Consider the following 84,765-nt stretch of genomic DNA (forward strand, 5'->3'; position numbering starts at 1 on the left):
CCACAAATTGGGGTCAGTTCACGTCTACTGCTTCACCTTCTTTTAGTTATTGGTATATACCTTTAGGGTTTTTGATGGGCGTTATATCTAATTACCTAGGAATCGGTGGTGGTTGGCTATTAGTACCTGTTCTCATATATGTTTTTAAAATGCATCCAAAAGAAACCACCTCAACATCTGTATTTTCATTACTTATATATACAACTGTAGGCGCTATAACACAAATTTCGATTGGTAATTTAAACTGGATGATCGTGATTATTGGGGGGATAGGCATTGCTATTGGTGCTAAAATCGGTCTGAAAATTGCCGAATTTATACCAGAAAGACGCATCATGCAACTGCTCTCAGCTGTTCTTATTATTATGGGTATTCGTATGTTTTTCATGTGATTTTTTAAATAAAGTTAAAAAAATACAACTAACTAAAAAATGATGGTTTCTACTGTATGTCAGTAAAAATCATCATTTTATTATATTTATATCTCATAGCAGCTCACTCATCTATTTTTTGACGATATTAATGAACATAGGAAGTCAACTGCGTTTTAGCTTACTATTAAACATCCTTATAACATAACTAACTATACATCATTTAAATATTGTGCAAGTTCAATAAGATCCAAACTTTGTTCATTTCTTAAAAAGTTTACATTTAAAGCACCGCTTCCTAACCTATAACGATCTAAGGCATCAGCATCTTTAAATATTTTGTATAGGTACAATGCTTTTTCCGGATCCTGTAGTTCCGATTTGAAGGAGGCTTGCGCTTCATTATCATCTTGATCATGATAAGCCATAATATAAGCAACTGTGTCATTGTATAGCAAGCCATGTTTTAGACAAGATGTTTTATAATATTTAGCCGCTCTCAAACCATGCCCTTTGTCCAGACCTTCGTCTAATCTTCTTGTATCATGAAACACTGAACACGTTGCAAGTTGCTCACACTGATCACTATCCAACTGCAATCGGTCAGCTAATATCAAATTATAAAACATAACTCTAGCGCTATGCTGTTGTGTATGCCAAATGCTATCAGTTAGCCAAAAATCCACAGATTGCATCATAAATCTTTCCCATTTTTTAAAGATATCACAACTACGTTGGCTTAAATACGTTTGTAAGGGTAAATTAATATTCATTTGTACACCCCTTACCTTGACGTTTGAAAGTCACTAACTCACTTAAATTGTGTGCTATATCCCCAGGTACAGATAACGATTTATCTTGAATTGCTAGTGGTATAAATATTTCTTGTGCTAAATTAAAAGTAATGTACACTACATTGTCCCTTTGTTGAATCCATTGCATTATTGGCGCTTTGATTAATTGATTCCGACTGCCTATGCCTAACTCTAGTACTACAATTTTCTCTTCCTTAGTCGTATGAATAAAATGTTCAAACGCTTGGGCTTGCAACTTCCAATCTTCTTGTTTGATAAAATAATGATTTGTCTCTATATGCATTGCCATTGGCCCGTGACATCGAGGGCATTTTGGTAGTATATTTAAAAGCGTTTGATCATCAAGATTATTATTTATCTTTAATAACAATTCACTTATATCGTATAATTTGTTATGACATGCGCGCGCACATTGTGCCGTCTTACAGTTACCTTCAATTTCAAAAATTTTTGAATTCTCAAAGCCTGAATATTCAAAGTGATTATCTATATTTGAAGTAATTACAAAATAATTTTTATCACTAATTAATTCATATAAATGTTTCATAACTTCACTTAATTGATAATCTGCTAAAAAATACTGATATAGTTTACTATAAAATTTCCAGTAAATAAGCTCACTCGGATAAGGGTAAAATAATCCCTCTACAATATTATGAATTAGATACTCCTGTTTGAATGATGAAAAATAATCATTAAAATTTTTATCGTCAGCAAAAATATGAAACCCCTCTGCTATCGACAAACCATTACTTGCGCTTATAAGTACTTTATCTGCAGATTCCAAATGTTGAGTAATATTTTCTGTAATCATATATGCTCCTTTAAAGTTAACTATAAATTAACGCTGTTTTCTAACGTTTGTCGATACTTTACACTATCTCCAAGCACTTGTTGAATATCTTCATGAATAGCCTGCCCTTTATTCTCCAATTTTTCCGGTAGAATAGCATCTTTAGGATTGATGGTAATATAATAAGCATTAGGCCACATATAAGTTAAATTCCAAAATGGTTCTTTTATAAACATTGGTGTCATTGGCCCCACACCCAACTCTAAAAACAATACACGTTTATGTTTTACCATTAACAAATACTCATTTAATTTTTCTAATTCATTTTTATATTTTGTACCTTCTAAAAAGACAAATGATCTTACCCATAATTCCATATTTCCTCCACAAGAAGGGCATATTGGAATATCATCAGAAGGTATTTGAGCGTCTATTATTTTAGTGCATAAGTTATGTGCTTCTTCTGAAAAATCATAAACTTGATCATGACAGCGTTGCGCACATTGGATATGTGTCCAATCACCTTGTATGGCGCTCACCTTCGTTTCAGGAAATACATGGTAAAATTGACGATCTTGATTGGTAGTCAAAATATAGTAATCCTTATTCTGAATTAATTCAAATAAATTTTCATATGGTTTGGCCATCGGAGCTTGTGAAACAAAATTAACTAACCTTGCTAGATAAGCCCATCTTTCCTCCAACGTTTGAAAACGATAATAAAACCCACCAAAAATACTATCTATACCATATTTAATAGCAAAATCTCCGAAATGTTCTCGAAAAGCAGCATTGTCTTCATACCAATTATAACCACCTGCAGCAGACATTCCTGATGCACCGCCGACAACAATAGCATCAGCTTGTTCTATTTTTTCAACTAATGTTTTTATATGCTGTTGGTATCTTTCAGAATACATAATTTTTCCTCCTTATACTTTACCGATTAGCAATTATAGTCTAAACTTTGGGTATCAACTCAACAAGTATGCACTTTTTATATATATACTATCTTAAAAGGAAGTGTAACCATGGAAAACACTTATCACCATAGTCATTTGAACGATACGTATTTTGATTACACGCTGTCGATTATCAATGGAAAATGGAAGCTAACCATTATTTACTATTTATCTACGTATGAAGTGGTACGTTTCAATCAACTCAAACGCTATTTAGGTAAAATCACATACAAAACGCTTAGTGACTCTTTAAAAGAATTAGAGCAAGATGGACTCGTAAACAGAAAAGCTTTCCCTCAAATCCCGCCTAAAGTGGAATATAGTCTAACTGAAAAAGGTAAATCCTTATGGCCAATTATTGAAAATATGTGTAGTTGGGGCGAACAAAACAAATACTAAATATTATGATTTAATTTTGCATATACAAATGGACGCTAACACTGTAAATAATTGTTAGCGTCCATACTATTTTTCCAAATGATTTAAATAATATTGCTCATTAAATTGTTCATCTTTTTTGAGTTGGTTAACTGATAAATACAAGGAGTAATTTCCATACTCTAACAATTTTTGTAATAACGCATTCAACTTTTCATTCGAAGATACTTTAAACTTCAAATGATAACAACCATCGCCTGAAATGCTATGTGCTTCAATGATATCATTACAAGTCGTTACAAAATCAATAAAATGACCATGTTGCGTGGTCTTCATATATATTATTAAGAAACCTACCATTCCATTTTTGAGGCTTTCTTCGCTAATGTTTATAGTGTATGATTTTATAATACCTTCATCTTCCATTTTACGAATACGGTTACCTACTGCTTGACCTGTCATGTATATCTGTTCTCCTATATCTTTCCATTGAGTACGTGAATGGTTGGCTAGTATTTTCAATATTTGTATATCAGTACTATCTATTTTCATTATTGAATCTCCTTTCATCAAGCAAGTTTTATCACCTAATTCATTTCATAACCTTATCGATAACATCTTGTTTTTAATATATCATTATAACTGTACATTAAATTCAGTAAAGGACGGATAAACATGAATACAGCTTTAATTATTGTAGATATTCAAAATGATTATTTCCCAGGTGGTAAATACCCATTAAGTAATCCTGAAAATGCAGCAGAAAATGCTAAAAAATTATTAATGTGGTTTAGAGAAAATCTTAGTGAAAATATTTACCATGTTCAACATATTGCACCTGATGAATCATTAGGATTTTTCGCTCCTGATACGGAAGGTGCAGAAATTCGAGAAGTTGTACAACCACAAGACAATGAAACGCTGATCGTTAAACAATTCCCTAACAGCTTCGTTAATACGGGACTACATGATAAATTGCAAGCTCAAAATATAGAACATGTTGTAATTGTTGGTATGATGACGCATATGTGTATTGATGCTACCGCTAGAGCTGCAGCTGATTTAGGTTATAAAGTATCAGTCGTTGAAGATGCATGCGCTTCACGCGAATTAACTTATAACGAGCATGTCGTTAAAGCAGAAGATGCCCACTATGCATTTATCAGTGCGCTAGACTTATTATATGCTGATATTTATACGACAGAAAATTTTATTCAACAACAATAATGTCAGCTTACAGATCCATTCAAAGCGAAAATATATAAACTAAAATTTTACTATTTAATATCTGTTTTTATCATTTTCTTTATTAAAACGATATTATATCGATGTTACAGTACAAAGATATTAGCATTATATACGACTATATCTATAAAAGCGTATCTGCATTTATTATTATGCTGATACGCTTTTCCATTATTTACAGTTAAATACGATTCTACTTTTAACGCTTCAAATTTAACCATGTTTTTAAAAACGACACATTTACCACCATACGGTCAGTATCCGGTTAGACAACCCGAACACTGACCCGTTAGCATATAGTGCCTTTCACTATATGCTTTATCTACATCTCAATATTAAACTACAAAAGATACTTATTTAAATTGTTTGAATTTATCCATAACATAATCTCTACTATGTTTATGGTTTACGATAGCTTCTGGGTAATCTTTACCAATTTCAACATTATAATTTTCTTTCAACTTGTCTTTGTGCTTTGTTGGATTATGAATATATTGACTAGGCACTTCATTCAATATTTCTAACTGTGTTTTAATAAAATATCCTTGCGCATCGAAGCGTTCGCTTTGACGTATCGGATTAAACATTCTGAAATATGGTGCTGCATCTGTTCCTGTTGAAGCAGACCACTGCCAACCATGTACATTGGATGCATTATCATAATCAATAAGGTACTTTCTAAAGTAATCTTCACCCCAAGTCCAATCTATAAATAAATTTTTCGTTAAGAATTGAGAGACAACCATCCTTAATCGATTGTACATATATCCAGTACAATTTAATTTTTTCATTGCAGCATCAACGATAGGGTAACCTGTTTGTCCTTGTTGCCACGCCTTAAAATGCGATTGGTTATAGGACCACTGCATATTGCGGTACTTTTCGGAAAAAGATTGAGTTGCAGTTTCAGGGTATTGCGTCATTAATATATAATAAAATTCACGGAACATCACTTCTCTGATAAAAGATTCATAGCTGCTTTCATCACTATCATAACCTTCAAGTAAGTCATTTATAATGGCGTGAATATCGAGCAAGCCATATGCTAAATATTTTCCTAACCCACTGACAAAATCTTGTGATACATCATCTGCCAATTGCTTATAATAGGATATATCTTCATCTAAAAACCGATGCCATGCTTTACGTGCTGATTTTTCCATATCTTCATTATTATCTAATCGCAACTCGCTTTGATTGAAACCTTTTTCTGCATTTTGGCTTAACTGCTTATATTGATAACTTTTAGCAGGTGTATGTATGACATTTTTGCGGTTCGCTTTGTAAAAACGAGTAAAAACTTTATAAGGTTGCTGTTGCTTGTTTAATGTCATTAAAGGCGTAAAATAATGATTCACACGTTGCCCAATCACTTTGATTTGATGTTTTTCAAAGACTGTTTTTATATGGGGATAGTCGTATGTTTCTTTGTGATAACTCATAATATCTTTAGCGATTAACACATGAGATAAATCTAAATCATCGACTAAAGATGCTAACTTTTTGTATGTAATAACATAGGGATAAATGTCACGCTTTTGTAAAGCAGTTATAAAACCTTTGACTACTTTATAATAATCATTACGTTTTACCTCTGCTGCATCAGATAAATCCTCTAGAGGTAAAATAAAGTATAATTTGTCTAGTTCATTTTGATGCTCTGCTACAAAATCAAATAATGGGTTATCTTTCATTCTAAAAACGCGATTAAGTATAACACCTAGCTGCATGGTCACATCTCCTCATTTTATAAATATATTTTTGAACACTTTGCAAAACATGCTCATTCATATTAAATTGCTGGAATATAGGGTTAACACCCGTTATTGTCTCTCAATAAATATCGCAATATCACAAATGTTTTACCTCATGCTTGCACATTACAGATATAGGGTATGTATTATATAGAGGTGATTGTAATATGAATAAAGAAGCAGTACAAAAAGAAATTGAAAATATTTTAAACCATTCTAATGTTGGCGTGTTATCCACGGCTCATAATAATATGCCAAATAGTAGATACATGATTTTTTATAATGAAGGTCACACACTATACACTAAAACAAGTATTGATTCTAACAAAGTGGCTGAATTTAAAGACAACCCCAAAGCGCATGTTTTAATAGGTTATGACGAAACAAAAAACCGTAGCTTTCTTGAAATAGAAGCAGATGTCGAAATTCTAAAAGATAAAGAAACGATTGATTGGATTTGGCAAAAACAAGATAAGACATTTTTCGACTCTAAAGAAGATCCTAATTTGTGCGTACTAAAAGTAACACCAAAAGCGATTAAAATAATGAACGATAATGCGTTAGATACCCCTCAAACAATTACGTTTAATTAATTTAAAATAACACGGGCGCTTAAATTTACTTCAAAATAAAAGTAAATTAAGCGCTTGTTTTTTAAATACCGTTATTGATATCCTCTAGCATTGCATCCACTGTAATTTTAGCGCTCGTCAAGACGATAGGAACACCTGCGCCCGGATGCACACTTGCCCCAGCAAAATATAAATTTTTGTAATCTCTACTTACATTAGGTGGTCTATAGTAATTACTTTGTGCTAATGTAGGCATTAAACCAAAGGCAGCCCCAAATTTCGCATTATAATCGCCTTCAAAATCTTTAGGCGTATAAATCATTTCAGTGACCACGTGTGCTTTTAAGTTTTCCAATGCTTTAATGGTAGAAAGTTTATTATAAATAATATCTTTCACATATGCGATTATTGTCTCATCAGACCAATTTGCATCACTTGTTTTCAATTCTGGGACAGGCATAAGTACATAAACACCTGTCTGACCTTCTGGTGCTAATGACTTATCCTCCACGCTTGGCGCATATACATATATGGAAGGGTCAGCTGGTATTTCCCCGGAAAAGATTTCATTTATATTATTATCAAAATCCTTAGAAAATATAACATTATGTAACAAAATTTCTTCAGATAGATCTTTATCAACACCGATATACATTAAAAAGGCGGAACAAGAATAGTCCATGCTGTCAATTTTTTGTGTTGTGTATTTTGTAGGTTGATGTTTTTCTTTAATCAAATTGGTTGCAGCATATGGAAAGTCGGCAGTACATAGTATTTTGTCATATTTCTTGATCTCTCCATTTACTTTTAGACCTTCCACACGCTTAAAACGTGTATCAATGATAATTTCTTCAACACTCGCTTCTGTATGGATTCGAGTACTTAACTCCTCATTCAATGTTTGAAGTGCTTTGACGAAGCGATACATACCACCCTTAATAAAATGTACACCAAACATTAGCTCAATCATTGGGATAATAGAATATAAGGAAGGGCTCCGTTTAGGATCAATACCTATATACAATGTCTGGAATGCTAAGATTTTTTGTATTTTTTCATTATCAACATACTTTTCAATCAAGTTATCTGCTTTATCAAATGTTTTTAATTTCATTCCTTGATATAAAGTAAAAGGATTGTAAAAATCTGTAGGTTTTCTAAATGTTCGTTCTAAAAAGTGTTTCCGTGCAATTTCATACCTTTCGTATATGTCTGTTAAAAATGACATAAAGCCATGTGTTGAGCCAGGTTCAATTGCTTCGAGCATATCCCTTAATTGTGCAAGATCTGTAGGCACACGGATTTGGTCAGATTCGCTAAAATACACGTCATATATATGAGATAATTGTTTAATTTCCAAGTAGTCGTTCATATTTCTATGTGCATAATTAAAAACATCACGATAAATTTCAGGCATCATTACAATGGTTGGTCCCATATCAAACGTAAATCCGTCTTTCTTAATTTGGTTCATTCTGCCGCCTATCTGTTTATTTTTCTCATATATATCTACTTGGTGTCCGTTTGCTGCTAACCTTGAAGCTGCAGCTAAACCCGAAACACCGCCGCCTATAACTGCAATCTTCATATTGTTTCACTCCTATTGTATTTTGCAATAATATCTCTATAAATTTTTAGTTTTTTCACTTTACTTACATATACCTTTTTGTGTAACGTATAGCCTGACTTTCTCACTTCTTCAAGAATTTCAAGGTAGGCATAAGCCGCTAATTCAATAATGTAACGAACATCTTCATCAAAATGTACAACACCATTTAATGCTATGTTATACAGTTGCATTGCTTCATGGGCGTAACTTTCCCATAAGTCTATATAATTTTGTGTGATGCCCTCACTGTAGATAGCTTGAACATCGACCTTATATTGAGCTAATTTAGTTTCACTGAGATAAATTCTACCATTCTGGAAATCTTCGCCCACATCTCTTAAAATATTAGTTATTTGTAGTGCTTTACCTAAAGCAATAGCAGCGGCTTCAGCTTGTTTAGGGTTTGCTTCTCTTTGTGATGCTAAAATAGGTGTTAGACATTCACCAACAGTACCAGCCACGCCATAACAATAATGATATAAATCAGTATCTGTGCGCATCATTGTTAAATCAGAGTCTTCTTTTACATATTGAATCAAGGTCCGTAATGGTTTTTGCGGGATTGCGTAAGTATCCAAAGTGTCATTAAATGCGTTCATAATCGCCCCATCACTTTGATAACTTTGAGCATGATGACTATAAATACTTTCTAAATCATGCGCTATATCACCTAATCGTTCAAGGTCTTTATACTTATCTATACTGTCATCAATCATTCGACACACTGCATAAATGGCCCATATCGCTTTTTTTCTTTTAAGTTCTAAAAAATCAAAGGCATAAGAAAATGTCTTTGAATGTATCTTCATAATATTGTGACAGTGTTTATAATCTCTCTCTAATTGATTCACTTGTTGTCCTCCTCGAAAATACGTCGGCATCCCTTTCCGTTAATATAAAAATTAATCTATAAATCTATTTTTCGGCCTTTCCAGTGTATGCGTTTGAAAATGTTGATATCTAACCACGATTTAAAAAATATTCCTACAAAACATACCAAAAGCAATGGATGACAAATACTCGCAATAAAATTAAAATTGCCAGTTCTTCGAATAAATATGTGGAATTGCCACGCATACATAAGATATATAATGATAGCTAACATTATATATATGAAACCTAACTTGGTAGCAAATAAGATAGTCAGAGTAGATATAATGGATCCAAATAACCATAAAAATACTAAAGCAAGTGTAGATTTTTGGGTCGCTTTGGAACCAAGGGCAAAATGTTTACTCCAACCTTCTAATAGTGTTACGAACCCTTGCGGATACATTCTAAAATTAACTGCCCCTTGTCCTTCAAACAAATCAACAGGTAAATTAAAATCATGATATGCGTTACTTAAGGCAAAACCTTCGATCACTTTATCTTTTGCATTTAAATGACCACGTGTCAGTTTATAATCTTGCTTATTAGTTAAAATTAATGGCCCGAACGCACTTTGCTTATTATTCAAAGTCTCCGTTATTGAAAATTTGTTCATTCCTACAATAGTCATCAAATTAAATATTGCAGAACCATTCTCATATATTTGTTTTATCTTATGGAAAGGTTGGATAGAAAGTAATCCTTTATCTCCTTGTAGATGATATTGGTTTACTATGCGCCATATGCTCGTTTCGCTTGTAAATTGAATATCAGCATCCACAAACATCAATAAATCATTTGTTGCATATCGGCTTCCTTCCCAACAAGCATGTGATTTACCTTTCCACGTCTTATCATTGTTAACCATATATACTTTTGCGCCGTAATGTACTGCAATGGCTTGCGTATTATCTGTCGAACCATCATCCATGACGATAACTTCTATACGCTCGTTCTTAGGTATACTGTTAAACAATTTAGGCAAATTTGCCGCTTCATTTCTCGCAGGAACAATAACACTGACGGCTGTCTTATTTTCCTTTATTTTACTAGTAATCGTAGCGCGATACATGTACATACACTTTCCGCTTAATATGGAAGCTAAAGTGAATACTATCGCTATGATATAAGATATCATCTGTTATCAACTACTTTCTTCAGCGATAATAGCTTCTGCAACTTGCATACCGCTTAGCGTAACCATCGGCATTCCCGCTCCAGGATTTACAGAACCACCTACAAAATACAAATTTTTGAAGTATTGGCTTTTTTTCGGAAACTTAAACCCTTTATTCTTTTTCTTATTCGATACTACACCATAAATGGCACCTTTATTAGAACTATAAGTGTTTTCTATATCATGCGGCGTCCACACATCTTCATAGACGATATGTTGTCTTAAATTTTTCAAGCCCATAGACTCTAATTTATCAAGTATACGCTCACGAAATTGGAGATATGCCTGTTCACTCAATGGCTGCGCTTGAATATAAGGTATATGTGGTAAAATTTTTATATTTTCATACCCTGTAGAGGCCTGTGAGTCATCTGTTTTATTGGTATTGACTACATAAATTGTCGGATCTTGAGGCAAAACATATTGGTGAAAGACTTCATCAAAATTATTTTTCGAATGGTTAGAAAAGAAAAAGTTGTGATGTCGGAGTTCTGGATAACTTTTGTCTACACCTAGATGCATCACATAACCTGAACTCGCGGGTTCAAACTTACGTTCTAACTTATTTATTTTATTTTCATCAAAATTCAATAAATTTTTATAGACAGGAATCACTTCCATATTAGATATAATGTAATCTGCATAGATGTTTTTGTTATTTGCTAAGGTTATTCCAGTAACTTTATTTTCGCTATTATAATTTATACGTTTTACATATGCATCAAAATGTATAACCACGCCTAATTCTCGTGCTAGTTGCTCCATCGCACCAGCTAATTTATGAATGCCCCCATCTACATACCATAATCCTTCAGCATGTTGCATTTGAGGCAGTAAACTCAACACAGCCGGAGCGTCATAAGATGATGAACCTACATACTTGATAAAGTACCCTAACATTTTTCTTAAATAAGGATTATCTACTCTTTTATCAATAGCTTGTTGCATGGTATGAAAGTAATCAAATTTTTTCAATGCAGTCAATGGCCCATGATAACGAATTATTTCAGAAATCGTGTCTAAACCTTTATCAAAATAACTCTTTTCAGCCGTTTCATGAATCTGTTTCGCATAGTTAAAAAACACAGTAAGCTGCTGTATATCCTTATCTGTGACTGTCTTATTATTTATCAATGTATCTTGCATAGATTCATATAAATCTATCATTTCCCCATCAGGATAGACGTTTCTTATCTGCAAATCTAATTTACGAATGTTCACATAATCTGCTAGCCTTTTACCACATTGCTGGAATAAACGTTGAAATATTTTAGGCATAGTTAAAATAGAAGGGCCAAGATCAAAACCAAAATCTTCCGTCTCTAATCTATTCACTTTTCCACCAATGTGATTATTTTGCTCATATAAATCCACATGATAGCCTGCTTGAGCCATTCGAATTGCACTAGCGATGCCGCCTAGCCCGCCTCCAATAACAATGACTTGCTTATTTACCATTTAATCTCCCTTTCTTTTTAACTTTCTCAAATAAACACGTTCCAATTTAGGGCGATTATAGCGCTGCACTATGATGCAAGGTACATTAGCTATAACGACATATACTAGATTTATCATTTTTACGCTGCTTGATGACTTTGCAAATACAATAACAGGCACTATAGACAGCAAGTGGACAAACTCCGCACGTCTCGTTTCTAATATAAATTGGCGTACTTCGTCCGCATGACTCGATTTATCAAAGTTTGATTTACTGATAATAGTCGAATTTATACGTTGGCCATCCGGCAAATGATTTTTCCAATATTGGACTTTAACGACTTTTTGCCACAATTGGCCTTCTTGTTCAATTGGCCAACTTTTAAAATATATATGCCCGTTTTCTAAACATTTACGGCTTATATATGTGCCAAGTTGAGCAATAATCATTTGAATAACAAACCAGTATAGCGCATTATATATTATCTTTTTCATCAATTTAGTGCTCAGTTTTTCCTGTATAGTTTGGGTTCTCTTTATTTAAAAACCAGTTACCTGCTGTTAAATACGTCGCAAATGCGCTCCAAAGCACGTATGGCACAAGCAATATGCCAGCAACTTTCTTCACATTGAAAAATTTTACAGTTGTAGTTACTACTGCACCAAGCAATACAACACTCTCTACTAATGCACTAAAGCGCAACTTATATTTAAAGTACAAGATAGACCATAAGTAATTAAGTCCTAATTGCGTATAGTAAATGCCTTTTAAAGTCTTACGCTCTGATTGATTAGTCACTAGTACATAAGCGACACCCATCGTTGTATAAAGTATTGGCCACACGATAGGAAAGACATAGCCGGGTGGTGAAAAAGGCGGTTTGACATTTTTTTTATAGTCTTTATGTGCATTTTTCACTGCAAATTTGCCCATGAACTTACCACCGAAAATCGGCGTTATAACTTTAGTGGTTGATTTGATAATATCGATTGCTGTCATTGTTCATCCCTCTTTTTTTTATAAGTGAATATCTTTATATATAACGGCTATAGTTCGGCGTTAGACATATTATTTTTTTTAGCTAAATATTTTTTTAATCCGTATAGTTTTAATACAATCACACCTACAATAACGACTGGTAAAATAATTTTTTTCATATTTACACTTCCTTTTCTAGTACTTTTTTTAGTTTCTAACTTGAATTTGAAAAGATTCATTACACTTTTATGCACTTTAGCTTGTGTATACTTATAAACCCACCAAGGCAGCGTCGGCTCATATTCTTGTAACGCTATCATACATTCATTGCTATAAGGCAACCTTCTAAATTCTAATCTTGCGTTGCCACCATTTGAATCTAGCGCAAAATCTCCACCGACAATGCGATACAAAATGCTATCCTCATTAGATGCTACGCTATCTTTCCTTAGTAAAAGTAAATCTTTACCCAAACATGGTATTGTTATTGAGAAGTCGTTTTCATTAAAATCACTATTAACGACATTTAATGTGATTTTGTTTAAGAAATCAGCATACAATGCCGTCACTTGACTCATAGTCATATCTTTAGGCAAGGTTACTCTTGAAATTGCTCGAACATCTTTAATCGCACGCTTGCTTGATTTTTTACGCTTCTTCTGTACAGTGTTTTCTTCCGCTAAAGCGTTACGTACACTCGTTTTATAATCGATTTTTCCAATAGAGACACCTTCGACGGTATTTTCTTCATTTCTTACCATATCGTGAATCAAACTATCCATAAGCGGATAAACCATTTCTTTCGGCACCCCAGAAATTAATTTCACCCAATACTTACTTAACCAAATTGGAATAATAGGTAAGTCTAAAGTAGGTAAACGTTTATCTAATACTTCAGCCGTTTGTTTGAATAAGTCTTTATATGTCATATGATTTGGTCCACCAATATCAATTGATTCATTGGCTTGTGGATGACGCGCTACGATTTTATAAAGCCCATTAATCACATCTTCAATAGCCACTGGTAATGTTGTGTTATACGCCCATTGCGGCAATAGTAACCCAGGTAGACGTTCTACTAATTTTTTTAATATTGGGTAAGAACTACCTTTAGAGCCTATAATCAAACCCGCTCTTAAAGTACTGACTGGTACGCCATACGCCCCTAAAATACGCTCACACTCTAGGCGACTTCTTAAATGTGGCGATAATTCATTTGTCTCAGGAATTAAACCACTCATAAACACAATGTGCTTAACTTGATTAACACTAGCTGCTTTTGCAAAATTATCTGCTAACAACGCATCCATATCTTCAAAACTTGCTTGCGTTAATTTAGCTGAAGGTATCATAGAATGGACTAAATATATAGCGATATCCACGTCTTTCATTACTTCTTTTATCTCATTTAAATCAAATAAGTCGGCAGACTTCCAAGTTACATTTTGTTCGTTCGTTTTATGCTCTATATGTCTAGAAATAGCGATAATTTCATAATTTTCTTTCAATTTTTTCATTAAATGGCCACCAATATAACCCGAAGCGCCCGTTAACAGAATTTTTTTCATATATTTAGCCTCCGATTAAAAAAGACGAGCAGGGAAACTTTACTTCAGCTCATCTTTTACATAATAAGCTCACTTGCTCATTATTAAATAAATTTAGTATACATCATAAACACATCGTGTTTATTGGGTTTATTTTACCCTTTTACAACAAAATTAATCGTTTGAGATTAAATTAAGCACAATTCGACGACTTCAAAACGTCCTCACTCATTGTCTTCTATGACTTTTTCATTCTTACCACGACAATAATAGCAGTTATAAATAATAATAAACTTGCAGTAATTAATGTAACATCTAAACTTAAATAATAGTTGTTATTTTCTATATAGATACCATAAAAAGGCCATATCAATACCAGCGGGTATAGCCAATCTTTAAAAGATATTGCTATAAAGATACCAATGATCGTTGCTAATATCAACGCAATCATTGTCCAACTTAACTCATCTAAACCAAATATTGTTTGAATATGATTATTTAGCGCTAAAGAAAAAATATTAACAATTGTGGCAACCGTCGTCCAACCAAAGTAAATTGAAAATGGCAAACGGTTATACCCTCGATAGTCAGATAATATCACATACATTCGAGCAATATTATAAAGTAACGCTAAGATAACGATTACTGATACTAAGAACCATTGTTGTGTATAAACAATAATCCAAGCACTGTTTAACAGGAAGTTAATGATAGGAAGATACTTCAATCGACTTACGATTTTTTTATTATGCGAACGTATCATCAATAACTTGATTAGCCATGCTAAAATAAGCACATAAATTAAGCACCAAATTGCAAACGCAAAACCAGCAGGTTGAATCATTGCTTGTTTGTCTTCGGCGATATTTCCGATATTGCTACCACTTAAATAATTAATTGCAATCATAATTAAAAATGCAATAACATATAAAAGCACCCATTTTCTTTGCCTTGTCATTATAAAGCCCCCTACATTGCACCTATTATAATCGTCCTTATATCATTATTTCTTATTTTATAATCACTATTTTTAGATGCGCATTGCGTTATCACTTGCTCATTATAAACAATGAAAAAGTGCGTAAAATACCACTTTATACTTTTCCCTAATTCCAAAAATTCATTCTTAAATAACATAGATAACACACTTTTTCTCTATACGCTTTTAAATACTATATTGCTTCACTTATTTTGGCCCAAAGCATATCGCAAATAAGGTAACAATTACTTTCACTGAATTTGACGCTTTTTTATAAAAAACACTTCCATTTAAAATCCAAGATAATTTGGATTCAATGAAAGTGTGCATGGTTCACTCTATTTTTTGGAAGTAACTTAAATCACTGGCTGGGCTTAACAAAGCGCCCGAACATTAGCTTATCGGAATAAAAAGACCTTATACTAAGTTTTTAAAGAAGGTAACAATGCGTTTTCTTCAACATCATACAAATAGCAGGTAGCATAACAAACATTCGTCTATTTCTTTTTATTATCATCATAAAATTTTCTATATGATTTTTTAAAAGAGTTGCTGTCACCTGTCACGATCAACTCACACTAAATTGATATGTTAATTACATATTCAAATTTAGTTGGCAATCTTTATTTTAAAGTTCTTAATTAAACTAGAATCTTTTAGATAAGTCACATCGTAAAACATCGCCATGCAATAAATAAAATAAATAAGTGTGGTTGCCTCTACTTGATCCAATACATACTGTTCTTTTAGCTTTTTAAATAATTCCTTTTCTGACGGTTCACAAACCTTTTTAAAGTAACCCCATACATGAGAAAATGCGTTAACGACAGACCCTTTACTAGGTTCAATCAATAAAGCACTATGAATCATGTCTCTCACTTCATAGTATTCATATTTATCTTTCATCATTTTTCTGATACGGTTATAGCTGTTTTGATCATGCCACATAACTTCGTACTTGTACTTTTTCCATAACATCTCAATGTCATATCTATGCTTGATACTTATCACTCCTTTAACGATAGACTACAAGCTTTATAGAACCAAGTTGCTTTGGCTAATTTGAAATGTAGCAACCTAGTAATTAACCCATTTTATGTCTCTCTTTTACAAGGGGGGAATTTTACAAATTAAATGGATTCCTCGCTATATCGACCTTTGTTATGATTGGTATTGCTTCAAGAGCGCTTGGTAAAAGTCGTTAAGTGCTTTATTGTCACTCACTTGGAACATTTCATTTGGTCTTAAGTTTGGATCTTTGCCATTATGATCTTTAGGTGCAAAACCAGAGGACAATGTAACATCTTCTGAGTGCGTAAACTCATATTCGTATACCTTGCCATTATCTGCAAATAAATATTTTGTGACAGGTTTGTTCGTATCCGCCACTTTATTATAACCTTCAATATTAGATAAAGTTTCTGCATCTTTATCTATACCCGTTGTTCCTTTATGGGATGTATAAGTTACCGCCCCTGTTACTGTATGCAAATCGAATGCTTTCGCCCCAGGTTTGTCTCTATTATTCACTTGAATTTCACCATCTTCGCTACCAGCGTACCAATCTCCATCAGACATACTACCATTACCAAAATAACGGTTTGAGACAGCTTTATGATTATCTTTTTCATGCTCATCAAGCCATGATAAGAGCTCTTTTTTAATCATTTTTTTATCTTTATCTGTAATAAGTTCTTTGGAAGATTGAGTTTTTTCAGTATGAGCGGCTTTCTCCTCCGATTGCTGCGTTGTTTGTTTGCTATTACTACAACTAGCTAAAACGAGACAGAACAATGTCATGAATGTGATGCATTTTACTATTTGTTTCACTATATATCAAACCTCAATTTCCCAAGAAATCAAACGACCTAAGCTAGGCTAATATCAGCTAACTTAGGCATTGATTTAATTATTTATTGTTTTTTTGAATACCAAATTCGTCTACTAATTCAATATTACGCTGTTCACCGTCGTTGATATCGCCATTTAATTGATAGATTTTAACTTTTAATGTATTACCTTCTACTTCATAAACTGAGAAGTTTTGCGAAGAAGAATCACGGTTATTTGAATGACTATCTTTAAATGCATCTGTTTCTTGAGGTTGTTTACCTACTTTAAATAGACTGTTATAGTGTTCTAAATCTTTTTCAGTTAATCAACTCAATTCTGGTCTCACTTTTTTAATATGCTCTAATGAACGATCATAAATACTGTCATACTCTTTTGTACCGCCTGTATTTGGTAACACATACACTGAACCTTTTGGATTATTATAATAAGTTACGTTATCATCACCAACAAATTGCTTCGTATCTTCTTTTTTAGCATTAACGAAACTGTTTTTAGTTGAAGTATGTTCAAGTGGATGCGTACGAGATAATACATGATCATGGCCTTGTAACACTAAATCAACATCTAAATCATCTATTTCTTTTGTAAGTTCTTTTCTAATTTTCTTCACGTCTTCATCTGATAAAGCGTGGTAAGATTTAGAATACATTGGTTTGTGTAAATTTAACACAACCCAATTTGCCCCATTGTCACGTGCTTTTTTGATATCTTTCTTAATCCATTCCATCTGTTTTTTACCAATGGCTTTTTCATCTGGGTTGTCTTTAGATTTTTTATTGTCATTGGTATTTGCAACAACCATGTGAGCACCATTATAATCAAATGAATAATAAGAGCCGCCATTAACCTCATCATTCTCTTTCGGCACGTTCACATGTTCGTTGAACTTAGTTAATAATTTCTCATCCTCTTCGTTCAGCGCATATTCATCATGATTCCCTGCTGCAGCAACGACTGGCAATGACATGAATGAAGGTCTGGACTGCTCATATAAATCTTTCCATTCATCCTCAACTTCTGCTGTTTCTACAAAATCACCTGTGTGTAAAGCAAAGCTTGGATCTCCGGCAGTTTGAATTGCATTCATTAATGTATCAGCGCCAAATGTTGCTTCGTTTCTTACATGCTCATTCCAAAATGCGTTTTGTGTATCTGTATATTGTACGAAATTAAATGGGTCACCTTTTTTACCACCCGTTTTAAATTGTCCTATCTGGCTCTTCCCCCCTTTTTCACTACCTACTTTATAATAGTATTTCGTATTCGGTTTTAAATCTTTTGCCTGCGCTTTGTATGTATATTCTGCTTCGCTTATTAAATTTGTTTTACCATGCTTATCACCACTCATCCATTCCGGTCCACCAGCATGTTTATCTGTATAATAACCGTTTACTTTTTCCTCACCATTTCTGTCTTTGATAGGTTCACCTTCATCATTTTTAGCAATGTCTTTAAAAATAATATGACCATGTTTATCTCTTTCAAGATATTTTGATTTCACCTTTTTAGGTTTCACATCAAATGTTTTTGCGTTTTTAAAGTTTTTTGACTCTGATACCCATACTTTTGAATCTTCAAATTTATCTGAGGTATACCAACTAAATCCCATTTCTGTCTGAGGGTTCCCATTTATATTTGTAATAACACGATTGGGTTTATTCTGTTTCTTTATATCTGCAACTTCAGGCTTTTTATCTAATAGTTTGATTTTATTATCATTTTCTTGTTGTGTTGTTGTAGTATTGTCTGCCGGTTTTCCAGCGCCACTAGCCTGTGCTGTTTGTGGGGTAATAATAAGACTAAATAATAAGACAAAACTCGTTGCAGCACGAAATGCAATCGATTGATGCTTTTTCATATGATATCCTCCTCTAACTATTTCTTTATGGTCTTGTCTCATCATTTTAGCAATACTCTTTTAACCCTATATTAAGTACGTATTTAATATGTAAATTTTACATTAAAGTTATATATTTATATGAACATAAAATTATTTTATATAACCAAAAATCAGAAGCGATTATTAAATAATAAGAAATAAAAATACGATTATAAAGCTAAACTACTATACATATATTTTAAAAAGATGGTTTTGCGAAAGAGGTAAATATATAGTTTATGAAAATAGGCTTAATTCATCACACGAAATCTTAAAAAACTAATAACAATCAAAAGGCTATATACAATATATCAAACTTTGTATATAGCCCTAATTTGATATATAAGTATTTTATATATCAAACGAATATTCAGTATTTTAAATTAATAAAACAATCATAAATTTATAATAGTCGAGATTTGATAGTAGTGATGAATAAAATTTCATATTGGTTAAAGCATTGATTCTGTGAATAAGTTAATTTATAGTAGCTCAATCTCTTATGTTGAAACTTTTCACTTGAATTTTAGCCAAATCGATACTTATTAGCGTATTATTTTCTTCTTGAACAAAATTGAATTCTGTTTTAAGGTAAGCCTTGCTATCAGAAAAATAATATTTAACCATATACTTATTTTTATGCTTAAAATATTCATAAGAATAATTAGGTGTAATAAAATGGAAGATTTTTGCTAAATAACTATTTTTTATATATTTATTAATGCTTTGGTAAGTGTCATTTGTATATAATTTTTTTCGAAGCGTTTCTAAATTTTTAGCACACAGTAAATTACAAAATCGTTGTACATCTCGTTGAATGATACTGGTTATAAAATCTTCAATACATTTTTCTATTTTCACGGTATCAAGCCCTAAATATATCATTGTAATCTTTTAAACGTTAAATCAAAGTTGGAAATAAATATATCATTTTCTAATTTAAGACTTTAATATTTAGAGGAAATAATATATGCGGTACAAGAGGAATTAATTATTATTAGTTATATCTTTTATGAGCTACCTTAGCTAGCAATTAATCAACACTCTTTTTTTTAAAATGCCTTAGTTAATGTGCTAATCATTAACTGAAAAAAGCTTAACATTTTTCAATACCATTTTTATACAAATTATTGTTATATGGTCTAAAAATTTTGTTATGGGGCAATAGACATCGGTCTGATTAATAATATTTAGTCCATTTCTAAGCAGTAATGTTTCAAATATTTATGGGTCGTGTCACCGTTAGAAATCAAAACATCAGTGTCTCCAAACAACTTTCTTACTGTACATGTGTTAGAAATAATTAATTCAAATAAATATATAATAAGACGTAACAGAATTTAACCCTGTTATCATATAGACTTTCTTCTAAAATACCTCCAAAAATTATAAAATAGACGGTGAGACCCTGGGAGTAATCTGATATAAATTTCTCTATATTAAATTTCTCACTTTTGATTTTAAAATCGTTTTGAAGTCCGTATTATTGGTATTTTATCTAATAATAAGTGTAGGGACTTCTGTATTTTTGGATATTTTATACGATGCATTTCCTAATGCATCTTTTGTTTTAAATTTAGTATTTCGGTTACTTAAAACTATTAAATCATAATCTTTTCTCTTTAATTCGTTGAGTACTTCTTTCTTAACGTTGCCACAAATATATTTTGTTTCGTAACGGAACCCACAAATTTCTAAATCTTCAAGAAAAGGTTTGAATTTCCTTTTTTCTTCCATAACGATTTTTTTAAAATGTTTATTTTGATAAGCGACAGATTTTTCAAGCAATTGCTGAGGGATGATAACGAGCACAGTTATTAAAGTATCCTCTTCTTTAGTGTCGTTACGCTTATTACTAATAAGGTTATTTAGTTCTTTTACGGCCGTTTCAAATTTTTCTTCGCAATCGTACGCTAATAGTATATTTTCATACATAATGACACAGACTCCTTTTTTCGCTTAAAGTAATCTTTTTACAGATCCCTCATACGAATCATATTATTTTTTAATTAATGGCTTTTATTTTACATATTACCTAGGACTAAGTCTTATAATTGATAGTCCTTTTCTATAGTTAGAAATTATATTTTGTTAAATTATTGAAATTTTAAATTCGAGTCGAGGGACAGTTTTTATGGCTTATCTTTTAATTAATCACTTTAAGCTACAAATTATAGACATCTTAGATTTCTGTAATGTGGAGCCTTTATATATTCCAGTGGATTTTTAATTGGTTTGCTATTGGGAATTTATAAATCGTTGATAAAAGTTAATGTTTTATTAGAAAAGTTTGTTTACTTGAATAGTTCTATTTCTTAAAAATAAGAGTTTGAACTATCACGTGGAGCTTTATTATCAAAATGTGCGTTTTTTGCTAGTTTTTTTATATTAACTATTATGCGCATATGGAGTGTCGATTAATTATTATATATTTTTAATCTTTTAAATTCGAACTGTATATATTTATTATAAAGAAGCATTGGAGTATTTCCTTACAATTAAATCTACTAAATTGTATACCACCTTTGATTGTTATTAAACATCTAGGGTTCTTTACAAGTATTTTAGCTATCTTTACATAACCACTACTATATTTACGTGAAGCGTTACATATTTTTAAAAATTATAAAAAGTTATGGTTCAGCCTCAATAAATTATACATAAAGATATACTACATAAAATTGGTTAAATACTAATCATTTTGATTCACGTATTTACCATGCTTTGGCAAAATAATTTCATCTAAATGATTATTTAATTCATCTAGCTTTCTCTGTGCTTCATGATTTTTTAAAGGACGCCCATGTCCAGTAGTTATTATCTCGGGCTTCAATGCTAATAATTTACGAATTGAGTCTTTGACTTGTGCCCAATTGGTCGTAAAATATCTAGGAGGTCCATAAATAGCTTGTTTTTGTGTTAAAACATCCTTTAAATTATCTTGTTTAACTGTCGTTATTGCATCTCCTGCAACCAACAAACTATCCTCCGCTCTGTATAATGATATATGCCCTGGCGTGTGCCCAGGTGTATGCACCCATTTAAAATCTGGCATATAAGGGACACTAAAATCTTCTGGTAACGCTTTAATATATCCATCTAAATTAATTGCTTTATTCGGAAAAATTTTTGACATTTTTGAAATTAATCCACCATTTACTGTAGCATCTGGTGCCGGGTAATCTTTCGCTCCTGTTAAATAAGGCAATTCTTCTGGGTGTGCATAAACTGACACATCCCAATATTTAATGAGTTCAATAATTGATCCAACATGATCAAAATGACCATGTGTTAAAATGATTGCTTTTGGTTTTGCATGACTTCCAAAACGTGCTTCTGCTTCGCGGATAATTTCTTTAGACTTTCCAGGCATACCCGTATCTATTAACACAAATGACTGAGAAGAAGGTTCGCCATAAAATACGATATTAACTATTTGCGTTGTATATTGGTATAAATCTGAGGCAATTTCTACGCCTTTTTTACTTTTAATAGATGAAACAGGCAGACTTTTATAATCTTTTCCATAGTACATTACGTTTTGCATATTTAACCGCTCGCTCCTTTGTCATTTATCTGTTTTCTCTTTGTTAGCGCCATTTAACATTCAAAAGGTTCAAAGTGTTTATAATATATTGCTTAGCTTTATGTTCCCCTTATTAAATTGATTTAATTTATTTAACGTCGTCGTCATATCAATTAATCCAAAACATTATTTAAGTTAACTATATCGGCGAAATATAAAATACAGTTTAAGAAATAAGCTGTTCTGTATAAATCAAAATAAGTTATTTTAAATATATTTTTAAAAAACATATTAGTCTTAATTTTGCCAATAATTCTTAAATTAAACACTTTAATCACTATAGATAGCAGCGTTTAATTTATAAATCAGTTACATATTTAGTTAATTGGCATACATATTATTTTATGGAGAAACGCATTGAATCATTTATAAAATAATTTCATTTAACCATCGTTTAAGTTCTTTTCAATGATTAAACGACCTATCAAACACAAAAAGCGAGTCAGAAATCTATGTCGCTACAAAGATTTCTGACTCGCGCTCATATTAAATATCAATGAATGGGCTTGGTAATCGTATATATTATATCGTTACGGTACTATTCCATTACATCACTTTTTTCTGCTTTTTCAGTTGCTTTTCTCATCAATGGATCTGTAATCGGCTTAAAGATGACGCCAATTAATAAAAATCCTATACCAAATAATGAGAGTACGGTTAATTTTTCAGTTAAAATTTTAGGGACAGGTCCACCAACCGCTTCTCTTAATGCGTCTATTGCGTAAGAGAAAGGCAAATAAGGATGGATCGCTTGGAAGAACTCTGGTGTAACTTGAATAGGGAACGTTCCTCCACCACCTGCAATCTGTAGAACAAGGAAGATGATTGCAATTGCTTTCCCTGGGTTGCCTAACAATGATACTAAAGTATAAACAATTGAAACAAATACGATGGAAGAGAATACTGAGATGCCAATAAACCAACCAATTGATTCCACTTGCGCTTTCAGTATCACTATATCTCCAATAGATACGATAAGTGCTTGAATGATACCCAACAGATAGAACAATCCACTTTTACCTAAATATATTGCTCTTGTCGATAGATATGGCGCTAATGATTGGTGTTTATTATCTGTCGTTAATAAGCTCACCATTAGTAACGCACCTACCCATATGGCTAACGCTGTGTAGAATGGCGTACTCGCTGAACCATAGTCTTTCACAGGGAATATATCTTTTTGGTCTATATCGATTGGATTAGCAATCACGTTCGCTTGTTTTTTTAAATCGTTTTTCAATAAATCTACCATTTTATCTACTGCATCATCATCTTCGATCTCATCAAATAGATCATTCGCCTTAGCAAGATCTTTTTCAACGTCTGGTAATTGATTACGTGCGAAATCTGCTAAATTGTGTAAGCCTTCTTTAGCCCGTGGTTGATTCGCATCTAAAATATCTACTAATTGATCATAACGATTAAATAGTGTAGGTATTGTATTATTTACCGTCGCTGTTGTATCAGACAACTGCTGTTCTAAACCTGGCAAATCATTTTCGATAAATGACGCGGCGTTCGCAACACTTTGTTCAAATTGCGGGTAAGCATTTTGTGCAATTTCCATTGCATCCATATAACTTTGTTCAATAACTGGCAGTGCACTTTGAATCGTTTCTATTCTATCTTTGCCAGCAGTTAAAATACTTTCTCCAGAATTTATCACTTGATCTATCGTATTTAATTTCGATTGAACTGTTGATAGTCTCGTATCACCCTCGTTTAATACGGACATTATATCGTTAGATATGTTGAGCAATCTTTGGTTTAATTCGGTTTTAATATAGTGCCTTAAATCATCTAGGCTACTATTTACACGTGGTAGATCTTTAAGTAGTTCTACTGCTTCTGCTTTACCTGAACTTCCATTTGAAAGTGCGTCACTGAGTTGATTTTGGTTTTTAATTAAATTGTTAATCCTGTTATTTGCTGATTCTAATGTTTGAATTTCATCTGATAAATCCACGTTTTCTCTCTCTTCTAGCTCTGATAATATATCTATAAATTGCTGATTAGATTTGCTTGTGACTTCGAGCCTAGATTTAATATGATCTAACGTTTTTTGGAAATCTTTAGGTTTATCTGTAGATAAAATTCCATACGTAACATTTTTCAATGCTTCTATGTCTTCTTGGCTACTTTCAGCTTGTTTATCGGTGTAATTAGATAGCGATAATAGCGATTCTGATAAGGAAGATGTCATTGCACTGACATCTTTACTACTTACCGTTGTTTCATTCTGATCGTTTTCATTATTGTCGCTTTGATTGTTACTTATTTGCGAAGTTTTAATATTTGAATAACGATCTGATACCGTAGTACTTTGTTGCTCAGTTTGCATATTGTTTTGTAATCGATTATTAACATTTTGATTTGCATCTTGCGCATTATCAACGACTTCTTGATAGCTTTCAACACGTTGCTGAATCGCAGGTAAATAACCTTGTGCATCATTCAGCCCTTGTAAGCCTGCATCTACTCCAGCACTTGCAATGTCAACGCCACGATTTATTTTTGGAAAGGCTTCTGGCACATCGTTAGAGGCAACATTAAGCGCATTTTCAATATTTGGCATGTAATCATTTAATGCTAATATCAATTTGGCGCGCTCATTTAATGCAGGTATTGCAGCATTAACTTGATTTAACTTATCTGCCGCATCTATAACTTCGCCTTTATAGTCACCTAGTTCTCTAAATCGATCAGCGTAATCGTCAATTTGATCTTGGTTTTCATCTAAGTATATAAGCGTATCTGCAAAATCGTTAATTTTTGGCATAGCCTCATTAGCTTTAGAGACTGCGCCTTCAATTTTATTGATTGTTGGAATTTCTTCCTCAAGTTTCACACCTAGTCGGTTTGCTTCATCTAATAGCGCTTGTGTCACCGTTTCATTAAACTGTTCATTTGCTTTTTGGACAATAGCACTCGTACCAGCATCGGTCATTTTCGGTGCAATGGCATTAAGTTTTTGGTTTACTTTATATTCTACATCGGCTTGTTGCGGGTCTTTTCGAAGTGTGCCAGTAATTTGGTGTGTAAACTTATCTGGTATGTAAATGGCAGCATAGTACTCTCCCATCTTCAAATCATGATCAGCTTTTTTCCGGCTTACAAATTGCCAATCAAAGTTATCGTCTTTCTTTAAGGTATCGGTAATTTGATTACCCACATTCACCTTTTTATCTTTTACTGTATCTCCCTTATCCTCATTCACAACGGCAACTTTAATATTTTTAGTATTACCATATGGATCCCATGTCGCTTCCAAGTTAAACCAAGCATAAAATGAAGGAAGCAATGCTAAACCGCCTAAAATGACTAAAACACCAGGCGTCTTAGCAATCTTTTTTAAATCCATAAAAAATAATTTTATTGCGTTTTTCATTTATACACCTCTGAAACTGTATCTATTTATCTATTCTTATATTAATTCAAATTACTATTTGTTTATTACATATAAATTGATATACTGAATGCATTAATACAATTTATTCAATTTATGGTTGATAGGCATCAACTAAATGCGAGACTGTTTCTAGTGTACCAAGACAAACGCTAGTTTGTACATAGTAAATAATATATTTTAGAAAAGAGGTATTTTCATGAAGCAACAAAAATTATTAGTCTGCTTGCTTTCAACTTCTTTACTTATTCCATCATTCCCTATCAACGATGTTAATGCCGAAACGTCAGAAAAAAGCACGACGGCTTCCCAATCAAATGATGCGCATAAGGATAAAGAGCAGGATAAGGAACAATCTAAACCATCTGAATCTGATCAATCGCATTCATCTCAAAACAGTCATACTGAAAAAGAGACATCTGATGACGCAAAAGATACGTCTAATGATGATGACAATGCGAAAGATAAATCTAATGATGATAAACAAAATAGTGAACAGAAACAAAATCGTACAAATAATGAAACACCTAACGACGGTACACGTAATGCCAGTCATAAAAACGGTAGACATACATCTTCTGACAAAGTTACGCCCAATTCAACTGAAAATACATGGGACGTATCCGCATCTGATTACCGTTCAAATCTATTAGATATGTTTAAACCAGCGCCTTTGAAGCGTGATAATCACAGTTTATCTGAATTATTAGATCAATTATTTTCTAATAATGATACAATGCGATCAAGTTCCCCTATAGAACAAAACGATGCGCAAAATGAAGATAGCAATAACCAAACAACGTATCCTACGTCGATTAATCAAACAGATCCAGAAGATACAAATACGATAGATGCTAACGGTGATGACGATGGAAATGCAGATGATCCAGAAGAAAATAATGAGGATACATCACAAGAACAAGATAATACTAACAACAACGATACCGAAGATACAACGCATCAATCAGAAAACAATGATATGGATGATGGTAGTGACTCAAATAAACTGACAGATGCTAAAAACCAACAACACGACGATACTGAATTAGATTCACAACAAAAACAATCTCATGAGAATGCAAATCGTGACGATGATAATCTAAATGACCAGCAGAATGAAACACCTAAGCGCGATAATAACGTCAAAACGGGGGACCAATCAGATTCATCATCTGACGATAAAGTATTAGAAGCAATCTTAGATGAATACAGTGAGGATGCTAAAAATAATCAAAAACAGTATGACGCTCAAAAAGAAAGTGCGTCGAATGAAGATGCTGACGATAAGAAAAGTAGCTCTGACAAACAAACATCAAACAACCAGGCCAATCCACAGTTACCTTCTAAATCACAATTAGCAAAAAAGGAGAAACCAACTCAATCATTTGAGCACGACATCAATCAATCTGATATACGATCTACTGCCGTTTTCCAACAATGGCCAAATTTATCAGACGATGATAATGCTGCAAACAACATAACCATAACTGAAAATAAAAACACACGTGATTTCATTAAAAACATCGCACAAGATGCACATGACATCGGGCAAAATGAAGACATTTACGCGTCTGTGATGATAGCTCAAGCCATATTAGAGTCAGATTCAGGCATGAGTATGCTTGCGCGTTCACCTCATTTTAATTTGTTTGGTATCAAAGGTACTTACGAAGGTAAGTCAGCTAAGTTCAACACACTTGAAGATAATGGAAACAATACATTCCAAATCTCAGCAAACTTCCGTAGTTATCCAAGTGAAAAAGAATCATTAGAAGATTATGCTACATTAATTAAACAAGGCATCGATGGTAATCAAAATATTTACAAACCGACGTGGAAAAGTGAAGCACATAGCTACCGTTCAGCGACTGCCCATTTAGCTACCACATACGCGACTGATTCACAATACGCAGACAAATTGAACAGTATTATCAAACACTATGACTTAACACAGTTAGATCATAAACAAATGCCGAATTTAGATGATTATAAAGTGAATAACGACAATGATGATTCAGATTTCAAACCATTTTCAGAAACTACAAATGATACGCCTTACCCCCACGGTCAGTGCACGTGGTATGTTTACAATCGTATGGCACAGTTCGACCAATTTGTGAGTGGAGACTTAGGTGATGCAAGAAATTGGAATAATCGCGCCGAGAGAAAAGGTTATACGGTGGCTTCAACGCCAAAAGCACACACCGCCGTTGTATTTGAGGCAGGCCAACAGGGTGCAGATGCGATGTACGGTCATGTAGCCTTTGTAGAAAAAGTTAATGATGATGGTTCTATCATTATTTCAGAGTCCAACGTTAAAGGACTCGGTGTCGTTTCTTATAGAACTATCGATGCAGATGATGCAAAGGAATTAAGTTATATTACAGGTAAAAACAATTAATTTAAAATGGCTTTTTCCGCCAAAATAAATATGCGCCATTCAAAAGTTTCACTTACAAGTGTTCACTTTGAATGGCGCATTTCACTTATATTATAGTGAACGGTCTGGCCCACGTTCCATATATTTATAATTTACGATTCTTTTGATTTTTTACGCTTAGCAAACCATATGAGTCCGCCACCTACAGCTAGCAATACAACGCCAAATAGGATGGTTGATTTTTTAGCTACGGTGCCTGCATCAGGTAAAGAGAAATTACCCTCATCATCGAACAAACCACTTAAAAAACCTTCTGATCCACCCAGAGACAAAGCGCGGCCAGGTGAAGGGTTAGGTATATCTCGGACGCCATCTAATATATTGTGGCCACTGAGTAAACCGCTTAATAAACTTGGCGTTTCAAAGCGTTGTACATCGTTACCTAATGTCGGTGTTTCTATATCTTTGTCTAACAAACTGCCACTCAATGTATTCGAAAGAGTTGGTGTATGTTTTAATGGTTCGAATATACCATGTATATTCTCTTTAAATTGACTTATATCTTTATCTACCTTTAATAAATCATTCAACTGCTGATCAACGCCAGATTTCATTAAGTCAACTAAGTTATGCTTAGCGTCTTCTTTTTTAGCAATAACATCAGCAAGCGCTTTAGCTTTCGCATCATTTAATTGAGTAGCCAACATCGTTTCTAAAGCTTTACGTTTATTTTGAGATTGGTCTAATATCTGTTCTAAAATATCATCACTTGTAACATTGTCGCCGAAATAATGTTTCATTAATGCTACAATTTGATCATTAGTGGGATTGTCATGCATGATTTTTTCAGCGATTTCGGATGCATCCGTATGGTCTAATTGTGTTGATAATATGGTTTTAATTAACGCTTCTTTATCAGTTGTTTCATTAAACATAGATTGTAAAATATCATCACTCGTAGTCGTAGATAAGTCATCTAACTGGCTAATCACTTGACTTGCAATTTGTTGGTCTGTTTTACCATCTGTATCTATGCGTTCCAATATAGATTGGGCACGTTTTTCGTCAAATGTATCGTTAACAATATTCTTAACAGCTTGTTCTTTATTATCTACAGATTTTAAATGATTCAATACAATATCATCTTGTTCTTTTAAACTTTGCTCTGTTTGCTTTATTTCTGCCTTCAATTTCTCTTTATTTTCAGCCGATATTGAATCTCGCTCAGAAAGCTTAGATTCTAATGTTTGTAGATTCGCAGCTTTATTTTCGACATAATCATCTAAATGATCTTTTGCTTGGGAATGGCTTGTCATCACTTTATCAATATCTTTTTTTATTGCCTCTAATTGTGGCGTTGGGTTATGCTCAGCATAAGACGTATTTTTTAATACACCACTGTTTGGGTCGTTCCCTTCAACAGTGTTGTTATCCTTTTCTGAGATTGTAGTTGGATTGCCTTCCTCTTCACTATCTTTGGCCTCCTGTGATACTTTAGGGCGATCGTTTAGTTTACCCCCGTCAACTTTATTAGACAAGGTAACCACATCATCAACCAATTGGTCTATGTTTTGTTTTGTATCTTTGCTAGGTGTACGCACATCAGACGTTTGCGCTTGACTATTATCTTGGTTTATTAGGGCTTTATTGTCTGTTGGTTCACTATGAGTAAAATTTTCTTTATTAGCAATTGGTTGTTTTCGGTCATCTAGCGCATACTCGACATTTTCCTTGCCTTCAGATGACGTATGTTTATTTTCCTCTTCTATAGTAGCATCATCTTGCCCTTCGTCTTTAGCAGATGCTTTATTTTCTTTATGTTCTTTGATGATTTCATTGTTATCATTTTTGACTTTTTTCAATATTTCTTTAACTTCTTCTATACTTTTAGCATCCGTCATGTCTTGAATAGCAGCTTGCTTTTGACTGCCTTTAATATGCTTTAATTTTTCAATTTTTTCTTTACCTGCTTGAATGTGTTTTTCTAATGATTGTGCGTTATCCAAATGTGTTTCAATGTTCAAATCAGTCTTATCTTTTGCCTCTGCTGATGATACTGGGGTCAAACCATATCCAATTAAAGTAGTACTCATAATAAGTGCGATACTGGATAATTTAAATTGATGATTTAATCTGGCTTTATTATTTAAATGATGATTGCTTATCTGTTTCATTAAATTCACCTTTTCCCTAGTTATTCTCCCCCATTATATCGGTTATATCATTTTATTCAAAGGGCAATATCATCTTGATTGATTTTATTAATAAAATCACTTTCCAAAAACCATTATTTGTTAATATTCTCGTTTAATAATTATATAAATTATATTCCTTTCTTGTGTCTATTAATGTTTTAGTGATATCGTTTTATATTTACACTTTCAATACCATCTTTGAGCACAAGCTTTAATGGTTTCAATCATTGCTATTTCTGATGATGACAATGTTTTAGATTGATGATAGACCAAAAATGTCGCAATGCCTTTGTTATTTACATCTACTGCTTCTCCAGTAAATTGTTTACGCTCCAACTCTTTTTTTATTGAAAAATATGGGAAAATTGAAATACCTAATCCGTGTTCTACACATTGTTTAATCGCTTCAATGCTTTGAAATTCAAAGCTATCTTGTACGTCCCAAGAATTAATTTTAAAGTATTCTTTCAGCATTGGCTGATAACTGCAAAATTGGTCTGAGTATAACGCTGTATTTAAATTTTGCTTGCTATTACTATAAGCTAAAATCATTCTTTCAGTATTTAATTTTTCAATATAAAAAAGTTTATTTTGCCAATTTTCATTTTCTAATATAAGCGCTAAATCTATAACACCTTTTTGAAGGTGTGCTTTAATATCATTAGGTGCTACAGATTTCAAAGAAATTTGGACTTTAGGATAATTTTTTTTATACATTTCTAAAATTTCTGGTATTCTACATATCATTAAAGATTCAGATATACCTATAGTTAGTCGGCCTTTTGGTGCATCATCTAAATCCTCAATTTGATAGTAGATTTGTAGTAATTGCTTCACATAAGGTAATAATTTCTCACCATAATGAGTGAGCGTGACATGATTACCTAAGCGATTAAATAATTCGTGTTCAAGTTCTTCTTCTAAATTTTTTATATGTGTGGTTATAGTAGATTGAGCATAATCTAGTTGCTCCGCTGCTTCTTTAAAACCGCCATGTTCTACAATACATTTAAAAGTGATTAATTGACGAAATTCCATTTGTGTTCCTCCTTCAAAAATATTGAACAGATGATTCAATGATTTCAATTTTACTAAACTCATGACTAAAGTTAAAATGGATTTATTGAATTTATTAGAGGAGGTCAAGAACTGAATGTTTTTTCAACCATTAGATATTTTAAATGTTAAAAACAGAATAACTCTCGCACCTATGACACGTATTAGCGCCACATTAAACGGCATCCCTACATCTGAGATGTTGAATTATTATCGTTCTTTTGCTGAAGGTGGCTTTGGCTTAATAATTACTGAAGGTCTTTTTATAGATGAAACACATAGCCCTGGGTACCAACACCAACCTGGTCTTGTAACTCAAACCCAAATCGATGCTTGGAAAAATATCGTGGATGCAACACATAAAAACGGCTCTAAAATGATTGCTCAACTTATGCATGCTGGCGCGCTCGTACATGGTAACGCATTTGGTTATACGTCTGTCGGACCTTCTTCAATTGTGCCTAAAGGAGAAAAAAGCCCAATGTATAATGGCGAAGGTAAATATCCAACGCCTGAAGCTTTATCTGTTGATGGTATAAAGGATGTTGTACAAAGTTTTGTGAAAACTGCTAAAAATGCTCAATGTGCAGGATTTGATGGTATTGAAATCCACGCTGCAAATGGATATTTATTAGATCAATTTTTAACTACGTATACCAATCAAAGAAATGATGATTATGGCGGTTCATTAGAAAATAGAATCAGAATGATATTAGAAGTTATTACAGCTATTAAGTCAGAAGTCTCATCGGATTTTATCGTGGGTATCCGTATTTCTCAAAGTAAGGTAAATGATTTTGACTACAAATGGGAAGGTGGCGAAAAGGATGCTCAAGTTATTTTTGAAAATCTAGCTGACTCCGGCATTGATTATATCCATACAACAGAGTATAAAGCTTGGCAACCTGCTTTCAATGATAATACACTTTCGTTAGCTGCTCTCGCTAAACGTCATACTGATGTTCCCATTATTGCAAATGGGCATTTAGAGGATATTGAAACGGCCATAAGCATGCTTAAAAATAAAGAAGCTGATTTAATTGCGCTTGGTAAAGCTGCTTTAGCCAATCATACTTTGCCTCAAAAAATACATGCAAATCAATCTTTAAATGAGTTCAATCCAGATAAAGTTTTAAACCCTGACGCAACGCTTAAAGATTTTGAATTAAAATAATTTATTAATTATATGAAATTTTTCCAGTTTTAATATGGCATTTTTCATTGGTAAAAATTATTGCCATATAAGTTTGTTAAGTTTAATAAAGCGTGTTTTTTGAAGCGTTATCGACAGAAAGCGTTCAGTGTGCCGACCAAATTTTAACTCGTGATAATAAGCTATATTATACGCAAAGACAGTGAACTCACGTTATTAGTTAAACAACTATATATTTAATCAATTACAATATAAAGCCAGAGATATATTAGTTCTTTTTATCTCTGGCTTTTATAATTTAAGTGTCAAAAAAATTGATATAAATTAAAACGATACATAGTTAAATTTTAATACATTTCATTTTCATCCTATTTAATGATCTAGTCCCCACTCACATATGGTTTCTAAAATTGGGATTAAAGATTTGCCCTTTTCTGAAAGTGAATATTCTACTTTAGGTGGTATTTGTGGGTATTCTGTTCTAATTATAATGTCGTTTGCTTCCAATTCTTTTAACTGTGTACTTAATGTTTTATAAGTTATAGTACCTATCATTCTTTTCAGCGCGTTAAATCGAACCTTTTCATTTTCAGCTATTAAATAGAGAATTACCATTTTCCATTTACCACCGATAATAGACATTGTATAACCAAAAGGCGTATCGTCAATATTTTTTACTTTCCCATGAAATGCTTGCATACTCATTAAATCACCACCCATATACATTATTTTAACACTAAAGAAGGTTGAAACATAAATCATGTTTCAACCTTAAATATCGTATTAGCAGTAAACAATAAAAATGCAAATATACTTATATCCAACTTTTAAATAGACATTGATACAATAACTTCAGCTTTTGTATTCTTTTTTCCTACACATACTTGATGGATTGGAGTGAAGAAATCATTTTATAAAAATATGATTTCTATCCCTTCCTCTTTAGTTACTCATTTTTTAACAACGGTAATTTGCTCAATAGATGACGTAACGCGTTAGCATCCCAAGGCATATGTTCTATAATACCTAAACCAACGACACTGGTATGCTTAGAAACATCGTCAATGAGCCTGCCAATTTGCCCCAAATTCATTTCACCTTCAGCCCAGTTGATAGAAATTGGTTCTGGACTGGCAAAAATCTGGGAACGGAATCGGTTTGGATCCAATATATCGACATCAAAGTGAACGATTAAATGTCTAATACTGTTATCATTTATCCATTTTATAACAATATCACTATCTCCTTCAAAATCTTCAGGATATGCTACTTGGATGCCTAATGCTTCAATCCGTTCAGCCTCATAATCTTTTGGCTTAATACCAGCTAACATAACATTTTGAGGTTTCAATGGCATTTTCACTTTGTCAGCAAATGCTTGATCTCCTTCTCCTAACAAATTACCTAATACCATTGTATTGGCATTTTCCATTTCTTTCGGGGATGAAATATCCCCATGCGAGTCTATCCATAACACACCGACATCCCCACCATAACGTTCATTAAGATAAGCATAAGGTGCTTGTCCAACTAAACAGTCACCACCAAATATTACAATATTATCTGGTTGATGTTGCTCTATTAAATGTTCTGCTGATTGCAATTGTTTTAATAGTGCCTGACGTGCAACTACACCTTCCTCAGTTTTTAATAATTCAGGGTCTGATTCTATAGGTACCTCTACTAAAGGGTCATCGCTTTTTGGCGCTAACCACGATAAGAGTTCTGCTCCTAAAGCATATCCTGCCTCATTATTTCCACCTTGCCACTGTGGCATCAACATACGTAAAGTACTATTAGCCATTGTTCTTTCTCCCCTTTTCATATTTCGTTATTGATTATCTTAACCTACCTTTATTATATTACTCATATAATTTGATGTAAGTATGCACTTTTATGCCACCTACTATCTTAAATGATAGTAGACCCATTTTGAGTTATTCGCTTTTTTAAAATTGAATAGGAAAAAGCGTTCAATTATGTCTATCTAACAATATTGAACGCTTTAAGTATATGAATGCATATGTGCTATTTAATTTTTAGATTTTATATAATGAATTTCCGTTCAAATCTATAATTTATAGGGTACCTTAAACACGAACGTAATCTTTCTTTCCAAATAATGTTACAAGTAATAATATTATAGTTGAAAGCGGCAGTCCAATTAAGATTGGATGGAGGCCAAACGGATGACCAAGCAATTGCCAAACGACTGCCGATATCAGTCCACTCCACATTGATATATTACCTGCCATTTTTGAAGGTTTTTGCCAAAACAATCCAAAAACTACAGGCGCTAGCAAACCTGACACGGACATCGCAGTGCCTGTGACCATAAGATCTACTAACCCAGGAATCATGAGGGACAACACTAAAGCAATCACAGATACGATTAAAACCGAGATTTTGCTATATAATAGCATTTTCGTTTGACTAAAACTTTTAACGTTTGGTTTTATAATATCGTTAGCAATCGATGAAGCACCTGCAATAAAGAAGGAATCAGCACTTGAAATGACTGCTGCTAATAATACTATAATCATGATTACGACTACAGGAAATGGAAATACTTCTTGAATAACATGATAATAGACCAATGGTGTTTCAGTTATATTTAAATTCAAACCAAACTTACTATATACACCAATAAATACAGTCATGGCGCCTAATAACACAGCTATAATCATCGAAATCCAGTAACCATTTCTTGCCGTTTTCAAATTTTTGGCCACCCAAATACGTTGCCAAACATCTTGTCTTATAAATTGATAAAACGCTAATGTTAAAAGATAGATTAAAATTTCATTAGGCGTAATATTAAGAAAATCTAACATTTGATTTTGGTTACTATTTTGAGCGTTGGCTTGAATACTACTCCAACTTCCTGAATAATAAATCACCACAAAAAATAACACTACAATACCAACCGTAAGTATGAGACCTTGAACAACATCTTGCCAAACGACCGCTTTTAAGCCGCCCAAATACGTTTTTATCGTTAGCAAAATCCATCCTATTATAATTCCAGTTGTCATATTTAGTCCCGTCGTTAAATTTAAAATAGAAGCAATCGCAACAAACTGCATGCCTGTCATCGCACAATAAGCAAAAAGGAAACTAAGCACCGTAGGGATACGTGCTGATTCCCCGTAGCGAAGTGCCGTATAGTCACCGATTGTTACCATATTATGTTGTTCTCCTAATAGCCTGATGCGTTTCAAGAAAAATACAGCAAGGACAATAACCGCACTTATCATAGTGATATGAATCCACTGTTGTCCCATACCTAATGTATATCCATTTTCCATATAGCCTAATAACGTAGCTCCTCCGACGCCCGTGCTAACGAATGTTAAAATCAATGGAATAATGGAGACAGTCCTGCTCGCCATATTATAGTCATCATACGTTTTAATTTTTCTTTTTATGTATAAAGACATGAGCATTAAAAAAATAAAATAAACCGTGATAATTAAACCTAAAGTAAATTGTTCACTACTATTAAACACTACAATTTCACCTCATAAATATATTACAATAGTTAAACCTATTGTTACTTTTACTTAAATTAAACTTTACTTAAATCTGTATGATTAAAGTCGCCTTTATACTATTGAACTTTTCTTTAAAAAAGTCAACATCATGTATTCTAAATTTTAAAAATACTCTAATTTTATTTATTAATAATTTAATATTCACAGATATTATATTGAGTAGAAATACCTTTACTAATGTTAATTTATGAAAATATGCATACAAAATTTTAACCGCCAACAATGTAATTTTAATTGTTGGCGGCTTGTTGTATAAGGTTCTTTTCCTAGATTACTACACGTTGAATTAATTTTTGAAAGGCTTACATCGCATGATATCGTTACTTAATGCTTCACCTATATTGAAATTAAGTTTTCTCATATTATAAATCGCCTGTAAGGAATTGGGCTTTACCATTGAAAAAACTCCAGTCTTCATCCGTATTTTCAACGAGACTAATCATTATATCTTCTTTACGTATATTTAATGATTCATTTAATGCTTCTGCTAACTTTTTATAAAACTCAATTTTTTGATTCTTTGTTCTAGGCCTTGTAATTATAGTAAATACAATCACATGTTCCGTTCTAGAAACACCTAAACCTGTATCTAGTACTTGCATTTCATAATCCTCATGTTGGTTAACAATCTGATATCTGTCACCAATTGGCGCTTGAAATGCGTCTAACATTACATCATAAGTGATATCTAAAATACGTTTAATTTCTTCCTTTTCTCTACCTTTAATCATATCTAATTTTATTAGTGGCATATGCATTCTCCTTTAAAATAATTCGTCTATCTATTTATCTGTATATGCAATTTTCAATACAATGATTACTGCAATAAACATTCCTATAAATCCGTACAACCATATTGTTAGCATTTCATTAACAAACATTAATTATTACCTTCTTCTATAGCATATTTTTTATTATCTTTAACCTTAATTACAAATGAAGCAATTGTAATCGTTGCTATACCTATAAATGTTGCTACTGCACCTGCTGACATAGTACTTGGGATAATCCCTCCAAAATAAATAATTAAGTACGAACCTAAGCCTACAAACATAGACATTTCTGCAGCTCTAGCTGGCGCTTTATGCTTGGCATAAATAGCATGTAAAATAGGCCCTAAAGTTCCGGCAGCAATACCCGATATACCGATCCACATAATATCACTCATGTGTTTTGGAGGTTGTAATACTAATAAAAATGATAACAAACCGACAACAGGCACACTGATTTTACTAATTTGAAATGCAATTTTATTGGCTTTTGCCTCACTAACGTTAACAATTTTTCTTTTAACCAAAAATTTCAAAAAGATATCGTTCGCGAAAACTGTGGAAATAGATACAAATAAGCCATCTGTTGTTGACATAGCTGCTGCCAATATAACCACGCCAAAAAGTGCTACAATCACTGCTGGGAAAGCCCAAATAATATATTCAAGAAGCGCTAAATCTGAAGTTTCAATACTATTACCAAGTGCTACACGACTGAATACGCCCCCGAACAATACTAATAAGCAAAGACCGGTCACAATAACATACGTGTTGATCATTTTTCCTAAGTCTTTTTCATTTTTAAGACCTAATATCTTATTAAATAAATGAGGCGCAGAAGCAAACGCCCATTGTATGATGATAGCACCTAAAACCATGCTAAAAGAGTTAAAATGTACAGAGTCTGGATTAAACACTTTAACTAAATTTTCATTTTGATTACCTAGATTATGAACGATACCAGAGAACGTACTTGTAATACTTCCTTTCCAAAAGATGACAACACCAGAAACAAAGACCACTACACCTGCAATTGCCATAATGATAACTTGTATAGCATCCGTATAAATATCAGCAAGCGCGCCTCCAACGTAAACGTACAATACAACGATAACTGCGATAAAAACAAGTCCACCAAAGTATGACATACCCAGTAAATATTCAAAAATCCTTGCGCCTGCAACAAACTGACTAGCGATATAGAAAATATTAAATAGTAAGATAATACCCGTACCTACACGTAAAATATCACTATTATAGAAGTCCCCCAACCAATCTGGAAGCGATAAAGATTTTTGCTTTGTATTCAATTTTCGTACTTTTTTAGCGACCATTAACACACCTGTGGGTCCACCGATAAACATGGCTAAAAATAGCCATAAGTTATTTAGTCCCCATTCATAAGACCAACCAGGATAACCTAAAAAAGTTGCTGCACTTAAATAAGTTGCTGCAAATGATAATCCGAGTACTCTAGGGCCAATAGCGCCGCCCCCAGTTGCAAAGTCAGCAATATTTTTCATTTTACGAGCGCTCACATAACCAACAGCAATCATGACTACCATAAATAATATAAAACCTATCCATGTGTAAAGAGAAATTGCATCCATTCGCTTTTACTCCTTTTTTAATTTATATGTGCATTTTTATTATTTTTTGCTGGATGATTTTCTTTTATTGTTTTATGACCTTTGCCAAACATATGCTCACGAAGTGTGCTTCCTTCATACTCTGTTCTATATAAACCTCTCTTTTGTAATTCAGGAATAACCTCATCAACAAACTCTTCAAATGTGCCCGGAGAATAACTCTGAGCGATATTAAAGCCAGCCGCTCCACCCTCAATCGCCCATGTTTCAAATTGATTTGCTACTTGTTCTTTCGTTCCTATAAATTTAACCGTGCCATTTCCAAGTCCGTGGTTTTTCACAGCTTCTCTTAAGGTCCATTTATAGTTTGGGTCTTTAGTATAAATATTAAGATTACCTTGCATGGCTTCGGTCTCAATGTCTTCTATATACTGGTCTGGGTCATATTCAGAAAAATCAATGCCTGTGTGGCCACTTAATAATGAAGCTGAGCCTTCGTAACTGATGTGTTCTGTTAATGCTCTATATTTTTGATAGGCTTTTTCTTCAGTTTCTCCAATAATAGGAAGCACCATAGGAAAAACCAAAAGATCTTCCTTATTTCTTCCGTATTTTTCTGCTCTTGTGTGTATATCATTGACATAGTTTTTTAATGATTCTAATGAAGTATGTTTTGTGAAAACCGCTTCTGCATGTTTAGCTGCAAATGTTTTACCTTTTTCTGAAGCGCCTGCTTGAAATAATACGGGCGTTCTTTGTGGAGACGGTTCAACCAAATGAGGCCCAGGAACACTAAAAAATTCACCTTCATGGTTAATTTTATGTACCTTGTTAGCATATGCATATATATCACTTTCTTTATCATTAACAACTGAGCCATCTTCCCAACTATCTTCCCAAAGTTTATAAACAACCTGGAGGAATTCATCTGCTCTATTGTACCTTAAGTCTTTTGGCAACCTTTCTTTAAGACCTAAATTAATGGCTTCACTTTCTAAGTAAGAAGTTACAACATTCCAACCTAATCGCCCATTTGTTAAGTGGTCTAATGTAGATAATTGTCTAGCTAAACTATAAGGTTTCGCATATGTGGTAGATATTGTTGGCGCAAATCCAATATGTTTTGTAACGGCAGCCATAGCAGAAATAATAGGTATTGGATCATGCGCAGGCAGCTGAACTGCATGTCTAATTGCAGCATCACTCGATCCATTATAAACACTATACGTTCCTAATACGTCTGCAATAAATATAGAATCAAATTTGCCTCTTTCTAATGTTTGTGCAATATCTGTCCAATAATCTAATTGATTATGATTCGCGCCTTGATCTTTTTCATGTTTCCATAATCCAGATGAATGTGGAGACGGAGAGTTTTGCACGAATCCGTTAAAATGTATCTGCTTGTTTGGCATATGTTATTCCTCCTATATTGTAGTTGTTTTTATCATTTATACTCATTGTTGAGGGGATATAAAGATCAGGAATGACTTTATTCATTTTCTATAACAAATTTTTAATAAATAGAATTTTCTGAAAATATCTATGCTAGTTAATATAGCTAAAATTATATACGACGTCAATATTAAAATTATAATTTCTATAAGAATAGTCGGGTTTTATGGTATATGACTTTTATTTTAATAACAGATAATGAAAGTTAATAAGCGCATCATACTTACTGAAGCGATGCCCATTACAGGAAGTGATTCCTTGGTTGATAGCAACCATATATAAACATTAAAATTCGTGAAAATAAATTTTTAATTTGAAATGATGAGCGCCCGCTTTTATAAAAATTTTTAGCTATTAAAAAGGAGGGACCGCAATACGGCCCCTCCTTTTAATTGTATTTATCACAATAAACACCCATATTAAATTTATCTAGATATACATATGTGTGGTATAAGTTTTGGTCATTTTAATATAAGCCTTTAAGTTCATTGCTTGTATCAATAAATATATTTTTAACTTGTTGATAATTACTCAATGCTTCTTTATATGTTTCACGCCCGATTCCTGATTTTTTATAACCACCAAATGGTGCACCTTCAGGCACTTGGTTATACGTATTAATCCAGATTCGACCTGTTTTTACAGCTTTCGCAATATTTAATGCACGGTTAATATTTTGTGAAAACACGCCTCCTGCTAGACCGTATTCAGAATCGTTAGCGATTTTAATTGCTTCTTGGTCGTCTTTCACTTTGATAATCGTTAACACTGGTCCAAATATTTCTTCTTGTGCCAATTTATGATCATTATCGTTAACTGCTATTAATGTCGGTTCTAAGAAATAACCTTTATCTAAACCATTACGCGTTATACGTTTACCGCCAGTTAAAATGTCAGCGTTAGATTTTTCTGCATAGTCAATATAAGACTGGATTTTTTCCAATTGCTCTTGGCTCGTTTGACTGCCCATTTGCGTATTTTCATCTAATGGGTCGCCAACCTTAATATTTGAAAATGCTTCTTTCAGTCTTGAAATTAATTCATCATAGATGCCTTCTTGGACGAGTAAGCGTGATCCAGCACTACATACTTCTCCTTGGTTAAATAAAATGCCTAGTTGTATACCTTCAACCGCTAAATCTAAGTTTGCGTCATCCAGAATCATGTTGGCACTCTTACCACCGAGTTCTAACGTTGCAGGAACAATACGTTTTGCCCCAGCTTCAGCTACTTGATATCCCACATTGGTTGAGCCAGTAAATGATAATTTATCCACACCTTCATGGTTGAAAATGGCATTTCCTGATTCTGAACCTTTACCCGTTACGATATTAACGACGCCTTTAGGTAAAATCTCTTGGAAAATCTTACCTACCGCTAATAAGCTTAAAGGTGTAGAGGAAGACGGTTGAATCACAATTGTATTACCTGCTGCAATAGCCGGCGCAATCTTCCACGCTGCTAATAACATTGGGAAGTTCCAAGCTACAACGGCGCCTACCACACCTATAGGTTCATGACGTACAATACTCATTGTATCTTTATCAATATCATTAACTGAACCTTCATGTGTCTCGATAACGCTTGCAAAGTAATTAAAATGTTTTGCAGCATACGGTATATCAATGCCTGCCGTTTCACGAATCGGTTTACCGTTATTTAACGTTTCAATCGTAGCAATTTTGTCTTTATTTTCCATTATTTTATCGCTAATTTTTCTTAATAAATTAGCGCGTTCTGTTTTAGATGTTAAACGCCAAGATTCAAATGCTTCCTGTGCTGCTGCCACAGCTTTATCTATGTCTGCGTCATTAGCTTTTGCAATACTTGATAGTGTTTCCCCTGTGGCTGGATTTACAGCTTCCAACGTTTCACCACTGTCACTATTAACAAACTCGCCATTTATAAATAAACCATAAGTCTCATCAATATAATCTTTACTATTTACTGTCATTAAAATCTCTCCTTTGTTTAAATGCTTTTTGCAGTAATACTTATTTAGATTACTATGATACTAATGATATCATATTATTATAACTTAAAAGAAAGCGCTTATTAAATTTTTAAATTCTTAATTATTTTGGTTTGCAAAAGCTTTAGCAATTTCATTGAGTTTTGCTGGTGCATCGTGTACATCCATATGAACTTCTACAAAGTGCATAATATTCGGAGTGTCATCAATATCTTTTAATGTTTTTTCTAATTCAATACTTGTTGTTACATTGTGTATTTTGACATCATCTTCTTTCATACCAAATACAAATGGTAACATTTTATAATCCCACATATTTATATCATTGTATGATGCTGTTTCGCCATGAATTTTACGCTCAACAGTGTAACCATCATTATTCACTACAAATATAACTGGTTTTAAGCCTTCACGAATCATTGTTGATAACGCTTGAACCGTTAATTGTAACGAGCCATCACCAATTAACAACAAATTTCGGCGTTGTTTATCTGCAATTTGTGTACCGAGCGTTGCAGGCATTGTGTAACCAATTGATCCCCACAACGGTTGACCAATAAATTTATTTTCTTTATACAAGGTTAAATCGTACGCACCAAAGAAAGATGTACCTTGCTCTGCAAGAATGATGTCCTTGGGTTTTATAAAACTTTGCATTAATTTGAAATAAGTTGATTGTGTTAATGGATGATCAATTAATTCAATTTCTTTATGTTCGGAAACGTGATAATGTGGATAATTTACATCACTGACATAATCCATTTCTAACAACCCTTCTAAGAGGTCTGTCAGTCTCACCTCTTCTGCATGTAATGCATCCACTTTGAAATTGTGATGGTTAATCATAATCACATCATCTAAATTAAATTGATATGAGAAACCTGCCGTTGCAGAGTCTGTGAGTTTAGCGCCAATATTTAAAATAACATCACTACCATTTACATATGATTTGATTGGCTCGTCTGAAATCTCACCATCATATATGCCCATATAGTAATCATTTTGTTCGTTAAACGCACCTTTACCAAGGGATAATTGTGCGACTGGAATGTGCGTTTGATTAACAAATTGTTCAAGTGCTTCATGTAAATCAAAACTATTAATTTCATGTCCTGCAATAATTAATGGCTGTTTTGCAGTTTTCAATTTATCTTCTATTCTTTTAATATAGCTAGAAACATCTTGTTTTTCCGGCGTTACATAACAGTACGGCTTTTCTACTTCAATCTTTTGGGCTGCAACATCAATAGGTAGATGCATATGAACCGGGCGTTTTTCATTTAATGCTGCATCAATTAATCGTGGTATTTCAACTTGTGCATTTTCAGGTGTAATATATCCTTGGGCTGTTGTAATGTGTTTGTACATTTTACGATAATCGTCGAAAGTGCCTTCACCCAATGAATGGTGCACATATTTACCAGCTTTTTCGACTTCGCGAGTCGGTGCACCTGTAATTGCTATGACAGGCACACGCTCCGCATAAGCTCCTGCTATACCATTTACAGCGCTGAGTTCACCTACACCAAATGTTGTAACCATAGCGCTAATACCTTTCATTCTTGCGTAACCGTCTGCAGCATAACTCGCATTTAATTCATTTGTATTACCTACCCAATCCATGTCATCACGATGGATAATGTCATCTAAAAAGGTAAGGTTAAAATCTCCAGGTACTCCAAAAACTTTATCAACGCCTACAGCACTAATCGCGTCCATTAAATATTGTCCTACGCGTTTTTGCATTAATCATTTCCCCTTTTTCTCTTTATTTCTTACATTGCAAATATAACGCGATTAATAATAAAGGTCAACAATGTTGACTTAATTATCGTGAATTTTCCTTTTCAAATAAAAAAACATAGTGACGCCCCACTATGTTTTAAAAATTAATTTTATTTATTTTTTTACATCATCTTTTAGATATTTTACTTCCTGAAATCCTGTACGATAAGAAGCAAATGCTTCCATAATTGCATACCAATCATTACCAACTTTTTTTTGAATATCTCTAAACAAATCGTTTTGTGCTTTATTTAATTCATGAACTAATTTCGTACCTTTTTCTGTAGGATAGAGTGCTTTAACACGCTTATCCGCTTCGGTTTGTTTTTCGATAATAAATGCTTCATCCTTCAATTTTTTCAATGTTGCATGGCTACCTTGTTTAGAAATTTCCATACTTTTCAAGAGATCTTTAATTGTAATACCCGGCGCTTTTTCGATAAAAAATAAAAATCTATGGTGTTGTCTATTCAAACCATATTCTTCGATTATTTCATCTGCTGTATTTACAAAGGTTTTATATGCAAAGTAAAACAACAAATTTTCATAATCGTTATTATTTTCTTCCATAATTCACATTCCTTTTTGATTGTTATTTATCTTTTAATTATTTAAATCATAATGTAATAACTATGATTAAATGCACACGTACGATATGCGTCGCTCAGCTAATAATAGCCAAATGTGCTGATACGCTAAGATATAGCCTATAACTGTTACTGTTTTGGTCGATAAAATGATAACTGTCTATTTAGTATATGCTTAATTTTATCATAACTTATATTAACTGATAATAACTTTAAACAATCGTACATGTACGTTCAGACATCACGCCCAATCATTATACACGGCTATGATATGCTTTTTTAAATTTGAATTTCACTTATTTAGAAGGTGATTACAACTTGGATACGGCTCCCTCATTTATAAGTGACATCTTTTATAAGTTATTTCAATATCATCCGACCAATGATACTATGCTTTTGCATATCATATGAGTGTTTTTACGATTAAATATAAAAGGTTAAGTGAACCATTATTTCTCTTAAAAAATTGTATGGAAGTTGAACAATTATAAAAGGAATGACTCATACTTAATTTCAGTAGCAGCCATCCTTTCTTTGTGCAATTGTGGTGATTTATAAAAAGCAACCAACTCTAGCGTTTTTCATATCAACTTTACGTTATATCAATACTTTCTCTCCATTTTTCGCATGATGCTTAACCGCTCCTGCTACCTCATGAGCAACATGTGGATTTAATGCATGTGGAATGACAAAATCCGGTGTTAGTTGCTCCTCCCCTATGGTGTCAGCAATTGCCTTAGCCGCCGCTATTTTCATATCTGTGGTGATTTCATTTGCATGTGCGTCTAACACACCTCTAAAAATACCAGGAAAAGCTAATAAATTATTGATTTGGTTCGGGTAATCTGAACGCCCTGTACCAACAATAGCCGCACCAGCTCCAACTGCTTCTTCTGGGTATATTTCTGGCGTTGGATTTGCTAATGCAAAAATAATCGGATTATCATTCATCGATCTTACATGTGCTTCCGTTAAAGCTTTTGGACCTGACACACCAATAAATACATCTGCATTTTGTATAACATCATCTAATGTCCCCTTTTGGTCATCGGGGTTTGTACAACTTGCAATATTTTGTTGCGCTTTGTTCATCCATGTTTCTGCTTTGTTCAAGACGCCCTCTAGACTAACCAGCGTAATGTCTTTATACCCAGCTTCTAACAATAACTTAGCAATTGCGATACCCGCTGAACCTGCACCATTAATAATAATTTTTGCATAATCACTTTCTTTTTGAACAACTTTCAGTGCATTAATTAACGCTGCAAGTACAACGATAGCTGTGCCATGTTGATCATCATGAAACACTGGAATATCTAGCTCATCAATCAATCTTTTTTCAATTTCAAAACAACGTGGCGCAGCTATGTCTTCTAGATTAATCCCTGCAAAATTAGGCTGTAATGCTTTTATAATAGATATAATTGCTTCAGTATCTTTTGTATCTAAAGATATAGGAAATGCGTCTACATTTGCGAGTTGTTTAAATAAAATACTTTTACCTTCCATAACTGGTATAGCTGCTTTCGGACCAATGTCTCCTAATCCAAGTACAGCCGTGCCATCCGTAATTACGGCAATCATATTACCTCGTGCGGTCAATGTATTTGCTTTTGTTTCATCTTTGGTAATGGCTTTACATACTTCAGATACCCCTGGCGTATATACGACACTCAAATCTTGTTCAGTGTTAACCTCTACGCTACTTGTAATCTCTATTTTACCTGAATGTTCATGATGTAAAGTGATTGGATCTATATTTTCATTTCTCTCTGACATGTTAGTGACCCCTTATATATTTATTATGATTTAACTTAAAATTTTCAATAAAAATGTTGCTATGATAACCGTTGAAACGCCACCTATCCTTGTCGCAACTTGTGCAAATGGCATGAGCGCCATACGTTTAGACGCTGATAATATGGCTACATCCCCGGTACCGCCTAGACCACTATGACAACCTGTGACAATAGCAGCATCTACCGGGTACATTTTCATCAATTTACCTACAAAATAACCTGAAATAATCATCGTTAATACAACTGAAGCACATATCACCACGTATGCTGGCGTTACAATTTTAACAACGTCTTCTAAAGGTATGTACAACATCCCAAGACCTACCATTAATGGCCACGTCAAACTTGTAGAGACAAATTTATATAAATTATGTGCGCCATTCTCCATTTTATGAGGCATGACTTTCAAACATTTAATCAACGTTGCAAATAGAATCATAATAACTGGGCCCGGTATACCAATGAATTTTTGACCAAGTGTGCCAACAATAAAGAAACTACAAGCAATCAGCAACCCTGCTCCCATAAGTGAGAAATCAATTACTTTATCTTTTTCTTTTTTATTGTCTATACTTTCCTCAGTGCTTTCAGATTTTACTAGTTTTCCATTGCCAGAAAGTTTTGTATATTTTTCTCCTACGCGCATCATAACGCCTGCAGTAACAACTGCGAATATATTACCAATTACGGCTGCTGGAATCATTTGAGAAACGAATGATTCAGCTGAGTCTCCTAATATAGATGAATACGCAATGGATAAGGGTAGAATCCCTTCACCGATACCACCACCAATAATAGGAACAACGATATAAAATAATGTGTGTTTTATATCATAACCTAACAATAAACCAACAAATAAACCTGCAGTAACTGCTAGAACTGTTCCCGCTAGCAAAGGCACAAACATACGCGTAAATCCTTGAATTAATACTTTGCTATTCATACCTAAAATACTTCCAACTACTAAACAAGAAATATAGAAATATAAGAAGTTAGACGTCTTCATCAACGTCGTAACCGCTTCCATAGAAGTCGAATGAATCACATCCAAAAAGACTAAAATAGATGGGACAAGCAAGGCCAAAATAGCTGGCCCACCGATATCTTTTAAAATCGGTATTTTTTGGCCAAGGTCTCCTAGTAAAATACCTAAAATCATGATTACAGCAAATCCTCCAATCATGTCTGCAGGTAATGTATTATATATAGAAGCAACGAATATAATTGCAGCTAAAATTAAATAAAGTGGTAATGGCAATACACCTACTTTAATATTAATTAACTTTTTTGGTTCTGTTGCAAAGTTGAATTTATAGTATAATTTTAACAAAAAGGAGTCTTCTGTATGAACTATTTCAGATATAAACAATTTAACAAGGATGTTATCACTGTAGCCGTTGGCTACTATCTAAGATATGCATTGAGTTATCGTGATATATCTGAAATATTAAGGGAACGTGGTGTAAACGTTCATCATTCAACGGTCTACCGTTGGGTTCAAGAATATGCCCCAATTTTATATCGAATTTGGAAGAAAAAGCATAAAAAAGCTTATTACAAATGGCGTATTGATGAGACGTACATCAAAATAAAAGGAAAATGGAGCTATTTATATCGTGCCATTGATGCAGAGGGACATACATTAGATATTTGGTTGCGTAAGCAACGAGATAATCATTCAGCATATGCGTTTATCAAACGTCTCATTAAACAATTTGGTAAACCTCAAAAGGTAATTACAGATCAGTCACCTTCAACGAAGGTCGCAATGGCTAAAGTCATTAAAGCTTTTAAACTTAAACCTGACTGTCATTGTACATCGAAATATCTGAATAATCTCATTGAGCAAGATCACCGTCATATTAAAGTAAGAAAGACAAGATATCAAAGTATCAATACGGCAAAGAATACTTTAAAAGGTATTGAATGTATTTACGCTCTATATAAAAAGAACCGCAGGTCTCTTCAGATCTACGGATTTTCGCCATGCCACGAAATTAGGCATATGTTAGCCAGTTAAGGGAACAACGACATGATAAAATAGTAATTAGCTATATTTTTTTAACTTTGCAACAGAACCAAGTGCTCCCTATTGAGGTAAATGAACGCATTCATATTATTAACTTAGATGATATTATTGCAGTTTCGGTCAATAATGGTATTACTACAATCAATACAACACTCGACGATTTCGAAACTTCAGAGCCTTTGAGTCATTATGAAAAGAAAATTGAAACGCAAAATTTCATGCGTATCCATCGTGCAACATTAATTAATAAATCCCATATTCAAACCATTGAACATTGGTTCAATTATACGTATCAACTTACCATGACAAATCAATTAAAGTTTCAAGTTAGCCGCTCCTATATGAAAACTTTCAAACAAATGATGGGGCTTAATTGATAGTCACATTTCAATTTATGCATTTCAGCTCTAACGTGTCGTAAGTCACATCAAAAACGCCCATCGTAATCGCTTTCATTTTATAATTAACTCAAGATCATTTTTGGAGGCAATTTTAAATGGGAGTAGAAAAAGAACAACGCAAAACGCACAATAAAATCTCTAAAACATATAATTTTTTCCATCAAGCGCTTGTTATAGCGATTATTATGTTTATTTCAAACATCATCGAAAGTTTCATGCCGGTGCCAATGCCAGCTTCAGTAATAGGACTTGTCCTATTATTTATTGCTTTATGTACTGGTATTGTAAAACTTGGCCAAGTAGAAACTGTTGGAACCACATTAACGAATAACATTGGTTTCTTATTCGTACCAGCAGGTGTTTCAGTCATTAATTCATTAGGCGTATTAAGCACAAGTCCAATCCTAATTATATTATTAATTATCATTTCAACATTGCTCTTGTTGTTATGTACAGGATTTTTATCTCAGTTGCTTATTACAAAATCCTTTATTCCGAAAAATTCAAAACAAAAAAAATTGGCGGAGGATAAATTATGATTGAACATTTAGCGATTAATACACCTTATTTTGGTATTCTACTATCACTTATACCTTTTATCATCGCAACTTTTTTATTTAAAAAGACAAATGGCTTTTTCTTGTTCACACCATTGTTTGTCAGCATGGTCGTCGGCATTGCCTTTTTAAAATTAACTGGTATTGATTACGCAAATTATAAAATCGGTGGCGATATCATTAATTTCTTCTTAGAACCAGCAACAATATGTTTCGCTATACCTTTATATAAACGTCGCGATGTCTTGAAAAAATATTGGAAACAAATCCTAGGGGGCATCACATTAGGTACAACTGCTGCACTTGTTTGTATCTATCTTATCGCCGAAGCATTCCAATTTTCTAATGGCATCATAGCATCTATGTTACCTCAAGGTGCGACAACTGCCATTGCATTACCCGTATCTGCAGATATCGGCGGCATCAAAGAGTTGACATCACTAGCAGTTATTTTAAATGGTGTGATTATATATGCTTTAGGATCTAAATTAATTAAGTTATTTAATATAACAAATCCTATTGCACGTGGTTTAGCACTTGGTACAAGTGGCCATTCGTTAGGTGTTTCTTCTGCACAAGAATTTGGTGAAACTGAAGCATCTATGGCATCTATTTCTCTAGTTATTGTTGGTGTGATTGTTGTAATCGTAGCTCCAATATTAGCAACATTATTATTATAATTTAATAACCCCGCACACGTATAAAGTTAAATGACGTGTGCGGGGTTATTTTTTAAAAACTTAAATCTATACACGTATATTTTCTTACCTTACTGCACCCATTACAATTTAACCGCTAACTATATACTATTTTTATAATTTATCAGAAAATTTAAATTACCTATTTTCATATCCTTGTAATCTGATAAGTTTTATTGTATTATACACCTACTATTAATATTTGGAGGTTAAGATTTATGACATTATTTTTACTAGAAGCAAACGATTTGGCTTTTGCCTCAAATAAAAAAGAATTAGAAGATAAAGCTGCTCAATTAACAACTGGTGATGTACCTACTTTAATTGAAGTTCAAGCTACTGAAGACTTAACACATGGTTACTTTATTGTAGAAGCAAATAATGATACTGAAGCAAAACAATTTCTAGAAGATGCTTCAATTAATATAAATTTAGTTAAAGAAGTGCGTCTAGTTGGTAAAGAACTGGATGAAGTTAAAAAAGGCGATCCTAAAATTGACTACCTTGTAACTTGGAATATCCCAGAAGGTATTACAATGGATCAATATTTAGCACGTAAGAAGAAAAATTCAGTTCACTACGAAGAAGTACCGGAAGTACAATTCCAACGTACGTATGTTTGTGAAGACATGACAAAATGTATTTGTATGTACGATGCGCCAGATGAAGACGCTGTACGCCGTGCTCGTAAAGCTGTAGATACACCAATCGATGACATCGAAAAAATATAAAGAAAATCAGTGATTTTTAATCACTAGATTTTCTTATGCATTAGCTTTAGCTAATGTAATCCTTATATATTTCTCAATAGAATTGAGATTAGTAGTTCTTAGGGAGAGGGACAGAAATCATTTGTTTTAATAAAGATTTCGTAGTCCCACCCCGGCAAGGATGACTAGGGTTGAATAAGCTTAATATAAGCGCAATTCAATCCAGTCATCTACTGCCTTTTTACAAAGTGATTAATCACTAGATTTTCTAAAAAGTAAATTCCTAAACAACCACTTCACGGGCTATGTACTTGCATAGCCCTTTAGTGTAAACGCAATTCTTATTAAAACGATAAGAATAATTGAGGTGTCTACCGTGATTCATATTAATCGAGTTCATCATCAATTTGGAGAGAATACTGTCATTAACGATTTCGAACTAAATATAGATAAAGGAGAAATCATTACTTTTATTGGGAAAAGTGGATGTGGCAAATCAACTTTATTAAATATTATTGGAGGTTTCTTAACACCCTCATCTGGTTCTGTTAATATCAATGGTCAAATTAAACAAACGCCATCTCCAGATTGTTTGATGATATTCCAACATCATAATCTTTTTCCATGGAAAAATATCTATGACAATATACGCATTGGTTTAAATAAGCGTATGAGTAATGAAGAAATTAACCATCATTTAAAAAGTGTCGATTTAAATAATAAAGGCTCAGCATTCCCTGAATCATTATCTGGTGGGATGAAACAACGTGTTGCACTTTGTAGAGCACAAGTACATCAACCGAAAGTTATTTTAATGGATGAACCACTTGGTGCTTTAGATGCATTTACCCGTTATAAACTACAAGATCAATTGATTCAATTAAAGCATCAAACTGACGCTACTATTATTCTTGTCACACATGATATAGATGAAGCATTATATCTTTCTGACAATATTATTTTACTTGGAGAGGGTTGTGAAATTATCGATCAATATAAGATTAAGCAATCACATCCTCGTAATCGCAATGATAGCCATTTATTAAATATCCGTAATACTATCATGGAAAAGTTTGCCTTAAATCATTATATGGCAGAACCGGAATATTATTTATAAGGAGGCAGCATATTGAAAAAATTATTAATCCTTTCTCTAATATTCCTAGTATTACTTTCTGCTTGTACACAAAGTAATAGTCAAAAACAATCCGATAAAAAAGAAACTATAAAAATTGGTTATTTACCTATTACACATTCAGCAAACTTGATGATGACCCAACAAATACAGCAACAAACCAAAAACGCGAATTACAACTTAGAACTAGTAAGATTTAATAATTGGCCTGACCTGATGGACGCTTTAAATAGTGGCAAAATCGATGGTGCATCTACCTTAATCGAACTTGCGATGAAATCTAAAGAGAAAGGTTCAAATATTAAAGCAGTTGCTCTAGGCCATCACGAAGGTAATGTCATTATGGGACAAAATAACGAAACAATTTCAGACTTCCATAATCACGAAGATTATAGCTTTGCGATACCACATCGGTATTCGACACATTACCTACTATTAGAAGAAATGCGAAAACAACTTCATTTAGACTCTGATACCTTTAGTTATCATGAAATGGCGCCTGCAGAAATGCCCGCAGCTTTAAGTGAAAATCGTATTTCAGGATACTCAGTAGCTGAACCTTTTGGTGCCTTAGGAGAAAAACTAGGCAAAGGACATACGCTAAAACATGGTAGCGATGTGATACCTGATGCATATTGCTGTGCACTTGTGCTCAGAGAGGATTTAATCAATCAACACCATCATACAGCACAAGCTTTTATGACTGATTATAAAAAAGCTGGTTATAAAATGAACAATAAAAAGCAAAGCGTAGAAGTCATGAGTAAACATTTTAAACAAGATAAAAAAGTTTTAAAACAATCAGCAGATTGGACTTCTTATGGTGATTTAACAATTGAAAAAGAAGGCTATAATAAAATCACTCATTTAGTCAAAGAACATAAATTATTTAACACACCTGACTATAAAGATTTTGTTGATCCAACATTATACAAGGAGGGCTAGTACGCATTGACACATGCATTAACTAAAAAATTCACTTTACCTATTATTAGTTTCATCATTTTCTTATTTATATGGCAATGCGTGATTTGGATAGGAAATTATCAACCTATCCTCTTACCTGGTCCTTTACTTGTTGCTAAGAGCATTTGGCAGTTCATCATTTCCGGGGAAATATTTTCTCATTTGTTTATTAGTTTATTTCGTTTCATAGTCGGATTTGTTCTTGCCATTTTAATCGGTGTTCCTATCGGATTTTTATTAGGTCGTGTAAATGCACTATTCCATGCCATCGAACCACTTTTACAATTAATTAGACCTATATCACCTATCGCTTGGTCACCTTTCGTTGTACTTTGGTTTGGTATCGGTAGCTTACCAGCTATGGCAATTATTTTTATCGCTGCTTTCTTTCCGATTGTTTTTAACACAATTAAAGGCATTAGACATATTGAACCTCAATATTTAAAAATCGCTTCAAATCTTAACTTAACAGGTTGGCAATTATATAAAAATATCTTATTCCCTGGTGCCTTCAAACATATTATGGGTGGTATTCATATGGCTGTAGGTACGAGTTGGATATTTTTAGTTTCTGGTGAAATGATTGGTGCCCAGTCTGGATTAGGCTTTTTGATAGTAGATGCAAGAAATATGTTGAACTTAGAAGATGTATTAGCCGCAATATTTTTTATTGGTTTGTTCGGCTTTATTATAGATAGATTTATTAGTTATTTAGAAAAATTAATTCTAAAACGATTCGGAGAATAAAGGAGACGTTATTATGAGTTTACAAATACTTATCGAAAATGAATTAGATCCATATTTAATTGAAATAGATGAAGGTACACACTATCCTAAACAATTTATTCAAACTTTATTTAAAGAAGGTTATTTTAAAGAAAATGATTTGAAAAATAATTTAGAAATTATTGAAGAAGTATCCAAATCTTGTCTAACTACAGGATTTTGCTTATGGTGCCAACTCGCATTCTCAACATACTTAGAAAATGCTGACCAAGCGCATTTAAATCATGATTTACAACAATCATTATTAAATGGTGATATATTAGGCGCAACTGGTTTATCAAATCCTATGAAATCATTTAATGATTTAGAGTCTTTCAATTTATCTCACCATTATCAAGAGGGAAAATTTTACGTAAACGGTAGACTTCCAGCAGTAAGCAATATCGGTTCTGATCACTACTTTGGGGCCATTTCAAAGTCTGAAACTGATGATGAATTAGTAATGTTTATTGTACATGCCAATCAAGATGGTATTACACTTGATGAGAAGTCAAATTTCTTAGGTGTCAATGGTTCAGCAACATTTACGATAACGATGGATGATGTACTGATTCCTGACACGCAAATCATCACGCATGACGCAAAATCATTTGCCTCAGATATTCGACCAAAATTTGTAACACTACAAGTGCCTATTGCCCTAGGTTCCGTTCGTGCTTCACTTGATTTAATTCATAAATTCTCTGACGCACAAAATGGCATCAATAAATATTTAGAATACGACATTTCAGATTTTGAATCACGCTATAAACAGATCAAGCAAGACTTTTATAACCTTGTTGCAAAAAATGATTTGGATAATCAATTTGGCGAACTTATTCGACTTAAAAAAGAAGCTGGATATTTACTATTAGAAGTTAATCAGGCGTCTATGGTCAATGGTGGTTCAAGAGCATACTCTCCTAAAGCACCACAAGCACGTAAGTTGAAAGAGGGATTTTTCTTTGCAGCATTGACACCTACCTTAAGACATTTAGGTAAATTAGAAGAAGAATTTAAATCATCTAATTATACTGTAAATTAGTTTAAATTTTTCTAATATACGTAAAAAAGCATCCCTCTATGGGGATGCTTTTTTTGACTCATATCATTCCGATTTGATTTTCTATATTCCTTCTATGAACCACTTGATTGCACGTTGTATCGCTTTATCCCAATATGCGTAATCATGTTCACCAGGTCCATCTTCAAATATGTTTGGTATTTGGCGTTTATTTAAATATTGTACAAACTGCTGATTGTCTCGGTATAAATCATCTTCTGTACCACACATGATAAGCAATTCGGGAATTTCTTTTTGTTTCTTAATCGCTTCATCCACTAAATAATACGGATCTAAATTTGTATTTGCTACTTGTGCATTTGGACCAGCAATTGCAGATCCAGAATAATCATACCAATCATAATCAATCAAACCTTGTGCGTTAAATGCAGCAGATAAAGGACAAGCTTTCGCAAAACGATGACCTTCTAACAGCGCATATTTGATTGTGCCATAGCCACCCATCGAATGTCCCGCAATAAAATTGTCCTCTTTGCTAGTCGAGAGTGGTAATATTTGATGCGCATAATCCAATACTTCAAGTATATAATCATAATATTTATGCCCATACACCATATTACTATAACCACTATGATCTGCATTCGGCATGATTACTGCTAATTGATGCTCATTTGCATACCGTTCAATACTCGTATAACGCATATACGATGTTTCGTCACTTGAAAGTCCGTGTAAAAGCAATAACGTTTTCAACGCTTTCGGTTGTGCGTTTGAATCAAAATAAGTAGCGTCTTCAGGTAAAATCACTATAAAAGGATGATGCATACCAATCGTCGTCGAATTATAGTTTATTGATAATATTGCCAAAGTCAGTCACAACCTTTATTAATTAATACTTTGTGGTTCGTGTTTTTTCTTCTTATGCGTTTTATTAGATGGATCTAAACGTTTTTCCAAAAATCTTAAGAAGATATCAATTAAAATTGCAATTAAAGCAATTGGAATTGCACCAGCTAAAATAAATGTTGTTCCGTCTGTTGCATTCGTACCTCGAATAACAATGTCACCTAAAGTTGGCGCACCTATGAATGAGCCGACTGCAACAACCCCGATGGCTACAACAAGCGCAATTCTCAGTCCACCAAGAATGACTGATAAAGATAATGGTAATTCAATCATACGCAAGACTTGATTGCGCGTCATTCCCATACCTTTACCGGCATCTTTAATATTTTCATCGACACCAACAATACCAGTAAATGTATTTTTTATAATTGGTAATAGTGCGTATAAGAATACCGTTACCACTACAGTTGTAGGACCTAGTCCCATCACTAACATTAATATTGGTTCTGTTGCAAAGTTGAATTTATAGTATAATTTTAACAAAAAGGAGTCTTCTGTATGAACTATTTCAGATATAAACAATTTAACAAGGATGTTATCACTGTAGCCGTTGGCTACTATCTAAGATATGCATTGAGTTATCGTGATATATCTGAAATATTAAGGGAACGTGGTGTAAACGTTCATCATTCAACGGTCTACCGTTGGGTTCAAGAATATGCCCCAATTTTGTATCAGATTTGGAAGAAAAAGCATAAAAAAGCCTATTATAAGTGGCGTATTGATGAGACATACATCAAAATAAAAGGAAAATGGAGCTATTTATATCGTGCCATTGATGCAGAGGGACATACATTAGATATTTGGTTGCGTAAGCAACGAGATAATCATGCAGCATATGCGTTTATCAAACGTCTCATTAAACAATTTGGTAAACCTCAAAAGGTGATTACAGATCAGGCACCTTCAACGAAGGTAGCAATGGCTAAAGTAATTAAAGCGTTTAAACTGAATCCCGACTGTCATTGTACATCGAAATATCTGAATAACCTCATTGAGCAAGATCACCGTCATATTAAAGTAAGAAAGACAAGATATCAAAGTATCAATACGGCAAAGAATACTTTAAAAGGTATTGAATGTATTTACGGTCTATATAAAAAGAACCGCAGGTCTCTTCAGATCTACGGATTTTCGCCATGCCATGAAATTAGCATCATGCTAACAAGTTAACACAAAGTATTATTTTAAAATTGAGATTAGACATTTATTTTTCAACTTTGCAACAGAACCAAAAAATAAATAATATTCAAAAAAGCGTCCATCTAAAGATAGACGCTATAGTAATTGTTATTATACCATTTTGATAATAATTCTACCGGCATCGCCGTTTGCTAATTGGTCAAAACCTTCGTTTATTTGTTCAAGTGAAATGACATTACTTATTAGTGGATCAACATTAAGCCGGTTTTGACGATATAAACTTACAAATCTAGGAATATCACGATCAGGAACACAACTACCTACATATGAACCTTTAATCGTTCTTTCTTCAGCAGCTAACGTTACTTGTGGAAATGATAACTCTGCTTTTGGATCAGGTAAACCTGTGGTCACTGTTGAACCACCACGTTTTGTTATTGCATATGCTACTTGCATTGCAGGTACAACGCCAGCTGTTTCAAATACATATTCAGCACCACCTGCCACATATGCTTTAACATCATCAATCACATTTTCATCACTTGAGTTAAACACTGCTGTTGCACCTAAAGTTTTAGCAATTTCAAATTTATCTTCGTTAATATCTAAAGCAATAATTTCGTTAGCTCCAGCCAGTCTTGCGCCTATTATAGCATTGAGTCCAATGCCACCAAGACCCACTACAGCTACGTTACTCCCCGGTCTAATCTGAGCTGTATTTATAACAGTACCTATGCCTGTAATAACAGCACAGCCAAACACTGCTGCCCGTTCATAAGGAATTTCTGGATCTATTTTAACTATTGAATTTTCTGAGACAACAGCATATTCTGAAAATCCAGAAACACCTAAATGATGATGTATGACATCTTTCTCTTTAGATAGTCGGAACCCACCTTCTATCATCTCACCTTTCTCATTGGAAGCTGCACCATTTTCACATAATGCAGGTCTTCCTTCACGACATGGTATACATTTACCGCAACTAGGGATAAAAGTACAGACAACGTGATCTCCAACTTCAAAATCACTAACACTTTCACCTAGTTCTATAATTTCTCCTGCAGCTTCATGGCCAAGCGCCATAGGCATTGGTCTTGGACGACTCCCATTAATCACTGACAAATCAGAGTGACATAAACCCGCGGCATGAATTTTAATTAACACTTCATTTTGTTTAGGGGCATCAAGATTTAAAGTTTCTATTTTTAAAGGCTTCGTTTTTTCATATGGCCCTTCAACACCCATTTCATATAATACTGCAGCTTTTGTTTTCATTTCTTCACACATCCTTTATTCATAATAACCATCCGTAGACTTTCTAAAAGATTCAAACTGGTTACCATCGTGGCCAAACCAAATTTCTGCATTCTTTTCTTTGGCAAGTCGCTTAATATATTCCACAGAATTTGCCCATCCAATAGAATCATAAATAATACCAGGTGGTTGTAATTTTGGTTCCATACTTTCTTGTGTGTAAATGGCATCAGAAGCTAGGATGAGTGTGCCTAACTCTTCAGTTTCGATTTCAAGTCCAATCATTCCCCAGGCATGTCCACTACCAAAGTTAAGAACTTTCACACCATCTACAAGATTTAAATGAGCTTGATCTCGTGCTATAGTTTGCCAAGTCAAATCACTTTTAATCCAAGCATCGATATCACTCCAAATATATGCCCCTTCTTGTTGATTACGTGCATAACACTTCATTGCACCACTGAATTCATCATCGTGTACAATTACAGTCGCATTTGTAAAATATTCTAAACAACCTGCATGATCAAGATGTAAATGAGAAGCTACCACTATATCCACATCTTTAGGATCGACACCTAATTGTTCTAGTCTATTTGGTAAGTGACATGATTCATCAGAAAAATAAGGGAAAGCTTTTTGTGTTGCATTAATCCATCGTCCTTCTTCGCCCATTGAATTCGGATTACAAGCAGTATCAAATAATATCTTAGCATCCGGGTGATCTATAAAAACGGTATAAATCGGAAATTCGTGTAGCTCATTCTCTTTATTTGGATTATCAAGCGTTGCCTGATTTGAATTAGCTATCATCAGATTTTTATCCATTTGCATTCGCCCATTATCTAGAACATAAATCTTCATACGTTCTTTTTTTATATTTACCAATAAAATCAACCCCTTTAACAAAATAATACACTTAATTGAAATCGCTTTCAATTAAAAGAGTTATATTTCTTCAAATTCTCCAATTTAATTTATATTTGCAACCTTTATAATCTTATTAATATATTAATTACGCACAACCTAATTTTTAGTTTTATTTGTGGTACGCTTCCCCTTATCAGTGATTTTGCTAAAATTTTTATATCGCTTAAAAAATAGGCAAGTTAGTATTTAAATAACTCGCCTATATGTTTGCAGAAATATCATTTAATTCAAAAATTATGTTATTTAAATTCTAAACTAATATTAAATGATAGGTTTCTGTTTACAATAGATTTATCAGCACCTTGCTTGGTTCCTCTATTTTTATGGGATGCTTTATATTCCTGAGACTCTTGCCAATGTTTGTAAGCTGCTTCGTCTTGCCAAAACGTAATGATAACATGATGTTCATGTGTACTATGTGGCTTTAGAAATAATAGATTTTCAAACCCTTCAGTATTCTCTAGATGTTTATCTCTATTTAAGAACACACGCTCGAAGTCTGCCTCTAAACCAGGATTAGCATATAAATGGTTTAAAACTGCATAACCATATTGTGGCAAATCATTAATTTGTTCTAATATAGTATAGTGATATGTCACATTAAATCTATTAATAGTTACCTCATTATTATTTTTTTCTAAATAAATACGATGTATTTCATTTTTCAACAAATGAATCACTCCTTTTTATTGGATGATATGTCAAAATTGCTTAAATTTATCCATAACATAATCTCTACTATTTTTATGATTCACGATAGTCTGTGGATAATCTTTTCCAATTTCAATATGATAAATTTCTTGTAACTTGTCTTTATATTTAGTTGGATCATGAATGTATTTACTGCTCACATCATTAAATATTTCTAGCTGTGTTTTAATAAAATACCCTTGCGCATCAAAACGCTCACTTTGACGTATAGGATTAAACATTCTGAAATAAGGCACTGCATCTGTTCCAGTTGATGCTGACCACTGCCATCCATGTACATTAGATGCATTATCATAATCTATCAAATACTGTCTAAAGTACTCCTCCCCCCAAGTCCAATCAATAAATAAATTTTTCGTTAAAAATTGTGATACGACCATTCGTAAGCGATTATGCATATATCCTGTACGATTCAGCTTCTTCATTGCAGCATCAACGATTGGGTAACCAGTTTGACCTTTTTTCCATACTTCAAAATGTGTTTTATTATACGACCATTGCATGTTTCGATATTTTTCAGAAAAAGATTTAGTTGCCGTTTCTGGATACTGTGTCATTAACACATAATAAAATTCACGGAATAGAACCTCTCTTATAAAAGCTTCATAATTTTTTTCATCGCTCTCATAATCTTCAAGTAAATCATTTAAAATTTCACGAATATCGAGTAGTCCATATGCTAAATATTTACCTAATCCACTTACAAAATCCTGCGACACATCGTCAGTCAATTTATCATAATGAGCTATGTCACCATTTAAAAAATCTTCCCAAGCTTTACGCGCTAACTTTTCTATATCTTTATTATTTTCAAATTTTAAGTCACTTTGATTTGAACCCTTTTCCGCAATTTGAGACAACTGCTTAAATTGATAACTTTTTTTAGGGGTGTGTACTAAGTCCTGACGATTTGCTTTATAAAAACTAGTAAATACTTTATAAGGCTGTTGCTGTTTATTAAAAGTCTTTGTTGGCTCAAAATAATGATTCACGCGCTGTCCAATTACTGTAACTTGGTGATTTTCAAAAGCCTTTTTTACATGAGGATAGTCATATATTTCTTTGTGATAACTCATAATATCTTTTGCTACTAATACGTGAGATAACGCCAATGTTTCTGCTAATTCACCTAACTTTTCGTATGTGACAATATAAGGTTGTATATCATGCTTATCTAAAGCATTTACAAATCCTTTTACAACTTTATGGTAATAGTCACGTTTTACTTCTGATGCGTCAGTTAAATCTTCTAAAGGTAAGATAAAATACAATTTATTTATCTCATTTTGATGCTTCACTATATATTGAAAAAGTGGATTATCTTTCGTTCTAAAAACTCTGTTAAGTATGACTCCTAAATGCATTTTATTGCCTCCCAGCGTGTTTCATACAAATTCACCTTATAATTGTCCTTTAACTTAAGATTGTGTTTTCAATCATATACCCGTTTTAACTTTTGTATAATTCACTAAAAAATAAAATAAATTTTAATACCTTACATATTATAGGCAACTTCAGGGTATATTATTATCAGAGGTGATTAAATTATGAATAACGAACAATTACAAAATGAAATTGAAAATATATTAAATACATCAAAAATAGGTGTCCTATCTACTGCACATAACAATACACCTAATAGTAGATACATGGTATTTTATAATGATGGACACACACTTTATACTAAGACAAGCATTGAGTCTAAAAAAATTGCTGAATTTAAAGATAATCCCAAAGCTCATGTACTTATAGGTTACGATGAAACGAATAATCGTAGTTTTCTAGAAATTGATGCTAATGTTGAAATACTGAAAGATCAAGAGACTATTGATTGGATTTGGAACAAACAAGATAAGTCCTTTTTTGACTCTAAGGATGATCCAAACTTGTGTGTAATTAAAGTAATACCAAAATCCTTAAAAATTATGAACGATAAAAAATTAGACACACCACAAACCATTACGTTCGATTAGTTAAAAAGGCGAGCCTGGGACATAAATAGATGTCTCAGGCTCGTTTTCAATTTGGCAGTAGGTGACTGAATTGAAAATGCGATTATATCAAGCTTTTTTCAATCATAGTCACCCTTGCCGGGGTGGGACTACGAAATCTATATTAGAAAATTTGATTTCTGTCCCCCTCCCGTTTTTTATATACCATTATTAATATCTTCTAACATAGCATCAACTGTAATTTTAGCACTCGTCAGTACAATTGGCACTCCTGCCCCTGGATGAACACTAGCTCCAGCAAAATACAAATTTTTGTAATCTCTGCTCACATTAGGCGGTCTGTAATAGTTACTTTGCGCTAAAGTAGGCATTAAACCAAAGGCTGCTCCAAATTTAGCATTATAATCTCCTTCAAAATCCTTAGGCGTATAAATAATTTCTGTCACAACTTGCTTTTTCAAACCTTTTAACGCTTTAATCGTAGAAAGCTTATTGTAAATAATATCTTTCACTTGTGTGATTGTTGACTCATCAGACCAATCCGTATTACCTGTTTTCAATTCTGAAACGGGCATCAGCACATAAATACCTGTTTGACCTTCTGGCGCTAACGACTGATCTTCCACACTAGGAGCGTATACATATATTGATGGATCTTGGGATATTTCCCCGGAAAATATTTCATTGATATTATTATCAAAATCCTTTGAAAATATAACATTATGTAACAAGATATCTTCAGATAAATCTTTATCAACCCCTATGTACATTAAAAAGGCTGAGCAAGAATAGTCCATATTATCAATTTTCTGTGTCGTATACTTCTTAGGATGATGTTCATTTTTAATTAAAGATGAAGTAGCATATGGAAAATCAGCAGTACAAATTATTTTGTCATACTTTTCTATATGTCCGTTTACTTTTAGTCCCTCCGCACGCTTATACCTACTATCAATGATAATTTCTTCAACGTTTACGTTGGTATAAATTTGAGTACCTAATTCTTCATTTAGCGTTTGAAGCGCTCTGACAAAGCTATACATACCACCTTTTATAAAGTGAACGCCAAACATTAACTCTATCATGGGTATAATTGAATACAATGACGGGCTTCGTTTAGGGTCGATACCTATATATAATGTTTGAAACGCTAAAATCTTTTGGATTTTTTCATTATCAACATATTTTTCAATTAAATTATCTGCTTTATCAAATGTTTTGAGTTTCATACCTTGATATATAGTAAAAGGATTATAAAAATCCGTAGGTTTCCTAAACGTACGTTCTAGAAAATATTTTCGTGCTATTTCGTATCTTTCGTATATATCTGTTAAAAAGGACATAAAACCATATGTAGAGTTAGGTTCAATACCTTCAAGCATATCTCTTAATTGAGCAAGATCTGTAGGAACGCGAATTTGATCTGTTTCACTAAAATAAACATCATATATATGTGATAATTGTTTAATTTCCAAGTAATCATTCATATTTTTTTGAGCGTAATTAAAAACGTCTCGATAAATCTCAGGCATCATTACTATGGTTGGTCCCATATCAAATGTAAAGCCATCTTGCTTGATCTGATTCATCCTGCCACCTATTTGTTGATTCTTTTCATATAAATCTACTTGGTGACCGTTTGCTGCTAATCTTGAAGCTGCAGCTAAACCTGAAACACCGCCGCCTATAACTGCAATCTTCATAATGTTTCACTCCTATTATATTTCGCACTAAGTTCACGATAAATTTTCATTTTTTTCAATTTGCTTACATATACTTTCTTATGCAACGTATAGTTTGCCTTCCTTACTTCCACAAGTATTTCATGATAAGCTATCGCAGCTAATTCGATAATGTAACGTACCTCTTCGTCAAAATAATTAATACCGTTTAATGCAATATCATATAACCTAACTGCCTCTGTAGCGTAACTTTCCCACAGTTCTATATAATTTGGCGTAACTCCTTCATAATATATAGAATGTAGATTAACTCGATATTGAGCTAATTTTTCTACACTTAGATAAATTCTTCCATTTTGAAAATCTTCGCCGACATCTCTTAAAATATTAGTTATTTGCATTGCCTTGCCTAAAGCAATCGCAGCTTCTTCAGCTTGCTCGAAATTATTTTCATTTGATGAAGTTAATATAGGAGTTAACAATTCACCGACAGTACCTGCCACACCATAGCAATACTCATATAAATCTGAATCAGTTTTCATTTCTTTTAAAACTAAATCTTCCTTCACATATTGAATTAAAGATTCAAAAGGTTTTTTAGGTATTGAATATGTATTCAATGTATTACTTAAAGCATTCATAATAGCTGCATCACTTTGATACGCTTGAATATAATCACAATCGCTATAAATCACATCTAAATCTCTAGCTATGCCGTTTAATTGCTCAAGGTCTTTGTATTTATCAATACTGTCATCTATAATTCTGCAAACTGCATAAATAGCCCAAATTGCTTTTTTCCTTTTTAAATCCAAAAAATCAAAGGCATATGAGAACGTTTTTGAATGTTCTTTCATTATATTGTGACAATGGTTATAATCTCTCTCTAATTGATTCATTTATTGGCCTCCTCAGTAAGCCTAGAACTTCTTGACATTTGTATAAAAAACTAAGCTATAAATCTATTCTACGGCCTTTCCAATATATACGTTTGAATACATTGATATCTAACCATGATTTAAAAAATATCACGACAAAGCATATGAAGAGCAGTGGATGACATAAACTCGCAACGCTATTAAAATTTCCTGTTCTTCGAATAAATATATGAAATTGTAGCGCATATATAAAATATAGAGTAATAGCTAATAATATATATAACGTGCCTAAATTAATTGAAAAAATTATCGCTAAAACTGTTGTAAGTGAACCAAATAGCCATAAAAATACAAACGTAAGCGTAGACTTTTTAGTTACTTGAGAGCCAAGTGCAAAGTGTTTACTCCAACCCTCTAATAGCGCTTTATATCCTTGAGAATACATTCTAAAATTCACTACGCCTTGGCCTTCATGCAAACTAACTGGCAAACCTTGCTGATTATATGCTTTACTTATTGCAAAGCCTTCAATGATTTGATTTTTAGCTTTCAAATGTCCTTGTGTCAATTTATAATCTTGCTTATTTGTCACAAGGACTGGTCCAAACGCGCCTTGCTCATTCTTTGCTGATTTCGTGATTGAAAATTGATTCATACCTACGATTGTCATTAAATTAAAAATCGCCGATATATTTTCATATAGCTTTTTTATCTTGTGATAAGGTTGTATTGACAACAAACCTTTACCACCTTGTAAATCATATTGATTGGCTATATTTTGAATACTATCATCACAAGCAAACTGAACATCAGCATCAACAAACATTAATAAATCATGCGTTGCATATTTGCTACCTTGCCAACAAGCATGTGACTTACCTTGCCATGTAGTATCATTTTCAACAGTATATACGCTCGCACCATAATATCTAGCGACAACTTGTGTCTCATCAGTTGAACCATCATCCATAACAATCACTTCTATTTCTTGCTCTTTACTTATACTGTTAAGTAATTTAGGTAAGTTCTCCGCTTCATTTCTAGCAGGTACAATAACACTGACGGCTGTCTGACCTCTTCCTTTTCCGGAGTTATTTATAATCGCTCGACGCGCATACATACACATTCCACTTATTAGTGATAGTATCGTCAATACTATTGCTATTATATATAGTATCATTCAGCCTCAACTACTTTCTCCATTAATAATAGCTTCTGCTACTTGCATACCACTCAAAGTGACCATAGGCATACCAGCGCCAGGATTTACAGAACCACCTACAAAGTACAAATTTTTGAAGTACTGACTTTTTTTAGGAAACTTGAAACCTTTATTTTTCTTCTTATTAGAAACTACGCCATATATAGCTCCTTTATTAGAATTGTATGTATTTTCGATGTCATGTGGCGTCCATACGTCTTCATATACAATGTGCTTTCTCAAATCTTTCAAGCCCATGGACTCTAATTTATTCAATATACGTTCTCGGAATTGCAGATATTCTGCTTCACTAAATAACTTATTCTGAATGTACGGTATGTGTGGCAATATTTTTATATTCTCGTGTCCTTCTGGCGCCTGTGTCTTATCTGTTTTATTTGTATTAACTACATAAATAGTCGGATCTTCAGGCAAAACATACTGGTGAAAAACTTGATCATAATTAACTTTAGAATTACTTGAAAAGAAAAAGTTATGATGGTGAAGCTCTGGATAACTTTTGTCCACACCAAGATGCATGACATAACCTGAACTAGCTGGCTCAAATTTACGTTCCAATTTGTTTATTTGATTTGCATCAAAATTCAATAAATACTTATAAACAGGGATTACTTCCATATTAGATATAATGTAATCTGCATATATGTCCTCATTATTTTCTATTGTTATCCCTGTCACCTTATTTTGACTATTATAATTGATACGTTTTACAGGGGTGTTAAAATGTATGCCCACGCCTAATTTTCTCGCTAATTGTTCCATCGCTTCCGCTAACTTATGAATGCCACCATCTACGTACCACAAACCTTCCTCATGTTGCATTTGAGGTAATAAACTCAATACAGCCGGAGCATCATAAGATGAGGAGCCTACATATTTTATGAAATAACCTAACATTTCTCTTAAATAGGGGTTATCTACCCTTTTATTAATGGCTTGTTGCATTGTGTGAAAATAGTCGAATTGTTTTAAAGCTGAAAATGGACCATGATAACGAATGATTGCATACATCGTATCTAACCCCTTATCAAAGTAGCTTTTTTCAGCCACTTGATGTATCTTTTGTGCGTAACTAAAAAACGAAGAAAGTTGCTCTATATCTTTATTTGTTAACGATTCATTATTTGTTAACATATCTTCCATGGATTCATATAAATCTAAAATTTGGCCATCTGGATAAACGTTTCTAATCTGTAAACTTAACTTACGAATGCTAACATAATCTTCTAGCCTTTCATCACATCGTTGAAATAGGCGTTGAAATACTTTAGGCATGGTTAAAATTGATGGACCGAGATCAAATCCATAGTCATCTATGTCTAACCTATTTACCTTTCCACCGATATGCTTATTTTGTTCATATAAATCCACTTGATAGCCTGCTTGAGCCATACAAATTGCGCTAGCAATCCCTCCCAAGCCACCTCCTATGACAACCACTTTCTTATTTCCCATTTAATCACCTTTTCTTTTTTGTAATTTATTATAAATACGTATTAACTTAGGGCGATTATAGCGCTGAACAATCATACAAGGCACATTAGCTATAATGACATATATAAAATTAATTATTTTAACACTTTTTGACGCTTTAAAAAACGCAATAACAGGAAATATGGATAGCAGATGAACCACCTCTGCACGTCTAGTTTCTAATATAAATCGCTGTATATCATTCATATTTTTAGATAAATTGAAAGTCGCTTTACTACTGATATTAGGGTTAAGATTTTGACCGTCTGGCAAATGATCTTTCCAATATTGCACTTTAACTAATTGTTGCCATAATTGACCCTCTTGTTCAATATTCCAACTTCGAAAATACTTATTATCTTTTTCTAAGAACTTATAACTAATACGAGTACCAAGTTGAGCAATAATCATTTGAACTATAAACCAATATAGTGCACTATATATAATCTTTTTCATCAATTTAATGCTCAGATTTCGCTGTATAGCTTGGGTTATCTTTATTTAAATACCAATTACCAGCTGTTAAATAAGTAGCAAAAGCGCTCCAAAGCATATATGGAACTAGTAAAATGCCAGCAACTTTTTTTACATTGAAAAATTTTACAGTTGTTGTAACTACTGCGCCCAGTAATACAACATTCTCTATCAACGCACTAAAGCGTAATTTATATTTGAAGTATAATATCGACCATAGATAATTCAGGCTTAATTGTGAGTAATAAGCACCTTTCAAAGCCTTACTAGTAGATTTATTAGTCACTAATGCATAAGCTACGCCCATCGTTGTATAAAGTATTGGCCACACAATTGGAAAGACATAGCCGGGTGGTGAAAAAGGTGGTTTAACATTATTTTTATAATCTTTTCTCGCGTTTTTCACTGCAAATTTCCCTATAAATTTACCACCTGTAATTGGTGTTATAACTTTTATAATTGTTTTAATTATCTCGTTTGCTTTCATAGTTGATCCCCTCTTTTTTTGTAAAAGTAACTAGCCTTTATTTTAGCCGTTACAATTCGGCATTGGACATGTTATTTTTTCTAGCTAAATACTTTTTCAATCCATATACTTTCAAAACAATTGCACCTGTAATAACAATTGGCAAAATAAACTTCTTCATATTAAAGTATTCTCCTTTATTAGTTTTTTGGCTATTAATCTTGAAGTTAAAAAGATTCATTACACTTTTATGAACTTTTGCTTGGGTATACTTATATACCCACCAAGGTAACGTCGGTTCATATTCTTGTAACGCTATGATACATGCGTCACTATTAGGTAATCTTCTAAACTCTAATCTCGCATTACCACCATCTGAATCTAAAGCGAAATCTCCACCAACAATTCGATATAAAATTCTCTCATTATTAGAAGCTTTAAAATCTTTACTTAATAATAGTAAGTCCTTATTTAAACACGGCACACTAATCGTAAAGTTATCTTCGTTAAAATCACTATTAACGACATTTAATGTAATTCTATTTAAAAAATTTGCATATGATTCTGCCAATTGAATCATATTTACATCTTTAGGTAAGACTACCCTTGATATTGCTCTAACATCTTTAATATCGCCCTTACGTGATGACTTCCCTTTCTTTTGTGTCTTAGTTTCTTCTTCCAAGGCATTACGCACACTTTCCTTATAATCAATCTTGCCTATAGAAATGTCTTTCACAATATTTTCATCATTTCTAATCATATCATGAATTAAGCTATCCATTAACGGATAGACCATTTCTTTTGGAACACCTGAAATAAGTTTCACCCAATATTTACTTAGCCAAATGGGAATAATAGGCAAATCTATCGTAGGTAATCGTTTATCTAGTACCTCTGCAGTTTGCTTGAATAGATCTTTATAAGTCATATGACTAGGTCCACCAATATCTATCGATTCGTTCTCATTTGGATTACGCTCTACAATTTTATATAAACCGTCAATCACGTCGTCTATTGCAACTGGCAATGTTGTATTATAAGCCCATTTTGGTAGTAACAGGCCAGGTAATCTTTCTACTAATTTTTTTAATATAGGGTAAGAACTTCCTTTAGAGCCTATAATCAAACCAGCTCTTAAAGTACTTACTGGTACACCATATGATCCTAAAATCTGTTCGCACTCTAAACGGCTTCTTAAATGTGGTGATAATTCATTTGTATTAGGTATCAAACCACTCATAAATACAATATGCTGAACTTTGTTATAACTTGCGGCTTTAGCAAAATTATCAGCTAATAATGCATCCATATCTTCAAAGCTCGCCTGCGTTAACTTAGCTGAAGGCATCATAGAATGGACAAGATATATAGCGATATCAATATCCTCCATTACCTCAGTGATTTCATTTAAATCAAACAAGTCAGCTGCCTTCCAAGTAACATTGTGTTCATTTGATTTATTTTCTATATTTCTAGAAATAGCTATAATTTCATAGTTATCTTTTAATTTATTCATTAAGTGACTACCGATATATCCCGAAGCGCCTGTTAATAATATTTTTTTCATATATTTAGCCTCCAAATAGAAAAAGATGAGCAGGTAAACTTTACCTCAGCTCATCTTTAACTTAACGAGCTCACTTGCTCATTATCTTAATTGACAAGAGCTCCAAGTCTCTTATTTAATATTTTACCCTTCTTAAAGCTTTTCAATCTTTATTTATAATAATTAATCAATAAATTTATCAAACCACAAGAATTTGACTAAAAAAGGAATAATCTTACTTGCTTTAATGATGTCACTAGTATAAAAAATTCTTTATCTTTTCCTGTATAAGCTGGAATTAGTACCATATTTGCTTTGGTACTATATAATCACTTTCGATTTAATATATATATTGATATTATTGAAAAGTATTTGAGCAATTTAAGTTTATTTTTACAATGTATCTACTACAACTTTATATTTTAAAAAGTCATCATTTTCTATTTTATACATATATTCTTTGCCTCAGGCTGATGTAGATGTATACTTTGGTTCACCGTAATAATTCAATAATTCTTTTTTGCTCACTGACTTACCGTCTAATAAGAAGAAAACACCATTCGCTTTATGATTAGAAACCCCGTAATATGTTGGATCGTTTAAATCTTTATTATTTTTAGCTAATGCATTTTTAGTAATCTTGTAATTATTAATCTTGAAGTTATCAGCTTTTTGAGATGTTTTAAAATTCTTATCTAGAATAAAATTACTTTGATTTGCTGTATAACCACTGTAACTATAATAAGGTTTCACAGATTCTTGCGCATGTGCTTGAGTGATGTTAAATAATTCGGGCGTTACGAAAAAGCCCAAAACTAAACTACTAGCTAAAATAAAGTTAGAAACTTTTTTCATAAAAACCCTCCTCATATTTGTCTTACAGGTCACGTTATTACATTAATGTTACAATGTTGCGATAGCATGATATGATAAAATACATTTTTTATTTCTTCTTACACTCATACTCGCAAATTAACTTATGCTTTTCTTAATTTAGAAGCTTATCACTATAGAAAAATTGAAAAGTAAATGTCTGATATGAGCTTATTTAAACAAAGAGCACATAAGCGTTGTCAAGAGAATCATTTGATATACGTCGATTTTAAGTGTAAATATTAAAAAATCGCCTGGAACAAAAGTAATGTTCCAGGCGTGGCTATGATAAGGCTTATAATAGTTTCGCAAGTGCGACCATGACAAATTGTAATGGTAAACGAATGACATGCTGCTTAACACTATCTGTTTCATCTCTTTCATCTTTGTAAGAGATGTTCTTACGTGCAGCGTAAATATTTGCAGGAAATACGAGCCAAAGGAATCCTTGTACTACTTTTCTTACGCGTGATCTATTTTTAGCACCGAGTACATAAAAAGCAATTATAAATTCTAATATGCCCGAATACTTAACTATTGCGTGTTTGAAAGGTAAATAGGACGGCACGATTTTTAAAAACATATCTTTATTTTTAAAGTGTGCAACACCACTTTTATAAAACAGTAAACTAAATATGAATCTTACGATGATATTTTTCATAGTCTTCTCCTATTCTTCAGAGACTTTGACAACTTGTTTACCAAAATTCTCTCCTGTGAATAACTTTCTAAATGCAGAAGGTAAATTGTCAAAACCTTCATCTATCGTCACTTCAAATTTAATTTTACCTTCAGACACCCATTGTGCGAGTTGTTCGCTTGCTTCTTTAAAATGATCAGCGAATTGTGCTACTACAAAACCTTGCATCAATGCTTGATTTTTAATCAACGTTCCTTGGATACGTGGTCCAATATCGTCTTTTTCATTATTATATGCTGAAATTGCACCACATACCGGAACGCGTGCAAATCGATTTAAGTGTTTAAACACTTCATCAGAAATTGCGCCGCCTACATTTTCAAAATACACATCAATACCATCTGGTACAGCCGCTTCGAGTTGCTGTGCGAAATCATCTTGTTTATAGTCAATGGCCGCATCAAATCCTAATTCATCTGTTAAATATGTTGTTTTCTGCTTACCACCAGCAATACCGACAACTTTTGCGCCTTTAATCTTAGCAATTTGTCCTACGACAGAGCCTACTGCACCTGATGCAGCTGACACGACAACCGTCTCGCCAGATTGTGGTTGACCAATTTGAAGCAATCCTGTATAGGCCGTCATTCCCGGCATGCCTAAAACACTCAAATATAAATGTAATGGTACATCTTTTGATGGCACAGGGGTCACATCGTCTCCATTCACTGTATTTATCTTTTTCCATGGTAATATGCCTGTGACATAATCGCCGACAGATAGACGTTCATCGTTCGATTGTGTGACTTTTCCAACAATATGACCTTGTAATGGCTCATTCACTTGGAAAGGTTGAACATAACTTTTTGTATCATTCATTCTGCCTCTCATGTAAGGATCTACAGATACATAAATGGATTCTACTTGAACCTCACCTGCATGTGGTTCTCGAGTTTCTATTGTTTCAAATCTAAATACATCGTCTTGAGGGATATTTTGTGGTCGTTTTGCAAGTACAACTTGTTGATTATTCATTTATTATTCCTCCAGATATTTAGTCGTAGCATCTGATAATGACAAATCCCCATTGATGATTTGGAATTCGTGACCTTGTAATGCTTCATCAGTTAATACAGAAACAAGCACTTCTGCTACATCTTCTCTTGTAATAGACGGATTTTGTACATTTTCAAATTGCGCACTCATATTGAATTGTTGCGTTTCATGTTCGTTTGTTAAAGTGCCTGGATGTACGATGGTATATTTTAAATTTGCATGTCTTAAGTAGTCATCCGCATAATGTTTTGCAATGGTATATGGTTTCAAGTCGCCTGACGCATCAAAAGCTTCTCGACGTGAGTCGTAGGTTGATACCATAACAAAGTGTTGACGACCGACGTGTTCACTTGCTTTAATTGCTTTCACTGCACCGTCTAAATCTACTATGATTGTTTGATCGTCACCTGTGCTTCCACCAGAACCGACGGAAAAAAGGATTTGATCATACGGTTTAAATAATTCTATTAATTCATCAATAGATTGTTTTGCAACATCAATGTAAGTTGCATCAATACCATCTGCTTTTAAAACTTCAACTTGTTCTTCTTTTCTAACACCGGCAGTAAAGTCAACGTTTCGTGCTTTCAGTTTACGTATAAGATGTTGACCGACGCCACCATTAGCGCCAATAATTAATGATTTCATGTGTATCGCTCCTTTATGAAATTATTGATTAGCTAAGATTTTTAAAGCATGTTCAGCAACAGCATGTCCTGATTGAGGATTTTGACCAGTGACAATGCGACCATCTACGACTGCGAAATTGCTCCAGTCATCCTCTTTTTTAAAATGTGCACCGTTACTAATAAATTCGTCTTCTAATAAATATGGCATGTATTCAGTTGTACCATTTGCTTGTTCTTCACTATTTGTAAAACCAGTCACGTCTTTATGACGAACGAGGTAATCGCCATTTTCTTTAATGTCGAGTAGAGCAGCCGCACCATGACATACAGAAGAGAGAACGCCTTGGTTATTGTAAATACTTAACGCAATGTCGTTAAGTTCTTTGTTATTTCTAAAATCCCAAATCGCACCATGTCCACCTGCAAAGTAAATGGCTTGATAGTCGCTAGGATTAACCTCTTTTGGAGATAATGTTTGTCCAAATTTATTCATATAATCATGATCCGTGTAGTATTCCCAGTCCTCAGCTCCCATCATTTCAGGGCTAAGACTGATAGGATCAAGAGGCACATATCCACCGTTCGGACTTACGAAATCAACATCATAACCGGCGTCATAGAAATCTTTCGCAAAGTGCGTAACCTCTGAGAACCACGCACCCGTAGGTCTGTCTAAATTATCGTATTTCGCAATGTTTGTTACAACAATTAAAGCCTTTTTCATTGTCTTTCCTCCTCATTCATGTTTATATAGATTACAATATCAGTTAAACCTTGGTTTAATAGAAAGGATATGCTTACATGAAACAATACTACATTGAATATGTCTCAGATTATTGCAATATACCTAAAAGCAAACTGCGTTATTACGAGAAAAAGAATATCTTGAAACACATCGACAGAGATAGCAATAACAAGCGTTTATACACAGACGACGATATCGAAATGATTAAATTTATCCAGTGCCTAAGCAATTTGAATATGCCATTAAAAGAAATCCGAAAAAACACAGACATGCTTTATCAAAACCAAATAGATGTCCCAAGCGTGTTACGCGCACACCTAGAATTCTTGAATGAACAACGGAATTTGATTAGTAAACATATCGACTTAATTGAACAAGAATTACAAACTTCCATGACCGAGTGACGAAGGAAAAGGGATGTGTGAATTAAAAGAACGATAAGAAGAGTACGGAGGGATAGTGAATGAATAAGCATAAGGAAATTGTAGATTTTAAAGGTGGAGTGCGTAGATAAAGGGCGATAGGTGGATAGGCAAAGCTGGAATGAGTCAGAAAATTGCGTCGGGTGGATAAGCTAGAATAGAATGAGTGGGCGATGGATGGATAGACTAAAACGGTTATAATATACCTTATACCTAAAATTACAGAGTACTAAAACTATCTTATCTACCATCTCTTGACGCGTTCCCCTTGTTAGTGGTTTAGCTAAAAAATCTCATTAAGTAAATGAATTTATATTATTAAAATTGTATAATCGATCCTTTAAAATATGCTGAACAGGCGCAACAAGCGTCAATTGACGGCTTTAATACAGCATTTATCATAGGTATCTTCTTTGCGCTAGTCGGTGTGCTCATCGTACCATTCTTGAAAATGAATTCATCAGAAAGTGAGGACAAATAATATGATCATAACAATTATTTTAACGCTATGTGTATTTGTTAGTTGGTTATTAATTCCTCATAAGATCACACGCTATATTTTAGGTTCTATTTCCACAGTAGCCTTATTACTTATGATCATTGGTATCACAGCTAACATGACACACCATTGGGGAATGGAGAAAAAAGTAGTCACTTCTGATAAAAAAGAAATCTATAGCGCTGGTTCTAAAGACAGTCCAGTCAATATGTTAATCGCTAACGAGATGGGCAAAAATAGTAATAATTATATTATGGTTTATAAAAATCATTCAGACGATCAAAAAGCCGAGACACATTTCAAACCAAATATGGATAAAGATCAATTATCAGAATCAGTTAAACACCAAACGACATATGAAGTAAAAGATACTGATAAAGCAACAACACAAACTAAAAAAACAGTTTGGGTTTGGAAAACAGATGTTTATAAATCATTATTTAGCTTTGGACATGACAACCAAGAATTAATCAAAAAACGACCGTTGTGACAGTCCCTAAAGATACGTGGGTCGTTTTAGATGCTCAGCAAGCAAAACAATTACAACAATCACAGCAAAAACAAAGCAGCACAGGAATTCAAGCGAATCAGCAACAACAGAAAAAAGCAATGCAACAGTTAGCAAGTAACTATAAAAAACAACATCCAGAAGCGTCACAACAAGAAGTAAACGATTATTTAAAACATCAACAACAAGTTCAAGCAACCAAACAAATTAAAAAAGAAATAGCGAACTAAATTTGTGTATAAATAAAAAGCGTTAAGTTACTCAACATTGAATAACTTAACGCTTTTTTTTATCGATGACTAACTTGTGGCTTAATTATGATTTAAGCCATGTTTTTTACTAACTCACACCTTTACTTTGTTTGTAATAACAGGTCATACGGTTAATTCACCTTAGTAAATCTCACTCTATATCACCCCCCCATATATTTAACACTTTTCTATAATAAAATTTTCACGAATTTTTAATTTAAATTAAATCGTGTTATAAATAGGGAGTCTGGGACATCCATCGATTGTCTCAGAACCTTTTTCAATTAGGCAGTAGATGACTGGACTGAAAATGTAAAGCCTCACTTCTTTAAGGTACTCCTTTTTCATGTCATGAAAATGAGTCATTCTTATGCACTTATGCATTTCACATGAAAATTCTAGTGAGACTGATACATGAGGGTTAGCTCAGGTAAACTCTTATACCAGTCATCCTCGCCAGGGAAGTACTACGGAAGCACTAGGGAAACACTACGAAATCTCTATTAAACAATTTGATTTCAGTCCCCACTCCCTAAATATCTAAACAAAGGAGTCGTTATATGCAAGATATCGTATTAGGTATAGATATTGGCACGAGTGCTGTTAAAGTCATTGCTGTATCCAGGTATGGCAACGTATTACAAAGTGTTCATGCACCACTACAAACAAAGCATGTGGCCAACGGTTATAGTGAGCAAAATCCAGATGACTGGTTTGAGGCTACATGCCATTGCATCCAACAGTTAGTACACAATGAGGCACTCAATCATTATCAAGTGAAGGGCTTATCTTTGTCAGGACAAATGCATAGTTTAGTCATTCTGGATGATGAAAATCAACCCATCCGTGATGCGATTTTGTGGAACGATACAAGATCAACGTCACAATGTAATTTAATTAAAGCACAACTTGGCGAATATGTATTAGACAATCCCGTCCTAGAAGGCTTTACACTCACAAAATTACTATGGATAAAGGACAATGAACCTGAGCACTGGCTCAAAACCAACGTGTTTTTATTACCTAAAGACTACGTGCGTTTTAAATTAACAGGCAAATTAAATATGGAGTATTCCGATGCATCTAGTACATTGTTATTAGATAATCAACAAAAATGTTGGGCTAAAGACATTGGTCGACAATTTGGTGTTGACCATATTTATCCTGATCTCGTGAATTCTGATGCCTTTGTAGGCTACGTCACTAAAGACATAGCTAGACAATTAGGCCTAAATCATGATGTCGCAGTATTTGCAGGTGGCGGAGATAATGCATGCGGTGCGCTCGGTTCAGGAGTTGTCTATGAAAACCAAACGCTGTGTAGCATTGGTACTTCTGGCGTTATCTTAACGAGTGAATCTGAAAAGCAATACGACTATAAACACAATATGCATTATTTTAATCACGTCGTAAACGATATGTCGTACGTCATGGGCGTCACACTTGCAGCTGGCGATAGTTTGACATGGTTAAAAAATCATATGCTCCCGCATTTAAGCTATGAACAAATTGTTGCACAAGCTGAATCATCCACATTAGGCAGTCATGGTCTATTATTTACACCTTACTTATCCGGGGAACGTACCCCGCATGGTGACGCAAGTATTCGAGGGAGTTTTATAGGACTAAAAACGTCGCATCATAGCAGTGATATCGCGCGTGCCGTGATAGAAGGCATTACGTTTTCTTTATATGAATCCATTAACTATCTACGTCACATGGGTAACAATATTGAACATGTGATATCCATTGGTGGTGGCGCAAAAAGTGACTTTTGGTTACAACTCCAAGCCGATATCTTTAATGCTAAAATTAAAAAATTGAAATATGAAGAAGGACCTTGTATGGGCGCAGCCATGCTCGCTGTCTTAGGTTTAGGATGGTACACAGATGCAGCGCATATGACAAAGCATTTTATAAAATATGAACATAGCTTTGAACCTGATGCCCAAAGACACGAACAATATATGGCTTATTTTGAATTGTATCAAGCCGTTTATCAGCAAACACAAGCCATTACAAGTAAATTACTCGAAATATCTGACGTTGATTAACGCTAAAAATATTTTCTGGAGTGAGCGCCATAGAGTGTTCAACCAGTTAATTCAATATCGTAATATACACATTTGTTTTTAAGTGAAACTTGCAAAAAAGAATAGAATACGTTAGATTGTAGATAATTATTCAGAAAATTAGTAAAACGTATTATTAAAAATTAAATAGTTTGAGAAACCACTGGAAGTGCCTTGTAAAAGGCTGAGACCGAAGTAGTAACTTAGGAATTCCCTGAACCTGATCCAGTTTGTACTGGCGTAGGAAAGTGGCGTTTAGGTATATTACTCGTTATTTCAACGTCATTTTTCCAGCAGGAGAAGTGACGTTTTTTTAATGAGGTGAGCCATATGTTTATAGCCATTACTGAATTTGAAAATTTAGATTCAAACGATATTCAACATTACACAACCATAGCATCCGTTATTGATTATTTAATGATACGTACGCCAATGTCACAACAACAACTAATAGATTGGATAAATCGCTTAATACAGGCAGGGTTTCCGAAAAATAAAATCATTATTCATAGTCATATTGCAGTTTTAGAACAATGCCATTTATCAGCAATCCATTTTAGAGAAGCTGACACACGAATAAAGGATTTTAAAAAATCACACCCTCATATTCAAATCAGTATGTCGACGCATCACGAGGAAAGTGTCAAACAAGCACAAGCACTCAATTTAGATTTTATATTGTTTAGTCATATTTTCAGAACAAATTCTAAGCCTAATCAACCACCACGAACAAAGTCAGAAATTGATAAAGTGTTACAGTACCCTATGCCAACCGTAGCACTTGGAGGTGTGAATGAACAAACCTTGAATGATTTGCCGAAAGGATTTGATGGGATTGCAGGTATAACGCTATTCAGACGAAAAAACAAAAAAACGATGCAATTATTAAGGGAGCGATGGAATGAATACCAAATTTGATGTCATTATTATTGGATCCGGTGTAATAGGTATGTCGATTGCAAGAGAATTAAGTCAAAAAGGTCTGCGGATAGCCATTATAGATCGCAATGTTCGCGGTATGTATGCCTCTTACGCAGCTGGAGGTATGTTAGGTGCACATAATGAATTTACGGAATCTTGTAGTTTATTTCATTTAGCAAGACAATCTCAAGCCATGTTTCATTCCCTTAAAGATCGTTTGCTGTCTGAGGTCGGTCTAGATATTGAATATTTGGAAAGCGGCCTAGTTAAAATGGCAAAAAATGAGATAGATAATCCCATTGTGGAACAGCAATTCCAATTTCTACACCAGCACGATTCGAACACACAATTATTATCTTCCAAGTCCCTTGAAGCCATTACAGACAATAACGTTCAATCTCAAACTTTAACCGCGATGCTGATACCTAAAGATCATCAAGTCAACGCGAATCAATATACCAAAGCCCTATTACTTTCCTTAGCCAAACGCCATATCCAATTGATTGATCATAGTGAAGTTCAAGCAATTACAAAGCAAAATAACGGCTATACAGTCATGACGCAAAAAGACACGTACCGTGCCGAAAAGGTTGTCGTTGCAGCTGGTGCTTGGAGCGGTCAATTATTAAATCAATATTTTTCCCAAAATCCTGTCACGGGTGTCAAAGGTGAAGTACTCTTAGTCGAACACCCCACGTTAAACCTGCAGACCACCCTATTTATGACAAATGGTTGCTATATCGTTCCAAAAAAGAATCACCGTTATTTAATCGGTGCTACAAGCTATGTTGATGATTATTCTATCGGCGTGACGAAACCCGGAAAACATTGGTTGTGCAAACAAGCGCAACACTACGTACCAAACTTAGCAAACAGTAAACTGATTCATCAATGGTCTGGTATCAGACCGACTTCAACAAACGGTCAACCCATTATGGATGAAGTAGACCATCATTTATTCGTTGTTACCGGTCATCATCGCAACGGCATTCTGTTATCACCACTGATTGGTTTAAAAATGAGTGAATGGATTGAAAGTGGACGCAGACCCACTGAATTTGAAGACTTTTCAATTGAAAGGAGCTGTAAAACATGAAATGCGTTATAAACGGTGATTATTTTACTTTTAATCAAGCAGTCAGTATCCAAGCTATTTTACAAGAATTAGAGTTGGATGCCGATAGAGTCATTGTTCAGCATAATGAAAATTTAGTAAAACAAGCAGATTTTCAAGCAGTAAAGATTAATGATCAAGATTGTCTTGAACTATTAGAATTTGTAGGAGGCGGATAAAATGTTTAAAATTGGTGACTTTGAATTAAAAGCGAGATTATTATTAGGTACAGGTAAGTTTGACAACGAAGCGATACAAACACAAGCGATTGAAACGTCTGAAACTGAAGTATTAACCTTTGCAGTCAGACGTATGAACTTATACGACAAAGCATTGCCTAATCCATTAGCAAAAGTTGATTTATCAAAATTCATTACTTTTCCAAATACGGCAGGCGCAAAAACAGCAGATGAAGCAGTGCATATTGCTAAAATTGCCAATCACGCCGGTGTCTGTGACATGATCAAAGTTGAAGTGATTGGTGATGACGAAACATTGTTGCCAGATCCATTAGAAACTTATAAAGCTTGTGAAATATTATTAAAAGAAGGCTATACCGTTTGTCCATATGTATCTAATGACGTGGTATTGGCCAAACGTTTAGAAGATTTAGGCGTACACGCGATTATGCCTTTAGCATCTCCAATTGGAACGGGGCGCGGAATCAATAATCCATTAAATTTACATTATATTATTGAACGAGCCAACGTACCGATCATTGTTGACGCAGGCATCGGGTCACCTAAAGACGCCTGTCATGCAATGGAGTTAGGTGCAGATGCAGTGTTGCTAAATACAGCCATCTCTAGTGCCAAAGACCCTGTAAAAATGGCTGAAGCAATGAAATTAGGCATTCATGCAGGTAGACTAAGTTATGAAGCTGGTCGCATTCCAGTTAAATACACTGCTCAAGCATCTAGCCCACAAGAAGGCATTGGATTTCTATGAATGAACGCTATAGTCGACAAATACGTTATCACGATTTTGGCAAAGAAGGACAGAATCGGCTACAGAAGATCCACGTGATGATTATGGGCGCCGGTGCATTAGGCAGTCATAGCGCAGAAATGCTAGCGCGCATGGGTGTGGGTCAGTTAACAATCATTGATATGGATATCGTTGATGAATCCAACTTGCACAGACAAGCAACCTACGATGAGTCCGACGCAGCCCATATGGTGCCTAAAGTAGAAGCATTGAAGACCCACCTCAGTCTTATCAATAGCGAGGTAACCATTACCGATGTAAATCAAGAACTAACACCTTCCAATATTGAAGCCGTTCTAACAGAGGCACAACCCGATATCGTTATAGATGGTATGGATCATTTTGAAATCAGATACCTCATTAATGAAGCTTGCCATAAACTGCATATCCCGTGGATTTATGGCGCCGCCGTTGGGAGTAAAGGTACAGTCTTTGGCATAGATTATACAGGTCCTTGCTTAAAATGCATGCTCCAAACCATACCAACGACCGGTGAAAGTTGCGCTATTAATGGCGTCTTACCTCCCGTCGTATCTCAAGTAACAAGCATGCAAGTCTCAGAACTCATTCGATGGGTCGCTGGTGAAGGCTTTTCTCAAAAAATAATGACCTTCGATTGCTTTAATTTAAAATTTAACACATTTAACGCAGAAAATTTGAAGGATCCCCAATGTCCTACATGTATACGTCATAACTATGAGCTACTCCATACACAGCAAAAACAATCTATTGAAGCACTTTGCGGAGATGCTTTCTTGTTCCGGTTTGGCACTCAAATCTTCGAACATGTAGACTATCTACCACTCAATGTAACGAAAAGTAATCATTTTGTGAAATTAGCTCATTACGGAGACTATACGATGACCATTTTTAAAGATGGACGTACACACGTATACGGCATTAAAAATCAGACACAAGCCAAAACAGTTTATAACCAACTCTTGAAAGCCATAAAATAGCGCCACGACTTAACTTGTGTGATTTATATTGCTGTGAAGCACTGGGGAATGATGATTTGTGCGGTATGTCGTTTAGAGCGCGTGATGGGATAAGTCGCATTTCTAGATAGGCATGGTGTATGAATTAATTTATGATAAAAATAGGGCGTATCCCTTTATTATTAAAGATACGCCCTACTCTATTTGTTTCAAATAGATGCCAAAAGTATATTAATGTTATTGTGGTTTCGCTTTTGCTGCATGTCTAGCTGCTTTAACATCTTCAGCTGTTTTTCTATTTTCTTCAGCCTCTTTTTTTGTAGCTTCATCACCACATACCACGTGGTCGATTTTATTTTTTAACGCTTCATAGCCTTGTTCAGCAACAAGCACTTTATCATTTTTATGATCTTCATCTCCAAAATATGTTGCATCCATACCTGCATTATGATGAAAATCCGTATTTGTTGCCCCAGGTAACATAGCCGTTACATTAATATTTTTTTCTTTCAATTCTTCTCTTAACGCTTCAGCAAACATAAATCCAAATGCTTTGGACGGTCCATAAACAGTCTCATATGGTGTTGGTAACGTAGCAGATAATGATGAAACGATTAGAATATCACCAGATTTATTTTTGGCCATATGCTGTGAAACCCTTTTAGCCATATGAACCATACCTGAAATATTAATATCAATCAGTTTTAACTCTTCATCTAAATCATTTTCTAAAAATGCTCCACCAATACTAATACCAACATTTAAAACTGCCGCATCAACAGTACGATTTTTATTTTCAACAAAACGCCAAAAATCTTCTACCCCATCATAAGTTGACGCATCGGCTTGAAATGGATACGTTTCAACACCTAATTTTTCAATTTCTTTTGCAGAATCATAAATTCTATCACTTGAGCCTGACATTGCAACATCATAACCATCTTTTGCAAATAATTTTGCCAATTCAAAACCTAATCCTGAACTTGATCCTGTTATCAATACGAGTTTTTTATTTTCAACCATTTGAAACGCTCCCTTTAATTTAATATTTATATTTTTATACTAAGGGTTAAAGTGCACTTTATAGCAAATAATTAGTTTTGACTGTTCTTTTCATATTCCTTTTCTAAATCATTAAAATATTGAAGTTTTACGTCTACTTTATTAAATGCTTTGTCTAACGCTTCTTGTTGCTGTTCTAAAACTTTCTTATGATTTAATAAAATTTTACGCCTAGAGTCAAAATCTTTTTCTCCATTCACGGTCATTGTAATAATTTTTCTTAAATCATTGATAGACATACCCGTTATTTTCAAGCAATTTATGAAATCAAACCAACCTAAATCACTTTCTTTAAAGACTCGATAACCAAGTTCATCTCTTTCAATAAATGGTAATAACCCCTCTTGTTCATAATAACGAATTGTATGCGGTTCTAAATTCGTCTTTTGCGCTACATCTTTAATATACATACCCTTCTCCTTTTCATTAACATTTTAAAAGTGTTATTCAAGAAAAACAGATTCAAATACATTTTGTTTTTGGTACATATCATACCACTTGTTAGCTATAAAATCTGGGATAACACCAGTAACATTTTAATCAAATACTAAAAGTTTATTACCCATAATATATAAAAACCACACTAATAAACTATTTCATTTATGATGCACACTTGCTTATAGGATTGATAATGAGGTACTTCTAAATTTTACAAGAGTAAATACATCTATAGATATATTTTTACTTTCTAATGAATAAGTAACATTTTCCATTAAAAAAACACCTTCGTATAAATTCATTTTTAGTATAAATTCAACGAACGTGTTTTTATATTATTTTTAGAAAGTAGGATTTATTTTACAATAATAAGAGAAAATTCAACTGATAATTTCCTAAACATTAAGCTTTATACAAATAAACTTATAAATAAAATAAATATAATTCCTGAAACTGAAAGAACAGTTTCTAAAAGTGACCATGTTAAAAATGTTTCTTTAATCGTAAGTCCAAAATATTCCTTGTTACCATACCGTACCCATACAATATTAATATCTTTTCACACTTATATATTTTAATATCACGCTTTAGAAAGCACGAAAAACCCGAAGTAAAAAACCATAAAAATTGCACCCTTTAAAGTTAGAATTTTAGTCCGACTTTAGGGAGTGCATATCATTTGAATTCAACGAAAGTGTTTTTTATTGTTATGACTTATATTCAACTATATAAAATTATTAGATTTAACTAATTGAACTTTTTATTTGTATCTCGACCACCTTCTATTGCTTCGTCGAGATATTCTATATTAGATTCTAAGTTAATAACGCTGTAGTATGGTTTAGATTTAATTCGCTCTTTATCACCAATAATATAAAATTCTTTTTTAGCTCTTGTTACAGCAACGTTTAATAAATTTGGTTTTGCACATGACCAATTGACTGCCCCATCTTGATTATTGTCAGTACCTATTACAAAATAAACTTTCTTTGCTTCTTTACCCTGGAATGTATGTACAGTTCCAATTGAATTTTTGATCCAGTCACTTACTTTTTTAGTATCATCGCTTACAGTTTGAATCAATTCTCTTCTTGCTAATAATTGAATTTGTTTTTTTACTTCAGTAAATGGTGAAATGACATAAACGCTTGGTTCATTCTCTCCATTTTCTATACTTTGTTTCCAATCGTTTTTAAGTAGTGCTATGACTTTATCCCCTTGTTCTTTTACGAATTGCCTCTGTACAGAATTACCTTTAACATCATACCATCCCATCCAGTTTTACCTATATCGGTAATAGTTTTAGGTAAGACCATTTTATTATCATAGGCAATTTGATTGGCGATAGTAAACATTGGCTTTAAACATCTTCTATGTACCCATAATGGAATTCCAATCCAGTGTTTTTTAGCATCATCATCCGTCTGGGTTTTCCAATATCCATATTTATTTGCAAAGTCAGCTACGGTTTGAACAGAAGATTCTTTTGAAAGTAAGCGTTCATGAATATTATAGCCTTTTCTAATATTAGCTATTAAATTATCTTCCATTGTTACTACTGGCTCTATTTGAATAGGATCTCCAACTGCAATCACTCTCTTAGAACGATATAATGCACCGACTGCTGCTTGTGGTAGGGCTTGTCCGGCTTCATCTATAAACAAGTAATCAATAAAATCTTTAGGCAAACCTCTATACATTGATGCAAAACTTGCAAATGTTGTACTCACTACAGGAAAAATAAGATGCATCACATTCCATGCATTAGTCACTCGAATCGGCGCTGAATCAAGATATGAATTACGAGCTTTAAAGTCTTGCATAGCATAATAAACTGGACCATTATTGGCAATTAATATCAGTTTTTGGAGTTCCATTGCTTTTAAAAATAATAATCCACGATGATATTGTAATTCATTAGAATTCCACAGGTTTTCTACCTGACGTTTTTCATATTTATTTTTATTCCAAAAATCAGAATCAGGAAATGTCACATTAGAATCACTTTTATATTGATTATACTCTGTCAATTTAAGATAAAGTCCGTATAATAGTGTAAAAGTAAAAAGGCCATATAACAGTCCTTTTACGGTACAATGTTTTTAACGACAAAAACATACCCAGGAGGACTTTTACATGACCCAAGTACATTTTACACTGAAAAGCGAATAGATTCA

At 33.5% G+C, this 84,765-nt stretch carries 75 protein-coding genes, 8 pseudogenes and 1 riboswitch; of the genes and pseudogenes, 27 read left to right on the top strand and 56 right to left on the bottom strand.

Features of this window, described 5'->3' with window-relative positions; translation table 11 throughout:
- A partial coding sequence (locus KA900_RS11475) for a sulfite exporter TauE/SafE family protein (protein ID WP_210139645.1) occupies positions 1-392 on the top strand: 392 nt, incomplete at its 5' end.
- A gap of 191 nt (positions 393-583) precedes the next feature.
- Here KA900_RS11475 and KA900_RS11480 read toward each other — a convergent pair.
- Genes KA900_RS11480 through KA900_RS11490 form a run of 3 tightly spaced genes read right to left on the bottom strand, consistent with a single transcriptional unit; the run spans position 584 to position 2,899 of the window.
- A complete protein-coding gene (locus tag KA900_RS11480) occupies positions 584-1,144 on the bottom strand; it encodes an HD-GYP domain-containing protein (protein WP_103372714.1) in 561 nt (186 codons plus the stop codon).
- Complete coding sequence (locus tag KA900_RS11485) at positions 1,134-2,000, bottom strand: Sir2 family NAD-dependent protein deacetylase (protein ID WP_207572875.1); 867 nt, start codon at positions 1,998-2,000, stop codon at positions 1,134-1,136. Before KA900_RS11485 ends, KA900_RS11480 begins: the two co-directional genes overlap by 11 nt.
- A gap of 20 nt (positions 2,001-2,020) precedes the next feature.
- Positions 2,021-2,899: an SIR2 family NAD-dependent protein deacylase gene (locus KA900_RS11490; RefSeq protein ID WP_096808106.1), complete on the bottom strand. Its 879-nt coding sequence runs from the start codon at positions 2,897-2,899 to the stop codon at positions 2,021-2,023.
- 111 nt (positions 2,900-3,010) lie between these two features.
- On the opposite strand from KA900_RS11490, the gene KA900_RS11495 reads away from it, so the two are divergent.
- Positions 3,011-3,340 (top strand): winged helix-turn-helix transcriptional regulator, encoded by a 330-nt coding sequence (locus tag KA900_RS11495; protein WP_115341785.1) that lies wholly within the window; start codon positions 3,011-3,013, stop codon positions 3,338-3,340.
- 66 nt (positions 3,341-3,406) lie between these two features.
- On the opposite strand, the gene KA900_RS11500 is transcribed toward KA900_RS11495, so the two are convergent.
- Positions 3,407-3,871 (bottom strand): Lrp/AsnC family transcriptional regulator, encoded by a 465-nt coding sequence (locus KA900_RS11500; RefSeq protein ID WP_210139646.1) that lies wholly within the window; start codon positions 3,869-3,871, stop codon positions 3,407-3,409.
- A gap of 123 nt (positions 3,872-3,994) precedes the next feature.
- Here KA900_RS11500 and KA900_RS11505 point away from each other — a divergent pair, with 123 nt between their 5' ends.
- Entirely contained in the window at positions 3,995-4,546 is a 552-nt protein-coding gene (locus tag KA900_RS11505; protein ID WP_096808103.1) for a cysteine hydrolase family protein, read from the top strand.
- Between the two features lie 371 nt (positions 4,547-4,917).
- Here the strand turns inward: KA900_RS11505 and KA900_RS11510 are convergent, their stop codons facing one another.
- The gene (locus KA900_RS11510) at positions 4,918-6,294 is read right to left on the bottom strand and encodes a cryptochrome/photolyase family protein (protein ID WP_210139647.1); all 1,377 of its coding nucleotides are present in this window, start codon (positions 6,292-6,294) and stop codon (positions 4,918-4,920) included.
- A gap of 191 nt (positions 6,295-6,485) precedes the next feature.
- On the opposite strand from KA900_RS11510, the gene KA900_RS11515 reads away from it, so the two are divergent.
- Positions 6,486-6,911 (top strand): pyridoxamine 5'-phosphate oxidase family protein, encoded by a 426-nt coding sequence (locus KA900_RS11515; RefSeq protein WP_096808101.1) that lies wholly within the window; start codon positions 6,486-6,488, stop codon positions 6,909-6,911.
- Positions 6,912-6,972: 61 nt separating this feature from the next.
- Here the strand turns inward: KA900_RS11515 and KA900_RS11520 are convergent, their stop codons facing one another.
- The 15 genes and pseudogenes from KA900_RS11520 to KA900_RS11590 form a co-directional block, all read right to left on the bottom strand.
- Positions 6,973-8,478 (bottom strand): phytoene desaturase family protein, encoded by a 1,506-nt coding sequence (locus KA900_RS11520; protein ID WP_210139648.1) that lies wholly within the window; start codon positions 8,476-8,478, stop codon positions 6,973-6,975.
- On the bottom strand, positions 8,475-9,350 hold the full coding sequence (locus KA900_RS11525) for a phytoene/squalene synthase family protein (protein ID WP_096808099.1): 876 nt from the start codon (positions 9,348-9,350) through the stop codon (positions 8,475-8,477). The genes KA900_RS11520 and KA900_RS11525 overlap by 4 nt, the downstream gene beginning before the upstream one ends.
- A 56-nt stretch (positions 9,351-9,406) precedes the next feature.
- Positions 9,407-10,447 (bottom strand): glycosyltransferase family 2 protein, encoded by a 1,041-nt coding sequence (locus tag KA900_RS11530; protein WP_232514201.1) that lies wholly within the window; start codon positions 10,445-10,447, stop codon positions 9,407-9,409.
- Positions 10,448-10,513: 66 nt separating this feature from the next.
- Complete coding sequence (locus KA900_RS11535) at positions 10,514-12,004, bottom strand: phytoene desaturase family protein (protein WP_207606764.1); 1,491 nt, start codon at positions 12,002-12,004, stop codon at positions 10,514-10,516.
- Entirely contained in the window at positions 12,005-12,478 is a 474-nt protein-coding gene (locus KA900_RS11540; protein WP_103372705.1) for a glycosyl-4,4'-diaponeurosporenoate acyltransferase CrtO family protein, read from the bottom strand.
- Between the two features lie 4 nt (positions 12,479-12,482).
- Entirely contained in the window at positions 12,483-12,983 is a 501-nt protein-coding gene (locus KA900_RS11545; RefSeq protein WP_210139649.1) for a TspO/MBR family protein, read from the bottom strand.
- 47 nt (positions 12,984-13,030) lie between these two features.
- Positions 13,031-14,530, bottom strand: coding sequence for an NAD(P)H-binding protein (locus tag KA900_RS11550; protein ID WP_210139650.1), 1,500 nt, complete (start codon positions 14,528-14,530; stop codon positions 13,031-13,033).
- A 217-nt stretch (positions 14,531-14,747) separates the two neighbouring features.
- On the bottom strand, positions 14,748-15,467 hold the full coding sequence (locus KA900_RS11555) for a TspO/MBR family protein (protein WP_210139651.1): 720 nt from the start codon (positions 15,465-15,467) through the stop codon (positions 14,748-14,750).
- Positions 15,468-16,097: 630 nt separating this feature from the next.
- Positions 16,098-16,436 carry a DUF1722 domain-containing protein gene (locus KA900_RS11560; protein ID WP_232165058.1) on the bottom strand — a complete coding sequence of 113 codons (339 nt, stop codon included), beginning with the start codon at positions 16,434-16,436 and terminating at the stop codon, positions 16,098-16,100.
- 213 nt (positions 16,437-16,649) lie between these two features.
- On the bottom strand, positions 16,650-17,318 hold the full coding sequence (locus tag KA900_RS11565) for a hypothetical protein (protein ID WP_210139652.1): 669 nt from the start codon (positions 17,316-17,318) through the stop codon (positions 16,650-16,652).
- 79 nt (positions 17,319-17,397) lie between these two features.
- Positions 17,398-19,200 (bottom strand): annotated as a pseudogene (locus tag KA900_RS11570) (purple acid phosphatase family protein).
- A 513-nt stretch (positions 19,201-19,713) separates the two neighbouring features.
- Positions 19,714-20,082: a hypothetical protein gene (locus tag KA900_RS11575; protein ID WP_210139653.1), complete on the bottom strand. Its 369-nt coding sequence runs from the start codon at positions 20,080-20,082 to the stop codon at positions 19,714-19,716.
- Between the two features lie 633 nt (positions 20,083-20,715).
- Positions 20,716-21,156 (bottom strand): universal stress protein, encoded by a 441-nt coding sequence (locus KA900_RS11580; RefSeq protein WP_182478037.1) that lies wholly within the window; start codon positions 21,154-21,156, stop codon positions 20,716-20,718.
- Between the two features lie 757 nt (positions 21,157-21,913).
- The gene (locus KA900_RS11585) at positions 21,914-22,768 is read right to left on the bottom strand and encodes an MBL fold metallo-hydrolase (protein WP_096808088.1); all 855 of its coding nucleotides are present in this window, start codon (positions 22,766-22,768) and stop codon (positions 21,914-21,916) included.
- A 577-nt stretch (positions 22,769-23,345) separates the two neighbouring features.
- Positions 23,346-26,195: a YhgE/Pip domain-containing protein gene (locus KA900_RS11590; protein WP_210139654.1), complete on the bottom strand. Its 2,850-nt coding sequence runs from the start codon at positions 26,193-26,195 to the stop codon at positions 23,346-23,348.
- 217 nt (positions 26,196-26,412) lie between these two features.
- Here KA900_RS11590 and KA900_RS11595 point away from each other — a divergent pair, with 217 nt between their 5' ends.
- Positions 26,413-28,614, top strand: a complete 2,202-nt coding sequence (locus KA900_RS11595; protein WP_210139655.1) for an amidase domain-containing protein — start codon at positions 26,413-26,415, stop codon at positions 28,612-28,614.
- 131 nt (positions 28,615-28,745) lie between these two features.
- On the opposite strand, the gene KA900_RS11600 is transcribed toward KA900_RS11595, so the two are convergent.
- Together KA900_RS11600 and KA900_RS11605 are read right to left on the bottom strand one after the other, a co-directional pair.
- Positions 28,746-30,767 (bottom strand): hypothetical protein, encoded by a 2,022-nt coding sequence (locus tag KA900_RS11600; protein ID WP_210139656.1) that lies wholly within the window; start codon positions 30,765-30,767, stop codon positions 28,746-28,748.
- 207 nt (positions 30,768-30,974) lie between these two features.
- Positions 30,975-31,826: a LysR family transcriptional regulator gene (locus KA900_RS11605; protein WP_107644015.1), complete on the bottom strand. Its 852-nt coding sequence runs from the start codon at positions 31,824-31,826 to the stop codon at positions 30,975-30,977.
- A 115-nt stretch (positions 31,827-31,941) separates the two neighbouring features.
- Here KA900_RS11605 and KA900_RS11610 point away from each other — a divergent pair, with 115 nt between their 5' ends.
- On the top strand, positions 31,942-33,018 hold the full coding sequence (locus KA900_RS11610; protein WP_210139657.1) for an oxidoreductase: 1,077 nt from the start codon (positions 31,942-31,944) through the stop codon (positions 33,016-33,018).
- Positions 33,019-33,369: 351 nt separating this feature from the next.
- On the opposite strand, the gene KA900_RS11615 is transcribed toward KA900_RS11610, so the two are convergent.
- From KA900_RS11615 to KA900_RS11665, 11 genes are all read right to left on the bottom strand, one after another.
- Entirely contained in the window at positions 33,370-33,702 is a 333-nt protein-coding gene (locus KA900_RS11615) for a winged helix-turn-helix transcriptional regulator (RefSeq protein WP_096808083.1), read from the bottom strand.
- Positions 33,703-33,943: 241 nt separating this feature from the next.
- Positions 33,944-34,801, bottom strand: coding sequence for an arginase family protein (locus KA900_RS11620; RefSeq protein WP_210139658.1), 858 nt, complete (start codon positions 34,799-34,801; stop codon positions 33,944-33,946).
- A 286-nt stretch (positions 34,802-35,087) separates the two neighbouring features.
- Complete coding sequence (locus KA900_RS11625; protein ID WP_096808081.1) at positions 35,088-36,506, bottom strand: sodium:solute symporter family protein; 1,419 nt, start codon at positions 36,504-36,506, stop codon at positions 35,088-35,090.
- A gap of 407 nt (positions 36,507-36,913) precedes the next feature.
- Positions 36,914-37,303, bottom strand: coding sequence for a tautomerase family protein (locus KA900_RS11630; RefSeq protein WP_210139659.1), 390 nt, complete (start codon positions 37,301-37,303; stop codon positions 36,914-36,916).
- Between the two features lie 128 nt (positions 37,304-37,431).
- Positions 37,432-38,931: a sodium:solute symporter family transporter gene (locus tag KA900_RS11635; protein WP_207572892.1), complete on the bottom strand. Its 1,500-nt coding sequence runs from the start codon at positions 38,929-38,931 to the stop codon at positions 37,432-37,434.
- Positions 38,932-38,948: 17 nt separating this feature from the next.
- Positions 38,949-40,325, bottom strand: a complete 1,377-nt coding sequence (locus KA900_RS11640) for an LLM class flavin-dependent oxidoreductase (protein ID WP_210139660.1) — start codon at positions 40,323-40,325, stop codon at positions 38,949-38,951.
- A gap of 506 nt (positions 40,326-40,831) precedes the next feature.
- Positions 40,832-42,319: an aldehyde dehydrogenase family protein gene (locus KA900_RS11645; protein ID WP_210139661.1), complete on the bottom strand. Its 1,488-nt coding sequence runs from the start codon at positions 42,317-42,319 to the stop codon at positions 40,832-40,834.
- 117 nt (positions 42,320-42,436) lie between these two features.
- On the bottom strand, positions 42,437-44,083 hold the full coding sequence (locus KA900_RS11650) for an alpha-keto acid decarboxylase family protein (protein WP_210139662.1): 1,647 nt from the start codon (positions 44,081-44,083) through the stop codon (positions 42,437-42,439).
- Between the two features lie 153 nt (positions 44,084-44,236).
- Positions 44,237-44,692 (bottom strand): MarR family winged helix-turn-helix transcriptional regulator, encoded by a 456-nt coding sequence (locus tag KA900_RS11655; protein WP_096808075.1) that lies wholly within the window; start codon positions 44,690-44,692, stop codon positions 44,237-44,239.
- Between the two features lie 614 nt (positions 44,693-45,306).
- Positions 45,307-46,488 carry an NAD(P)-dependent malic enzyme gene (locus KA900_RS11660; protein WP_210139663.1) on the bottom strand — a complete coding sequence of 394 codons (1,182 nt, stop codon included), beginning with the start codon at positions 46,486-46,488 and terminating at the stop codon, positions 45,307-45,309.
- A gap of 30 nt (positions 46,489-46,518) precedes the next feature.
- Complete coding sequence (locus KA900_RS11665; protein WP_245339184.1) at positions 46,519-47,838, bottom strand: 2-hydroxycarboxylate transporter family protein; 1,320 nt, start codon at positions 47,836-47,838, stop codon at positions 46,519-46,521.
- Between the two features lie 15 nt (positions 47,839-47,853).
- Here KA900_RS11665 and KA900_RS11670 point away from each other — a divergent pair, with 15 nt between their 5' ends.
- The 9 genes and pseudogenes from KA900_RS11670 (at position 47,854) to KA900_RS11710 (ending at position 54,814) form a co-directional block, all read left to right on the top strand.
- Positions 47,854-48,528 (top strand): IS6-like element IS257 family transposase, encoded by a 675-nt coding sequence (locus KA900_RS11670; protein WP_210139664.1) that lies wholly within the window; start codon positions 47,854-47,856, stop codon positions 48,526-48,528.
- Between the two features lie 56 nt (positions 48,529-48,584).
- Positions 48,585-48,914, top strand: a pseudogene (locus KA900_RS11675) (LytTR family transcriptional regulator DNA-binding domain-containing protein); the annotation flags it as partial.
- Between the two features lie 119 nt (positions 48,915-49,033).
- Entirely contained in the window at positions 49,034-49,477 is a 444-nt protein-coding gene (gene lrgA, locus KA900_RS11680) for an antiholin-like murein hydrolase modulator LrgA (RefSeq protein ID WP_069821573.1), read from the top strand.
- Positions 49,474-50,175, top strand: a complete 702-nt coding sequence (lrgB, locus tag KA900_RS11685; RefSeq protein WP_002482419.1) for an antiholin-like protein LrgB — start codon at positions 49,474-49,476, stop codon at positions 50,173-50,175. The genes lrgA and lrgB overlap by 4 nt, the downstream gene beginning before the upstream one ends.
- A 236-nt stretch (positions 50,176-50,411) precedes the next feature.
- Positions 50,412-50,924, top strand: coding sequence for a DUF4242 domain-containing protein (locus KA900_RS11690; RefSeq protein WP_002482418.1), 513 nt, complete (start codon positions 50,412-50,414; stop codon positions 50,922-50,924).
- Positions 50,925-51,279: 355 nt separating this feature from the next.
- Positions 51,280-52,020 carry an ABC transporter ATP-binding protein gene (locus tag KA900_RS11695; protein WP_002482417.1) on the top strand — a complete coding sequence of 247 codons (741 nt, stop codon included), beginning with the start codon at positions 51,280-51,282 and terminating at the stop codon, positions 52,018-52,020.
- Positions 52,021-52,032: 12 nt separating this feature from the next.
- Positions 52,033-52,983 (top strand): ABC transporter substrate-binding protein, encoded by a 951-nt coding sequence (locus KA900_RS11700; protein ID WP_011302420.1) that lies wholly within the window; start codon positions 52,033-52,035, stop codon positions 52,981-52,983.
- A gap of 6 nt (positions 52,984-52,989) precedes the next feature.
- Positions 52,990-53,751 carry an ABC transporter permease gene (locus KA900_RS11705; RefSeq protein ID WP_002482415.1) on the top strand — a complete coding sequence of 254 codons (762 nt, stop codon included), beginning with the start codon at positions 52,990-52,992 and terminating at the stop codon, positions 53,749-53,751.
- 13 nt (positions 53,752-53,764) lie between these two features.
- Positions 53,765-54,814 carry an acyl-CoA dehydrogenase family protein gene (locus KA900_RS11710; RefSeq protein WP_210139665.1) on the top strand — a complete coding sequence of 350 codons (1,050 nt, stop codon included), beginning with the start codon at positions 53,765-53,767 and terminating at the stop codon, positions 54,812-54,814.
- An 81-nt stretch (positions 54,815-54,895) separates the two neighbouring features.
- Here KA900_RS11710 and KA900_RS11715 read toward each other — a convergent pair whose 3' ends face one another.
- Entirely contained in the window at positions 54,896-55,660 is a 765-nt protein-coding gene (locus tag KA900_RS11715) for an alpha/beta hydrolase (protein ID WP_037537721.1), read from the bottom strand.
- An 18-nt stretch (positions 55,661-55,678) separates the two neighbouring features.
- Positions 55,679-56,140, bottom strand: a pseudogene (locus KA900_RS11720) (ABC transporter permease); the annotation flags it as partial.
- Positions 56,141-56,197: 57 nt separating this feature from the next.
- On the opposite strand from KA900_RS11720, the gene KA900_RS11725 reads away from it, so the two are divergent.
- Entirely contained in the window at positions 56,198-56,872 is a 675-nt protein-coding gene (locus tag KA900_RS11725) for an IS6-like element IS257 family transposase (protein WP_210139666.1), read from the top strand.
- A gap of 120 nt (positions 56,873-56,992) precedes the next feature.
- Here KA900_RS11725 and KA900_RS11730 read toward each other — a convergent pair whose 3' ends face one another.
- The 4 genes from KA900_RS11730 to KA900_RS11745 form a co-directional block, all read right to left on the bottom strand.
- Entirely contained in the window at positions 56,993-58,120 is a 1,128-nt protein-coding gene (locus KA900_RS11730) for a zinc-dependent alcohol dehydrogenase family protein (RefSeq protein ID WP_210139667.1), read from the bottom strand.
- Between the two features lie 15 nt (positions 58,121-58,135).
- A complete protein-coding gene (gene ahlS, locus KA900_RS11735; protein WP_210139668.1) occupies positions 58,136-58,984 on the bottom strand; it encodes an AhlS family quorum-quenching N-acyl homoserine lactonase in 849 nt (282 codons plus the stop codon).
- 281 nt (positions 58,985-59,265) lie between these two features.
- A complete protein-coding gene (locus KA900_RS11740; RefSeq protein ID WP_037576424.1) occupies positions 59,266-59,697 on the bottom strand; it encodes an antibiotic biosynthesis monooxygenase family protein in 432 nt (143 codons plus the stop codon).
- A 30-nt stretch (positions 59,698-59,727) separates the two neighbouring features.
- Entirely contained in the window at positions 59,728-61,101 is a 1,374-nt protein-coding gene (locus KA900_RS11745; RefSeq protein WP_210139669.1) for a cryptochrome/photolyase family protein, read from the bottom strand.
- A gap of 183 nt (positions 61,102-61,284) precedes the next feature.
- Between KA900_RS11745 and KA900_RS11750 the strand changes: the two genes are divergently transcribed.
- Complete coding sequence (locus KA900_RS11750) at positions 61,285-61,710, top strand: pyridoxamine 5'-phosphate oxidase family protein (RefSeq protein ID WP_210139670.1); 426 nt, start codon at positions 61,285-61,287, stop codon at positions 61,708-61,710.
- 176 nt (positions 61,711-61,886) lie between these two features.
- On the opposite strand, the gene KA900_RS11755 is transcribed toward KA900_RS11750, so the two are convergent.
- The 13 genes and pseudogenes from KA900_RS11755 to KA900_RS11810 all read right to left on the bottom strand — a co-directional run bounded on the left by KA900_RS11755 (position 61,887) and on the right by KA900_RS11810 (position 73,355).
- Entirely contained in the window at positions 61,887-63,392 is a 1,506-nt protein-coding gene (locus KA900_RS11755) for a phytoene desaturase family protein (RefSeq protein ID WP_210139671.1), read from the bottom strand.
- On the bottom strand, positions 63,389-64,270 hold the full coding sequence (locus KA900_RS11760) for a phytoene/squalene synthase family protein (protein WP_002510647.1): 882 nt from the start codon (positions 64,268-64,270) through the stop codon (positions 63,389-63,391). The genes KA900_RS11755 and KA900_RS11760 overlap by 4 nt, the downstream gene beginning before the upstream one ends.
- A gap of 55 nt (positions 64,271-64,325) precedes the next feature.
- Positions 64,326-65,369, bottom strand: coding sequence for a glycosyltransferase family 2 protein (locus KA900_RS11765; RefSeq protein ID WP_245339185.1), 1,044 nt, complete (start codon positions 65,367-65,369; stop codon positions 64,326-64,328).
- 66 nt (positions 65,370-65,435) lie between these two features.
- Positions 65,436-66,926, bottom strand: coding sequence for a phytoene desaturase family protein (locus KA900_RS11770; protein ID WP_210139673.1), 1,491 nt, complete (start codon positions 66,924-66,926; stop codon positions 65,436-65,438).
- Complete coding sequence (locus KA900_RS11775) at positions 66,927-67,400, bottom strand: glycosyl-4,4'-diaponeurosporenoate acyltransferase CrtO family protein (protein WP_210139674.1); 474 nt, start codon at positions 67,398-67,400, stop codon at positions 66,927-66,929. It lies immediately after the preceding gene.
- Between the two features lie 4 nt (positions 67,401-67,404).
- Positions 67,405-67,905, bottom strand: a complete 501-nt coding sequence (locus KA900_RS11780; RefSeq protein ID WP_210139675.1) for a TspO/MBR family protein — start codon at positions 67,903-67,905, stop codon at positions 67,405-67,407.
- A gap of 49 nt (positions 67,906-67,954) precedes the next feature.
- Positions 67,955-69,454: an NAD-dependent epimerase/dehydratase family protein gene (locus KA900_RS11785; RefSeq protein ID WP_210139676.1), complete on the bottom strand. Its 1,500-nt coding sequence runs from the start codon at positions 69,452-69,454 to the stop codon at positions 67,955-67,957.
- Positions 69,455-69,616: 162 nt separating this feature from the next.
- Positions 69,617-69,762, bottom strand: a pseudogene (locus KA900_RS14810) (hypothetical protein); the annotation flags it as partial.
- Between the two features lie 139 nt (positions 69,763-69,901).
- Positions 69,902-70,288: pseudogene (gene isaB / locus KA900_RS11790) on the bottom strand (immunodominant staphylococcal antigen IsaB family protein); the annotation flags it as partial.
- A gap of 313 nt (positions 70,289-70,601) precedes the next feature.
- Positions 70,602-70,967: a DoxX family protein gene (locus tag KA900_RS11795; RefSeq protein ID WP_069821800.1), complete on the bottom strand. Its 366-nt coding sequence runs from the start codon at positions 70,965-70,967 to the stop codon at positions 70,602-70,604.
- Between the two features lie 9 nt (positions 70,968-70,976).
- Entirely contained in the window at positions 70,977-71,981 is a 1,005-nt protein-coding gene (locus KA900_RS11800; protein ID WP_210139677.1) for an NADP-dependent oxidoreductase, read from the bottom strand.
- A gap of 3 nt (positions 71,982-71,984) precedes the next feature.
- A complete protein-coding gene (locus KA900_RS11805) occupies positions 71,985-72,650 on the bottom strand; it encodes an SDR family oxidoreductase (RefSeq protein ID WP_210139678.1) in 666 nt (221 codons plus the stop codon).
- A gap of 21 nt (positions 72,651-72,671) precedes the next feature.
- The gene (locus KA900_RS11810) at positions 72,672-73,355 is read right to left on the bottom strand and encodes a type 1 glutamine amidotransferase domain-containing protein (RefSeq protein WP_210139679.1); all 684 of its coding nucleotides are present in this window, start codon (positions 73,353-73,355) and stop codon (positions 72,672-72,674) included.
- Positions 73,356-73,432: 77 nt separating this feature from the next.
- Here KA900_RS11810 and KA900_RS11815 point away from each other — a divergent pair, with 77 nt between their 5' ends.
- From KA900_RS11815 to KA900_RS11850, 9 genes are all read left to right on the top strand, one after another.
- Entirely contained in the window at positions 73,433-73,780 is a 348-nt protein-coding gene (locus KA900_RS11815; RefSeq protein WP_210139680.1) for a MerR family transcriptional regulator, read from the top strand.
- 500 nt (positions 73,781-74,280) lie between these two features.
- Entirely contained in the window at positions 74,281-74,787 is a 507-nt protein-coding gene (locus KA900_RS11820) for a DUF4811 domain-containing protein (RefSeq protein ID WP_245339187.1), read from the top strand.
- Complete coding sequence (locus KA900_RS14815; RefSeq protein WP_245339189.1) at positions 74,784-75,035, top strand: hypothetical protein; 252 nt, start codon at positions 74,784-74,786, stop codon at positions 75,033-75,035. The genes KA900_RS11820 and KA900_RS14815 overlap by 4 nt, the downstream gene beginning before the upstream one ends.
- A gap of 581 nt (positions 75,036-75,616) precedes the next feature.
- Entirely contained in the window at positions 75,617-77,110 is a 1,494-nt protein-coding gene (gene xylB, locus KA900_RS11825; protein ID WP_210139681.1) for a xylulokinase, read from the top strand.
- 173 nt (positions 77,111-77,283) lie between these two features.
- A riboswitch (TPP riboswitch) is annotated at positions 77,284-77,392 on the top strand.
- A gap of 66 nt (positions 77,393-77,458) precedes the next feature.
- Positions 77,459-78,046 carry a thiamine phosphate synthase gene (locus KA900_RS11830; RefSeq protein WP_210139682.1) on the top strand — a complete coding sequence of 196 codons (588 nt, stop codon included), beginning with the start codon at positions 77,459-77,461 and terminating at the stop codon, positions 78,044-78,046.
- Complete coding sequence (gene thiO, locus KA900_RS11835; protein WP_145437333.1) at positions 78,030-79,145, top strand: glycine oxidase ThiO; 1,116 nt, start codon at positions 78,030-78,032, stop codon at positions 79,143-79,145. The genes KA900_RS11830 and thiO overlap by 17 nt, the downstream gene beginning before the upstream one ends.
- Complete coding sequence (thiS, locus tag KA900_RS11840; RefSeq protein WP_002482018.1) at positions 79,142-79,342, top strand: sulfur carrier protein ThiS; 201 nt, start codon at positions 79,142-79,144, stop codon at positions 79,340-79,342. Before thiO ends, thiS begins: the two co-directional genes overlap by 4 nt.
- 1 nt (position 79,343) lies before the next feature.
- Positions 79,344-80,111 (top strand): thiazole synthase, encoded by a 768-nt coding sequence (locus KA900_RS11845; RefSeq protein WP_210139683.1) that lies wholly within the window; start codon positions 79,344-79,346, stop codon positions 80,109-80,111.
- Positions 80,108-81,109 carry a ThiF family adenylyltransferase gene (locus KA900_RS11850; protein WP_210139684.1) on the top strand — a complete coding sequence of 334 codons (1,002 nt, stop codon included), beginning with the start codon at positions 80,108-80,110 and terminating at the stop codon, positions 81,107-81,109. Before KA900_RS11845 ends, KA900_RS11850 begins: the two co-directional genes overlap by 4 nt.
- 216 nt (positions 81,110-81,325) lie before the next feature.
- Here KA900_RS11850 and KA900_RS11855 read toward each other — a convergent pair whose 3' ends face one another.
- The 3 genes and pseudogenes from KA900_RS11855 to KA900_RS11865 form a co-directional block, all read right to left on the bottom strand.
- Positions 81,326-82,111, bottom strand: a complete 786-nt coding sequence (locus tag KA900_RS11855; protein WP_210139685.1) for an SDR family NAD(P)-dependent oxidoreductase — start codon at positions 82,109-82,111, stop codon at positions 81,326-81,328.
- Between the two features lie 71 nt (positions 82,112-82,182).
- Complete coding sequence (locus tag KA900_RS11860) at positions 82,183-82,560, bottom strand: MerR family transcriptional regulator (protein ID WP_210139686.1); 378 nt, start codon at positions 82,558-82,560, stop codon at positions 82,183-82,185.
- A gap of 437 nt (positions 82,561-82,997) precedes the next feature.
- Positions 82,998-83,111, bottom strand: a pseudogene (locus KA900_RS11865) (GntT/GntP/DsdX family permease); the annotation flags it as partial.
- On the opposite strand from KA900_RS11865, the pseudogene KA900_RS14820 reads away from it, so the two are divergent.
- Positions 83,109-83,204, top strand: a pseudogene (locus KA900_RS14820) (hypothetical protein); the annotation flags it as partial. The pseudogenes KA900_RS11865 and KA900_RS14820 sit on opposite strands and share 3 nt — an antisense overlap.
- A gap of 131 nt (positions 83,205-83,335) precedes the next feature.
- Here KA900_RS14820 and KA900_RS11870 read toward each other — a convergent pair.
- Positions 83,336-84,621 (bottom strand): annotated as a pseudogene (locus KA900_RS11870) (DEAD/DEAH box helicase); the annotation flags it as partial.
- Positions 84,622-84,765 lie beyond the last annotated feature (144 nt).

It is taken from the genome of Staphylococcus sp. GDY8P120P (assembly GCF_017892065.1).
Taxonomy (GTDB): Bacteria; Bacillota; Bacilli; order Staphylococcales; family Staphylococcaceae; genus Staphylococcus; species Staphylococcus nepalensis.

Excerpts from the sequence above, each read along its gene's own strand:
- KA900_RS11480 (WP_103372714.1), bottom strand. The coding sequence starts at position 1,144 with ATGAATATTAATTTACCCTTACAAACGTATTTAAGCCAACGTAGTTGT.
- KA900_RS11485 (WP_207572875.1), bottom strand. The coding sequence starts at position 2,000 with ATGATTACAGAAAATATTACTCAACATTTGGAATCTGCAGATAAAGTA.
- KA900_RS11490 (WP_096808106.1), bottom strand. The coding sequence starts at position 2,899 with ATGTATTCTGAAAGATACCAACAGCATATAAAAACATTAGTTGAAAAA.
- KA900_RS11495 (WP_115341785.1), top strand. The coding sequence starts at position 3,011 with ATGGAAAACACTTATCACCATAGTCATTTGAACGATACGTATTTTGAT.
- KA900_RS11500 (WP_210139646.1), bottom strand. The coding sequence starts at position 3,871 with ATGAAAATAGATAGTACTGATATACAAATATTGAAAATACTAGCCAAC.
- KA900_RS11505 (WP_096808103.1), top strand. The coding sequence starts at position 3,995 with ATGAATACAGCTTTAATTATTGTAGATATTCAAAATGATTATTTCCCA.
- KA900_RS11510 (WP_210139647.1), bottom strand. The coding sequence starts at position 6,294 with ATGCAGCTAGGTGTTATACTTAATCGCGTTTTTAGAATGAAAGATAAC.
- KA900_RS11515 (WP_096808101.1), top strand. The coding sequence starts at position 6,486 with ATGAATAAAGAAGCAGTACAAAAAGAAATTGAAAATATTTTAAACCAT.
- KA900_RS11520 (WP_210139648.1), bottom strand. The coding sequence starts at position 8,478 with ATGAAGATTGCAGTTATAGGCGGCGGTGTTTCGGGTTTAGCTGCAGCT.
- KA900_RS11530 (WP_232514201.1), bottom strand. The coding sequence starts at position 10,447 with ATGTACATGTATCGCGCTACGATTACTAGTAAAATAAAGGAAAATAAG.
- KA900_RS11535 (WP_207606764.1), bottom strand. The coding sequence starts at position 12,004 with ATGGTAAATAAGCAAGTCATTGTTATTGGAGGCGGGCTAGGCGGCATC.
- KA900_RS11540 (WP_103372705.1), bottom strand. The coding sequence starts at position 12,478 with ATGAAAAAGATAATATATAATGCGCTATACTGGTTTGTTATTCAAATG.
- KA900_RS11545 (WP_210139649.1), bottom strand. The coding sequence starts at position 12,983 with ATGACAGCAATCGATATTATCAAATCAACCACTAAAGTTATAACGCCG.
- KA900_RS11550 (WP_210139650.1), bottom strand. The coding sequence starts at position 14,530 with ATGAAAAAAATTCTGTTAACGGGCGCTTCGGGTTATATTGGTGGCCAT.
- KA900_RS11555 (WP_210139651.1), bottom strand. The coding sequence starts at position 15,467 with ATGACAAGGCAAAGAAAATGGGTGCTTTTATATGTTATTGCATTTTTA.
- KA900_RS11560 (WP_232165058.1), bottom strand. The coding sequence starts at position 16,436 with ATGTGGCATGATCAAAACAGCTATAACCGTATCAGAAAAATGATGAAA.
- KA900_RS11580 (WP_182478037.1), bottom strand. The coding sequence starts at position 21,156 with ATGTATGAAAATATACTATTAGCGTACGATTGCGAAGAAAAATTTGAA.
- KA900_RS11585 (WP_096808088.1), bottom strand. The coding sequence starts at position 22,768 with ATGCAAAACGTAATGTACTATGGAAAAGATTATAAAAGTCTGCCTGTT.
- KA900_RS11590 (WP_210139654.1), bottom strand. The coding sequence starts at position 26,195 with ATGAAAAACGCAATAAAATTATTTTTTATGGATTTAAAAAAGATTGCT.
- KA900_RS11595 (WP_210139655.1), top strand. The coding sequence starts at position 26,413 with ATGAAGCAACAAAAATTATTAGTCTGCTTGCTTTCAACTTCTTTACTT.
- KA900_RS11600 (WP_210139656.1), bottom strand. The coding sequence starts at position 30,767 with ATGAAACAGATAAGCAATCATCATTTAAATAATAAAGCCAGATTAAAT.
- KA900_RS11605 (WP_107644015.1), bottom strand. The coding sequence starts at position 31,826 with ATGGAATTTCGTCAATTAATCACTTTTAAATGTATTGTAGAACATGGC.
- KA900_RS11610 (WP_210139657.1), top strand. The coding sequence starts at position 31,942 with ATGTTTTTTCAACCATTAGATATTTTAAATGTTAAAAACAGAATAACT.
- KA900_RS11615 (WP_096808083.1), bottom strand. The coding sequence starts at position 33,702 with ATGAGTATGCAAGCATTTCATGGGAAAGTAAAAAATATTGACGATACG.
- KA900_RS11620 (WP_210139658.1), bottom strand. The coding sequence starts at position 34,801 with ATGGCTAATAGTACTTTACGTATGTTGATGCCACAGTGGCAAGGTGGA.
- KA900_RS11630 (WP_210139659.1), bottom strand. The coding sequence starts at position 37,303 with ATGCCACTAATAAAATTAGATATGATTAAAGGTAGAGAAAAGGAAGAA.
- KA900_RS11635 (WP_207572892.1), bottom strand. The coding sequence starts at position 38,931 with ATGGATGCAATTTCTCTTTACACATGGATAGGTTTTATATTATTTATG.
- KA900_RS11640 (WP_210139660.1), bottom strand. The coding sequence starts at position 40,325 with ATGCCAAACAAGCAGATACATTTTAACGGATTCGTGCAAAACTCTCCG.
- KA900_RS11645 (WP_210139661.1), bottom strand. The coding sequence starts at position 42,319 with ATGACAGTAAATAGTAAAGATTATATTGATGAGACTTATGGTTTATTT.
- KA900_RS11650 (WP_210139662.1), bottom strand. The coding sequence starts at position 44,083 with ATGCAAAAACGCGTAGGACAATATTTAATGGACGCGATTAGTGCTGTA.
- KA900_RS11655 (WP_096808075.1), bottom strand. The coding sequence starts at position 44,692 with ATGGAAGAAAATAATAACGATTATGAAAATTTGTTGTTTTACTTTGCA.
- KA900_RS11660 (WP_210139663.1), bottom strand. The coding sequence starts at position 46,488 with ATGTCAGAGAGAAATGAAAATATAGATCCAATCACTTTACATCATGAA.
- KA900_RS11670 (WP_210139664.1), top strand. The coding sequence starts at position 47,854 with ATGAACTATTTCAGATATAAACAATTTAACAAGGATGTTATCACTGTA.
- lrgA (WP_069821573.1), top strand. The coding sequence starts at position 49,034 with ATGGGAGTAGAAAAAGAACAACGCAAAACGCACAATAAAATCTCTAAA.
- lrgB (WP_002482419.1), top strand. The coding sequence starts at position 49,474 with ATGATTGAACATTTAGCGATTAATACACCTTATTTTGGTATTCTACTA.
- KA900_RS11690 (WP_002482418.1), top strand. The coding sequence starts at position 50,412 with ATGACATTATTTTTACTAGAAGCAAACGATTTGGCTTTTGCCTCAAAT.
- KA900_RS11710 (WP_210139665.1), top strand. The coding sequence starts at position 53,765 with ATGAGTTTACAAATACTTATCGAAAATGAATTAGATCCATATTTAATT.
- KA900_RS11725 (WP_210139666.1), top strand. The coding sequence starts at position 56,198 with ATGAACTATTTCAGATATAAACAATTTAACAAGGATGTTATCACTGTA.
- KA900_RS11730 (WP_210139667.1), bottom strand. The coding sequence starts at position 58,120 with ATGAAAACAAAAGCTGCAGTATTATATGAAATGGGTGTTGAAGGGCCA.
- KA900_RS11745 (WP_210139669.1), bottom strand. The coding sequence starts at position 61,101 with ATGCATTTAGGAGTCATACTTAACAGAGTTTTTAGAACGAAAGATAAT.
- KA900_RS11750 (WP_210139670.1), top strand. The coding sequence starts at position 61,285 with ATGAATAACGAACAATTACAAAATGAAATTGAAAATATATTAAATACA.
- KA900_RS11755 (WP_210139671.1), bottom strand. The coding sequence starts at position 63,392 with ATGAAGATTGCAGTTATAGGCGGCGGTGTTTCAGGTTTAGCTGCAGCT.
- KA900_RS11760 (WP_002510647.1), bottom strand. The coding sequence starts at position 64,270 with ATGAATCAATTAGAGAGAGATTATAACCATTGTCACAATATAATGAAA.
- KA900_RS11765 (WP_245339185.1), bottom strand. The coding sequence starts at position 65,369 with ATGTATGCGCGTCGAGCGATTATAAATAACTCCGGAAAAGGAAGAGGT.
- KA900_RS11770 (WP_210139673.1), bottom strand. The coding sequence starts at position 66,926 with ATGGGAAATAAGAAAGTGGTTGTCATAGGAGGTGGCTTGGGAGGGATT.
- KA900_RS11775 (WP_210139674.1), bottom strand. The coding sequence starts at position 67,400 with ATGAAAAAGATTATATATAGTGCACTATATTGGTTTATAGTTCAAATG.
- KA900_RS11780 (WP_210139675.1), bottom strand. The coding sequence starts at position 67,905 with ATGAAAGCAAACGAGATAATTAAAACAATTATAAAAGTTATAACACCA.
- KA900_RS11785 (WP_210139676.1), bottom strand. The coding sequence starts at position 69,454 with ATGAAAAAAATATTATTAACAGGCGCTTCGGGATATATCGGTAGTCAC.
- KA900_RS11795 (WP_069821800.1), bottom strand. The coding sequence starts at position 70,967 with ATGAAAAATATCATCGTAAGATTCATATTTAGTTTACTGTTTTATAAA.
- KA900_RS11800 (WP_210139677.1), bottom strand. The coding sequence starts at position 71,981 with ATGAATAATCAACAAGTTGTACTTGCAAAACGACCACAAAATATCCCT.
- KA900_RS11805 (WP_210139678.1), bottom strand. The coding sequence starts at position 72,650 with ATGAAATCATTAATTATTGGCGCTAATGGTGGCGTCGGTCAACATCTT.
- KA900_RS11810 (WP_210139679.1), bottom strand. The coding sequence starts at position 73,355 with ATGAAAAAGGCTTTAATTGTTGTAACAAACATTGCGAAATACGATAAT.
- KA900_RS11815 (WP_210139680.1), top strand. The coding sequence starts at position 73,433 with ATGAAACAATACTACATTGAATATGTCTCAGATTATTGCAATATACCT.
- KA900_RS11820 (WP_245339187.1), top strand. The coding sequence starts at position 74,281 with ATGATCATAACAATTATTTTAACGCTATGTGTATTTGTTAGTTGGTTA.
- xylB (WP_210139681.1), top strand. The coding sequence starts at position 75,617 with ATGCAAGATATCGTATTAGGTATAGATATTGGCACGAGTGCTGTTAAA.
- KA900_RS11830 (WP_210139682.1), top strand. The coding sequence starts at position 77,459 with ATGTTTATAGCCATTACTGAATTTGAAAATTTAGATTCAAACGATATT.
- thiO (WP_145437333.1), top strand. The coding sequence starts at position 78,030 with ATGAATACCAAATTTGATGTCATTATTATTGGATCCGGTGTAATAGGT.
- thiS (WP_002482018.1), top strand. The coding sequence starts at position 79,142 with ATGAAATGCGTTATAAACGGTGATTATTTTACTTTTAATCAAGCAGTC.
- KA900_RS11845 (WP_210139683.1), top strand. The coding sequence starts at position 79,344 with ATGTTTAAAATTGGTGACTTTGAATTAAAAGCGAGATTATTATTAGGT.
- KA900_RS11850 (WP_210139684.1), top strand. The coding sequence starts at position 80,108 with ATGAATGAACGCTATAGTCGACAAATACGTTATCACGATTTTGGCAAA.
- KA900_RS11855 (WP_210139685.1), bottom strand. The coding sequence starts at position 82,111 with ATGGTTGAAAATAAAAAACTCGTATTGATAACAGGATCAAGTTCAGGA.
- KA900_RS11860 (WP_210139686.1), bottom strand. The coding sequence starts at position 82,560 with ATGTATATTAAAGATGTAGCGCAAAAGACGAATTTAGAACCGCATACA.